The organism is Leekyejoonella antrihumi (assembly GCF_007845645.1).
GTDB lineage: Bacteria > Actinomycetota > Actinomycetes > Actinomycetales > Dermatophilaceae > Leekyejoonella > Leekyejoonella antrihumi.
Map to the genome: position 1 here is coordinate 1 of NZ_VCQV01000007.1, position 115,343 is coordinate 115,343.

102 protein-coding genes and 1 pseudogene (1 of these 103 running past the window's edge) are annotated in these 115,343 nt (G+C 68.0%); 61 read left to right on the plus strand and 42 right to left on the minus strand.

Annotated elements, in window-relative coordinates; genetic code table 11:
* The first annotated feature begins 557 nt into the window (after positions 1-557).
* Positions 558-944 carry a GNAT family N-acetyltransferase gene (locus tag FGL98_RS06760; protein WP_186526022.1) on the plus strand — a complete coding sequence of 129 codons (387 nt, stop codon included), beginning with the start codon at positions 558-560 and terminating at the stop codon, positions 942-944.
* A 51-nt stretch (positions 945-995) separates the two neighbouring features.
* A complete protein-coding gene (locus FGL98_RS06765) occupies positions 996-1,523 on the plus strand; it encodes a GNAT family N-acetyltransferase (protein WP_146315982.1) in 528 nt (175 codons plus the stop codon).
* 21 nt (positions 1,524-1,544) lie between these two features.
* On the opposite strand, the gene FGL98_RS06770 is transcribed toward FGL98_RS06765, so the two are convergent.
* The 3 genes from FGL98_RS06770 to FGL98_RS06780 form a co-directional block, all read right to left on the minus strand.
* Positions 1,545-2,723 carry an IS30 family transposase gene (locus FGL98_RS06770; protein WP_425460986.1) on the minus strand — a complete coding sequence of 393 codons (1,179 nt, stop codon included), beginning with the start codon at positions 2,721-2,723 and terminating at the stop codon, positions 1,545-1,547.
* Between the two features lie 796 nt (positions 2,724-3,519).
* Positions 3,520-4,863, minus strand: a complete 1,344-nt coding sequence (locus FGL98_RS06775) for a hypothetical protein (protein WP_146315983.1) — start codon at positions 4,861-4,863, stop codon at positions 3,520-3,522.
* Positions 4,864-5,213: 350 nt separating this feature from the next.
* Positions 5,214-8,627: a hypothetical protein gene (locus FGL98_RS06780; protein ID WP_146315984.1), complete on the minus strand. Its 3,414-nt coding sequence runs from the start codon at positions 8,625-8,627 to the stop codon at positions 5,214-5,216.
* 247 nt (positions 8,628-8,874) lie between these two features.
* Between FGL98_RS06780 and FGL98_RS06785 the strand changes: the two genes are divergently transcribed.
* A complete protein-coding gene (locus FGL98_RS06785; protein WP_146315985.1) occupies positions 8,875-9,324 on the plus strand; it encodes a hypothetical protein in 450 nt (149 codons plus the stop codon).
* Positions 9,325-9,661: 337 nt separating this feature from the next.
* On the opposite strand, the gene FGL98_RS06790 is transcribed toward FGL98_RS06785, so the two are convergent.
* Positions 9,662-9,856, minus strand: coding sequence for a hypothetical protein (locus FGL98_RS06790; protein ID WP_146315986.1), 195 nt, complete (start codon positions 9,854-9,856; stop codon positions 9,662-9,664).
* 209 nt (positions 9,857-10,065) lie between these two features.
* Here FGL98_RS06790 and FGL98_RS06795 point away from each other — a divergent pair, with 209 nt between their 5' ends.
* From FGL98_RS06795 to FGL98_RS06810, 4 genes are all read left to right on the plus strand, one after another.
* Positions 10,066-10,593 (plus strand): hypothetical protein, encoded by a 528-nt coding sequence (locus FGL98_RS06795; RefSeq protein WP_146315987.1) that lies wholly within the window; start codon positions 10,066-10,068, stop codon positions 10,591-10,593.
* An 86-nt stretch (positions 10,594-10,679) separates the two neighbouring features.
* Positions 10,680-12,614, plus strand: a complete 1,935-nt coding sequence (locus FGL98_RS06800; RefSeq protein WP_146315988.1) for an acyltransferase family protein — start codon at positions 10,680-10,682, stop codon at positions 12,612-12,614.
* Between the two features lie 3 nt (positions 12,615-12,617).
* Positions 12,618-13,475: a class I SAM-dependent methyltransferase gene (locus FGL98_RS06805; protein ID WP_146315989.1), complete on the plus strand. Its 858-nt coding sequence runs from the start codon at positions 12,618-12,620 to the stop codon at positions 13,473-13,475.
* A gap of 6 nt (positions 13,476-13,481) precedes the next feature.
* Positions 13,482-14,324, plus strand: a complete 843-nt coding sequence (locus FGL98_RS06810; RefSeq protein ID WP_146315990.1) for a class I SAM-dependent methyltransferase — start codon at positions 13,482-13,484, stop codon at positions 14,322-14,324.
* Here FGL98_RS06810 and FGL98_RS06815 read toward each other — a convergent pair.
* Positions 14,289-15,557 carry a lipopolysaccharide biosynthesis protein gene (locus tag FGL98_RS06815; protein WP_146315991.1) on the minus strand — a complete coding sequence of 423 codons (1,269 nt, stop codon included), beginning with the start codon at positions 15,555-15,557 and terminating at the stop codon, positions 14,289-14,291. The genes FGL98_RS06810 and FGL98_RS06815 overlap by 36 nt on opposite strands.
* Before the next feature lie 157 nt (positions 15,558-15,714).
* On the opposite strand from FGL98_RS06815, the gene FGL98_RS06820 reads away from it, so the two are divergent.
* The 5 genes from FGL98_RS06820 to FGL98_RS25295 all read left to right on the plus strand — a co-directional run bounded on the left by FGL98_RS06820 (position 15,715) and on the right by FGL98_RS25295 (position 23,841).
* Positions 15,715-19,884, plus strand: coding sequence for an alpha-(1->3)-arabinofuranosyltransferase domain-containing protein (locus FGL98_RS06820; RefSeq protein WP_146315992.1), 4,170 nt, complete (start codon positions 15,715-15,717; stop codon positions 19,882-19,884).
* On the plus strand, positions 19,877-20,734 hold the full coding sequence (locus FGL98_RS06825) for a glycosyltransferase family 2 protein (RefSeq protein WP_146315993.1): 858 nt from the start codon (positions 19,877-19,879) through the stop codon (positions 20,732-20,734). Before FGL98_RS06820 ends, FGL98_RS06825 begins: the two co-directional genes overlap by 8 nt.
* On the plus strand, positions 20,731-21,819 hold the full coding sequence (locus FGL98_RS06830) for a glycosyltransferase family 4 protein (RefSeq protein WP_246136409.1): 1,089 nt from the start codon (positions 20,731-20,733) through the stop codon (positions 21,817-21,819). Before FGL98_RS06825 ends, FGL98_RS06830 begins: the two co-directional genes overlap by 4 nt.
* Positions 21,816-23,579, plus strand: coding sequence for an MmpA family trehalose lipid delivery protein (locus FGL98_RS06835; RefSeq protein WP_146315994.1), 1,764 nt, complete (start codon positions 21,816-21,818; stop codon positions 23,577-23,579). The genes FGL98_RS06830 and FGL98_RS06835 overlap by 4 nt, the downstream gene beginning before the upstream one ends.
* A 109-nt stretch (positions 23,580-23,688) precedes the next feature.
* The gene (locus FGL98_RS25295) at positions 23,689-23,841 is read left to right on the plus strand and encodes a hypothetical protein (protein WP_186526023.1); all 153 of its coding nucleotides are present in this window, start codon (positions 23,689-23,691) and stop codon (positions 23,839-23,841) included.
* Positions 23,842-23,919: 78 nt separating this feature from the next.
* Here FGL98_RS25295 and FGL98_RS06840 read toward each other — a convergent pair whose 3' ends face one another.
* The 3 genes from FGL98_RS06840 to FGL98_RS06850 all read right to left on the minus strand — a co-directional run bounded on the left by FGL98_RS06840 (position 23,920) and on the right by FGL98_RS06850 (position 26,867).
* On the minus strand, positions 23,920-24,459 hold the full coding sequence (locus FGL98_RS06840; RefSeq protein ID WP_222432041.1) for a hypothetical protein: 540 nt from the start codon (positions 24,457-24,459) through the stop codon (positions 23,920-23,922).
* Positions 24,460-24,609: 150 nt separating this feature from the next.
* Positions 24,610-24,822 carry a hypothetical protein gene (locus FGL98_RS06845; RefSeq protein ID WP_146315996.1) on the minus strand — a complete coding sequence of 71 codons (213 nt, stop codon included), beginning with the start codon at positions 24,820-24,822 and terminating at the stop codon, positions 24,610-24,612.
* A gap of 815 nt (positions 24,823-25,637) precedes the next feature.
* Positions 25,638-26,867 (minus strand): glycosyltransferase family 4 protein, encoded by a 1,230-nt coding sequence (locus FGL98_RS06850; RefSeq protein WP_246136410.1) that lies wholly within the window; start codon positions 26,865-26,867, stop codon positions 25,638-25,640.
* Positions 26,868-27,025: 158 nt separating this feature from the next.
* Here FGL98_RS06850 and FGL98_RS06855 point away from each other — a divergent pair, with 158 nt between their 5' ends.
* Both FGL98_RS06855 and FGL98_RS06860 read left to right on the plus strand, forming a co-directional pair.
* Positions 27,026-27,736, plus strand: a complete 711-nt coding sequence (locus FGL98_RS06855) for a class I SAM-dependent methyltransferase (protein WP_146315997.1) — start codon at positions 27,026-27,028, stop codon at positions 27,734-27,736.
* Complete coding sequence (locus FGL98_RS06860) at positions 27,733-31,686, plus strand: alpha-(1->3)-arabinofuranosyltransferase domain-containing protein (RefSeq protein WP_146315998.1); 3,954 nt, start codon at positions 27,733-27,735, stop codon at positions 31,684-31,686. The genes FGL98_RS06855 and FGL98_RS06860 overlap by 4 nt, the downstream gene beginning before the upstream one ends.
* Here FGL98_RS06860 and FGL98_RS06865 read toward each other — a convergent pair.
* A complete protein-coding gene (locus tag FGL98_RS06865) occupies positions 31,589-32,752 on the minus strand; it encodes an acyltransferase family protein (protein ID WP_146315999.1) in 1,164 nt (387 codons plus the stop codon). The two genes, FGL98_RS06860 and FGL98_RS06865, sit on opposite strands and share 98 nt — an antisense overlap.
* A 271-nt stretch (positions 32,753-33,023) precedes the next feature.
* On the opposite strand from FGL98_RS06865, the gene FGL98_RS06870 reads away from it, so the two are divergent.
* From FGL98_RS06870 to FGL98_RS25300, 6 genes are all read left to right on the plus strand, one after another.
* Positions 33,024-33,842, plus strand: coding sequence for a bifunctional allantoicase/(S)-ureidoglycine aminohydrolase (locus tag FGL98_RS06870; protein WP_146316000.1), 819 nt, complete (start codon positions 33,024-33,026; stop codon positions 33,840-33,842).
* 261 nt (positions 33,843-34,103) lie between these two features.
* The gene (gene xdhC / locus FGL98_RS06875; protein WP_146316001.1) at positions 34,104-34,940 is read left to right on the plus strand and encodes a xanthine dehydrogenase accessory protein XdhC; all 837 of its coding nucleotides are present in this window, start codon (positions 34,104-34,106) and stop codon (positions 34,938-34,940) included.
* A complete protein-coding gene (gene guaD, locus FGL98_RS06880) occupies positions 34,937-36,256 on the plus strand; it encodes a guanine deaminase (RefSeq protein ID WP_146316002.1) in 1,320 nt (439 codons plus the stop codon). The genes xdhC and guaD overlap by 4 nt, the downstream gene beginning before the upstream one ends.
* A 61-nt stretch (positions 36,257-36,317) precedes the next feature.
* Positions 36,318-37,298 carry a cell envelope lipid trafficking protein PgfA gene (gene pgfA, locus FGL98_RS06885; RefSeq protein ID WP_146316003.1) on the plus strand — a complete coding sequence of 327 codons (981 nt, stop codon included), beginning with the start codon at positions 36,318-36,320 and terminating at the stop codon, positions 37,296-37,298.
* Positions 37,299-37,301: 3 nt separating this feature from the next.
* A complete protein-coding gene (locus FGL98_RS06890; protein WP_146316004.1) occupies positions 37,302-38,294 on the plus strand; it encodes a UDP-glucuronic acid decarboxylase family protein in 993 nt (330 codons plus the stop codon).
* Positions 38,295-38,633: 339 nt separating this feature from the next.
* The gene (locus tag FGL98_RS25300; RefSeq protein ID WP_186526024.1) at positions 38,634-38,774 is read left to right on the plus strand and encodes a hypothetical protein; all 141 of its coding nucleotides are present in this window, start codon (positions 38,634-38,636) and stop codon (positions 38,772-38,774) included.
* A gap of 1 nt (position 38,775) precedes the next feature.
* Here the strand turns inward: FGL98_RS25300 and FGL98_RS06895 are convergent, their stop codons facing one another.
* Positions 38,776-39,582: a class I SAM-dependent methyltransferase gene (locus FGL98_RS06895; RefSeq protein ID WP_146316005.1), complete on the minus strand. Its 807-nt coding sequence runs from the start codon at positions 39,580-39,582 to the stop codon at positions 38,776-38,778.
* Positions 39,583-39,693: 111 nt separating this feature from the next.
* Between FGL98_RS06895 and rpsA the strand changes: the two genes are divergently transcribed.
* Entirely contained in the window at positions 39,694-41,199 is a 1,506-nt protein-coding gene (gene rpsA / locus FGL98_RS06900; RefSeq protein ID WP_146316006.1) for a 30S ribosomal protein S1, read from the plus strand.
* Between the two features lie 142 nt (positions 41,200-41,341).
* Positions 41,342-42,517 (plus strand): dephospho-CoA kinase, encoded by a 1,176-nt coding sequence (coaE, locus tag FGL98_RS06905; protein WP_146316007.1) that lies wholly within the window; start codon positions 41,342-41,344, stop codon positions 42,515-42,517.
* A 7-nt stretch (positions 42,518-42,524) separates the two neighbouring features.
* Here coaE and FGL98_RS06910 read toward each other — a convergent pair whose 3' ends face one another.
* Positions 42,525-43,697: a nucleotide sugar dehydrogenase gene (locus FGL98_RS06910; protein WP_146316008.1), complete on the minus strand. Its 1,173-nt coding sequence runs from the start codon at positions 43,695-43,697 to the stop codon at positions 42,525-42,527.
* A 129-nt stretch (positions 43,698-43,826) separates the two neighbouring features.
* Between FGL98_RS06910 and FGL98_RS06915 the strand changes: the two genes are divergently transcribed.
* The 3 genes from FGL98_RS06915 to lplAB are packed head-to-tail and all read left to right on the plus strand — an operon-like array spanning position 43,827 to position 46,831.
* Positions 43,827-44,255 carry a MarR family winged helix-turn-helix transcriptional regulator gene (locus FGL98_RS06915; protein ID WP_222432042.1) on the plus strand — a complete coding sequence of 143 codons (429 nt, stop codon included), beginning with the start codon at positions 43,827-43,829 and terminating at the stop codon, positions 44,253-44,255.
* A complete protein-coding gene (locus tag FGL98_RS06920; RefSeq protein WP_146316009.1) occupies positions 44,252-45,736 on the plus strand; it encodes an MFS transporter in 1,485 nt (494 codons plus the stop codon). Before FGL98_RS06915 ends, FGL98_RS06920 begins: the two co-directional genes overlap by 4 nt.
* A 45-nt stretch (positions 45,737-45,781) precedes the next feature.
* Complete coding sequence (gene lplAB, locus FGL98_RS06925) at positions 45,782-46,831, plus strand: lipoate-protein ligase LplAB (protein ID WP_146316010.1); 1,050 nt, start codon at positions 45,782-45,784, stop codon at positions 46,829-46,831.
* 538 nt (positions 46,832-47,369) lie between these two features.
* On the opposite strand, the gene FGL98_RS06930 is transcribed toward lplAB, so the two are convergent.
* On the minus strand, positions 47,370-48,278 hold the full coding sequence (locus FGL98_RS06930; RefSeq protein WP_146316011.1) for a DMT family transporter: 909 nt from the start codon (positions 48,276-48,278) through the stop codon (positions 47,370-47,372).
* Between FGL98_RS06930 and FGL98_RS06935 the strand changes: the two genes are divergently transcribed.
* The 4 genes from FGL98_RS06935 to FGL98_RS06950 all read left to right on the plus strand — a co-directional run bounded on the left by FGL98_RS06935 (position 48,277) and on the right by FGL98_RS06950 (position 53,151).
* Positions 48,277-49,341: a Gfo/Idh/MocA family protein gene (locus tag FGL98_RS06935; protein WP_146316012.1), complete on the plus strand. Its 1,065-nt coding sequence runs from the start codon at positions 48,277-48,279 to the stop codon at positions 49,339-49,341. The two genes, FGL98_RS06930 and FGL98_RS06935, sit on opposite strands and share 2 nt — an antisense overlap.
* Positions 49,334-50,857, plus strand: coding sequence for a GMC oxidoreductase (locus FGL98_RS06940; protein ID WP_222432043.1), 1,524 nt, complete (start codon positions 49,334-49,336; stop codon positions 50,855-50,857). The genes FGL98_RS06935 and FGL98_RS06940 overlap by 8 nt, the downstream gene beginning before the upstream one ends.
* Positions 50,854-51,378 carry a VOC family protein gene (locus tag FGL98_RS06945; RefSeq protein ID WP_146316013.1) on the plus strand — a complete coding sequence of 175 codons (525 nt, stop codon included), beginning with the start codon at positions 50,854-50,856 and terminating at the stop codon, positions 51,376-51,378. Before FGL98_RS06940 ends, FGL98_RS06945 begins: the two co-directional genes overlap by 4 nt.
* Before the next feature lie 384 nt (positions 51,379-51,762).
* The gene (locus FGL98_RS06950; protein ID WP_146316014.1) at positions 51,763-53,151 is read left to right on the plus strand and encodes an alkaline phosphatase family protein; all 1,389 of its coding nucleotides are present in this window, start codon (positions 51,763-51,765) and stop codon (positions 53,149-53,151) included.
* A gap of 2 nt (positions 53,152-53,153) precedes the next feature.
* On the opposite strand, the pseudogene FGL98_RS26205 reads toward FGL98_RS06950, so the two are convergent.
* Both FGL98_RS26205 and FGL98_RS26210 read right to left on the minus strand, forming a co-directional pair.
* Positions 53,154-53,777, minus strand: a pseudogene (locus FGL98_RS26205) (SDR family NAD(P)-dependent oxidoreductase); the annotation flags it as partial.
* 24 nt (positions 53,778-53,801) lie between these two features.
* Complete coding sequence (locus FGL98_RS26210; protein ID WP_246136412.1) at positions 53,802-53,957, minus strand: hypothetical protein; 156 nt, start codon at positions 53,955-53,957, stop codon at positions 53,802-53,804.
* A 59-nt stretch (positions 53,958-54,016) separates the two neighbouring features.
* Here FGL98_RS26210 and uvrB point away from each other — a divergent pair, with 59 nt between their 5' ends.
* Entirely contained in the window at positions 54,017-56,119 is a 2,103-nt protein-coding gene (uvrB, locus tag FGL98_RS06965) for an excinuclease ABC subunit UvrB (protein ID WP_146316015.1), read from the plus strand.
* A 4-nt stretch (positions 56,120-56,123) separates the two neighbouring features.
* Here uvrB and FGL98_RS06970 read toward each other — a convergent pair whose 3' ends face one another.
* The 4 genes from FGL98_RS06970 to FGL98_RS06985 all read right to left on the minus strand — a co-directional run bounded on the left by FGL98_RS06970 (position 56,124) and on the right by FGL98_RS06985 (position 60,444).
* Positions 56,124-57,026, minus strand: coding sequence for an EamA family transporter (locus FGL98_RS06970; RefSeq protein ID WP_342779952.1), 903 nt, complete (start codon positions 57,024-57,026; stop codon positions 56,124-56,126).
* The gene (locus FGL98_RS06975) at positions 57,023-57,781 is read right to left on the minus strand and encodes a C40 family peptidase (protein WP_146316016.1); all 759 of its coding nucleotides are present in this window, start codon (positions 57,779-57,781) and stop codon (positions 57,023-57,025) included. Before FGL98_RS06975 ends, FGL98_RS06970 begins: the two co-directional genes overlap by 4 nt.
* Before the next feature lie 97 nt (positions 57,782-57,878).
* The gene (locus FGL98_RS06980) at positions 57,879-58,562 is read right to left on the minus strand and encodes an MBL fold metallo-hydrolase (RefSeq protein WP_146316017.1); all 684 of its coding nucleotides are present in this window, start codon (positions 58,560-58,562) and stop codon (positions 57,879-57,881) included.
* Between the two features lie 4 nt (positions 58,563-58,566).
* Positions 58,567-60,444, minus strand: coding sequence for a glycoside hydrolase family 15 protein (locus FGL98_RS06985; protein ID WP_146316018.1), 1,878 nt, complete (start codon positions 60,442-60,444; stop codon positions 58,567-58,569).
* Between the two features lie 45 nt (positions 60,445-60,489).
* On the opposite strand from FGL98_RS06985, the gene uvrA reads away from it, so the two are divergent.
* From uvrA to whiA, 6 genes are all read left to right on the plus strand, one after another.
* On the plus strand, positions 60,490-63,573 hold the full coding sequence (gene uvrA, locus FGL98_RS06990; protein WP_146316019.1) for an excinuclease ABC subunit UvrA: 3,084 nt from the start codon (positions 60,490-60,492) through the stop codon (positions 63,571-63,573).
* Positions 63,574-63,594: 21 nt separating this feature from the next.
* Positions 63,595-64,065, plus strand: a complete 471-nt coding sequence (locus FGL98_RS06995) for a Rieske (2Fe-2S) protein (protein WP_146316020.1) — start codon at positions 63,595-63,597, stop codon at positions 64,063-64,065.
* A gap of 52 nt (positions 64,066-64,117) precedes the next feature.
* Positions 64,118-66,178 carry an excinuclease ABC subunit UvrC gene (gene uvrC / locus FGL98_RS07000; RefSeq protein WP_146316021.1) on the plus strand — a complete coding sequence of 687 codons (2,061 nt, stop codon included), beginning with the start codon at positions 64,118-64,120 and terminating at the stop codon, positions 66,176-66,178.
* A 10-nt stretch (positions 66,179-66,188) separates the two neighbouring features.
* On the plus strand, positions 66,189-67,073 hold the full coding sequence (gene rapZ / locus FGL98_RS07005) for an RNase adapter RapZ (protein ID WP_146316022.1): 885 nt from the start codon (positions 66,189-66,191) through the stop codon (positions 67,071-67,073).
* 124 nt (positions 67,074-67,197) lie between these two features.
* The gene (locus FGL98_RS07010; RefSeq protein ID WP_146316023.1) at positions 67,198-68,142 is read left to right on the plus strand and encodes a gluconeogenesis factor YvcK family protein; all 945 of its coding nucleotides are present in this window, start codon (positions 67,198-67,200) and stop codon (positions 68,140-68,142) included.
* Between the two features lie 71 nt (positions 68,143-68,213).
* Positions 68,214-69,194, plus strand: coding sequence for a DNA-binding protein WhiA (gene whiA / locus FGL98_RS07015; protein ID WP_146316024.1), 981 nt, complete (start codon positions 68,214-68,216; stop codon positions 69,192-69,194).
* 52 nt (positions 69,195-69,246) lie between these two features.
* Here the strand turns inward: whiA and FGL98_RS07020 are convergent, their stop codons facing one another.
* Positions 69,247-69,732 carry a hypothetical protein gene (locus tag FGL98_RS07020; protein ID WP_146316025.1) on the minus strand — a complete coding sequence of 162 codons (486 nt, stop codon included), beginning with the start codon at positions 69,730-69,732 and terminating at the stop codon, positions 69,247-69,249.
* A 563-nt stretch (positions 69,733-70,295) separates the two neighbouring features.
* Between FGL98_RS07020 and gap the strand changes: the two genes are divergently transcribed.
* From gap to FGL98_RS07050, 5 genes are all read left to right on the plus strand, one after another.
* Entirely contained in the window at positions 70,296-71,300 is a 1,005-nt protein-coding gene (gap, locus tag FGL98_RS07030; protein WP_146316027.1) for a type I glyceraldehyde-3-phosphate dehydrogenase, read from the plus strand.
* Between the two features lie 5 nt (positions 71,301-71,305).
* Positions 71,306-72,505 carry a phosphoglycerate kinase gene (locus FGL98_RS07035; RefSeq protein ID WP_146316028.1) on the plus strand — a complete coding sequence of 400 codons (1,200 nt, stop codon included), beginning with the start codon at positions 71,306-71,308 and terminating at the stop codon, positions 72,503-72,505.
* A 2-nt stretch (positions 72,506-72,507) separates the two neighbouring features.
* Positions 72,508-73,341 (plus strand): triose-phosphate isomerase, encoded by an 834-nt coding sequence (tpiA, locus tag FGL98_RS07040; RefSeq protein ID WP_281289156.1) that lies wholly within the window; start codon positions 72,508-72,510, stop codon positions 73,339-73,341.
* Positions 73,342-73,440: 99 nt separating this feature from the next.
* The gene (secG, locus tag FGL98_RS07045) at positions 73,441-73,683 is read left to right on the plus strand and encodes a preprotein translocase subunit SecG (protein ID WP_146316029.1); all 243 of its coding nucleotides are present in this window, start codon (positions 73,441-73,443) and stop codon (positions 73,681-73,683) included.
* Between the two features lie 63 nt (positions 73,684-73,746).
* Positions 73,747-74,049: an RNA polymerase-binding protein RbpA gene (locus FGL98_RS07050; protein WP_246136423.1), complete on the plus strand. Its 303-nt coding sequence runs from the start codon at positions 73,747-73,749 to the stop codon at positions 74,047-74,049.
* Here the strand turns inward: FGL98_RS07050 and FGL98_RS07055 are convergent.
* The gene (locus FGL98_RS07055) at positions 73,997-75,484 is read right to left on the minus strand and encodes an APC family permease (protein ID WP_146316031.1); all 1,488 of its coding nucleotides are present in this window, start codon (positions 75,482-75,484) and stop codon (positions 73,997-73,999) included. The genes FGL98_RS07050 and FGL98_RS07055 overlap by 53 nt on opposite strands.
* 594 nt (positions 75,485-76,078) lie before the next feature.
* Entirely contained in the window at positions 76,079-76,312 is a 234-nt protein-coding gene (locus FGL98_RS25775) for a hypothetical protein (protein ID WP_222432044.1), read from the minus strand.
* 85 nt (positions 76,313-76,397) lie between these two features.
* Here FGL98_RS25775 and FGL98_RS07060 point away from each other — a divergent pair, with 85 nt between their 5' ends.
* Positions 76,398-77,000 carry a hypothetical protein gene (locus FGL98_RS07060; protein ID WP_222432045.1) on the plus strand — a complete coding sequence of 201 codons (603 nt, stop codon included), beginning with the start codon at positions 76,398-76,400 and terminating at the stop codon, positions 76,998-77,000.
* Between the two features lie 95 nt (positions 77,001-77,095).
* Here the strand turns inward: FGL98_RS07060 and FGL98_RS27065 are convergent, their stop codons facing one another.
* The 13 genes from FGL98_RS27065 to FGL98_RS07125 form a co-directional block, all read right to left on the minus strand.
* Positions 77,096-77,200, minus strand: coding sequence for a hypothetical protein (locus FGL98_RS27065; protein ID WP_425460985.1), 105 nt, complete (start codon positions 77,198-77,200; stop codon positions 77,096-77,098).
* A 90-nt stretch (positions 77,201-77,290) separates the two neighbouring features.
* Positions 77,291-77,668 (minus strand): type II toxin-antitoxin system VapC family toxin, encoded by a 378-nt coding sequence (locus FGL98_RS07070; RefSeq protein ID WP_146316033.1) that lies wholly within the window; start codon positions 77,666-77,668, stop codon positions 77,291-77,293.
* Positions 77,665-77,862, minus strand: a complete 198-nt coding sequence (locus tag FGL98_RS07075; RefSeq protein ID WP_146316034.1) for a type II toxin-antitoxin system VapB family antitoxin — start codon at positions 77,860-77,862, stop codon at positions 77,665-77,667. Before FGL98_RS07075 ends, FGL98_RS07070 begins: the two co-directional genes overlap by 4 nt.
* A 783-nt stretch (positions 77,863-78,645) precedes the next feature.
* Complete coding sequence (locus tag FGL98_RS07080; RefSeq protein WP_146316035.1) at positions 78,646-79,029, minus strand: nuclear transport factor 2 family protein; 384 nt, start codon at positions 79,027-79,029, stop codon at positions 78,646-78,648.
* Between the two features lie 114 nt (positions 79,030-79,143).
* On the minus strand, positions 79,144-79,893 hold the full coding sequence (gene pgl / locus FGL98_RS07085; RefSeq protein WP_146316036.1) for a 6-phosphogluconolactonase: 750 nt from the start codon (positions 79,891-79,893) through the stop codon (positions 79,144-79,146).
* A 10-nt stretch (positions 79,894-79,903) separates the two neighbouring features.
* Positions 79,904-80,854 carry a glucose-6-phosphate dehydrogenase assembly protein OpcA gene (locus tag FGL98_RS07090; RefSeq protein WP_246136414.1) on the minus strand — a complete coding sequence of 317 codons (951 nt, stop codon included), beginning with the start codon at positions 80,852-80,854 and terminating at the stop codon, positions 79,904-79,906.
* Entirely contained in the window at positions 80,851-82,395 is a 1,545-nt protein-coding gene (gene zwf, locus FGL98_RS07095; protein ID WP_146316037.1) for a glucose-6-phosphate dehydrogenase, read from the minus strand. Before zwf ends, FGL98_RS07090 begins: the two co-directional genes overlap by 4 nt.
* Positions 82,392-84,032 (minus strand): glucose-6-phosphate isomerase, encoded by a 1,641-nt coding sequence (locus FGL98_RS07100; RefSeq protein ID WP_146316038.1) that lies wholly within the window; start codon positions 84,030-84,032, stop codon positions 82,392-82,394. The genes zwf and FGL98_RS07100 overlap by 4 nt, the downstream gene beginning before the upstream one ends.
* Positions 84,029-85,171, minus strand: a complete 1,143-nt coding sequence (gene tal / locus FGL98_RS07105; RefSeq protein ID WP_146316039.1) for a transaldolase — start codon at positions 85,169-85,171, stop codon at positions 84,029-84,031. Before tal ends, FGL98_RS07100 begins: the two co-directional genes overlap by 4 nt.
* The gene (gene tkt, locus FGL98_RS07110) at positions 85,161-87,347 is read right to left on the minus strand and encodes a transketolase (RefSeq protein WP_146316040.1); all 2,187 of its coding nucleotides are present in this window, start codon (positions 87,345-87,347) and stop codon (positions 85,161-85,163) included. Before tkt ends, tal begins: the two co-directional genes overlap by 11 nt.
* Before the next feature lie 131 nt (positions 87,348-87,478).
* Positions 87,479-88,468, minus strand: coding sequence for a COX15/CtaA family protein (locus tag FGL98_RS07115; RefSeq protein ID WP_146316041.1), 990 nt, complete (start codon positions 88,466-88,468; stop codon positions 87,479-87,481).
* The gene (locus FGL98_RS07120; protein WP_146316042.1) at positions 88,468-89,241 is read right to left on the minus strand and encodes an ABC transporter permease; all 774 of its coding nucleotides are present in this window, start codon (positions 89,239-89,241) and stop codon (positions 88,468-88,470) included. Before FGL98_RS07120 ends, FGL98_RS07115 begins: the two co-directional genes overlap by 1 nt.
* Positions 89,238-89,900, minus strand: coding sequence for an ABC transporter ATP-binding protein (locus tag FGL98_RS07125; RefSeq protein WP_146316152.1), 663 nt, complete (start codon positions 89,898-89,900; stop codon positions 89,238-89,240). Before FGL98_RS07125 ends, FGL98_RS07120 begins: the two co-directional genes overlap by 4 nt.
* A gap of 211 nt (positions 89,901-90,111) precedes the next feature.
* Here FGL98_RS07125 and FGL98_RS07130 point away from each other — a divergent pair, with 211 nt between their 5' ends.
* Genes FGL98_RS07130 through FGL98_RS07165 form a run of 8 tightly spaced genes read left to right on the plus strand, consistent with a single transcriptional unit; the run spans position 90,112 to position 96,774 of the window.
* A complete protein-coding gene (locus tag FGL98_RS07130; RefSeq protein WP_146316043.1) occupies positions 90,112-90,837 on the plus strand; it encodes a helix-turn-helix transcriptional regulator in 726 nt (241 codons plus the stop codon).
* Complete coding sequence (sufB, locus tag FGL98_RS07135; protein ID WP_146316044.1) at positions 90,834-92,252, plus strand: Fe-S cluster assembly protein SufB; 1,419 nt, start codon at positions 90,834-90,836, stop codon at positions 92,250-92,252. Before FGL98_RS07130 ends, sufB begins: the two co-directional genes overlap by 4 nt.
* A complete protein-coding gene (gene sufD / locus FGL98_RS07140) occupies positions 92,252-93,454 on the plus strand; it encodes a Fe-S cluster assembly protein SufD (protein WP_146316045.1) in 1,203 nt (400 codons plus the stop codon). The genes sufB and sufD overlap by 1 nt, the downstream gene beginning before the upstream one ends.
* Positions 93,451-93,786 (plus strand): non-heme iron oxygenase ferredoxin subunit, encoded by a 336-nt coding sequence (locus FGL98_RS07145; RefSeq protein ID WP_146316046.1) that lies wholly within the window; start codon positions 93,451-93,453, stop codon positions 93,784-93,786. The genes sufD and FGL98_RS07145 overlap by 4 nt, the downstream gene beginning before the upstream one ends.
* A 20-nt stretch (positions 93,787-93,806) precedes the next feature.
* Positions 93,807-94,565: a Fe-S cluster assembly ATPase SufC gene (sufC, locus tag FGL98_RS07150; protein WP_146316047.1), complete on the plus strand. Its 759-nt coding sequence runs from the start codon at positions 93,807-93,809 to the stop codon at positions 94,563-94,565.
* Positions 94,566-94,576: 11 nt separating this feature from the next.
* The gene (locus FGL98_RS07155; protein ID WP_146316153.1) at positions 94,577-95,929 is read left to right on the plus strand and encodes an aminotransferase class V-fold PLP-dependent enzyme; all 1,353 of its coding nucleotides are present in this window, start codon (positions 94,577-94,579) and stop codon (positions 95,927-95,929) included.
* A complete protein-coding gene (gene sufU / locus FGL98_RS07160; RefSeq protein ID WP_146316048.1) occupies positions 95,930-96,448 on the plus strand; it encodes a Fe-S cluster assembly sulfur transfer protein SufU in 519 nt (172 codons plus the stop codon).
* On the plus strand, positions 96,445-96,774 hold the full coding sequence (locus FGL98_RS07165) for a metal-sulfur cluster assembly factor (protein WP_146316049.1): 330 nt from the start codon (positions 96,445-96,447) through the stop codon (positions 96,772-96,774). The genes sufU and FGL98_RS07165 overlap by 4 nt, the downstream gene beginning before the upstream one ends.
* Positions 96,775-97,033: 259 nt before the next feature.
* On the opposite strand, the gene FGL98_RS25305 is transcribed toward FGL98_RS07165, so the two are convergent.
* Positions 97,034-97,192, minus strand: a complete 159-nt coding sequence (locus tag FGL98_RS25305) for a hypothetical protein (RefSeq protein WP_186526026.1) — start codon at positions 97,190-97,192, stop codon at positions 97,034-97,036.
* A 434-nt stretch (positions 97,193-97,626) separates the two neighbouring features.
* On the opposite strand from FGL98_RS25305, the gene FGL98_RS07170 reads away from it, so the two are divergent.
* From FGL98_RS07170 to FGL98_RS07200, 7 genes are read left to right on the plus strand one after another with little or no spacing between them, the layout of a single operon-like run.
* Complete coding sequence (locus tag FGL98_RS07170; RefSeq protein ID WP_146316050.1) at positions 97,627-99,225, plus strand: ABC-F family ATP-binding cassette domain-containing protein; 1,599 nt, start codon at positions 97,627-97,629, stop codon at positions 99,223-99,225.
* A 5-nt stretch (positions 99,226-99,230) separates the two neighbouring features.
* Positions 99,231-100,028, plus strand: coding sequence for an enoyl-CoA hydratase/isomerase family protein (locus FGL98_RS07175; RefSeq protein WP_246136415.1), 798 nt, complete (start codon positions 99,231-99,233; stop codon positions 100,026-100,028).
* A gap of 14 nt (positions 100,029-100,042) precedes the next feature.
* Positions 100,043-101,926 (plus strand): ABC transporter ATP-binding protein, encoded by a 1,884-nt coding sequence (locus FGL98_RS07180; protein WP_146316051.1) that lies wholly within the window; start codon positions 100,043-100,045, stop codon positions 101,924-101,926.
* Positions 101,901-102,980 carry a P1 family peptidase gene (locus FGL98_RS07185; RefSeq protein ID WP_146316052.1) on the plus strand — a complete coding sequence of 360 codons (1,080 nt, stop codon included), beginning with the start codon at positions 101,901-101,903 and terminating at the stop codon, positions 102,978-102,980. The genes FGL98_RS07180 and FGL98_RS07185 overlap by 26 nt, the downstream gene beginning before the upstream one ends.
* Before the next feature lie 55 nt (positions 102,981-103,035).
* A complete protein-coding gene (locus FGL98_RS07190) occupies positions 103,036-104,490 on the plus strand; it encodes an MDR family MFS transporter (RefSeq protein WP_222432046.1) in 1,455 nt (484 codons plus the stop codon).
* 57 nt (positions 104,491-104,547) lie between these two features.
* The gene (locus tag FGL98_RS07195; protein WP_146316053.1) at positions 104,548-105,309 is read left to right on the plus strand and encodes an enoyl-CoA hydratase-related protein; all 762 of its coding nucleotides are present in this window, start codon (positions 104,548-104,550) and stop codon (positions 105,307-105,309) included.
* A gap of 53 nt (positions 105,310-105,362) precedes the next feature.
* The gene (locus FGL98_RS07200; RefSeq protein WP_146316054.1) at positions 105,363-106,178 is read left to right on the plus strand and encodes a GNAT family N-acetyltransferase; all 816 of its coding nucleotides are present in this window, start codon (positions 105,363-105,365) and stop codon (positions 106,176-106,178) included.
* A gap of 51 nt (positions 106,179-106,229) precedes the next feature.
* On the opposite strand, the gene FGL98_RS07205 is transcribed toward FGL98_RS07200, so the two are convergent.
* Positions 106,230-106,811, minus strand: a complete 582-nt coding sequence (locus FGL98_RS07205) for a DinB family protein (RefSeq protein WP_146316055.1) — start codon at positions 106,809-106,811, stop codon at positions 106,230-106,232.
* Between the two features lie 99 nt (positions 106,812-106,910).
* A complete protein-coding gene (locus tag FGL98_RS07210; protein ID WP_186526027.1) occupies positions 106,911-107,708 on the minus strand; it encodes an SURF1 family cytochrome oxidase biogenesis protein in 798 nt (265 codons plus the stop codon).
* Between the two features lie 32 nt (positions 107,709-107,740).
* On the opposite strand from FGL98_RS07210, the gene moaA reads away from it, so the two are divergent.
* Complete coding sequence (gene moaA / locus FGL98_RS07215) at positions 107,741-108,748, plus strand: GTP 3',8-cyclase MoaA (protein WP_146316057.1); 1,008 nt, start codon at positions 107,741-107,743, stop codon at positions 108,746-108,748.
* Positions 108,749-108,780: 32 nt separating this feature from the next.
* Here the strand turns inward: moaA and FGL98_RS07220 are convergent, their stop codons facing one another.
* Together FGL98_RS07220 and FGL98_RS07225 are read right to left on the minus strand one after the other, a co-directional pair.
* Entirely contained in the window at positions 108,781-109,005 is a 225-nt protein-coding gene (locus FGL98_RS07220) for a hypothetical protein (RefSeq protein ID WP_146316058.1), read from the minus strand.
* A gap of 27 nt (positions 109,006-109,032) precedes the next feature.
* A complete protein-coding gene (locus FGL98_RS07225) occupies positions 109,033-109,347 on the minus strand; it encodes a DUF3099 domain-containing protein (RefSeq protein WP_246136416.1) in 315 nt (104 codons plus the stop codon).
* A 128-nt stretch (positions 109,348-109,475) separates the two neighbouring features.
* Between FGL98_RS07225 and FGL98_RS07230 the strand changes: the two genes are divergently transcribed.
* Both FGL98_RS07230 and fabI read left to right on the plus strand, forming a co-directional pair.
* Positions 109,476-110,189, plus strand: a complete 714-nt coding sequence (locus FGL98_RS07230; protein WP_146316059.1) for a beta-ketoacyl-ACP reductase — start codon at positions 109,476-109,478, stop codon at positions 110,187-110,189.
* 52 nt (positions 110,190-110,241) lie between these two features.
* A complete protein-coding gene (gene fabI, locus FGL98_RS07235) occupies positions 110,242-111,003 on the plus strand; it encodes an enoyl-ACP reductase FabI (RefSeq protein WP_146316060.1) in 762 nt (253 codons plus the stop codon).
* Here fabI and serB read toward each other — a convergent pair.
* Positions 110,997-112,199, minus strand: a complete 1,203-nt coding sequence (serB, locus tag FGL98_RS07240) for a phosphoserine phosphatase SerB (RefSeq protein ID WP_146316061.1) — start codon at positions 112,197-112,199, stop codon at positions 110,997-110,999. The genes fabI and serB overlap by 7 nt on opposite strands.
* Positions 112,196-113,449, minus strand: coding sequence for a glucose-1-phosphate adenylyltransferase (gene glgC, locus FGL98_RS07245; RefSeq protein WP_146316062.1), 1,254 nt, complete (start codon positions 113,447-113,449; stop codon positions 112,196-112,198). Before glgC ends, serB begins: the two co-directional genes overlap by 4 nt.
* Positions 113,450-113,540: 91 nt before the next feature.
* Here glgC and glgA point away from each other — a divergent pair, with 91 nt between their 5' ends.
* Positions 113,541-114,743, plus strand: a complete 1,203-nt coding sequence (glgA, locus tag FGL98_RS07250) for a glycogen synthase (protein WP_146316063.1) — start codon at positions 113,541-113,543, stop codon at positions 114,741-114,743.
* A 3-nt stretch (positions 114,744-114,746) separates the two neighbouring features.
* Here glgA and FGL98_RS07255 read toward each other — a convergent pair whose 3' ends face one another.
* Positions 114,747-115,343 carry the 3' portion of a hypothetical protein gene (locus tag FGL98_RS07255; RefSeq protein ID WP_146316064.1) on the minus strand. 117 nt of this gene lie beyond the right edge of the window, so only the last 597 of its 714 coding nucleotides appear in the window; the start codon falls outside the window, past its right edge — the gene reads right to left on this strand; the stop codon is at positions 114,747-114,749.

Genomic DNA, 115,343 nt, shown 5'->3' on the forward strand with positions numbered 1-115,343 from the left:
GAGCTGCAACGGCGCATCGCCCGCGGCTTCCGCAACCGCGACAACTACCGACTACGCATGCTCCTGATCGGCGGCGGACTCACCCACGACGAGCACCTACCCCCACCACAGGTCTGAAGAGCCCCATAACGAGGCAGCAGAAGAAAACCGCCCGTCAACGTCAAGCCCACAACACGGTCGCCCGGGACCGCGACTACCCTGGGCTGACGGCGACCAGCCGCTGCACCACCACGTTGCCTGGCGTGATCGTCTTACGGCAGGTCGATCCGCATCGCCTGCACATCGTTGTGGTCGCGACGCACGGCATGGGTGATGACGGCGCCTTGCAGCACCTCAGCAGGTTCGCTCCCAGGTCTGTGCCCGCTGCGGCGCGCTGGACCATAAGGCCGTGCACCCCTGGACTGTGCGGCGATATCGTGACGGGTATGGCGTCGATTGAGGTGGCAATCGAAGCAAGAGAGGTCGCCGCGGCACGACGGCTGTTCGGGCAGTATCGCCGCGCGGTAGAGGGCTACGCGTCCGCCGCGGACGTGTGTGCTTGATTCGACGATATGACCATGGAGCTGGTCCAGCTTCACTCGTTCTACGCCGCACCCGGCTTCCTGCTGCTCGCGCACGAAGATGGCGAGGCGGTCGGCTGCGTGGGGCTGCGTGCACTGGATGCAGCCCGCGGTGAGGTCCGACACCTCTTTGTCCGACCGGAGCACCGTGGTGGCGGCCTGGGCCGCCGATTGCTGGACCGCACGTCGGAGTTGGCTCGCGCTCATGGTCTTCGACAGTTGGTCCTGAACACCTTGGCCACGATGACCGCCGCTCGCGCCCTATACGACGCGGAGGGTTTCGAGCCGATCGAGCCCTACGTCGCGACACCCGTCGAAGGAGTCCTCTTCTTGGGTCGCGACCTGGACGTACGACACCACGGCACGGACGCGGCGGGCCAATAGACCGTCGTCCTGTGGGGATAGCTCGACGGGTCGCTCGTCTACGCTACGTCCGTGACGATGAACCCGCCGCTCGACGTGCGCCCGGTGAAGGATGATCAGTGGCAGTTAGTCGCCTGGCTGTGGCAGGCCTACCGCAACGACCTCGCGCCGGTGGTTAATGGGCTGCCGTACGCCGACGGCCGATATCAGACTCGGGAGCTGGATTCCTTCCCGCATGCGGGCGCGATCGGATATCTGGTGTGGCGGCCACACCCGAATACCGGCGAGGACGCGCCGATCGGGTTTGCTCTGGTGGACGGCCTCACCGACGCCCGGCGATCGATGCGAGCCTTCTGGGTTGCCTCACCAGCGCGCAGGGATCGCGTTGGACACCGGCTGGCCCTGGAGGTCATCAACCGGCACCCTGGCGACTGGACGATCGCCTTCCAGCACGACAACAAGGCAGCGATGGTGTTCTGGCGGCACGTTGCCGACGACGTGTTCGGGCCCGGTCGCTGGACCGAGCAGGAACGACCGGTCCCACACCGGCCGCACGTTCCGCCCGACCACTGGATCGAATCCTGCCCTTTGTCGAGTTGAACCATTTGACGATGGGCGAATTCAGGCGGTCGTTGCAACAGGGGGCGTTTCTGGGTCAAACAGTAGTCGTTGCAGGGCTTCGGCCGGGGTGATGCCGCCGAGAGTCTTGCGTGGCCGGTCGTTGAGCTCGGTGGCCACTTCGAGCAGCCGTTCGGCGGAGTGCACGGACAGGTCGGTGCTCTTGGGGAAATACTGACGCAGCAGGCCGTTGGTGTTCTCGTTGGATCCGCGCTGCCAAGGGGAGTGCGGGTCGCAGAAGTAGATCGCCATCTTCGTGGCCAGGGTGATCTGACGGTGCTGGGCCAGCTCGGTCCCCTGGTCCCAGGTCAGGGACCTACGCAGGTGCTCCGGCAGGGTCTTGATGGTGGCCTCCAGGCCATCACGCACAGCGATCGCGCCGTGCCCGTCGGGCAGGTGGACCAGCATCGTGAACCGGGTCTGACGCTCCACCAACGTGGCGATCGCCGAGCGGCAGTTCGACCCCAGGATGAGATCGCCTTCCCAGTGTCCGGGCACGGCCCGGTCGGCGATTTCCGCGGGCCGGTCACTGATCAAGATCATGTCCGGGATCTTCCCCGAAGGACCCTTGACGGTCGAGCGCCGCGGGCGGCGCACCGCACGACCGGTCCGCAGGTGTTGATGCAGGTCAGCGCGCAGATGACCACGACCTTGGACGTACAACGCCTGGTAGATCGTCTCGGGGCACACCCGCATCTCCGCCCGATCGGGGAACGTCCTGGCGAGGTGGTCACGGATCTGCTCCGGGCTCCAGTTCACGCACAACTTGGCCTGGACCTCGCCGGCCAGCTCGGCGTGCTCAAACTTACTCGTCTTGGGTCGCCGGGCGCGTAGCTCGGTGCGCTTCTGCGCCGCATACGGCGCGTACTTCCTGCGCCCCGGGCTGCTCGGTTCGGTCCCGTTGCGGGCCAGCTCGCGGCTGACCGTGCAGGCCGGGCGCCCGACCTGCCGGGCGATGGCCCGCACCCCGGTCCCGGCCAGGTGCAGGTCCGCGATGCGCAGCCGCTCCTCCAGGCTCAGGTACCGGCCCGAGGGCTCGGGCTTCTTCCGCGGAACCTGCCCGCCGGTCGCTTGGCGCCACCGGCGGCCAGTAAGTCGATTCACGCCGACAGCATCACAGGCCGCCTGCAGGGTCGACCCCTGGCCCATCAGCACCCAGAACCGGGCCTGCACCTCGATCATTTCCTTCTTCGAACGCACGTCGCACACCTCTCAAACAGAAGGGGTGTTGCAACGACCGATTGAGCTCGCCATGGGCCGCCGGCAACCGGGTCCGCCAAGTCCCCAAGCTGTTCTATGCAGTGCCACCATGGACTACCTGCCCGAGGCCGACCGGGTGCGGCTCGACCGTGCTCTTCTGCTCTTTCTTGGACTGCGGACTGAGCGAGCCGATCCGCAATTGGTGCAGGTGGTGAGTGGATTGTGTCCAGCGTGTCGGTGTCGCCGAGCGGTGTTTCGTTCGGTGAGTGTCTGTAGTCGTAGGCATCGCGCAGGGTGACACCGCCTGTGGGTTGCGGTGCCACACCGTTCGTGTCCTTGTTCGCGTTCGGCTCGGCGGTCGTGGCCTGCTTCTGCCGCCGGTCACCTCCGCCGTCAAAGCCCGACGGTGCGTGGATGACCGGCGCGCTGCTGACGAGTTGGACATCACGGCATGCTTCCTGACTTATCGCGGGAGTATTCCCATCAGTGTCAAGTGCGCCCCCGCCGGCAGGGGCGCCGTGCTGCCCGCGTCAACCAGGCCATCCGGCTGCACGGGTCGTCAAGTCCTGCCAAGAGACAATCTGCCCGAGACCGGCCAACCGGCACCTACCGATGAAGGGTAGCCGAGGGTGACCGGAGGACCTGGGTACGGGCCGCCGCCAGCTCCGGCACGTCCCGGCTGGGATGCACGGCATCCAGGTCAACCTGCCCCGCGCACTTGCGGACCTGCTCGACGCGCGGGTCGCACTGCTGCCGTAATCGATCGCCGGAACTGAGCTCAGTCGTCGTCGGGGTCGGTCGGCTCGGGGCAGCAGCGGTACTCCTGCGCCTTGTCCAGCAGCTCGATCTGACGAGCGAGGAGCTTGTTCTGCAGGTCCGCGCGCTCGAGCTCTAGGTGCACCTTCCGCTGCAGGTCCACTTCGCAGACGTTGCAGTCGTCCAGACTTCCCCTGACGATCACTCCTGCCGTCGGCAGCGCCGTCTCCCGCTCGAACCCGATCTCCTTCCTGATCCGCTCGGACACGTCGCGGGTCTCCTGATCAAGCAGCCCCTCCTCGATCAGGGCCTTCTCCACCTCCTCCAGGGCTGTATGGCGATCGTCCGCCGATATCGGGCTCTCAGGGATGCGTAGGCTCGTCGACGAGATGAGAGACGGGGCGGGCTGGCGTAGCTGCTCGGCCAGCCCGACCTTCGCGTAGAGCGCCACGCTCTGCAGTCCCCGATCCTCGGCTGTCAGCCGGGCGGTTGCCGTGGCCGGCAGCTCCTGCGGGATGCTGGCGATCCACCCGACCGAACGCAGTGGGTTGCCCGGCACTGGTGTCGGTGCCGCGGAGTCTATGACCCGCAGCCGGATCGAGACCAGCTCGAACGTCGTCGTCTCGCACTTGTCCAGCCGGTGGAAGACGAACGTCAACGCATGACACTGATTGGGATTGGCGAACTCTCGCGATGCGGACTCGAAGTGGTCCTCCGACTCGCCCTCCTGGTGGGTCCGGGTGGAGACCTCGCCCACCGACACCGCGTGCGCCGTGCGCGTTGCTTCCACCGATGTGCGTTCGGCGAGGGATGCGTGGGCGCTGTGCTCCCGTAGGTAGTCGGCAGTGGACGACGCGTTGTGACTGCCGCGGGCATTCGCGTCCGCGCTTGCCGACAGGAGGCCGATCGACCCGGACGCGTCGCCGTGGAAGTCCCACGCGCCCTGTTCGGTGGTGCTGGTCGAGCCGTTGTCGGTGCTGTTCTGATCGGACATCACGGCGCGGAAGGCGGACATCCGGTACTGCTCCTCGGACAGCTGCTCGCTGCGGTGGGACAGTTGGCTCTCACTGTCGAAGCTGAACCGGCTGCGCCGATCCGTCGTGGCCAGGCGCACCTTCTCGCCGGGCAGCAGGGTCGTGCTGTAGATCGGTGGGCCCAGCGTCAACGGCCCGGACGCGCGCGTGAACCGCGTGTGCAATGCCACCTCGACGTCGATCGCTCGCCCGTCTGTGCCACGTGTGCTGGTCGGGAATACCAGCCGGCGGCGCATGTCCAGCACATCCCGGTGCTCACAATCGATCAGGGCAAGTGCGCACGAAGTCGTATCAGTCGAATCGGATTGGTGGTCTTTCCGGGTGTCACTCATGGTGGTATCTCCTTGCCAAGGGCCGGGCGCGTGATCGCCGAGGAAGGGCCTGTACCAGACACCATGACGGCGCCGGAGTCGCTAAACATCCCCCAGGTGGGGGACGTCCGGCAGTGGACGCGGTCGAGTCTGCTTTCACGCCTGACGCGGTCGTGGTGGCGTGCGGCACCTGTTCGGTGCGCTGGATCTGGGCACCGCGCGGATGCTCTACTGGTTTCCCGACCGTAACCGCTGGCAGGAGTCCCCGGAGTTTCTGCGGCAGTTGCGCCGTCGCCCGGCCGGGAAGCTCTGTGCACGTGAGGCGGCCGGACTCCCGATCGAGGGAGTCCGGCCGCTGGCAGTGCCGCGAGTCAGAGCGGCAACGCGGGCAGCACCTCCTTGGCGAGGGCCTCCGCTCCCGCGGCCAGGTCATGGAAGTCGTAGGTCAGATGGATCTGCTCCTCGGTGCCCTGGAAGACCACGTCCGCGTCGAGAGTCACCGACCCGCCGGAGGTTGCGTCCAACGTGCCGGTGAAGGATGCCGTCCGCACGTCGAGCAGGCTGTCCAGACCGTGCGCGGCGATGTAGGCGCTGACCGCGGCGACATCGCCGATGGCCACGTTCAGCTGTGTCAGCGCCGCGTTAGCGGCCTGGAGCACCATGGTGGCGGTGCCGAGCTGCTGCTGGAAGCCGGTCAGCGCCTGGCTCGCTACCGAGATGGCTGCGGCGGTCACCTGCTGTGCCGCGGCGAGGGCGCTCTGCGCAGTCTGCAGTGCCAGCTGCGCCGTTGCCTGTCCGCCCTGCAACGCCAGGATGCGCGGGTCCTGATCGATCGGGTAGCTCGCCTGGGCGGCCAGTGCTGCGTTGACTGCCTGCTGCGCGAGCTGCAGGACGCCGTTCGCGGCGGCCAACGAGCCGCGTAGAGCCTGGATCGACAGCTCGAGCCCGGCGACCTGGGTGCCGCGCCAGCCGACCTCGGCACCGAGTTCGGTCCAGCCCCACGCCCTGTCGTACCAGGCCAGGTTGTTGTACCAGTTGTTCCACCAGGCGATCTCGCCATTCAACTGGTCGATCTGCGCCTGCTGACCGTTCACCTGGCCGCTGAGCGTGTTGACCGAGTTCTGCGCAGCGGCGAGCTTCTGCTGCAGGTCAGTCAGCTGCGCGGCAGCGGCATCCCGCTGGGCCTGAATCTGAGCCTGCGTAGTGCCGATCTGCGCGTCAATCGCTCCCAGGGCCTGCTGGGCCTGGGTCACCCTCGCGGACAGCTCCTGCAGCTGGGTCTGGGCATCCGCCTGCGCGCTCGCCAGGTCGGCCTGCGCGGATTGCACCGAGGCAGAGAACCGCTGCACGTCCACCTGGGCCGCGGAGACGCCCTGCTGGGCGGCGGCGATCCGGGCTTGCGCGTCGGCCCCGGCCCGCTGCAGCACCGCAGCCGCCCGCCTGGCCAGGTCCGAGAGGAAGTCCTGCTGCAGGTCGGCGTGCACCATGAAGCCCGCTCCCGACTGCAGGTTGCCGCCGTAGCTGTGCACGTTAGCAGAGAACAGCTCGAAGACCCTTCCGCCACAACGGAAGTCGAAGCCGGAGTCGGACAGCGACACCGAGGCGCCCGCGGTCACGCCGAGCAGGTTGACCTGACCGTCGAAGGCGATCTTCGGCACTGCGGTGGCGGTCACCTCGATGTCCAGGTCCGGACCGTCCTTCGGGTCCGTGCCGGTCAGGGAGAAGACGTCCCCGACGACCACGGGGGACAGGGATCCCTTCGCCTTGATCCCGTTCTGCTGGTCGACCTCGACGTCGGCCGTGGCGGTGAACCCGGCGACGTGCAGGGTGCCGCCGACGCGCAGACCCTGCTTGTAGTTGAGGGCACCGATCGATGTGTCCTGCGGCACGACATACAGGTCCACGTTCTCCAGCGAGACGCCGGCCAGCGTGCCCTGGACGTCGCTCGGGATGTCCGCTGTCACCTCGGTCGGGCAGAACGTCTCGACGACGTCCATGAGCGACAGGTGGTTGAACGCCACGATGAGCACACTCTGGGCCGGGTTCTGGGAGTTGAACGAGACGGCCGCGTTGCCCTGGAACGCACCGACGGTCAAGCCGGCCGCGATGCCGATCGACGGGACGCCCTCGAAGTCGGATCCGATCTGCAGGGAGACGTCGGTGAGGGCGATGCCCTTGGCGCCGAACGGGTCCCGCCAGGTGCCCTTCATGGTGGCGAAGAAGGAGATGCCGTTGGGCACGACGCTCACGCCGCCGATGAACTCCAGTCGGCTGGAGTCGATGGTCACGGCGACGGCGCCGGACACCGAGATCGACACGTTCTCCGGGTCCGGGTGCAGGGCAAACTTCGCATCCTTCAGGACGACGCCGTCGGTGATGGTGATGTCGCCGACACCGGCGTCGAGCTCCAGGTCCGCCAGCGACGGGCCGATCTGAGCCTTCACGTCCAGGTGCGCCTCGCCGAGGAACTTGTCGGCCCCGAGCCCGGACAGGTCGAGCCGGCCGTCCAGGACCACGCCCTCGCTGACGCCCGTGCCTGCCTCGGGTTGAAGCTCGTCGAAGGTGAACGTGGTGTCGTCGAATGATGAGATGACGATGAGCGCATCGGGCAGGTGAACGGTGTCCAGTCCGGTCAGCGCGGGGGACAGCGAGGAGAACCGGTAGTCGTCGTCCAGCTCGATGCCGAGGGCGAAGCCCCAGGACGTTCCCTTGCGGACCACCGCCTGTACTCGCTTGAAGCCCGGGCCAGTCGCGGCGAAGGACAGCTCTGCCTTGTCGACGTCGATGGCGAGCACCACGTCGGTCAGGGTCAGCGCGACAAGCTCAGGCGGCAGGGTCAGGGCGCCGACGCTCGCGGCGCCGACCACATCCTCGATGAGAGCGAACGGTGCCGCCGTGTCGATGGTGGCGTGCAGCGTGAGTCCGCCCGGCACGGCATACGTGACCGGGACGTTCACTCCGGCCAGCTGCACTGTCCCGGACACAGACCCGGTGGATCCCGCCTTCGTGCGGTCGAATGCCACCGCGAGCTGTCCGACCGAGATCCCGTCCGGACCCACCGGAACCCGCCACTGGGTCGGCGACGTGGCCGTGAAGGAGACCGCCGAGCCGTCCAGCGCGGCGTCCAGTGCGCAGCCGGACAGGGCAAGGTCCGGCAGACTGCTGGGCACGCTGAGCCCGTATGCCGTGGCGACCGCCGACGCGCTCAGCGTCGCTCCCGCGGCGAGGCCGGCGTGCAGTGACCACGCGGCGGCACCCATCGCCGCGGGGTCGCGCGAGATGGCCAGGGTCACGCCTGCACCGGCAAACGTGGCGGTGCCGGTAATGTCGATCCCGGTCCCGTCGGCAGTGCGGGTGAGCGCGACGTTCACGGCGAATTTGTCGAGTTCAACACCTCCCGGTGCCCATGAGGGGACGGCGTCCACGGTGAGGTCGCAGCCGGCGAGTCGGTGCCCGGCCAGGTCGACGCTGACGCCGATGCTCGCGATCGCGGCCGGCGAGATGGCCTGCACCAGTGCGGGCGGGAGCGTAGCGAGGGGGTCGGCGGCCCCGGCTGCGGCGATGAGTGCACCCAGCGTGACCTGATGGAGGTCGGCCCGCACCTGGGCGGGCGAGCCGTCCGCTGGGGGCGTGACCTGCACGGCGAGACTGGTTGAGCCGACGGTCAGGGTGCCGGCGGTGCCCTGCACCTGCAAGGAGAGCCAGGAGACTCCGGGCAGCGTGTAGGCGGTGCCGGGCACCGTCGGCAATGGGGCGGCGATCGGGGCGGGCATGGTTGTGGTCATGGCTGGATTCCCTTCCAGGAGAACGCTCAGTCGAGGTGACCGGGCTGATGGGATCCACGATCCGCCGAAGTTCGCCCGGAGCCGATGGTGCCGGCACGCCTCCTTGGACGGGGTTGCCCGCACCCCGTCGCGGGGGTGCTGGCACCCCCTCCCGTGACATTTGTCGGGGCGAAGTGATGACACAGGGCATCCCGTAGGAACGGCCGGCCGGCGGAGTATGAAACGGAGGCGGAACAGAGGTGGTGCCGTGGAGCGGACCGATCATGAGCAGATCGCCCGCGCGCTGCGGGAGCACCCGGCACGAAAGGGCCTGGCCTTCAACGTTGCGGTGACGATCTTCGCCTTCGCCGCCTTGTCAGCAGGTGTGGCGGTGGTGGGCAGCACAGATCCGAAAGTGTTGCTGTACAAGGACTGCGCCGGAACGGCGCTGATCGGTGTGGTGTTCGGCTTGTCGGGTGTGCTGATGCCGCGCCCGGTGGTCAGCGGCATCTGGGCGGTGGTCTACCTCCTCCAGCCCGGTGGCACGGCAGTGATCATCGCGTCCACGACCTTCTCGACGGCATACAACTGGGACCGGATTCTGCCGATCCTCGCGTTCGCCGCGGCAATGGTCTGGACGGTGCTCATCATCCGCCACGGCCGACGCGTGGGGCGTCAGGCGGCAACGGCAGGTGATGGGAGAAGTCGCCCCGCCTGAACGAGTCGGCGTCGCAATTTTCCGCCCGACCCTTCCTCGAGATCGCATTATCTGGTCGTATTTCGCGATTTCGGGCGAGATGATGCGATGTCGTGCGAGCGTCGCCGATTCACCACGCGAGAACCAACCAGACGCATTGTGCTTTTCAGAGGCAACAGACGTGGTGCAGGTCTTGCGCCGCGTGACGCACTGGGGGGAGGGCTCTTGTGGTCCACCAGAGCTGAGCCGCACCCCGTCGAAGGGGTCGCAGCCATCTTCGTGTCGGTCGTGGTCATGAGATCCGGATAGGCGTTGGTGGGTTCGTACTTCGCGAGGCTCTCCGGGATGGAGTTGCCGATCAGCATGACCGAGTGACGCTGCGGCAGTGGGGCGTATGCCGGTGCGGCAGGAGGCCGGCCACCGCGCCGATGAGTAGCTCGAAGGCTCGCGTGTCCGTGCCGTAGTAGACCCGGCTGGGGTCGGCGGCGGGGATGTAGAGCGCCCCCATGCGCCATACGGACAAGGCTGCGAGCACCGCGAGGACCCCCGCCACGACGTATCGCTGCCGTTGGGACCCAGCCGTCGCGTCGTCGTCAGCAGGGAGGTGATGAGGAAGCCGGAGAGCACGAAGAACAGGTCGACACCCAGCCAGCGGCCCGGTGCCTGGCACCCGAGCCGCTCTCCTCACTGTGGCGGGGTCGACGGGAGCCGACGTACCGGCCAGTAGACATACCCAGGTACAGGGCGGATAGTATGCCGCGCATGCCTGTGGATGCCCCTGAGACCCGGACCCTGATCCATCTGCGCACGGGGAGCAAGATCTGTGTGATGGTGGCGACCTGCCTGATTGCCGTCGCGATCTACTACTACTTCGTGCCGGTAAGCGTTCAGACCTCGTCCGGCGGTGTCTTCGAGTGTGGCTCCGCCGCCCACCCGCCGACCTCGTCGTTTCAGAAGAGCGTCTGCGAGGAGGTCACCCATGTCGACCTCTACCGAACGTATCTCTTCGCAGCCCTCGGCATCCTGACCGCAGCGCTCGGGTGCTGGTTCTTCGGCGTCGACCGAACGGTCGAGGAGCGCCCGGCGCGAGTGCCCAGGGACGCGTTCGATGGTGACGACGATGCACCGTTCCGTCGTCGTGCGGCTGAGCGCAGCCGACGTCATGTAAGCACCGCCTGGGACGACGACGACCTCGAGGATGACCGGCCGGCTCGTCGACCGCGCGGTGACGACGATGAGGACGAGGTGCGCCGTCCCCGTCGGCGCGCGGTCGTCGAACCCGAAGACTGAGTGGAGCGGAGCGCGCCTATCCGTGGTGGTCGAGTGGATAGGCGTTGACAAGGGTGCACTTCGGACTCGATTCACCGAGACTACGTATGCCCCGAAGTCGTGGCCGGTTCGCGGCCATCGACGGATACCGCGGGCTGTTCGTCATCCTTGTGATGCTCTATCACTTCGGGGTGGCCGCGCTCGCCGGCGGCTGGGTCGGGATCAACCACTTCTTTGTCTTCTCGGGTGCCCTGATCACGCGCATGCTGGTCAAGGAGCACAGCCTGACCGGCCGCGTCGCCGCCAGACGGTTCTATGTCCGGCGGGTACGCCGGATCGTCCCCCCGATGCTGGTGCTCGTCATCGCCGTGCTGATCCACACGGCACTCTTTCAGTCCGCCGTCCTGAAAAGGCAGTTCGGTGGCGACGCATTTGCCACTCTCGGGTTCTTCTTGAATTGGCGACTGATCAGCCGAGGCGACTCCTACTTCGACCTGTTCGGCCAGGTGTCTCCGTTGCGGCATGCGTGGACCCTCGCGGTCGAGGAGCAGTTCTACGTGCTGGCGCCGTTCCTGATCCTGGCTATCTGCACCTTCGCGATCCGAAGGGGCCGTCGTGCGACGGTGGCCCTGTCACTGGCAGCCCTCTCGGCGTTGTGGACGGCGCACATCGGCTACCACGGCGTTGTGAGCCAGGCGCGCCTGTACTACGGGACGGACACCCGCGCGCAAGCCCTACTCGTCGGAGTGGCCATCGGGCTGCTGCTCGGAGTCGACCGGTCAGGCCGCGAACCGGCCCATCTGAGCCGGTCGGCCACACACCTCCTCGCCTGGGTCGGGCTGCTGGTCTCGCTGTCCGCGATCTTCGTGCTCAGTCCGACGAGCGCCTGGGTCTACAACAAGGGCGGAATGCTGTTGTTCGCCCTCGGCGCGGGGCTCATGAGCTTCGCGGCGATCGACGAACGCGGCCTGCTGATCAACCGGCTCTTCGGATGGCCACCACTGGTCTACCTCGGACGAATCTCCTACGGCCTGTACCTCTATCACTGGCCGATCCACCTCTGGTTGCCGATGCACGCCCTTCCGGGGCTGGTGTCCGGAGCGATTCAGCTCCTGATCACGCTCGTTGTGGCATCGCTGTCGTTCAGGCATCTCGAACTGCCGATCATGATGCACGGGCTCCGAGGAATCGTCTCCAGCGCTCGGATTCGCCGGACCGTGCCGATGGCGATTGTCGCGGCGACGATGGCCGGCAGTCTGGCCCTGTGGCAGGGCACGTCGACCTCGCTGGCCACGGTGCCGCCGCTGCGAACCGATCAGCCGGCGTACCGAGCCGGCAGCCAACAGGTGCCGTTTGCGCTGGTCGGCGGCTCGGTGGCCGCATCGCTGGTCCTGGGCTGGTTGCCGGGCCATTACCGGGACGAGCACCTGGACAACAAGACCCTGCTGGGTTGCGACCTGATCGATGCCCCCATGATTCACGACGGCCACGTGGCGACGAGCCCGGCGCCGTGCAATCGCTGGCGCGATGGGTGGCCTGCTCACGTCAAGACGGCAGGGGACAAGACCGTCGTGGTGGTGGCGGCCGAGCAGTTCCTTGTCGCGCACCGGACCTCGCAGGGAACCGTTGAGCCGGGCAGTGCCGGCATGAGCGCACTGATCAGCCATACGCTGACCGCCATGTGGCACAACGCTCAGAAGGCAGGTGCTTCCAGGATGGACGTGGTGAACATTCCCTGCCGGCGGATCGACCGACAGCTGTTGGCCCCGTCGCTGCAGTTCTATGCGGCTCTCGGCAGCAGTGACACGCTTGTCGACTGGGCCAACGCCACCATCCGCAGGTGGGTGGCAAATACGAAGGGAGCCGCCCTGCTCGATCTGCACCACCAGCTGTGCGCCGACGGGTACCACTCGACCATTCACAAGGTCGACCTCTATCACGACACCGTGCACTTCGCTCCTCGCGGAGCGGCCATGGTCTGGACCTGGCTGGCTCCCGCAATTCGTGACAACGCTCCTCACGCATCTACCACCAGAGGTTGAACCATGGACACCAGTGCTTTCTTCGCCCGGCTCGAGGCCGCATTCCCGGCAGATCCGCAGGACTGCGACCCGATCGACCCGCAGTGGCAGACGATCGTTGCTGACGTCTCCGGGTTCACGGCGCGTAACGAACTTGCCGTGCTCAACCTCGCCGCGACCTGTATGCCGAGCTCCGAGGCCTATCTGGAGGTCGGCACCTATAAGGGCCGGTCCATCTGCGCCGCGGTGCAGAACAACGTTGACAAGAGGTTCTACGCGGTCGAGAACTTCCTTGAGTTCGGGATGGCGGGGCAGCTCGCGCGTGACGAACTGACGAGCAATCTGGAACGTTATGCGGCTGGTTCGGATATACGGCTGGTTGAAGGCGACTGCTTCAAGTTCATGAGCCGGCCCGGAGCGATCGACCGCCCCGTTGGCGTGTACTTCTACGACGGGGAGCACACCCTGCTGGCCCACTACCTCGCGCTCGCCGTCGTGGAGCCGCTGCTTGCGGACGAGGCGCTCGTCCTGGTGGACGACGCAACGTGGCCGATGGTGGGTCGCGCGCACGCGCTCTTCATGCGGACCCATCCAGGGTGGCGCGTGCAAGCCACCTGGGATGCCCGGCAGGTGGAGGATCCCCGGTGGGCGAATGGCTTGCACGCCTTGGTCTTCCATCGAGTAGCAGACCGACCTCGGACGCGGCGGGTCGATGAGGTGCTCCGGCTTTATGAGACCGGCGTGCAGCGTCACCTCAACAAGGCCGCATGGCGTTGTGCTGCCCACGTTCCCGAACCCGCCAAGGACGTCGTTCGAGCGTTCATGGCACGTTCGAGAGCAATCGGCACCGACGCACGTCGACCACCAACTAGCAAGGGCTGAAAACCAATGGACACCAGTGCTTTTCTCAGTCACCTGACGGCCGTCTTCCCGGGCGATCCGCAGGATACCGACCCCGTCGACCCCAGTTGGACAGCAATGACCGACGAGGTCGCCGGCTACACCGGGCCGAACGAGCTGGCGGTGCTGCAGGCTGCCGCCGCGGTTCTGCCCGACGGTGAGGCCTACCTCGAGGTGGGCACCTACAAGGGGCGTTCGGTCTGCGCCGCGGCGCAAGGCAATGCCGACAAGACGTTCTATGCGATGGAGAACTTCCTGGAGTTCGGCATGACCGGGCAGCAGGCACGAGACGAGCTGATGGGCAATCTTGAACGGCATGCCGGAGGCGCCAACGTCCATCTGCTGGAAGGGGACTGCTTCACATTGATGGCAGACCGCTCGGTCATCGACCGTCCGGTCGGGGTGTACTTCTACGACGGCGAGCACACCCTGCTGTCGCACTATCTTGCCCTCGCCGTGGCGGAGCCGCTGCTCGCCGATGAGGCCCTGGTGCTGGTGGACGACGCCAGCTGGCCGCTGGTGCAGCGTGCGCACCGGCTCTTCCTGAAGCGCCATCCGGGATGGCAGGTCGTCGCGACCTGGGATGCGCGCGAGGCCAACGACCCGCGGTGGGCGAACGGGCTGCACGCGCTGGTCTTCCGTAGGCCGAGCTCGCGACACGCTCAGCGGCTGAGCCGGACGGACGAGGTCCTGCGGATCTACCAGACTCGGGTCCAGGACCGGCTCAACACCGTTGCGTGGAAGGCCGCCGACCGTTTTCCGGGCTTCTTCAAGGGTGCGGCAAAGGTCGTCCTGTCACGTTCGCGGGCTATCGGCGACGATGAACGCTGAGTCCTCGCCCAGATCGACGCGGGCCTGGTGTCGGAGGATGACCCGGACCAGCCCGACGAGGGCGATCAGCACCGCACCGGTCGAGCACACGGCCACGATCTGACCAGCATTGTTGTGCCAGAACAGCGTGATCGCAAGCACTTCGAGGACGATGACGACCCAGGTGAGTGCGCCGAGCAGCCCCTGGTTTGAACCCATCTCGGAGAAGAGCCACACCTGCGCGAGGGCCCAGGCGATGCCCAGGCCCACGCAGGCCAGGGCGAGTTGGCCGAAGCCCTTGAACTCCACCCCTCCGGCGATGGTGATCCACAGCGACGGAGAGGTCGCGACGACGGCAAAACCGGTCACTCCGATCGCCACGACGAGCCCGCTCGCCTTGAGCAGCGTGCGTGCGGCGTCCTTGCTGTGCATCCGCGGCACGATCATGAGGGCAATGAACTGGGTGCCCCAGCAGATTGCCCGCCCGAAGGTGGAGGCGAGGGCGTAGCCTCCCGAGTCGTGCGTCGACAGGAAGTGGCGGGCCAGCAGCACATCGACGTTGGTCAGCACGATGTAAGCCGCGAGCGTGCTGTTGGAGCGCACCAGCTCCCGAGCCAGACCGTGCCCGGTGAAGGGGAGCCGACGGATCTGGGCGCGGCACAGCCACGCGCCGGTGAGCATGGTGGCCGTTGCGGCGGTCAGCATCGCGGCGAACACCTGGGTCACCCCCCAGCCCAGGCCGGCGGAGATCGCGGCCGCGATCAGCCGAGTCAAGGCGGTCATCACGTAGAGCACCGACAGCGCACGTATCCGGTGACCGCCAAGGAGAACCCCCTGGAAGCAGCCGGTCAGCAGCATCGGCACGAGCATGCCGCCGAGGAGCACCGCGGCCCACGCCGACGGGAGATGGAAGGTGTGCGCCAGTGCGGGAGAGACCGCGCATGTCAGCGCGAAGAGCCCGAGCCCGGCGGTGAGTGCCAGGCGTAGACCGTTGGTGGGATCCAGCGTGTCGCCCGTGCGTCCCGACAGCCTGCGCGCGATCACCACCTGGAAGGCGCCGGCCGGGATGGCGAGCATCACGCCATACGTGCTGAGCGCGCTGTAGCCGCCGAAGTCGGACGGCCCCAAGGACCGTGACAGCAGCAGCACCATGACGTAGCCGAGGACGTTGGCCGACCCCATCGCGACCCCGAGCAGCAGACCGAGAGCTGTGCTCGGTGCGGCCGTGTCGGAGGCCGGCTTCGGTGCGCTCACAGGGGCCTCATAGGTTGGTTGGACGGTCCGGGGCGGCATCGGTGACCCGGTCGAGGTGCAATGTTACTGATCAGTTATATACGGGTTATATTGGTTCGCGCATTGACCGACGCGCCGTGCCCGGCGTGAGACCACGACATTCGCGGAGTTCCACGCCTTGCGCCGACACGTCACGACTTTCCGCTCGACCGTTGCCGGGCTGTCCGTCCTACTGGCCCTCATCGTTGCTCTCAACGGGCTCGGCAGCTTCTACACCGATGTCAAGCCCGAGGTGTATCTCGCACCGTGGCACATGTTCGGTCAGTACCTGTCGGCGTGGACGGCGACGCCCTACCTGGGGTCGGCGAGCTACAACGTCGGGCTGGTGCCCGTGCTCCTCGTGACCGGTGCGCTGCGGGGGGTCGGGCTGTCGCCGGAGTGGGCATTCAAGGTCTTTCACTTCACCCTGTGGATGCTGGCCGCGTGGGGTGCCGCCCGGTTGCTGCGGGCGCTGACGTCGAGGGCCGGTCGCTGGGCCGGGCTCGCGGTCGGTGTGCTCTACCTGGCCAACCCCTACTCCGTGCAGGCCGGGAGCACCCTGGCGATCCTGCTGCCCTACGCGCTCTTCCCGTGGTTGCTGATCGCCTTCGTGCGGGCACTGCGCCAAAGCGGTGGATGGCGGGCGTGGCGGTGCTGGGTGTGGCCGGCGGTCTTCGGGCTGGTCTTCTTTGCGATGTCCGGGATGAACGTCGCGGTGGTGCCCATCTTCGAGCTCGTGGCGCTGATTCCGCTGATGATCTTCGCCCGCCTCGACTGGGGCATGAGCTGGCGGCACATCCTGGGGGTGCTGGCCAGGTGTGCGCTGTTCGTGATCGGGGTCTCGATCTACTGGCTGGTCCCGTCCGCCGCGGCGCTGAGCCACGGCACCCAGATCGTCAACACGTCGGAGACCATCAGCAGCATCGCCCAGGTCTCGTCCTTCACGGAGGTGCTGCGCGGTCTGGGGATGTGGCCGCTCTACGGTCAGGGAAGCGGCGCCGCATGGGTGCCGGAGGACGCGGTCTACGTCACCAGTCCGATGATCATCATGCTGACCATGCTGTGGCCGACCCTCGGACTGGTTGCCTTGCGTTGGTGCAGGGGTCTGCTGCGGGGACTCGTCACGGCGCTGGTCGCCGTCGCCGCCGTGGTCATGGTTGGTGCGTTCCCGAGCGAGAACGACCCGGCCTCACCGTTCGGGCATCTGTTGGTGTGGTTCCTGCACCTGCCCGGGATGGGTGCCTTCCGCACCACCAACAAGATCGGCGCGCTGCTGGCCCTCGGTTTTGCGCTGGCCATCGGCGCCGCCGCGGTGCGACTCGGTCCGCGACTGATGCGCCGAGACGGGGCGACCCCCGTGGTGTGGGCGGTCGGTTTCTCGCTGCTGTTCGCCTGGACCCTCCCGGCACTGACCAACCGGCTCTATACGTCGCAGATGGACGTTCCCGGCTACTGGCACCAGGCGGCCGACGCGCTGAACCAGGGCAATCCCCAGTCCAGCGTGCTGTTCCTGCCCGGGCAGGTCGCGCCGTCCTACCGGTGGACCGCTCAGCGTCCGGACGACGTGGCGAACTCGCTGCTGACGCGCACCGCGATCATTCCGGAGACGACCCCCAACGCGTCCGCGCCCGGTGGCAACTTCCTGATGTCGATGGATGACACGCTGCAGGACGGTGTCGTCCCGCCCTCGACGATCTCCGACTATGCGAGATACCTCGGTTCCGACCAGATCCTGTTGCGGCACGACACGAACTGGGAGGACGCCGGCGGCGCGCGACCGGCGGCCACCAGCCAGACGTTGAGCAATGACCCTGGGCTACGCGGGCAGGCAAACTACGGTTCGCCCGGGGAGTTCGTCTCGAACGGTGTGCCCGATGGGTACAGCGAGCAGGAGTCGTTGCTGCCGCCACTGCAGGTCTACCAGGTGAAGGATGCGACGACGTCGGTCCGTGCCGAGGCCACCAAGAACTCTCTGCTTGTCGCGGGAGATGGGTGGGCCGTGCCGGAGATGTCCGCTGCCGGCCTGCTGAAGGGCACGCCGACCTTCCAGTACGCACAGAACGTCCCCGCGGGGGGAGTGTCGAGCTATCTCGGTGGCCAGCACACGCTGGTCCTCACCGATACGAACGCGCGCCGTGCGGCCATCCCCAACCGGCTGACTGCTGGTGAAGGGGCCCTGCTCACCGCGAATCAGTCTGCTCCCGACATGCGCACCCTCGGCACCAACCCCGAGGATCAGACCGTGCTGGTTCGCTCGGGCGCGACGGTGTCGGCGACGTCCGAGGGCAGTGCGTTCTTCGCCATGCCCTACGGCGTCCCCGCAAACGCCCTCGACGACGACCCGCAGTCGGCCTGGTTGTTCGGCGACTTCCACCGGGCGGCCGGGCAGGTCCTGACGATCCACGAACCGAGCCCGGTCACGTTCGACAAGATCAGGATCGCCCAGACCAGCTCCGGGGCTTCCAAGATCGGCAACGTCACGGTGCGCGTCGGCCACAAGACGGTGACCCAGCAGCTCCCGGACTCCGGCTACGCCACCTTCGACATCGGCGGTGTCAGCGCGTCGACCGTCACCGCCACGATCGACTCACAGCGCGGGGGTGGCGGCAACCTGGTGGGAATCCGAGACATCCAGATGGCGGGTCCACGAGCGGTCGGCACGGCCCGCACGCCGACGACCTTCGACCAGCGGTATCAGGCGATGAGTCCGGCCGAGAAGGCGCGTTTCGACGAGACACCGTTGGATGTGCTGCTGAGTCGCGTGCAGAACACCCCGTCACCCGGAGATGACACCGAGACCGGACTGCGTCGCCTGGTGTCCCTGCCCGACCAGCGCACCTTCACCACGGCCGCCACGGCCCGCGTGGACGGCTCTCTCGAGCAGGCCTACGACGACGTGGCGGGCCTCCCGCGCAGCATCACGGCCACCTCATCGGACTTCTACTTCCACCTGGCGGACGAGCGGGCATCGATGGCCGCGGACGGCAAGCCGGGGACGGCCTGGGTGCCCGGAGGACCGATGAAGGGCGCCTGGTGGCAGCTGGCAGGTCCAACCCGGACCATCCGAGCGGTGACGATCGACCAGCAGCACGGCCCCGGTGACACGTCCGGGAAGAACACCTTGTGGGCGCAACGGGTCAGCGTGAGCATTGACGGCAAGAAGGTCACCAGCGGTGATGTCAAGCCGGGCGGCAAGACGACACTGCACTTCCCGGCGCACACGGGCAAGACCGTGCGCGTCACGATCGACCGGATCAGCGGCCCCCTGAAGGGCGTGCCCGCTCGCTTCGTCTCGATTGCCACGGGCCTGACGATGAAGCCGACAACACCGGGGCCGCAGGACGCGGTGACCGGATCGGACCGCCGGTGTCTGACCGTGGCCACGGTCGACGGCCAGCCGGTGCGCATGCGGCCCACCACCAGTCAGCTTGCCGGGGCGGACGACCAGGGCACGAGCTGGGTCGGGTGCGGCACGCTGACCCTGCAGGCCGGTGAACGGCGCATTGAACAGGCTCCCGGGTTCACCGTGGACAGTCTGGCATTCACAGACGTGCAGTCCAAGACGAGCGCGGCACCGACCGCGCCCGTCTACCGCGTCACCCACGACGGCAGCTCGGCCAAGACGATCTCATTGACCAGCCAGGGCAGCGCCGCGGTGGTCATCAGTCAGAGCTACGACCCACGCTGGCAGGCGACGGCGAACGGCAAGGACCTCGGCCCACCCCAGATCATCGACGGGTATTCCGTGGGATGGATCCTGCCGAAGGCCGGCCACTACACCGTCAAGATCCGTTACACGCCGCAGACCACGGCAAACGTCGCGATCGGGATCTCGCTGGCGACCCTCCTCCTCGCGGTGTTCCTGATCGTGATGGGCGGGGTCCGCCGCACCATCTTCGACCTCGACGCGGTGCCCGACGAGCGGGACCAGCCGGTGGCCGGCTTGTTGCCCGGCCTACCCAGGACGGTCACGGAGCTCGTGCTCGTGCTGCTGGCTGCGTTCACCGTCGGCTGGGCGGGCCTGGTCGCCGCAGTGGCCATGGTGGCCCTGCTGCGATGGCGCAGGGTGCCGTCGTGGTGGTTGCAGGTCGCCGGTGCGGCGCTGGTCCTCGCCTCGGCGGTGGTCTACCTCCTCGTGCTGGGTGACCTGCGTGGGCAGGTCAGCGCCTACGGTGTCTACAAGAGCATGTGGCCGCACTACCTTGCCGGTGCGGGCCTGGTGATCGCCCTCACCGGAGCCCTGCGCGGCCGGGGTCGACCACGGGGGTCGCGAGGACAGCACTCGACACAGGAGGACCACAATGAGTGACTCGACGCCGTTGGTATCCGTGATCGTGCCGACCCGAAACAACACGAGGACGATTCGCGACTGTCTGGCCTCCGTCCGGGCGCAGACCTATGCGCGGATCGAGCTGCTCGTCGTCGACAATACGAGCACGGACGACACGGTCGAGATTGCTGAAGGTCTCGCGGACAAGGTGCTGAGCGGAGGCCCGGAGCGGTCGGCGCAGCGGAATCTGGGCATCGAGCACGCACGGGGTGAATGGGTGCTGTGGGTGGACAGCGACATGGTGCTGCCCGCGGACGGTGTCGCGGCCGCCGTTCGCACGGCGCTGCACCACGACGCAGCGGCGGTGTCCCTGCCGGAACGCACTATCGGAGAGGGGTTCTGGACGGCCTGCCGTGCCCTGGAGCGTGCCTGCTACGTCGACCAGCTGTGGTTGAACAACCCTCGCCTGGTGCGACGTGAACTGCTCACCGGCGAGCACGCGTTCAACCTGGAGATGACTGGACTGGAAGACACCGACCTGCGTATGCGGCTGCGCGAGGCGGGCAAGCGAGTCGAGTTCGCGCCGACAATGATCGACCATGACGAGGGCCGCCTGACTCTCGAAGATGTGCTGCGCAAGCGCTACTACTACGGTCGCAGCATCCCGTCGTTGGCGGATGCGCACGATGGGGCCGTCCGATCGCAGGGCGGAGCCCTCATCCGGGCCTACGTCAGCCACCGATCCGACCTGCTACGGGATCCGGTGCATACTGCGGGAATGGTCGTGCTGCGGGGACTCGAGGCCGGCGCCTACGTCCTGGGCGCTCGCAGGGGGCGTCGTGATCAGGCATCCCGTCGTGATCGGCCCTCCCAGAGGCCCGCTCAGTGACCCGACGGATGCTGTGGGTGTCCCTCCCGGACCAGCGAGCTCGACGTGAGCTCTACTGGATGACACGGATGCCCGGGACCGAGGTCACCGCCCTCGCCGCGCAGGAGCCGTTCGGAGACCTGACGTGGGTGCCCAGCGACTATCGCCGCCCGATCCGCAGATTCGTCGAGGCGGGCGCCCTGGCCTGGGTGAGGGGACTGGACCAGCAGGATCCCGACACCTACGACTGGGTGACGACCCTGGAGCTGTGCTCGCTCGTCACCGGGCAGGCGAGCCGGTGGCGCAATCGGGGAAGTCGTCGGCCCCTGCAGGCGGTCATCACCTGGGAGAACCTGGCCGACCAGCCGCTCTACCGGGTCCCGCCCTACAAGCAGGCGATGAACTCGTGCCGAGACGCCGACCTGCTGCTGTGCATGGTCAACGCAGCGCGAGAGCACCTGCTGGTCAACAACTTTGATGACGAGCGTATCCGCGTGGTGAAGCCGGGTGTGGACACTCGCGTCTTCTCCCCGGCCGGGCGACCGGCCGCCGAACCCCGGGTGGTCTTCACCTCCCCGCTTGCACCCAACAAGGGGATCGACCGGGTGCTGGATGCGATGCGGATCGTGCGGCGCTCGGTCCCGGACGCGACGCTCGTCGTGGCGGGGCAGGGCCCGTTGCGCCCGATGGTCGAGCGGGCCGCGGCCGACTCCGGTCGTGGGGTCAGCCTGAGCGGGCAGCTGGATGCCGACGGAGTGGCCGACCTGCTGCGCTCGGCGGCCGTGTTCTGCACCGCACCACGGCCAACCTGGAAGTGGACCGAGCAGCTGGGGCTGGCCTACCTCGAGGCGCAGGCCTGCGGACTGCCCGTGGTCACGACGCGCTGTGGCACCAATGACGAGGCGGTGCTGCCGCCAAACGTGCTGGTCGACGACGACGCCGAGGCGCTCGCCGAGGGGCTGGTGACCTTCCTGACGAACGACCGGCTGCGCGCCGACGTCGGCGCAGCCAACCGGGCTCGGATGCTCGCCGACCACGACCTGACGACACAGTGTCAACGGATCGGCGACGCCTTCGCCGCCACCGAGGCCCAGCACCACCGATGACCTCCCGGAGCCTGCGGCTCAGCCCGCGATCCGTCGGCGGACTCGTCGGCCTGGGGTGCGCGGTACTCGCCCTCGGTCCGGCGCTGCGCCCGGGCTACCTGCTGTTCTACGACATGGTGTTCGTGCCCCACCTGGCCCTTGGCGGGCGTACGCTCGGGGTTGACGGGTCGGTCCCGCGGGCCGTCCCCAACGACCTTGTCGTTGCGCTGCTCTCGCACCTGGCGTCCGGATGGGTCGTCCAAAAGGTTCTCCTGGTGGCGGTGTTCGTGCTCGTCGGTGCCGGGGTAGGCGGTCTGATGCGGTCGCGGTGGGGAGCGGCTGCGGCCGCCATTGTCGCCGCGTGGAACCCCTATCTGGGTGAGCGGTTGGGGATCGGTCACTGGGCGTTCCTGCTGGGTTACGCCGTCCTGCCCTTCCTCGCCTCGGCAGCGGGTGCCTGCCGAGAAGGCTTGCCACGCGGCCGGTTCCGTCTCGGGCTGTGGCTGGTGCTGGTTGCACTCACCGGATCCACCGGAGCGGTCCTCGGTCTGCTGGTGGTCCTGTGTGTGCTGCTGGTGCCGGGGCAATCGGTCCGGGCGACCCGGGACCGCGTGCTCGACTTGGTATGGACGATCGGCATCTTCCTGCTGGCCAACGCGCCGTGGTGGTTTCCGTTCCTGTTCGTTGCCCCGTCGGAGAGCGGTGACCCGCTCGGGGTGCAGGCCTTCATGTCGCGAGCCGACACCCCATGGGGCGTCGTGCTGTCGCTGGTCACGACCGGTGGCATCTGGAACCAAGACGTGTGGTTCGCCGAGCGGTCGTCCTGGGTGGTGTCCGGGGTCGCGCTGGCAGCGGCCCTTGGGTCCGTCCTGGTCGCGGCGCGAACCACGAGTTGGCGGCGCGTGCCGGCCACCGCCGGTCTTGCCGTCGCGGGTGTGCTCTCCCTGGTGGTTGCCGCGGCGAGCTCCCTGCCCGGGGGAAGCGATCTGATGACGTGGGTCGTCACCGACGTGCCCGGGGGTGGGCTGCTGCGGGACTCCCAGAAGTTCGTGGGGGTCTGGGCCCTGGTGCTGGCGGTCGCCACCGGTCTGACCGTCGAACGGCTCCGCGCCGCAGGAGCGCGAGTCGGTGCGGATCGCGCGGGCGTCGGGGTGCTCGCGGTGGTCATCATGCTCTGGCCGGTGGCCACCTTGTCCGGGATGATCTGGGGCGCGCAAGGACGATGGCGTGCGGTCGAGTACCCACAGTCCTACCAACGCCTCGCAGACGACATCTCGGCGCTACCCCCGGGAGGTGTCGCGGCCTTCCCGTGGACGCAGTACCGGCAGTATGCGTGGGATGGCAACTGGGTCGTGCTCGACCCGTGGCAGCGCCTGGTGCAGCGGTCGGTGCTGGTCAACGACGACCTCCCGCTGGCCCATGAGGTGGTCCAGGGCGAGAGCCTTGCGGCACGAGCGGTGACGACGGCGCTGGCCGACAAGCGCGGCGTGACCCAGGCGTTGCATCGGGCCGGTGTGCGCTATGTGCTGGTCGAGACCGATCAGCCGACCCGGCCCGGCATGCCCGACCTGTCCGGCGCCCGCCTCGTCGACCGGGCCACCGGCCTGGCCCTGTATGACATTGGCGCCCCGTCGCACCCGGTCGCCGGCCCGTCGGGGTGGTACCGCTACCTCGGACTGGTCGGTGGGATCCTGGCGCTGCTGGTCGTGGCCGCCACTCGTGTTGCCGGCGGCGCCGGAAGGGGTCGGGCGCCGCGTCGAAAGGGTTCCCGCGCCGGATAACCTACTGGAGGGTAAATCTTGCTATGCTGACGGCCGAGTACCTGGCTGCCGCTCGGGTGGGCGGGTACCACTGACAAAGTGGAACCGGGACGAACGAGGTGAAGGCCGGATGAACCAAGGCACCACGAAGATTGCGTTCAACATCGGGGGAGCGCTCATTGGTGCGGTGCTTGCCTGCGTGTCCATCTTTGGGCTGATCGCCCAGCAGAACTCGGTCAGCCAGCCGCAGACCTACAAGTCGACGATCACCTACGGCCAGTAGGGCGCGCGCCGAACACTTGGATCCACACCGCAACGGGGCCCTGACGAATTCGTCAGGGCCCTCGTCGCGATGTCCGAGTCACAGCCGACCGATCCAGTGATGGTCTGGCACGAGCGCTGCCAGCGCTTCCCGCAGCCGCGCTCGCCGCTGATCATCGAGCACTGGCAGGGTGGCCTCGAAGTCGGGCTCGTCCTTGGGACGGCGTAGTCGGGCCTTGTAGGCAAGCACGATCTCGGGGAGGAGGTATCGGATGCCGTCAGCAGCGGTCCAGGTGACGCTCTCGACGGGGGCGACGTGCCCAGGCAGGAACTTGTTCGTCCACAGTCCGTCGGCGTCGGGGGTCAGGGGCATGTCCACGATCCAGGGCGACGCCGAGTCCGCGCGGAGCCACAGCTGGCTACGGGGCTCATCGATCGTGGCCCATCGTCCACCGAGCGGATGCAAGACTCCGCCGACGTTGTTCCAGACGTGCCACCGACCCTTCATGAACTCCACGAAGGCGGGCACGTCGCAGGTCAGGATGGAGACGTCGGTGTCCTCATGCTGTCGCCGGTACCCGGTGGCTGCTTCGATCGCCCACCCACCGACGACCCACCACGGTCGATCGAAGCCATTCATTTCCTGCGCGAACCGACTCGGTTCCATCGGCGACCAGGCACCATAGAGTGCTTGAAACGTCGCCTCCTCGGCCTGCTCTTCTGGAGAACGTTCGAGCGGAACTCGTATGGGCATGCCGTCGAGACTCCCACACTGTCGTGCCGGGCGCTCTCATTGATCGGTGAACATCACCAGATCGTAGGTCTGCGTACCTCCATCGACGGTCCATTGCGCTGCGAGCGGCATCAGGTCGGTGACCAGGACGCTGCGCACGCAGTCTTCGTCTGGCCCAGCGTCGGTGTTCGCGTCAATCGTGGAGCGGGCCCGTTCCACCAGCTGCCACTCCTTGCTGGTCAGTTCGCGGGCGGAAGGAGGCAACGTCATGACCTCACGGGTGACAGGTACGCCATGTTTGCTCCAATGGCACCTCGCACACATCAAACGGTGCCCGCAGGCCGATCGACTTACGGCGCTGCAGTGTGTGCCTGACAGCATGGTGCGTCGCCGAAGAGGCCGTGAGCCTGGCGCGGCTATCGGTCGAGTGGCTGGTCAACGGACATGCTGATGCGGAAGACTCGTCGCTCTACCACGGGCAGGCGGGTGTGGTGCTCGCGTTGCAGGAGGCGGCCGAGCACTTCGGTGACAGGCGCGCTATGTGCGCGCCGCCGCCACTGGCGCGGATGGGCTGGCGGCAGCGGTCGACACCCTGGAGGACTGCTCGTTGTACTTCGGTTTGGCCGGCGCCGCCGCGATCGCACCACATTGCCCACGGGACCCTGGGCATTGATTCCGCCTGGGCCGACTTGGGTGACCGCTGCTGGCGCACGATCACACATTCTGGGCTTCCGACTCGGATCCGGCCGGGCTTTTGGGACAACAGCGGCCGATGCTGCGGAACCGCCGGGGTGCTCGCGCTGGCGTGCGATCGGATCGTGGAGCGCGGTGACGACTTTCGCTTTGCCGACGTCCTCGTCGATGACCTCTCGGCGCGGGCAATCGCGGACGAGAACGGTGCGCGGTGGTCAAACCGTGAACATCGAGCAAACCCGCCAGACCTTGAGCCGCTCCCCGGATGGGCCATGGGCAACGCCGGTATCGTCCGTGAGCAGTTTCGGTATGCCCGACTCAACAACGGCAGCCTCGACAGCTACGCGATCCAGTGGCCCGACCACCCCGCCAGGGTTGGCTGGCACCGTCACTCAGCGCGGCAGCGGCTCGAGGTCCTGCTCCAGGTCCTCCAGGTCCACCTCGGCGGCGGGCACCACATCCGATGGTGTCTCGGGGACAGCCCGGTGCGGCAGATTGAGGACCGACCGCAAGGTGGCCTCCAGGCGAAGCCCGCTGTCGTGCCAGTCGAAGCTGCGCGCGTGCTGCCGTGCTGCCTCACCCAGCCCCTGTCGAGTGCCGTGATCGGCCAGCAGCGCATTCACCTGCTGCTGCATGTCGGGCACGTCATTGCACAGCACTCCGGTGAGGCCATCCATGATCGACTCGCTCGGGCCACCGGCGTGCGCGAAGGCCAGCGCCGGCGTGCCGTGCAGGCCTGCCTCGACGATGGTCAACCCCCACCCCTCCTTGTGCGACGGCAGCAGCATGAGCCAGGACCGTGCGAGGATCTCATGCTTGGTCGACTCCTCCACGAAGCCGTGGAACTGCACACGGTCGGTGACTCCGCAGCGTGCAGCATGCTCGACGAGGTCGTCGTGCCAGTATCCGGTGCCGACGATGTCGAGGCGGAGATCGGGGTGCTGCTCGCCGAGCGCGGCCAGGATGTCGATGGCGATCTCGACCTGCTTGTGCGGGACGAGCCGACCGAGCACGACGATGGAGGGGTGCGTCGTCAGCGGTACGTTCGGGGGGCTGGTGGGCAGGTCGTTGCCGTTGTAGACCAGGTCGACCCGGTGGGGTGCGATGCCGAGGTCGTCCAGGTCGGTGCGGGTGGCCTGGGAGACGGTGACGTACCGGCTCTTTCGGTAGACGCGGGGCGCCACCTTGGACTCGAGGAACCAGCCGAACCGGGCGACCCGTGGTCCGAAGATGACGCCCCACTGGTCGCGGTGCACATGGTGCACGAGGTTGACGACGGGGACGCGCGAGGTCAGCGGTGACCAGAACGGCACGCCGTTCTGGACGTCGATGATCACGTCGTAGTCGCTGCCGTGGCGGGCGACATGGGCCAGACCACGCAGATAACAGGTGAACCGGCCGCCGCGGCGGACCACGCGGACGTGACCGTGGGTGGTCTCCGGCTGTGCGCCGGGAAACGCGCTGGTGAACAGGGTGACCTCGTTGCCGAGCTCGGCAAGGACCTCGGAGGTTCGCTCCGCGAAGGTTTCCGACCCGCCCGCCTCAGGGTTTTCCTGGTCCCTCCAGGAGAGGTAGAGCACTCGAATCGGGCATGGCGCCTCGGCTCTGCCTTCGGTGTGCACGTAGTCTCCTTCAGCAGCCTGGATAGGAAGTCTGAGGCTGTCTGGCTGTTAGAGTAGCGCCATCTGTTACTCGGAGGTAACACGAGCGCCATGGGAGTTTTGTGCGACGAGGATCGGTCTTGCGGGCACGCGCCGATTGTCGCGAAGAGACCAGTGACATGAGCGGGCGCGGAATCATGCGTTCGGTGCGTCTCTTTCGGGCGTTCACCCTGGAGCAGAGTCGCCCCGAGGTCTTCTACGGAGCGCTGGCCGCTGACTCGGTCGCGCTACTTCGAGAGTGGACCGCGCTGCAGGATCGCATCGTGCTCGACGTCGGCGCCGGACCCGCAGAGTTCGCCAGAGCGTTCGGGGACGTCGGCGCCCGGTACGTGCCACTCGACAAGGACCCCGCCGTGCCCTCGGTGCGGCGCGGGGGACTGGTCGCGGAGGCCGAGCGGCTGCCGCTGGCCGACCGAAGCGTCGACGTGGTGTTCAGCAGCAACCTTCTCGAGCACGTCGCGGAACCCGAGGAGGTTGCCGACGAGATGGTGCGCGTCGTGCGGCCCGGTGGCCTGGTGTTTCTCTCCTACACGAACTGGCTGTCGCCCTGGGGCGGCCACGAGACGTCGCCCTGGCACTGGCTGGGTGGCGAGCGCGCCGCCGCCCGTTACAGTCGGCGGGAGGGGCACCCGCCGAAGAACCGGATCGACGACACTCTCTTCCGGGTCAGCGTCGATCAGGGTCTGCGCTGGGCACGAAGCAGACAGGACGTGGACGTGCTGGCCGCCCGCCCTCGCTACCTGCCGGACGGTGCCGAGCACCTGCTGCGGGTGCCGGGTCTGCGGGAGATCGTGACGTGGAACCTGCTGCTGATCCTCCGGCGGAAATGACCGCATCGTCCCTCGAGGCCGATCGGGCGAGGCTGCGCCGGTTGCTCGCCGTCGTCGCGGTGGCGGTGCTGCCGTGGCTCATCGCGCCGGGCTACACGCAACCGGACACCAAGCTCGACCTCACCGTGTCGCCGTGGCGCTATCTGGGCCGCTCACTGGATGCCTGGAACTCCCATGCCGGGCTGGGGGAGCTGCAGAATCAGGCCTACGGCTACCTCTTCCCGATGGGGCCGGTCTTCGGCGTCTGTCACGGCCTGGGTATGCCGGGCTGGGCGGCCCAGCGGGTCTGGTGGATGATCCTGCTGGTCACGGCGTTCACCGGGATGGAGCGGCTGGTCCGGCGCCTGGGCGTTGCGGGGCCGGGCGTCGCCGTTCTCGCCGGTGCCGCCTACGCACTGTCTCCCAGGGTGCTGACGGTGCTCTCGGAGATCTCGATCGAGGCCTGGCCGCTGGCGCTGACACCCTGGCTGGTGCTGGCCGCGCACGGGCTCACCGACAGCACCGCGGATCGTCGGCGCCTCCTGCGGGCGGCCGCGGGGGGTGGGCTGCTGGCGGTGTGTCTGGGCGGGGTCAACGCGACGGCCTCGGCGGTGGTCCTGGTCGTCCCGTTCTGCTACCTGGTCACCCATCCGGTCGGGCGACGCCGGATCGTGCGCTGGTGGCTGCCCGGGGTGATCCTCGGCGCGCTGTGGTGGCTGCTGCCGCTCGTCGTGCTCGGCCGCTACGCCTACCCGTTCCTGGACTTCATCGAGACCGCGCGCATCACCACTGCAGTGACGTCGGTGCCCAACGTCCTGCGCGGCGCCTCCGACTGGATCGCCTACATCCTCGACCGCTCCGACCATCCGACGTGGCAGGCCGGCTGGGTGATCGCCCAGTCGATCACCGCGATCGTGGCGACCTGCGCGGTCGCCGCCGCCGGCGCCTGGGGCCTGCTGCGCCGCCGCCGGGACCACGTCGTCTCGTTCGCGCTCACCTCGCTGCTCGCGGGAACCCTGTTCATGGTGATCGGTCACGCAGGGGTGATCGGCAGCCCGATCAGCACCCAGGTGCAGGCCCTGCTCGATGGGCCGCTCGCGGCCCTGCGCAACGTGCACAAGGCGGATCCGCTGATCCGGCTGCCCCTGGTGCTCGGGCTTGCGGCACTGGCCCAGCGGCTTGTCGCCGCTCCCCGGCTGCGCGTCCGGCTGGCGGCCGGTGCGCTCGCCGTGCTCGTCGGTGCGTCGCTGACCCCGCTGTGGCAGGGGCGCGAGGCCGATCCCGGCGGATACCGTGCCATCCCGCAGACCTGGACGACCGCGGCGCACGATGTGGATGCCGCGGCCGCTGTCCACGGGGGAGCGACCCTGCTGCTGCCCAACGCCCGCACGGCCACCTACACGTGGGGCAACCCGACCGACGAGCCGCTGTCTGCCCTGGCGACGTCGCCGGTCGTCACGCGCGCCTCGGCTCCGCTGGGCATCCCCGGATCCACCCGGATCCTCGACGTGGCCGACACCCTGGCCGCCTCTGGTGAACCACAGCCGGCACTGGCTGCGGGACTGGCCCGGATGGGGATCGCCCGTATCGTGGTGCGCCGCGACCTGGCGAGCTCGGTCGGGGCGCAGCCGTGGAAGTTGGTCGAGCAGACGTTGCGCAGCTCGCCAGGCTTCCACCTCGCGCAGACGATCGGCAGCGGGGGAGGCACCCTGACCCTGTGGGATGTGACGACCGTGGGTGGCGGTGCGCAAACTTATGACCTCGACTCGACGGTGAGTGTTGCCGGCGGCCCGGAGGCAATCTTCGACCTGCTCGCCGCAGGGGTGGTGACCCACCTGCAGGCGGTCGACCTGCTGACCGGCCCGGCGAGCGCCAGCGCCCAGGTCATCACCGACTCACTGCCCTGGCAGGCCTACAACAACGGCGTGCCGAACGATGTCGCGAATGGCCCAACCCTCACGCGAGGCAGCACTGAGCCGACCCGAATAGGTGCGCTCGGCCTGCCGCCTTCCGGTGATCCAGCCACCCAGCCCGCGCGGGTGCTGACGGGGATGGCCTCGTTGCGGGTTTCCTCGTCCGGTGCCGACCCGTTCGCCGCCGCGTACATCGGAGCCGGCTCTGGGCCGGCCGCGGTCTTCGACGGCGACCCGTCGACGTCCTGGCTCACCGGCGACCACGAGAGCACGGCGCGCCTTTCCTTGACCCTCAAGCCAACGGTGAGAGTGTCCTCGGTGCGGGTTCAGCTCGCGCACGGCCGCGGAGTGGACCTGCCGCAGAGCGTCGACGTCCAGGTTGGTGGGGTGCGCCGCACCGTGCAGGTCGGCGCCCGGACCTCGCTCACCGTGCGCGTCCCGCCGACCTCGGCCGGCGCGATCGTCGTGTCGTTGCATGCCAGCGCCGGCGTGTCCGACCCTGTGATGGGCCTGAGCGGGCTGGCGGTGCCTGGCGCGCACCTGGGCGACGTCATCGGTATCCCGCAGCGGGTCGACCCGGTGAGCCAGTCGATCCTCCTGCACCGGGACCCACGGCAGCGCTCGCAGGATCCCCGCCAGGGCGACGACGGCCCGGTGCTGCGCAGGCAGCTGACCTTCACCCGTTCCGGCACCTTCGGCGCGCAGGTGTGGTTGCGTCCGGCGTGGGGCACGGCCCTGGATGCGACGCTCGACGCGCCGTGGGTGGTGTCCGGATCGAGCGTGGTCGACCAGGACCCCAGCAACCGGCCGGGTGCGACGTTCGACGGCAACCCCAAGACCCACTGGCTCGTGCCGGCAAGTGACCAGTCGCCCACCCTGACGGTGACCCTCCCGGAACCGACCGTGGTCCGCGGGGTCTCGGTGAGCGGCGGGGACCCACTCTCCGGTCTGCGGGTCGCTGCGGGGGGCAGGTCCACTGCGGTTGGGCCGCACGGCGGTCACATCCGCGCGGTGACGACCAGGAAGGTGACGATCTCGCTGCAGCCGTCGACCTCGACGGGCACCTGGCGAGCACCGGAGATCCGGATCCTCGGTGCCCCACATCCGTTTTCCCCGACGGTTGTGCTCGGCTGCGGTCGGGTCGGCGGCATCAAGGTCGACGGCGGGGGCGACACCCCGCTGCGGTTGCAGACCACTCGCGCTGCGTTGCTCTCCGGCGCGCTGGTGGAGCCCGACCTGTGCCCCGGCCCGCAGGTTCTGACCGTTCCTGGGGGCACGCACGAGATCGACTTCGTGCCCGGATCCGGACTGCAGACGGAGCTGGCCTATCTCCGAAGCAGCCGGGTGGCCGCCGAACCCGCGCCTCGCTCGACCGCGGTCCGCTCGTCGTCGCCGAGTCGCCGGGTGATTCAGGTAGGCCCGGGCGCACCCGCGGTCGTCGCCCTCGACGAGGGCTTCAACGCGGGTTGGCAGGCCACGTCGAGCGACGGGCGCGATCTGGCTGCCACCGAGGTCGATGGCTGGCGGCAGGGCTTCACCGTGCCGGGCACCACCGCCCAGACCGTGACGCTGACCTTCGCGCCGACCCGGGACCACCGGCTCGGGCTGCTGGCGGGTCTGGTCGCCGCGATCCTGCTGCTGTTCGCCTACGGGTATGCGTTGGCCGGACGCCGGAAGACGATCGGCGCGGTCGAACCGAAGCGATCGACTCGTGCCATCACGGTCAGCCCAGCCTGGCGACTGGTTGGCGGTGTCGTGCTCACCGTGGCGGTCGGCTGGCTGGCCTCCGGCTGGGCCGGCGCGCTCGTTGGCATCGCCGTGCACCTGATCCCGCGACGCCGGCTCGCGCCGGTGGCCGCCGCAGCGCTGGTCATAGCGGGGGTCGCCCTGGCTGGATTCGGTGTCGTCGCAGCACAGTCCGGCGGTGCTATCGCCGGTCAGCTGCTCGGCACCATCACGCTCACGGCGCTGGCTCGGGGACTCGTGGTCGGCGATGCACCCGATCAAGCAACGGTTGCTCCAGCAGCGTCGCCGATGCCCACGCGACCAGAATGCTGAGCGACACGACCGCGCACAAAACCCAGGCGAAACCCCCACTGAACAGTGGCCATCCGGTCAGCAGATAGATGATCTGCAGGATGAGCACGTGCCACAGGAAGACGCCGTAGGAGATGTCCCCCAGCCAGCGCGTGGCGGGGGAGGCGGCAACAGCCCTCGACACCGGCGACTCGGGTGCCCACCGAGCGGCCAGGAGCAGGGTGAGCGCGATCAGCGTGTAGAGGCCCTCCTTGACCACGGCCTCCGTCACCGTCGGTGTGACCAGGCCGCGTGGACCGGCCAGCGAGCTCGACGCGACCAGGTAGAGCAGCGCCGCGAGGCCGACCAGGGTGGCCGGGCTCCCGCCGACGGTGCGCCACCAGCGGTCGGCCGTGGGACCCAGACGCGGCACAACCCCGACCGAACCGACGGCGACCGCGGCGCCGGCGGCGAACCACGCCAGGTGGCCGAGCACGCTGGTTGCGAGAACGCTGCCGCCACCGTGCGGTGCGGACCCGGACCACTGCGCCGCCAGTCCTTGAGCGGCCAGGCCGACCCCGACCGCACCGAGCAGCACCGCATACACCCGCACGGCACCGCGTCGGGCCAGCCGACCCAGCAGGACACCGATCACCGGGACGAAGACGTAGAAGGTGACCTCGGTGGTGAGGCTCCAGGTCTGGGTGAAGGACTGGTAGTCCTGCGTCGTGTAGCCCTGGAGCAGCAGAGCGTGCAGCACGATCTTGCCGGGCGACCCCGCCCCGCCGGTGCGACCCGGAGCCAGCGCGGCCACGACGAGGACCGCGGCGAGGGTCAGCCAGTAGGCGGGCAGGATCCGGACCGCTCGGCGCAGTGCGTACGTGCGGACGGACGGATGACCGCCGTGAGCGGATCCGGCGCGGATCCAGGGGCGCAGCAGCAAGAACGCCGAGATGGCGAAGAAGACCGCGACACCGCTGTCGGCGCGGGCCAGCAATCCACCGGAGAAGTCCGTGTTCGCGGCGCCGGTCCAAAACGCCACATGGGTGAGCAGCACCAGGGCGGCGGCCACCGCGCGCAGGCCGTCGATCAGCCGAAACCGCGCCATCTGGACCCCTCCGGCTGCCGTGCAGCGCGTTGTTGCCCGGTCGGCATCCGCCGGCCAGGGGTGGACCTGCCACCTGGAGGTTAGTCGCAACAGGACGAATACCCGGTTGCGGCAGCCGATCGGGCCGGCGATGTCTCACCAGCGGACCACCAGCGGGGCGTGGCACGCGGATCGGGCAGGATGGGGCTCGGCTGTACGACGTCGTGCGGGACCTGCTGCACCCGCATCGTCGCAGTCCTCGACCGGTCACGATGCAGCGCAGGAGGATCCGATGAACCACTACTACGTGCCACACGGCGGGCACCCCGCGCAGACCGAGCTGCTCACGGACCGCGCGATGTTCACCGAGGCGTATGCCGTGCTGCCGCGCGGCACGATGCGCGACATCGTCACCAACAACCTGCCGTTCTGGGAGCAGACCCGGGTCTGGGTGCTGGCGCGGCCGCTCACCGGCTTCGCGGAGACGTTCTCGCAGTACATCGTCGAGGTCCAGCCCGGCGGTGGCAGCGACCGGCCGGAGACCGATCCCAAGGCCGAGGGGGTGCTGTTCGTCGTCGAGGGCGCGATGAGCCTGACGATCGGGGGCACGGAGCACCGCCTGGAAGTGGGCGGCTATGCCTTCATTCCGCCGCGCTCCGACTGGCAGGTGCGTGCGGCGGGAACCGACCCGCTGCGCTTCCACTGGATCCGCAAGGCCTACGAGTATGTCGAGGGCATCGAGGTACCCGAGGCGTTCGTGACGAATGAGCACGACGTCGAGCCCGGTGCCATGGCCGGCACCGATGGCAAGTGGGTGACGACCCGGTTCGTGGACCCGACCGACGTGCGGTACGACATGCACGTCAACATCGTGACGTTCGAGCCTGGCGCCGTCATCCCGTTTGCCGAGACGCACATCATGGAGCACGGGCTCTACGTGCTGGAGGGCAAGGCGGTCTACCGTCTCAACCAGGACTGGGTCGAGGTGCAGGAGGGCGACTTCATGTGGTTGCGCTCGTTCTGCCCGCAGGCCTGCTATGCCGGGGGTCCTGGCCGGTTCCGCTACCTCCTCTACAAGGACATGAACCGCCACCCGAGGTTCCTGGTCTAGCAACAACCACACCCCCGAAATGTGCACATTTCGCGGCCGTCAACAAAGTGTTGAAAGAGGCTTCCACAAACTGTTGAAGTTGGTTAGGCTGTGCCCAACAGTTGCGACCGCCGTTCTGCACGGATAACCAGCGGTCTGCCGTGATCCCAACCGTGTGCTGGCGCCCCGCGTGGGCGCCGGAGCATGATGGAAGAGCCACGAGCGCTGGCTGGTCAGGAGCGGACTGATGGACCCGATACAGGCCCTGGTAGGCGGTGCGCGATGACCGCACGAAGCGGCGGCTGGCTCGCGGCCGTCCAGCGCCTTCGCGAGCAGCGGCGCCCCGGTGTGCTGGTCACGGTCACGACGGTGCGAGGCCATGCCCCGCGGGCGGCCGGCGCCAAGATGGTCGTGGCGGACCGTGAGGTATGGGGGACGGTCGGCGGCGGCAATCTCGAGGCCACCGCGGTGGATCGGGCCCGAGCCATGCTGCGGGAGGGCATCGCGGCGCCGGAGACGCTTGGGCTGAACCTGTCCGACAAGGCCCCGGTCCAGCACGGCGTCCAGTGCTGCGGCGGTGACGTGGAGATGCTTCTCGAGCCGCTGGTCGTGGTGCCGTCGGTGGCCATCTTCGGGATGGGCCACGTCGGGCTCGAGCTGGCCAGGATCCTCGCGCGGCACGACCTCGAGTTGCACCTGGTCGACTCTCGTGCCGATCAGCTCACCGCCGAGCAGCTGAGTGCGCTGGACGACGCCCAGGCGAACGTGCACGTCCACCATGCGCCGGTGCCGGAGCTGGTCCTCGGGCAGGTGCCGCCGGGCACCCACGTGCTGGTGATGACCCACGACCACGCCGAGGACCTCGCACTGTGCGACTCCGCGCTGCGGTGCAGCTACCTCGCCTCGATCGGGCTGATCGGCTCATCCGCGAAGTGGAGTCGCTTCCAGCGCCGGTTGAAGCAGGAGGGCCACAGCGACGTTGCGTTGCGCGCAATCACGACCCCCATCGGGCTTCCGGAGCTGCGGGGCAAGGAGCCGGCCACCATCGCGGTCGGCGTGGCCGCCGCACTGCTGCAGGTCTTCGAACGCGAACAGGTCGTCCAGGAGGTCTCGTCATGAAGGCACTCTTTCGAGCCACGGTTCTCGACACTCCCGACGACCCGTTCCACGGGGGAGCGCTGCGTGCCGAGAGCGACCTCGGCCTGCTGGTGCAGGACGGTGTCATCGTCGCCCGCGCGGCCTACGGCACGCTGCGCGCCGCGCACCCGGACAGCCGGGTGCACGACCTGCGGGAGGGCCTGCTGCTGCCCGGGCTGATCGACACCCACGTGCACTTCCCGCAGCTGCGGGTCATCGGCGCGCTGGGCCGTCCACTGCTCGACTGGCTGCGCGAGAGCGCCCTGCCGGAGGAGGCCAGGCTGGCCGACACCGCCTACGCCCAGCCTTTGGCGCAGGAGTTCGTCCAGGGGCTGCTCGCCGCCGGCACCACGACCGCACTCGTCTTCGGGTCGCACTTCGCGTCGGCCGTCGACGCCTTCTGCGCGGAGGCGGACCGGCGCGGCCTGCGGGCCACCACCGGCCTCGTCGTCAGCGACCGGATCCTGCGTCCGGACCTGCTGACCACACCCCAGCGCGCCTACGACGAGGGCAAGGCGCTCGCGGACCGCTGGCATGGCGTCGGCCGGCTGCGGTATGCCGTGACGCCCCGATTCTCGGTGTCGTGCACGGACGACCTGCTCGAGTCGTGCGCGGCGCTGGCCAAGGACATCGACCACGCGATGGTGACCTCGCACATCAACGAGAGCCCCGCGGAGGTGCAGCAGGTCCGCGAGCTCTTCGAGGGGTCGGCGGACTACCTCGACACCTACGACCGGCACGGGCTGGTGGACCGGGACTGCGTCCTCGCGCACAACGTGCACCCGAGCGACCGTGAGCTGGACCTGCTGGCCACCCGGGAAGCCACCATCTCGCACTGCCCGACGAGCAACGCCGCACTGGGCAGCGGGATGTTCCCGATGCGCGACCACCTCGAGCGCGGGGTGCACGTCGCGCTCGGATCGGACGTCGGCGGAGGCACGGGCCTCAGCCTGTTCAAGGAGGGGCTGCAGGCCTACTTCGTCCAACAGTTGCTCGCGGACCGCGGGCAGCCGCTGAATCCGGCGCACCTGCTGCACCTGGCCACGGCGGCCGGCGCGCGCGCCCTCGACCTGTCCGACCAGGTCGGAGACCTGAGTGTCGGCAAGCAGATGGATGCCGTCTGGCTCGCGCCGGCGGCCGGGACGCCTCTGGACATCGGGCTGAGACACGCCGGTGACGCCTCGGACGCGCTGGCGAAGGTGTTCGCGATGGCGCATTCGGGTGACGTTCGCGGTGTCTGGGTCGGTGGGGACCAGGTGCTTGAGACGCGCCATCTCAACTCGCGATCTGCGGAGTGACACAAGTCGCACCAATGCTGCTACTGTCCGGTAGGTCATTGCTGCCTGCCTGGAGGTTCCCGTGCGGAAAACCGCCGTTGTCATCGGCTTTGGGGCGTTCTTTCTCACCATGGCGCTCCTGCTGAAGTTCTATGCCTACAACCAACTCACCGTGGTGCCGAAGGACCAGAACACCGGGCAGACCCTGGTCGACCCGAACGCCACGTTCTTCGATGCCCCGACGCTCACGATCATGCACGGCAAGATCACCACCCAACTGGTCGCGGTCGTCGATCAGAAGGCCAGTGACACGCAGGGTGGCAACGCGCGGGTCTTCAACGTGTGGCAGAGCACCACCCACAACAACAGTCGGCCGCCGATGGCGGCGACCACTCAGCGGGTGGCGCTCAACGCGCACACCGGGCTTCCCGTGCACTGCTGCGACGAGAGTGAGAACGGCAAGCCCGTCAAGTACGCGGGCTACACCCTCAAGTTCCCGTTCAGCACGCAGAAGACGACCTACCAGTACTGGGACACGACCATCGAGAAGCCGATGTCGATGAAGTACGCCGACACCGAGAAGATCGATGGCCTGACGGTCTACAAGTTCGTGGGTGACGTGCCCAAGACCACCTACACCAAGATGGAGGTTCCGGGCTTCCTCTTCGGACTGGGCAAGACCAGCCCGGCCGTGAACGCCGACCGGACCTACTCCGTCCACCGCATCATCTGGGTGGAGCCGCAGACCGGTGCGTTCATCAAGGTGCAAGAGCAGCAGCAGCAGCTGCTGGAGGACCCGGGGCACCCCTCGGTTCAGGCGCTCAGCACGACCAGCACGTTCACTCCGGCCACCGTCAAGGGGAACGTCAACGAGTACAAGAGCAAGGCGTCGCAGCTGAAGATCCTGCAGATCCTGCCCTGGATCCTGGGCATTCTCGGCATCATCCTGCTGATCCTCGGCATCATCATGGCGGGTTTCATCACCCGAGGTCGCCACGAGGCGCGCGACGAGGGCTACGACGGCGGGCTCGGAGACGAGCTCTACGACGGCTCGACCGCGTAGGCCATGCGTGCCGTTGTCACCGGGGGTGCCGGTTTCCTGGGTTCGCACCTGTGCGAACGACTGATCGGCCGCGGCGCCGAGGTGGTGGCGCTGGACAACCTGTGTACCGGGAGCCGGCGCAACGTGGCTCACCTGCAGGAGACCGGCCGGTTCACCCTGGTGGAGAGCGACGTGAGCCGACAGATCGACGTCGAGGGCCCGGTGGACCTGGTGCTGCACTTCGCCAGCCCGGCCTCACCGCTGGACTACCTGCGGATGCCGATCGAGACCCTGCACGTGGGGTCGCTCGGCACCGACCACGCACTCTGTCTGGCCCGCGACAAGGGCGCCCGGCTGGTGCTCGCCTCGACCTCCGAGGTCTACGGAGACCCGCAGGTCCATCCGCAGCGCGAGGACTACTGGGGGCACGTGAACCCGGTCGGTCCGCGTGGGGTCTACGACGAGGCCAAACGCTTCTCGGAAGCGCTCACCTTGGCCTACCGGCAGACGCACGGCGTGGACACCGGCATCGTGCGAATCTTCAACACCTTCGGCCCGCGGATGCGGCCGAACGACGGTCGGGCCATCCCGAACTTCATCCGGCAGTCGCTGGCGGGTGATCCGGTCACGGTGGCCGGCGACGGCCTGCAGACCAGGTCGATCTGCTACGTCGAGGACCTGGTGACCGGCATCCTGAAGATGGCGGAGTCCGGCCACTCGGGTCCGATCAACATCGGCAACCCGCACGAGATCTCGATGCTCGACCTGGCGAACTGGATCGTCAAGCTCGCCGAGTCGGAGTCACCGGTCGTCCACATCGAACGCCCGGTCGATGACCCCACGGTGCGTAGGCCGGACACCACCTTGGCGCGCTCCGTCCTCGACTGGTCACCGCAGGTCGAGATCGAGGACGCGCTGCTGCGCACGATCGGCTGGTTCCGCGAGCACGCCGGCGCCCCGCCGTTGTCCGCCCACGACACCGAGCAGATCCTCACCGGTCGCCGCGACAGCCACTGAGCTCAGGGAGCCGGGAAGCGGTTATCCCGTCGGACTTGTTCACAGTCTGGGCTTCGACAGTCGGCAGTGGAATCCACATATCTCGGACTTCGGCGAGCACTATCGGGTTCTGCGCGTTGAGTGGAACTACACCAGAATCCAGGTGAGTGGCAGCCGGGCTGACCCGACCTGGCCTTGGAGCACCCCGAGCGGGTGCGGTCGTTGACGGCGGCGACCTGGAACTCGGGAATACTCATGTCGGGGACGCACAGCTCCGAAATGGATGGATGCCTTGTCTTTGCAGTATCAGGCATACGAGGAGTTGTTTGCCACGGCGATATCGACCGATGTGTCGACTCCATGATCGAGAAGGGCGAGTTTCGGGTGGACCGTGGTCCCGGACGGCGCCTCGCCCTGTACCCGAATCTTGACAACCCCGAAAGCTTCAACGAGCAGGTTCTGTCGTTCCTCGCAGACGTCGACGCGCGACCGACGACCTGACCTAGTGAGCCGCTGCAGGACGCTCGCACACGAAGATCGCCGTGCCCGGGATGATCTCGCCCCGGGTCGGACTCCAGCCGCCCCAGACCTGCTGGTTGTCCTCCGGCCACTCGGGCTCGACGAGGTCGAGCAGGCGCAGCCCGGCCGCCACGATCTCGCGCACCCGATCACCGAGCGTGCGGTGGTGCTCGGCATACGTGGGTTTGCCGTCGGACCGCTCGACATAGGGGGTGCGGTCGAAATAGGGCCGGGTCGCACGCAGACCCTCCCGGCCGGGCTCGTCGGGGAAGGACCACCGCACCGGATGCGTCGTGGCGAAGACGAAGCGGCCGCCCGGCCGAAGGACGCGGTGCGCCTGCACCATCAACTCGGCGGAGTCCGCAACGAACGGCACCGCGCCGTATGCGGTGAACACCAGGTCGAACGACTGGTCCGCGAACGGGAGGCAGGTGGCGTCGCACTGCACCAGCGGCAGGTGCTCCTCGCGGCGCCGGTCGATCTGCCGACCCTGTCGAAGCATGCCGGCCGACAGGTCGCTGGCCACGCACTGCGCCCCGCACCGCGCGGCATACCGGCTGCCCTGCGCTGCACCGGCGCCGATCTCCAGGGCACGGACGCCGTCCAGCGACCCGAGCAGGCATAGCTGCGACTCGGCCCAGCCCTCCGGCCCCCAGACAAGCTCGGCGTCGCCGAGGAACTCGCCATGGTCGAGGTAGTAGTCGGCGGCCTCCGCGTCCCACCAGGCCCGGTTTGCGCTCCGGGTGGGTTTCGCGCCGAGCGGCTCGTGGCCGGCAGTGGGCTCAGACATCATCTCGCTTTGACCCCGACGTTGGCCGGTCGGTAGGGTGGGACGGCGCGTGTACTGTGCGCGCATCCATTTTGTCCATCTTCTCAAAGTCCATCAAAGGTTTCCTACTACATGACTGCAACTACCGCTTCCCCGATCGCTGTCAACGACATCGGGTCGGAGGAGGAGCTGCTCGCCGCGATCGACGCGACGATCAAGCACTTCAATGACGGAGACATCGTCGAGGGTGTCATCGTCAAGGTCGACCGGGACGAGGTCCTGCTCGACATCGGCTACAAGACCGAGGGTGTCATTCCCTCCCGTGAGTTGTCCATCAAGCATGACGTGGACCCGAACGAGGTCGTCAAGGTCGGTGACGAGGTCGAGGCTCTTGTGCTCCAGAAGGAGGACAAGGAAGGTCGACTCATCCTCTCCAAGAAGCGTGCGCAGTACGAGCGCGCCTGGGGAACCATCGAGCGGGTCAAGGAAGAGGACGGCGTCGTCACCGGCACCGTCATCGAGGTCGTCAAGGGCGGCCTCATCCTTGACATCGGCCTGCGTGGCTTCCTGCCGGCTTCGCTGGTCGAGATGCGTCGGGTTCGTGACCTCCAGCCGTACGTCGGCAAGGAGATCGAGGCCAAGATCATCGAGCTCGACAAGAACCGCAACAACGTGGTGCTCTCGCGCCGCGCGTGGCTCGAGCAGACCCAGTCCGAGGTCCGCACGACATTCCTCAAGGAGCTGCAGAAGGGCCAGGTGCGCACGGGTGTCGTCAGCAGCATCGTCAACTTCGGTGCGTTCGTCGACCTGGGCGGCGTGGACGGTCTGGTCCACGTGTCCGAGCTCTCCTGGAAGCACATTGACCACCCGTCCGAGGTCGTCGAGGTCGGCAAGGAGGTCACCGTCGAGGTCCTGGACGTCGACATGGACCGCGAGCGCGTCTCCCTGTCGCTGAAGGCGACGCAGGAAGACCCGTGGCAGCACTTCGCCCGCACCCACGCCATCGGCCAGGTTGTGCCGGGCAAGGTCACCAAGCTGGTGCCGTTCGGTGCGTTCGTGCGTGTCGAGGACGGCATCGAGGGCCTGGTCCACATCTCCGAGCTGGCCGAGCGTCACGTGGAGCTGCCGGAGCAGGTCGTGCAGGTCGGTCAGGAGATCTTCGTCAAGGTCATCGACATCGACCTGGAGCGTCGTCGGATCTCGCTGTCGCTGAAGCAGGCCAACGACGCCGCTGCCGGCGCCGCGGACTTCGACCCGACCCTCTATGGGATGGCCGCCGAGTACGACGAGTCGGGGAACTACAAGTACCCCGAGGGCTTCGACCCGGAGACCAACGAGTGGGTCGACGGCTTCGAGGCTCAGCGCGAGGTGTGGGAGAAGCAGTACGCCGACGCGCACGCTCGCTTCGAGGCGCACCAGCTGCAGATCGAGCAGGCTCGCAAGGACGACGCGGAGGCCGTTGCGGCCGCGGCGACCGCCCCGGCGTCCTACTCCTCGGACAGCAGCAGCTCCAGCAGCTCCGCCGACAAGGGTTCCGGCTCCAGCTCCAGCAAGAGCCCGGCTCCCGCTCCGGCCGAGGGCACGCTGGCCTCGGACGAGGCGCTGGCCGCACTGCGCGAGAAGCTGACCGGCAACTGATCCAGTTCCAGCAGTAGTACGAGGAGCCCCGGACACCAGTGGTGTCCGGGGCTCCTCGCTTCCCCCCGCCGAGTGGAGTAGCTATAAGTACTCCAGTCGAGCGTTATCTACTCCACTCGGCGGGTCGTCTAGGCTGACCGGCATGCTGCGCGTGGGTCTTTCGGGAGGAATCGGTTCGGGCAAGTCCACGGTGGCTCGCCGGTTGGCCGAGCTCGGTGCGGTGGTCGTGGACGCCGACGTGATGGCGCGCGAGGTGGTCGACCTCGGTACGCCGGGCCTGCAGGAGGTGCGCAAGCGCTTCGGTGTCGAGGTCATCGGCGCCGACGGCGGTCTCGACCGGGCCGCGCTCGGGCGACTGGTCTTCACCGACGCCGCCGCTCGTAAGGATCTCGAGAGCATCATCCATCCGCTGATTGCGGCGCGCACCAGGCAGTCGTTCGCCGAGGCGCCGCGCGAAGCGGTGGTGGTGCACGACATACCCCTGCTCGTCGAGCTCGATCGGGCCGCGGACTATCACCTGACCGTGATCGTCGGGGCGAGCGAGCAGGTGCGCCAGGAACGGCTGGTGGGTGACCGGGGGATGAGTCGGGAGGACGCCCTCTCCCGGATCGCCGCCCAGGCCACGGACGCGCAGCGGCGCGCGGCCGCGGACGTCTGGATCCCGAACGAGGGATCACGGGCGGCCCTCACGGCGGCCGTGGACGACTGCTGGTCCCTGCGGATCGCCCCCTTCAACGACAATCTGTTGACCGGTGCGCGGTCACACCTTCCGGCGCCGGTGATCGAGGCGTATGACGGGACCTGGCCGGCGCAGGCAGCTCGGCTGACGGCGCGGATCGGAGCCGCGTTGGGCGAGCGCGCCGTGGACATCGCGCACATCGGGTCGACCAGTGTGCCCGGCCTCGCGGCAAAGAACGTGATCGATCTGCAGGTCGGGGTCCGTCGGCTGGCCGACGCCGATGACGCCGGTTTCGTCGAAGCCATGGCGGCACAGGGATTTCCGCGAGTCGCGCACATCACGTCCGACTCACCGAAGGCGTCGATGCCGGATCCGGCAGCGTGGGCCAAGCGATTCCACGGCAGCGCCGATCCCGGGCGAGTCGTGCACGTCCATGTGCGAGAAGCTGGATCGGCCGGCCAGCGGTTCGCGCTGCTGTTCCGAGACTGGCTGCGAGACAACCCGGCCGAGCGCGCGGCATACGAGCAGGAGAAGCGTCGACTGGCCGCGCAGAGCTCGAGCACGACGGAGTATGCAGCGGCGAAGGAGCCATGGTTCGACGACGCCTTTGCGCGCGTCGAGGCCTGGGCTCGCAGGTGACCGCGACTCAGTCGGAGCCGAAGAGGTCGCGGGTGTAGACCTTGTCGGCGACGTCGCGGATCTCGTCGACCAGCCGGTTGGCGACAATGACGTCGGCGCGCGCCTTGAACTCGTCCAGGTCGCGGATGACCTGGGAGCCGAAGAAGGTGTCGTCCTTGAGTTCGGGCTCGTAGATGACGATGTCGACACCCTTGGCATTGATGCGTTTCATGATGCCCTGGACGCTGCTGGCGCGGAAGTTGTCGGAACCGGACTTCATGATCAGGCGGTGGATGCCGACCACCGAGGGGTGGCGCGCCAGGATATCGGTGGCGATGAAGTCCTTGCGGGTGGTGTTGGCGCTGACGATGGCGCCGATGAGAGTCTGCGGCACGTCCTGGTAGTTGGCGAGCAGCTGCTTGGTGTCCTTGGGCAGGCAGTACCCGCCATAGCCGAACGAAGGGTTGTTGTAGTGCCGGCCGATCCGCGGGTCGAGGCCGACCCCGTCGATGATCTGGCGGGAGTCCAGCCCGTGGGTGATGGCAAAGCTGTCGAGCTCGTTGAAATAGGCGACGCGCATCGCCAGGTAGGTGTTGGCGAACAGCTTGATCGCCTCGGCCTCGGTGCCGTGGGTGAGCAGGACGGGCGGGTCGTCCTCGGCGGAGCCTTCGACCAGCAGGTCGGCGAACGCGCGACCGTTGTGGCCGGTGTCGCCGACGACGATTCGGGAGGGGTGCAGGTTGTCGTAGAGTGCGCGCCCCTCGCGCAGGAACTCGGGGGAGAAGATGATCGTGTCGCAGCCCAGGCGCTGCGACACGGCGCGGGTGAAGCCGACCGGGATGGTGGACTTGATGACCAGCACTGCCGTCCGGTTGAGGGCGTGCACCTGTTCGATGACCTGCTCGACGCTGGAGGTGTCGAAGTAGTTGGTGACCGGGTCGTAGTCCGTGGGGGTCGCGACCACCACGAAGTCCGCGTCGGCATAGGCCTGACGCGGGTCGGTCGTGAACGTCAGGCGCAGCTCGTGGTGGGCCAGGTAGTCCTCGATCTCGGGGTCGGCGATCGGGCTGTGACCGGCGGTCAGGGCGGCGACCTTCTCGGCGTCGATGTCCAGGGCGATGACGTCGTTGTGCTGCGCCAGCAGGATGGCGTTGGACAGGCCGACGTATCCCGTGCCGGCAACTGCGATCTTGGTGTTCATCGACGTCCTGACGCTCAGAGAAGGAGATGGGCGCTGCGCCCCCGCATCCCACAGCATACGGAGCAGTCGTCGATGCGCCGGGCGGACCGCGGATTTGTGCAGTAATGGTTGGATGCGCACAATAGTTGTATGAGTACAACGAATGCGACCCCGCAGGCGCTGTGGTTCGCCATGCTGTCGGTGGTGATGGACCATCGCGCGCAGTGGCGGCGTGCGGTCGAGGACCGGATCGGTATGCCGTTCAGCCGGTATCGGGCGCTGCGCCGGATCGCGGACCGGTCCAGGACCCAGCGCGATCTGGCGAATTCGCTGGGGGTGGACGCGTCGGCCACCACGGCCATCGTGGCCGATCTCGTCGAGCGCGGCTACATACGACAGGTGCCGCACGCGACGGATCGGCGCTGCCGGGTGGTCGAGATCACCGACGACGGCGCGACCAGGCTCGCCGAGATCCAGTCCATCCCGGATGGTGTGCCGGAGGTGATGTTCGCGCTCAGCGCCACGCAGCAGCGAGACCTCGCCGGGCTGCTGGACGTGCTGCGAACGGCTCAGGCATGACGGCCGCATCCTCGTCAACGCTCGCGCCACACGAGCTCGACCGTCGACACCGGCTGCTCGTCCTCGGCATCTGCTGCATGAGCCTGTTCGTTGTGGGCATCGACGTCACCGGTGTGAACCTCGCGCTCCCGTCGATCAACAAAGATCTGGGAGCGTCGTTCTCCCAGCTGCAGTGGGTCGTCGACGCCTACCTGCTGGTGCTGGCCAGTCTGCTGATGCTTTCGGGATCCGTTGCCGACCGAGTGGGTCGACGCCGCACCTTCCAGGTCGGCCTGCTGCTCTTCGGCCTGGGTTCGGCGCTGTGCTCACTGTCGACAGGTCCGGCGATGCTGATCTCGGCACGCGGCCTGCAGGCAATCGGTGGCTCGATGCTGAACCCGGTGGCGATGTCCATCATTACCAACACGTTTCACAATGTGCGGGAGCGTGCCCAGGCCATCGGTGTCTGGGGCGGCACCATAGGTCTGAGCATGGCCATGGGCCCCGTGGTGGGCGGTGCGCTTGTCGACGCCGTCGGGTGGCGGTCGATCTTCTGGCTCAATGTGCCGATCGTGCTGCTGGCGGCCCTGCTTGCGGCACGGTTCATTCCCGAGTCGAAGGCTGCGCACGCGCGGCGGTTCGACCCGATCGGTCAGCTGCTGGTCATCGTCTTGCTGGCAACCCTCACCTACGGCATCATCGAGGGTCGTGCATCTGGTTGGGGTTCCCCGGTGATCGTCGCGTGTTTCGTCGCTGCGGTACTCTCGCTCGCGGCTCTGGGTTGGTACGAACCGCGTTGTCGTGAACCGCTGCTCGAGGTCCGGTTCTTCCGCAGTGTGCCGTTCTCGGGGTCGGTCGTCAGCGCGGTGCTGGGGTTTTCGGCGATGGGTGGCTTTCTCTTCCTCAATACGCTCTATCTGCAGGACTCGAGGGGCTTCTCACCATTCCGCGCGGGTCTGCTCACGCTTCCCATGGCGGTGATGACAGCCGTATGTGCGCCGATCTCGGGCCGGATCGTCGGGGCAAGAGGCCCGCGGGTGCCCATGCTCGTTGCCGGGGCGGGCATCATCGGCTCCGCAGTAATCCTGACGCAGCTGAGCAACACGACGTCACTGTGGGTGCTGGGGCTGGCCTACTTCCTGTTTGGACTGGGTTTCGGCATGCTGAACGCGCCGATCACCAACACCGCAGTCTCGGGTATGCCCAGGTCGCAGGCGGGTACAGCGTCGGCGATTGCCTCAACGAGTCGTCAGGTCGGATCCTCGCTCGGTGTGGCGATCTTCGGTGCGATGGTGTTTGCGCGGATGCAGGGTCCGGCGACGAGCGGGCTTGCTCAGGCGAGTCACGTGGGATGGGTGGTGATGGGTCTGTCCGGCGTGGGACTGCTGATCATGGCACTGGTCACGACCGGCCGTTGGGCCGCGAGGTCCGAGGAGAGTGTGCGTCATTATCTCGTCGACGAACCCGCCCCTGCGATTCCTGCCCGTTCGGGGGGGTCGTGAGGTCGCCGCGAGGCGCCGCGGACCGGTGCCGTCTACGGTGGGCGTATGCGTGGTGAGTACAAGGTCGTCGGTGGCAAGCTGGTTGCGGTCGAGGTAGCGGTCGACAACGACCGCCTGTCGAGGGTGTCCGTCTCCGGCGACTTCTTCCTGGAACCGGACGAGGCGCTCGAGGACATCGATGCGGCACTGACCGGTATGCCGGCCGCAGCCTCGGTCGACCAGCTCGCGCATGCGATCACCGGGGCGCTCGATCCGTCGGTGCGGCTGATCGGGTTCAGCCCGGAGGCGGTCGGGATCGCGGTGCGGCGCGCGCTCGGACATGCGACCCGCTGGGAGGACTACACCTTCGATGTGATCCCGGCGACCGTGCTGCCTCCCGTGATGCACGTGGCCTTGGACGAGGTCATCTCCCAGGAGGTCGCCGCAGGCGTGCGGCCGCCGACGATGCGCTTCTGGGACTGGGACTCGCCGCTGGTGGTCATCGGTTCGTTCCAGTCGTACAAGAACGAGATCGATGCCGACGGCGCCGTGCGGCACGGGATCGACGTGGTGCGACGAATCTCCGGTGGCGGTGCGATGTTCATGGAGCCGGGCAACTGCATCACCTACTCGCTCGTCGTGCCGACCTCACTGGTCGAGGGCCTGTCCTTCGAGCGGTCGTATGCCTTCCTCGACGAGTGGGTGCTCGCGGCGCTCGCTGACATCGGCGTCAATGCCCGATACGTGCCCCTGAACGACATCGCCTCCGACAACGGAAAGATCGGCGGTGCCGCACAGAAGAGGTTCGCGGCCGGTGCCGTGCTGCACCACGTGACCATGTCCTACGACATCGACGCGGACAAGATGGTGGAGGTGCTGCGGATCGGCCGGGAGAAGATGTCGGACAAGGGCACCAAGAGCGCAAACAAGCGGGTGGACCCGATGCGGTCGCAGACCGGCATGTCCCGGGCCGACATCCTGGCCGCGTTCCAGGGGTCGTTCATGCGGCGCTACGTGGGCACGCTCTCGTCCTACCGGGACGACGAGCTCGCAGAGGCGCAGCGGCTGGTCAGCGAGAAGTTTGGTCGCGCGGAGTGGACGCATCGGGTGCCGTGACCCGAGACCGGGCTGGACTAGGCAAAGCTGCCCCCTTTTGCCGATCGCGGATTCGATCAGCGGATCAAGCTGATCCAGCCCGGACGGGAGCGACATCCGGTGGTGCAACGGTGAGCGGGGCGCGGCGTCGAGCAACTCTGGTGGCCCGGATCACGGCGGCGGCAGTCATCGTCTTACTGCTGGTCCTGGTCGGTACCGGACACCTCGGCGGCACCTCATCCGGACGAGTCGCCCAGCTCACGAGGGTCACGCCCACCATCGCCTGGGTGGGCCTGGGCACCACCCTCACCGCGACCGTGCCCATCACTGTCCACGCGCAAACGGCGGGCCCGCCGTCGGTAACCGAGACTGCCCGATCACCCGGTAGCTGCCGTTGACTCGGCCCCTCATTTCCCGCCTCACCCCTGCTCGAGATCGCTTTATCTGGGCGTATTTCGCGATTTCGGGCGAGATAACGCGACGTCGCGCGACCATACCCGGCCGCCACGGTTTCTGCTCGACGATCCCGTCCACCCTCCGTGTCGTGGCAGATCATCGCCTACTCCCGAGCGTGGCTCTGCACGGTCAGCGGCCGCGCCTCACCCGGGCGGTCACCCAAGTCGACTGCGGCGTCCCTCGCCAGGATCCAGAGTCCTGTCAGCATCGCGACCAGCGCCAAACCCTCGAGCGCGATCACGCCCGGGGAGTGGCGGGGAACCTCGTGGAAGAGGAGGTAGCCGAAGACCAACGCCAGCATGCAGTCCACGACGTTGAGAACGGGCATCGAGGAGGTCAGTCGGGCCGCACGGTAGGCGAACTGGTTGCACGCGACGCCCCCGAGCCCCGCCACCACCAGGACGTAGGCCGGCCAGTTCGCCAGAACGCCTGTCGCACCGTTCTGCGCGAACTCATCGAGGCACATCTTCAGCAGCACGGCCACGAGGGCGAACAGGATCCCGGCGCCACTGCCGAGCAGAAAGGCCCGCCCCGTCGGATCGACGATGCAGCGCGCACCGGCGATCGCCGCGCCGGCAACCGCCAGGCAGCCGAGAACCATCAGGAGCGCCACGGGACCCAGCACGGAATACGTTCCCTTCGACGGAGCCGAGACGACCAGGAAGATGGCCAGTCCGCCGGCCGCCATCAGCACTGCGGCGATCTCCTGGCCCCTTGGCAGCTTTCGGGAGAGGGCCGCACGCACCGGGACGGCGAGGACGATCCCGCTGATAACCACCGGCTGGACCAGTGCGAGGGGCCCGAAGTGCAGGGCGAGGCCGTGCATCACCAGAGCGACTGTCCCGAGGACCTGACCGACCAGCCACAACGGCCGCCGAATCAGATGAGCGAGCAAGCCGCCGATTCCGGCCACGCCGGACGGCGCGAGCTCTGCGGCGTGGTGTTGCACCGACGTGGAGAAAGCCACGGTCAAGGCGCTGAGCAGCGCGCAGGTCACGGCCAGTCCAGTCATGAAAGTCAATCCTAGAAGGCACCCGCCGAACTGGATCGCTTTGGTAGGTTTGCGAAGTGACGAGTCGGCGGGACCAGGCGCTGTGAGCACTCTTCCGTTGAGGGTTGCTTTTCTCGGGTGCGGCTACATCACAGGAGTGCACAGCCGCCATCTGCGGACCCTGCGTGAGACCTGGGTGCCGAGTTACGCGAGCCGGGACGGTGCTCGCGCCGAGGCAGTTCGGGCCCGATACGGCGGCGAGACGGCCTACCAGGGCTACGAGGCTGCGCTCCGGGATCCACGGATCGATGTCGTGGTGGTTGCGGTGCCCCCGAAGTGGCACCGGGAACTCACGCTGGCGGCGGTCGCGTCCGGAAAGCACGTGCTCGTGGAGAAGCCGGCCTTCCTCACCGCCGACACCTACGCAGAGGTGCGCAGCGCACGCGACGACCGAGGCATCAGCGTGCTGGTGGGAGAGAACGACCACTACAAGCCGCTGGCCTTGACACTGCGGCGGTTGCTGAAGGAGGACGCCATCGGTGAACTGGTGATGGCGAGCTTCACCACGGTGGCGGACAGGCCCAAGGGTGCAGCCGACTGGCGCAACGACGAGGGCCTTGCCGGCGGCGACGCATTCTTCGAAGAGGGGGTGCACTGGTTGCACCTGGCCGGAAGCCTGGGACCACGCATCGTGCGGATCACTGGCCATCGTCCCTCGCGTGCCTCCGGGATCGCGGGGGCCGACCAGCGGGGTCGCAGCCAGCTCGTTGCCTTCGACTACGACACCGGAGCGGTCGGGGCACTGTTCTACTCACGTGAGGTGCCTTCGCTCATGCGTGGCCTGCGCGTCTCGAAGCTTTACGGCCGCCGCGGCGTGATTACCTTCGAGTCCAATGGCGCCACCGTAGTGGTCCACACTCGCGGCCTTCCTCGGGTGATCCACCCGGGCTGGCGTGACATCCGTGGCTACCGGGCGATGTACCTGGACTTCGCGGCCGCGATCTCGTCCGGCGGCCAGCCGCAGATGAGTGTCGAGCGTGCCCTGGAGGATCACCTGCTGATCGAGCAGGTCTGCGGTGGCTGACCCGCACTTCGACGTGGTGATCATCGGAAGCGGTGCCGGCGGAGGGACGATGGCGCGGGCGCTGTCCGGACGCGACGCCAGCGTCCTGGTGCTGGAGCGCGGGGAGTGGCTTCCTCAGGAGAAGGAGAACTGGGATCCCGCGGAGGTCTGGCGGCATCGGCGCTACCGCACCGATGAGCGGTGGGTCGACCGCAAGGGTCACAGCTTCGTGCCGTTCATGAACTACACCGTGGGCGGGAACACCAAGTTCTGGGGCGCGGCGTTGTTCCGGCTCCGGGAGTCGGACTTTGGTCCCGTGCAGTACCCGGACGGAACCTCGCCCGCCTGGCCGATCGACTACGAGACGCTCGCGCCGTGGTATGACCGCGCCGAGGAGCTGTACCACGTACACGGCCAGAAGGGGGCCGACCCGACCGAGCCCGACCGCAAGCCCTATCCCCATCTCGCGGTGCCCCACGAGCCGTTCATCGCTCAGATGGTGGACCGACTGACTGACCTCGGGGTTGGTGCCTTTCCGCTTCCGCTGGGGCTGATCAACCCCGCGGAGCCGGGAGGCTGCTTGCTGTGCGACACGTGCAACTCCTTTCCGTGCCTGCTGCGCGCCAAGAGCGACGCCGACACCTGTGGCATGACACCGGCACTGGAGTCCGACAACGTTGCGCTCTGGACCGGGGCGCGGGCCGAACGGTTGTTGACCGACGCGTCCGGTCGGTGCGTCACCGGCGTGCAGGTGAACCGGCGCGGCGAAAGGATGCGGCTCACCGCGGGAACGGTTGTGCTGGCGGCGGGCGCCGTGAATTCCGCGGCCCTGCTCCTGGACAGCCCCACCCACGGTCATCCGGGCGGTTTGGCGAACAGCTCAGGCCTGGTCGGGCGCCACTACATGGCCCACATCTCGACCATGATGGAGGCGTTCTACCCGTTCCAGATCAACCCCACGTCGTTCCAGAAGACGGTAGGCATCCACGACTTCTACCTCCCGGGCCACGGCCGGTCCTACCCCCTGGGGGCCATCCAGTCTCAGGGGCGGGCCCACGCAGCGATCGTCAAGGCCGTGATGCCGGGTGTGCCCATGTGGGCCGCCGATGCGTGGGTCCGACACGGCGTCGACTGGCTCGCCTTGACCGAGGACCTTCCCGATCCGGAGAACCGCGTGTCGCTCACCACGGACGGTCGGATCAGTCTGAGCTACCGGCACAACAACCTGCAGGTGCACCGTGAGCTGGTCCGGGAGGCGGTGCGGATGATGCGGCGCCTCGGCTCATCGGGCGTCGTGCGCCATAGGTTCAAGAACGCGAACACCACCCACCAGTGCGGCACCCTGCGCTTCGGTGAGGATCCGCGGACATCGGTTCTCGACCCCTACTGCCGCACCCATGACATCGAGAATCTCTTCGTCACCGACTCGTCCTTCTTCCCGTCCTCGGCCGCCGTCAATCCCGGCCTCACCGTGATTGCCCAGACGTTGCGTGTCGCCGATCACCTGCTCGCCACCGACCTCGAGAGGCCTGCATGAAGGTGCACTCGTTCAGCCATGTCGCGATCACCGTCGCGGACTTCAACCGCACCGTGCGGTTCTACAACGACGTCTTCGGCGCCCCGGTCGTGGGAGTCAACTGCAACCACGACCCCGAGCGGCTACGCACATTCTTCGGCGTCCAGAGCGCGGCACCCGAGCTGAAGATCGGCTGGATCCGGGTGCCCGGAGGGGCCACCATCGAGGTCTTCGAGTTCCGGCCGACCGGGCCTGGGCAGGAGGTGCAGTGGAACCGGCCCGGCCTGACCCATCTGTCCTTCAACGTCCGCGGAACGGCCCGGTGGCACGACTATCTCATCGGCAAGGGCGTCGAGATTCTCACCGTGCCCGAGCAGTCACCCAAGGGCCACACGTTCTTCTTCGTCAAAGACCCCGACGGGAACCTGATCGAGCTGATCGACAACGGGCACATGCGCCCGGTCCTGAAGTGGCTGGGGCCTCTCGGAGGCAGAGTCTTCCGACACACGCTCTACCGGAAGTACTACAGGCAGAACTGGTAGTCGATCGGCAAAACGGGGATGACCAACTCGAACCCTCGACCATGCCGTCGCCGTGGTCTCCTCGTGGGAGCGGCGCAGTCGGTCCCACGGAAGGGTTCGCAGCGCGACTTCGAAGGTCTGCAGTCGGAGCAGGTGGGCGTTGCGCCAGTAGGTTGCAGCGGCCTCATCGACCGCGGCAGCCTCCTGCTTGCTTGCTGCAGCGGAGCCAGTCGCTCCTGCATGTCGCAAATCATGCCAGGCATCGAGCGTCTCGACTTCTTCCGTGAGTCAACCGCCCACGACAAGGCCGACATCGCCTTCGGTTGAGTACGAAATCTGTCGATCGATCGATCGACTGGCAGACTGGGAGGTGTTCCCGGCGGCTCGTACTGATCGAGGTGTGTCATGGCTGTGTCCGGTCTGACTGCAGTCGAGCACGTAGTGGTGTTGATGCTGGAGAATCGGTCGTTCGACCACCTGCTCGGCTATCTCTACGCCGACCGGAACAACGTGTCGCCGGCTGGGGACGCGTTCGAGGGGTTGAGCGGGCAGCAGTCCTGCCCGGGCAGTGACGGCACGCAGGTCTCGGCCTACCAGCTGAGTCCGGACACGACCGACCTGTACTTCTATCCGGGCGCGGACCCGGGGGAGGGCTACGCCGCGACCAACAACCAGTGCTACGGCTCGTCGGCGGCACCTCCGGCGGGTGCGGTGGCACCGATGACGGGGTTCGTCACCGACTTCGCGAAGGCGATCACCGACAACACGTCCAAGGGCTGGTACGTGTTCAACGGCACGGCCGAGGGCTGGATCATGGGCTGCCACACGCCGCAGACGCTGCCGGTGCTCTCGGCGCTCGCGCAAGGCTTCGCCGTCTGCGATCACTGGTACGGATCGGTCCCGACGATGACGATGCCCAACCGGGCCTTCGTCTGCGCCGGGACCAGCCAGGGCCATCTGGACGACGCGACCAAGAAGTTCACCGTCGGCTCGATATTCGGTGCCCTCACCGGCGCGGGCCGGACGTGGAAGATCTATGGGTACGCCGCCGCACCGTTGACCAAGCTCGACTTCCCCGACACCGCTGCCGCGCCGGCCGCGAACTTCGGTCACTTCGCCGACTTCCGGACAGACGCCGCTGCCGGGACGCTGCCCGACTACTCCTTCTTGGAACCCTCCTGGTCCTCGACCGGGAACAGCCAGCACCCCAACTACAACGTCGCGCTCGGCGAGCAGCTGCTGCTGGACACCTACCGGGCGGTGCGGGACGGACCGGACTGGAACTCGACGCTGTTGATCATCACCTACGACGAGCACGGCGGCTGTTACGACCACGTCTCTCCGCCGTGGGGTGCGACAGCGCCGGACGACAGCCAGGGCGAGTTCGGGTTCGACTTCACCCGCTTCGGTCCCCGCGTGCCGACCGTGCTGGTCAGCCCGCTCATACCGGCCGGCACGGTGCATCGGGTGCCGATCGGGTCGGTGCCGTTCGACCACACCAGCATCCTGGCCACGATCGAGCATCGTTTCGGAGTGTCCCCGTTGACTCGCCGCGACGCTGCCGCCCCGGATGTCGCCGGCGCGCTGAGCCTGACCGGCCCGCGCACGGATGATCCGCTCGCCGGCGTTACGGCACCGGTGCCGCCGCCGAATCCCACCGGTCTCGCGGTCCGGGCCTCGCACCTGCAACGGGTCCACGCGGAACTCATCGCCGAGCACGGCGGTGCGGCCGCGCCACCGGCGAGCCTGCAGACGAACGCCGACTACCAGGACTACATCGCCTCGCACAGCTGACCTCAAACGATGACGGCCGGATCGTGATCCGCGGGCCAGGCCGGATGCTCGGTGGGTGGCACCGAGAACACTCGACTGCAGATGTCGTCGATTGCGGCGTTGTTCGTGAGGTTGTAGTCGGCCGGGCGCTCACGGGTCGTCCTGGCGAGCCGGAGCTTCGCGTCGTCGTAGAGGTGAGGCTTCGTGCGTTCGAAGCCAGTCTCGAAACAGCAGGTGTCGCAACGGTTCGGGTGCTGTGGCCGGGAAGATGTGGAGGTTGACTCTCCTTCGAAGTGGCAAGTCGACCAGCATATCGAGACGTGCGATGCCGTGGTGGCGGCTCTCCCACGGCCGAGCACGGTGTCCCCGTTGACCTGCAGGATCTGGCCGGTCCTCGATCCCGCGTCCGGTGAGGCGAGGTAGGCGACAGCCTCGGCGACCTCGTCCGGCGTGCAGGGACGACAGGCCGGAATCCGCGCGACGCGGGAGGCCGCAAGGCCGGGATCGGCAGCGAGTCGCTCCTTCCAGAACTCGGTGTCCGGCACGAAGCCCGGTGCCACCGTGTTGACGGTGATGCCGTCAGGGGCGAGGCGCTGAGCCAGGTCGAGGGCCCACGCGTTCACGGCGGCCTGCGCCGCGCCATAGGATCCCGAGCCACGAAGTGCCGCAACCTAGCTCATGGCGACGACCCGTCCGCCGGGGCGGCTCAGATGATCCAGCAGCGCCTGGGTGATCAGCACCGCGGACAGCACGTTTCCCTCGGAGTCACGACGCCAGGCCGCAGCGGTGGCGGCGAGGTCGCCGGTTGTCACGATTCGTCGCGTCATACCGGCACCGTAACCCTCCGCGCGCTGACCTTGTCGGTGCCGGCGTCTACGGTTGGAGTATGCGGCCGACTACTGACATCCAGCGCAAGGTTGCGCCCTTCGAGGTCATCTCGGAGTACACCCCGAGCGGTGACCAGCCGACCGCGATCGCCGAGCTCACCGCCAAGGTGCAGGCGGGGGAGCAGGACATCGTGCTGCTCGGCGCCACCGGCACTGGCAAGTCGGCCACGACCGCGTGGCTCATCGAGCAGGTGCAGCGCCCGACCCTGGTCATGGCGCCCAACAAGACGCTCGCAGCGCAGCTGGCGAACGAGTTCCGGGAGCTGCTGCCCAACAATGCGGTCGAGTACTTCGTGTCGTACTACGACTACTACCAGCCCGAGGCCTACATCCCCCAGACGGACACCTACATCGAGAAGGACTCGTCGATCAACGACGAGGTCGAGCGTCTGCGACACAGTGCGACGAACTCGCTGTTGACCAGGCGGGACGTGATCGTCGTTGCATCGGTCTCCTGCATCTACGGCCTGGGCACGCCGCAGGAGTATGTCGACCGGATGGTTCCGCTGCGCGTGGGCGAGGAGATGGACCGCGACGAGCTGCTGCGCAAGTTCGTCCAGATGCAGTACACCCGCAACGACATCGCCTTCACCCGTGGCACCTTCCGGGTGCGCGGCGACACGGTCGAGATCATCCCGGTCTATGAGGAGCTCGCGATTCGGATCGAGTTCTTCGGTGACGAGATCGAGCGGCTCTACACGCTGCACCCGGTCTCGGGCGAGGTGATGAACGAGGAGGACGAGATGTACGTCTTCCCCGCATCGCACTATGTCGCAGGCCCGGAGCGGATGGATCGCGCGATCAGCGGGATCGAGGTCGAGCTCGAGGAGCGACTCGCGGCGTTCGAGAAGCAGGGCAAACTGTTGGAGGCGCAGCGGCTGCGGATGCGCACGACCTACGACATCGAGATGATGCGCCAGGTCGGTGCCTGCTCCGGCATCGAGAACTACTCCCGCCACATCGACGGACGTGGTCCGGGCACCGCGCCCAACTGTCTGCTGGACTACTTCCCGGAGGACTTCCTGCTGGTCATCGACGAGTCGCACCAGACGGTGCCGCAGATCGGTGCGATGTATGAGGGAGACATGTCGCGTAAGCGGATGCTCGTCGACCACGGTTTCCGGCTGCCGAGCGCGATGGACAACCGCCCGTTGAAATGGGAGGAGTTCCTCGAGCGGATCGGCCAGACGGTCTACCTGTCGGCGACACCTGGCGACTACGAGGTCGCGAAGGCGAAGGGCGTGGTCGAGCAGGTGATCCGCCCGACCGGGCTGATCGACCCGCAGATCGTGCTCAAACCGACCAAGGGCCAGATCGACGACCTGCTGCACGAGATCCGGGAGCGGGCGGACCGCAACGAGCGCGTCCTGGTGACCACCTTGACCAAGAAGATGGCCGAGGATCTGACCGACTACCTGCTCGAGAAGGATGTGCGGGTGCGCTACCTGCACTCGGACATCGACACGCTGCGACGGGTGGAGCTGCTGCGTGAGCTGCGGCTCGGCGAGTACGACGTGCTGGTCGGCATCAACCTGCTGCGGGAGGGACTGGACCTGCCCGAGGTGTCCCTGGTCAGCATTCTGGATGCGGACAAGGAAGGCTTCCTGCGGTCGGGGCGCTCCCTGATCCAGACGATCGGTCGCGCCGCCCGCAACGTCTCCGGGCAGGTGCACATGTATGCCGACAAGGTGACGCCGTCGATGCAGCTGGCGATCGACGAGACCGCGCGCCGCCGCGAGAAGCAGCTGGCCTACAACGCGGAGCACGGCATCGACCCGACACCGTTGCGCAAGAAGATCGCCGACATCACCGACCAGCTCCGGCGCGAGGATGCCGACACCGATGCGCTGATGGGCAGCGGCCGGTCACAGTCTCGAGGCAGGACCCGTGGCGGTCGCGGCCTGGTGGAGGCCGATGCGAGCGTGGCGAAGGGCCGGCTGGACACGCTGCCCGCGGGCGACCTGGCGGATCTGATCCAGGAGCTCACCACGCAGATGCACCAGGCGGCGACCGACCTGCACTTCGAGCTGGCGGCCCGGCTGCGTGACGAGCTCGGCGACCTGAAGAAGGAGCTGCGGCAGATGAGAGAGGCCACCAAGTAGGGGGCTACACGGGGTCGCCCTGTGGCGCCGTGCTGCGCCGGCCGGCGCCGAGGACCACGATGCTCGCCCCGACGACCAGCGCCATCCCGACGAGCTCGTGCAGGGACAGGTGCTGGCCGAGAACCAGCAACCCGGCGACGGCGGCAACAGCCGGTTCCAGGCTGAGCAGGATGCCGAACACGTTGGCCGCGAGCCGGCGCAGCGCGACCAGCTCGAGCGAATAGGGCAGCACCGAGGACAGCACGGCAATGCCCAGTCCCTTGGCCAGCACGGTGCCACCGACGAGGCTGCTGCCTGCCGCCGCGATGCCGAGCGGCAGCACCGCGATCGCGGAGAGCAGCATGGAGATGGCCAGACCGTCCAGCTGCGCAAACTGTTGGCCGGTGCGTGCGCTGCAGATGATGTATGCCGCCCAGCAGGCTCCCGCCGCGAGGGCGAGTGCCAGCCCGGTGAGGTCGAGGTCCGACCACGGTGTCGTCAGGGCACCGGAGATCAGCACCACACCACAGCCCGCCGCGATGATCGCGGCAAAGTCACGTGGGCGCCGACTGGTCACCGTCGACAGCATCAGCGGACCGAGGAACTCGATGGTGACGGTCACCCCGATCGGCAGCCGGGCGAGGGCCTCGTAGAAGCAAAGATTCATCAGGCCCAGCGCGATCGCAAACGCTACGACGGTGGCCCATCCGGAGCGCGTGTGGGCACGCAGCGACGGGCGGGCCACTGACAGCAGCAGCGCGGCCGCGATGACCAGCCGGAGCGCAACCGCCCCGGCCGGTCCGACGGTCGGGATCAGCGTTGCGGCCAGCGCGCCGCCGAACTGGACCGAGACGATGCTCGCGAGCACCATCGCGGGTGCGGGGACGGCCGGCCGCCGAGAGAGATCGGGACGGGTCGTTCGGGTCACCTCAGCTCACGTATGCGGCCTGCCGCGACGAGCGTCTTCCACCGGGCGTCCGGGAGCCGTTCCTCCGTCACCACCTGGCCGGTGCTCGGCGCATGAATGATGTGGCCGCGACTGGCGACGATGCCGACATGGTGCAGGTTCTGACCGGGGTGGGCGAAGAAGTAGAGGTCCCCGGGCAGCACCTCGTCGAGCGGCACATCGTCACAGGTGGCGTACTGGTCGTCTCCGTCGCGCGGCAGCATCATGCCGAGGCATCGCGCGCTGTAGTGGACCAGGCCGGAGCAGTCGAGTCCGGCGGCTGAGATGCCGCCCCAGAGATAGGGCAGACCGAGGTGGCCGCGGGCCTCGGCCAGGAACGCATCCACCGTGGCCGGAGTTTGCGGGACGGGCAGGGCGGACTCGAGCGACCCGGAGCCCTCCACCGGACTCAGGTGCGCGCTTCGAACGAACCCCGGGTAGCCGCGGGAGTCCTTGTGACTGGGCTGCCACGGACAGGTGACCCGGCTCCAGCCGTCCTCGGTGGTGTCGTGCACGACCACCGGCTCGTCCTGGAGGACCTCGGACTCGTACCGGTCATACAGCCCCAGCCGTCCCTCCTCCAGGGTGGCCGTGGCGTCCATGGCGCTCAGCCAGCGGCCATGCTCCGCGTCGTCGTTGACTGCGAACGCGTCCAGGGCGCGCGGCGAGGTGGGGCTGTGCCACAGCCCGGTGACCGGGACGATGACATGGGCGGCAAAGGATTCGGTGGTGCTCACGGGTCCATCCCAGCACGAACGGCGGGTAGATCGTGAATCCCCCCCGGCACGGGCAGTCCAGGACACGCCTCGCTGCGGAAGCTATCCTGGGTTCGCGCTACCAGCCGCGGGCCCGCCACTCCGGCAGCCGCGGCCGTTCGGCGCCGAGGGTCGTGTCGCCACCGTGGCCCGGGTAGACCCAGGTGCTGTCGTCGTAGACGTCGAAGACCCGGCGCTCCACGTCGTCGATCAGCTGGGCGAACGACTGGTAGGCGAAATGAGTGGTTGCGCCCACGCCGCCGGGGAACAGGGTGTCGCCGCTGAAGAGGTGCGTGCTGCCGGTGGGGTCTCGGTACGCGAGCGCGATGGAGCCAGGGGTGTGCCCGCGCAGGTGAATCACGTCGAGCGTGACCGAGCCGACGGTCACCTGGTCGCCCTGCCGGGCGGCCTGATCCACCGGCACCGGCAGCTCGGGTGCGTCATCCACGCCTGCCACGGTGCGGGCGCCGGTGTGTCGCACCGCGTCGTCCAGGGCCCGGACATGGTCCCAGTGCTGGTGAGTCGTCACGATCGTGTCGACGCAGGTGCCGGCCTCCTCGATGAGGGCGGCGATGGCGGGCCAGTCGTCGGCTGCGTCGATGAGCAGGCTGCGGTTCGTCCGGCGGCAGGTCAGCAGGTAGACGTTGTTGCTCATGGACGACACGGCCAGCTTGCGGATGGTGAGCTGCGGCAGGTCGCGAGTCTGGGGTGCATCGCCAGGTGCCACCTGGCCGTCATACGGGTGGGCTGTCTCAGAAGCCATGACGTCAGCCTGGCACGTCCTGCGGGTCCCTCGCCGCCGCGGCCCGCTCCTCGGCCTCTTGGAGCGCGATGGCGGCGTTCACCATCGTCAGGTGGCTGAAGGCCTGCGGGAAGTTGCCGACCATCCGCTCGTTCTGCGGGTCGTACTCCTCCGAGAGGAGGCCGACGTCGTTGCACAGGCCGACCAGTTTCCGCATCAGAGCGTGTGCGTCGTCCAGTCGTCCGGCGAGCGCGTAGGCGCTCACCAGCCAGAACGAGCACGCCAGGAACGGGTGCTCCGCCCCGGGCAGCCCGTCGACCCCGCCCTCGGTCCGATAGCGCAGCAGCAGGCCGTCGCTCATCAGCTCCTGCTCGATCCGCTCGATCGTGCCCAGCACGCGTGGGTCGTCGCCGGGCAGGAAGCCCATGATCGGGATCAGCAGCAGACTGGCATCGACGCTGTCGGTGTCGTAGTGCTGGACGAAGGAGTTGATCTCGGGGTTGAAGCCCTTGCTCAGCACCTCGTCGCGAACCTTGTCGCGCAGCTCTCGCCACTTCTTGACCGGCCCCTTCAGCCGCTGGCGCTCAACCGCGGCAACGGCCCGGTCGAAGGCCACCCACACCATGACCCGCGAGTGGGTGAAGTGCCGCAGCGGCCCGCGAATCTCCCAGAGCCCGTTGTCCGGCTGCTCCCAGTGGTCCGCGAGCTGGCTGACCAGCGCGCGCTGGACCGCCCAACCACGCCCCGACTCGGTGTAGCCGCGGTCTCGCGCGTCCTGCAGCGCGTTCATGACCTCGCCCAGCACGTCGGTCTGCTTCTGGTCGACGGCGCCGTTGCCGACCCGGACCGGCACGGACCCGGCATACCCGGGAAGGTGGTCGAGCTCGCGTTCCGGCAGCTCGCGACCCCCGTCGATGGCATACATGATCTGCATGTCCTCGGGGTCACCGGCGAGCGCACGAACCAGCCAGTCACGCCACAGCTTCGTCGTGCCGTCGAAGCCGGCGCGCAGCATGGCCTCCAGGGTCAGGGAGGCGTCGCGCAGCCAGCAGAAGCGGTAGTCCCAGTTGCGGACCCCGCCGAAGTCCTCCGGCAGGCTCGTGGTGGGCGCCGCAACGATCCCGCCGCGACGGGAGTCGGTCAGCAGGCGAAGGACGAGAAGTGACCGGATGACCGCATCCCGATAGGGGCCGTCGTAGGTGCAGGTCGCGGCCCACTCCTGCGAGGTGGCGGCCGTCCGTTCGATGCGGTCGTCGAGGTCGAGCGGCTCGGGGATGCTCTTCCAGGAGGAGAACCAGTTGAGGGTGAAGTCGTAGGACTGCCCGGCCTTGACCGTGAACCGGTCCCGGTGGTGGCCGTCCTCGGCCACGGGGATCCGGCTGCCGCGGAGCACCAGCATGTCCGGTCCGGCGATGGCGGTGAGGACCTCTTTGTCGCGGGCGTGGCCGGGGTGGTGGGCCATCCAGGGTCGGATCCGCCCGTAGTCGAACCGCACGACCAGCTCGTGCAGCATCTCGACCTCACCCTCGAGACCCTCGACGATGCGCACGATGTCCGCACGGTCCATGCCCAGCGGCATGAGCTCGGTCACCTTGACCTTGCCGGTGGCGGTCTCGTGGACCGTCTCGAGGATCGAGGTGTTCCCCCGGTAGGAGCGGGTGCTCGTCGCCGCACCGACGGGCCCCAGCAGCCATCGCCCGTGGTCGGCGGTGCCCAGCAGCGCGGTGAAGCAGGACGCGCTGTCGAAGCGCGGCAGGCACAGCCAGTCGATCGAACCGCCTCGGCTGACGAGCGCGGCGGTCTCCGTGTCGCCGATGATCGCGTACTCCTCGATGGGAACACGAGGCGGAACGTCGGTGCTGGAGTCGTAGTCGGAGGGGGTCGTCGAGGCTGCCTCGTTCATGGCTGTGAGCCTAGGAGTGTGGGGTTGTCAGTGGTGGGATCTACCATGTCGGGCGTGCCTGTCACCACGTCTTCACTGCATCCTGTAGAAGCCCACGAACACCTTCAGGTCCGTGGCGCCCGGGAGCACAACCTGCGCAACATCTCGGTCGACATACCGCGGAATGCGCTGGTCGTGTTCACCGGGCTGTCCGGATCGGGCAAGTCGTCGCTTGCGTTCGACACGATCTTCGCCGAGGGTCAGCGACGGTATGTCGAGTCGCTGTCGGCGTACGCCCGCCAGTTCCTCGGTCAGATGGACAAACCGGACGTCGACTTCATCGAGGGGCTGTCGCCCGCGGTGTCCATCGACCAGAAGTCGACCAACCGCAACCCGCGGTCGACGGTGGGCACCATCACCGAGGTGTACGACTACCTGCGGCTCCTCTTCGCCCGGGTGGGTCACCCGCACTGCCCGGTCTGCGGCGAGCCAATCGGTCGGCAGACCCCCCAGCAGATCGTCGACCGGCTGCTGGAGCTGCCCGACCGCACCCGGTTTCAGGTCCTGGCCCCGGTGGTCCGCGAGCGCAAGGGGGAATACCTCGAGCTGTTCGGTGAGCTGCAGTCCAAGGGCTACTCACGAGCCCGAGTCGACGGTGAAGTGGTGTCGCTGCGCGAACCCCCGAAGCTGACCAAGCAGAAGAAGCACAGCATCGACGTCGTCGTCGACCGGTTGGTGGCGCGGGGCGATGACGCCAAGGCCAAGCAGCGGCTGACCGACTCCGTCGAGACGGCCCTCGGACTGGCCGGCGGAGTGCTCGTCGTCGACTTCGTGGACCGTGCCGAGGACGAGCCCGATCGGGAGCGCCGGTTCTCCGAGAAGATGGCGTGCCCCAACGAGCACCCGTTGACGATGGATGAGATCGAACCGCGATCCTTCTCCTTCAACAGCCCGTTCGGCGCGTGCCCGGGCTGCACCGGGATCGGCACCGAGCTCGAGGTCTCCGAGGACCTGATCATCCCCGACCAGGACAAGTCGATCCGGGAGGGCGCGATCCTGCCCTGGGCGCAGGGCAAGTCGTCCAGTGACTACTTCGTCAGGGTGATCGGCGCGCTCGCCGAGGACCTGAAGTTCTCGTTGGATACTCCCTGGCACGCCCTGCCGGAGCGGGCCAGGACGGCTCTGCTGCATGGGCGCGACCACAAGGTGCATGTGCGCTATCGCAACCGCTACGGGCGTGAGCGCAGCTACTCGACCGGGTTCGAGGGCGTCGTGCCGTTTGTGAAGCGCCGGCATGAGGAGACCGACTCGGACTGGAGCCGGGACCGGTTCGAGGGGTACATGCGGCAGGTGCCGTGCCCGACCTGCAAGGGCGCGCGGCTGAAGCCGGAGACCCTGGCGGTGACGGTCGGTGACAAGTCGATCGCGCAGGTGTGTGCGATGCCGATCGCCGACTCGGCAATGTTCTTGGCGTCGGTCCACCTGAGCGCGCGGGAGGCGAAGATCGCCGAGCTGGTCGTCAAGGAGATCAACGCCCGCATGGGCTTCCTGCTCGACGTCGGCCTCAACTATCTCTCCCTGGACCGCGCCGCCGGCACCCTCTCCGGCGGCGAGGCGCAGCGGATCCGTCTGGCCACGCAGATCGGGTCCGGTCTGGTCGGTGTGCTCTATGTGCTCGACGAGCCGTCCATCGGTCTGCACCAACGCGACAACCACCGGCTGATCGAGACCCTGACCAGGTTGCGGGACCTGGGCAACACCCTGATCGTGGTCGAGCACGACGAGGACACGATCGCCACGGCCGACTGGGTCGTCGACATCGGCCCGGGGGCCGGCGAGCACGGTGGCGAAGTGGTCTACTCGGGCCCGGTGAAGGGGCTGTTGTCGCAGTCCGAGTCGATCACCGGTGCCTACCTCGCCGGCCGTCGGGAGATCGAGACCCCCACGGTCCGCCGACCGCGCGACGGACGTGAGCTGCGGGTGCGCGGTGCCCACGAGCACAACCTGCAGAACATCGATGTCGCGTTGCCGCTGGGCAACCTCGTCGCGGTGACGGGCGTGTCCGGCTCGGGCAAGTCGACGCTCGTCAACGAGGTGCTGTACAACGTCCTCGCCAATCAGCTCAACGGCGCCCGCCATGTGCCGGGCCGGCACCGCACCGTCGAGGGACTGGACCACCTCGACAAGGTGGTGCACGTCGACCAGGGCCCGATCGGGCGCACGCCCCGGAGCAACCCGGCGACCTACACCGGGGTCTTCGACCATGTGCGGCGGCTGTTCGCGGAGACCACCGAGGCCAAGGTGCGCGGCTACCTGCCGGGACGGTTCTCGTTCAACGTCAAGGGCGGACGCTGCGAGTCCTGCAGTGGTGACGGAACCCTCAAGATCGAGATGAACTTCCTGCCCGACGTCTACGTGCCGTGCGAGGTCTGCCATGGTGCGAGATACAACCGGGAGACTCTCGAGGTCCACTTCAAGGGCAAGACGATCTCGGACGTCCTCAACATGCCGATCGAGGAGGCCAAGGAGTTCTTCGCGGCGGTCCCGGCGATCGCCCGGCACATGAACACCCTGGTCGACGTCGGTCTCGGCTACGTGCGGCTGGGCCAGCCCGCGCCCACCCTGTCCGGCGGTGAGGCGCAGCGAGTCAAGCTCGCGACCGAGCTGCAGCGGCGTTCGACCGGCCGCACGATCTACGTTCTCGACGAGCCGACGACCGGTCTGCACTTCGAGGACATCCGCAAACTGCTCGGCGTCCTGCAGGGGCTGGTCGACAAGGGCAACACCGTGGTGGTCATCGAGCACAACCTGGACGTCATCAAGTCGGCCGACTGGGTGGTCGACCTCGGCCCAGAGGGTGGCAACGGCGGCGGCCGGGTGGTCGCGACGGGCACCCCCGAGGAGGTGGCCCTCGTGCCGGAGAGCCACACTGGTCGGTATCTCGCCGCGCTGCTCGCCAAGGCGTCGTCGACGGCCCGGCCGTCGCAATCCGGCGCCCGCACCGCCGCGGCGAGCGCGGCGCGGCGCGGTACGGCCACGAAGTCAGCGACCACGAAGTCCGCGGCCAAGAAGTCCTCAGCCAAGAAAGTTACTGTCAAGAAGACCAGTGCGAAGAAGGCCGCAGCCAAGAAGACCTCGGCCGGTCGATGACGAAGTCCTAGGAGGACGTAGATGGCCCCGCTGGACCCGACTGGTGGACACCCCGGCGCCGAGCCGCACGAGAACCGTCCGGAGCGACGCACCGTGCTGCGCGGAGCGGGCGTGATCGCCGGCGCACTGGCCGTCGGCGGCGCGGTGACCGCCTGCGGTGCGGGCGGCGCGGGGGCAGCCTCAGGCACTCCCGGGGCGAAGGGTGGCGATGCGACCGTTCCGGCGTCGAAGGTGCCCGAAGGCGGCGGCTACATCGATGCGACTGCGCAGGTGGTCGCCACCCAGCCGACCAGCGGGCAGTATGCCGCGTTCAGCGCCGTTTGCACCCATGAGGGGTGCATCCTGAACGAGGTCCTGGACCGGATGATTCTCTGCCCCTGCCACGGCAGCGAGTTCAGCATCACCGACGGGTCGGTCAAGCAAGGGCCGGCGACCGAGCCGCTGCCACGACGGAAGATCGCCAAGGTGGGCAGCAATCTCAAGATCACCTGAGGTGGGACGCCGCCGCCTGCCCACCATCACACCCGTTTCGTAGGCTGGGCGCGTGGCCGACCCGACGACATACCGCCCCGGACCGGGGGAGATCCCCGTGGACCCGGGCGTCTACCGGTTCCGCGACAAGGACGGCAGAGTCATCTACGTGGGCAAGGCCAAGTCCTTGCGCAGCCGACTCTCGTCGTACTTCCAGGACATCGGCGCGCTGCACCCTCGCACGCGCACGATGGTGACCACCGGCGCCAGCGTCGAGTGGACCGTGGTGCGCAACGAGGTCGAGGCCCTCCAGCTGGAGTACACCTGGATCAAGGAGTACGACCCGCGATTCAATGTGAAGTACCGCGACGACAAGTCCTACCCGTATCTCGCCGTGACGATGGGGGAGGAGTATCCACGAGCGCAGGTGATGCGAGGCACCAAGCGCAAGGGCACCCGCTACTTCGGACCCTACGGTCACGCCTGGGCCATTCGCGAGACCCTGGACCAGCTGCTGCGGGTCTTCCCCGTCCGCACCTGCAGCGCCGGCGTGTTCAAACGTGCCGGTCAGGTCGGCCGGCCCTGTCTGCTGGGCTACATCGACAAGTGCTCCGCACCGTGCGTCGGGCGCGTGACCCCGCAGGAGCACCGGGCGATTGCCGAGGACTTCTGCGACTTCATGGCCGGCAACACCTCGAGGTTCGTCCGCCGGCTGGAGGACCAGATGAAGCGGGCGAGCGCGGACCTGGACTTCGAGACGGCGGCTCGTCGGCGCGACGATCTTGCTGCGTTGGAGAAGGCGCTCGAACGCTCGGCCGTGGTGCTCGGGGACGCCACGGACGCCGACGTGTTCGGCATCAGCCACGACGAGCTGGAGGCGGCCGTTCAGGTCTTCCACGTCCGCGGCGGCCGCATCCGTGGTCAGCGCGGCTGGGTCGTGGACAAGCAGACCGAAGGTGACCTGGCGCTCGCCGACGTCGTCGAGCGGCTGCTGCAGCAGGTCTACGGCGGCGAGTCACGCGACGGGGTGCCCCGCGAGGTGCTGGTGCCCGCGCTTCCTCCGGACGCGGCGGCCATGACCGACTGGCTGCGCAGCCTGCGCGGCGCCGGAGTCGACCTTCGGGTGCCGGTGCGCGGCGACAAGCGCACCCTCATGCAGACCGTCGAACGCAACGCACTGCAGGCGCTCGGTCGGCACAAGGTCGCACGAGCAGGGGACCTCACCGCGCGCAGCCAGGCCCTCGAGGAGCTGCAGGAGGCGCTGGGCCTGGAGCAGGCGCCGCTGCGGATCGAGTGCTTCGACGTCAGCCACGTCCAGGGCACCAACGTCGTCGCCTCGATGGTCGTCTTCGAGGACGGGTTACCCCGCAAGGGGGAGTACCGCCGGTTCATCGTGCGCGGCACCCCGCAGGCGGACGGCACCGTCCGCCTCGACGACACTGCAGCGATGGACGAGGTCCTGACCCGACGGTTCAAGCGATACCTGCGAGATCGTGACGAGGCCGGCGACATCGAGCTGGCGCCCGAGGGAGACCGGGACTGCGAAGACGACTCCGACCCGGTCATCAGCGAGCAGAACGCCTCCGGCGAGGAGATCGGTGCCCCGGGGGTGCCGATCGACGAGAAGACCGGGCGACCCCGTCGGTTCGCCTACCCTCCCCAGCTGATCGTCGTCGACGGCGGCAAACCGCAGGTCCAGGCCGCCGCCCACGCCATGGAGGCCCTCGACATCGATGACGTGGCCGTCGTAGGCCTGGCCAAGCGCCTCGAGGAGGTGTGGCTACCGGACGACGACTTCCCGGTCATCCTGCCGCGCACGAGCGAGGGCCTCTATCTGCTGCAGCGGGTGCGCGACGAGGCGCACCGGTTCGCCATCACCTTCCACCGGCAGCGCCGGTCGAAGGCCATGACCACGTCCGCCCTGGACGGCATACCCGGGCTGGGAGAAGTGCGACAGAAGGCGCTGTTGCGCAGGTTCGGCTCGGTCAAGCGGCTGCGCGCGGCGCAGATCGAGGAGATCGCGGAGGTGCGGGGCATCGGGCCCACCCTCGCTGCCACGATTCATGCCGGCTTGCGAGAAGATGACCAGAGCGCACCCGCGGTGAACCTCACGACCGGTGAGGTCCTCGACTGAAGGAGTTCCGATGACTGACACGTCACCGCCCCGTTCCGCCGAGATGGTGATCGTGACCGGGATGAGTGGTGCGGGTCGGACCACTGCGGCGAACGTGCTGGAGGACCGCGGCTGGTATGTCATCGACAACCTGCCACCGCAGATGCTGGTGCCGCTGGCCGAGCTGATCGAGAGGGACGACAACCGGCAGGTCTCGCAGTTCGCGGCGGTCGTGGATGTGCGTTCGCGAGCCTTCTTCACCGACCTGCGCGAGGGCATCGACCACCTGCGGGACCAGGGCTGGAGGCCGTCCGTCGTCTTCATGGATGCGACTGACGAGGCGCTGGTGCGCCGTTTCGAGTCGGTGCGTCGGCCGCACCCGCTGCAAGGCGAGGGGCGACTCCTCGACGGCATCCTGCGGGAGCGTGACCTGCTGCGTGACCTCCGGTCGAACGCCGACATCCTGCTGGACACCAGTGGTCTGAACGTCCACCAGTTGACCGCCAAGGTGCGCGAGTTCGTCGGCAGCGATGACGGCCCGGACCTGCGGATTGCCGTGATGTCCTTCGGGTTCAAGTACGGCATACCGCTGGACGCCGACCTCGTATTCGACATGCGGTTCCTGCCCAACCCGTTCTGGAACCCGCAGTTGCGTCCCTTCACGGGCAAGGACCAGGTTGTCGCCGACTTCGTGCTCGCCCAGCCGGGCGCCAGGGAGTTCCTGGATGGTGCCCTGGCCCTGCTGAAACCGATGACCGAGGGGTACCTGCGGGAGGGGCGCGGCTACGTCACCCTGGCGATCGGCTGCACCGGTGGAAAGCACCGGTCGGTCGCGATGACCGAGGCGCTGGCGGCCCGACTGGGATCGGCGCAGATCCGGTCGATCATCGTCCACCGCGACCTGGGCCGAGAATGATCACCCCACAAAGGTCTCCGCTCGTCCCCCGCTGGCTGAAGCCAGCGTGCCAGCGGGAGGTACCCCCAAGCTCGCTCCGATACTTCGCGGGGGCCCCGAGGTGAACAGGTTTGCCGGGCCTCAGGTGAGTGCGCGGCCCGCGGTCGCCGCGTTGGGCGGCGGCCACGGGCTGGCAGCCTCTCTCCAGGCCCTCCAACTGGTCACCGATCGGATCACCGCCATCGTCACCGTCGCCGATGACGGCGGATCGAGCGGGCGCCTGCGCGAAGAGTTCGACATCCTGCCGCCGGGCGACCTGCGCATGGCCCTCTCCGCGCTGTGCGACACCTCGGAATGGGGCTTGCAGTGGCGAGACGCGCTGCAGCACCGGTTCGCCGGCGGCGGTCCCCTGGGTGGGCACGCTCTCGGCAACCTGATCATCGCCTCTCTGTGGGACCTGCTCGGCGACCCGATCGCCGGGCTGGACCTGGTGGGGCGGCTGCTAGGTGCCCGCGGCCGGGTGTTGCCGATGGCGGGGGAGCCGCTGCAGATCGAGGCGAGCGTTCTGGGCGCGGATCCGGCGTGCCCCGACGAGGTGACCAGCGTGCTGGGGCAGGTGGAGGTGGCGACCACGCTCGGCCGGGTGCTCAGCATCCGGTTGAACCCCGACCCGCCGCTGCCGTGTCGGGAGGCGGTGCACGCGGTGCTCGACGCGGACTGGGTCATACTGGGACCTGGTTCGTGGTTCACCTCGGTGATGCCGCACCTGCTCGTGCCCGACCTTCGTGATGCCCTCGTACACACCTCGGCTCGACGGATGCTGACATTGAACATGGCGCTCAACACCGGTGAGACACAAGGGTTCAGCGCGTCAGACCATTTGGAGGTGCTCGCCGCGCATGCGCCCGACCTGCACCTCGACGTCGTGCTCGTCGACCCATCTGTCGTGCGCGACCGAGGTGATCAGCTGCGTGACACCGCGCAGGCGCTGGGTGCCGAAGTGGTGTTTGCGCAGGTGGCCGACCCGGAACGTCCGGGCACCCATGACAGCCTGCGGTTGGCGGCGGCCTACCGGGATGTGGTGGAGTAGGTGGCTGGATCAGGGAGAGAGTCCACCCCGATTCCGGCCGCGGGAGATCAGCCGGTGAGAGGATGACGCGCATGGCAATGACCGCGAGCGTGAAGGATGAGCTGAGCCGCCACACCGTGACCAAGGTCTGCTGCCGCAAGGCGGAGATCTCGGCGGTGCTGCGATTCGCGGGCGGTCTGCACATCGTCGGCGGGCGCATTGTCATCGAGGCAGAGCTGGACACCGCGCACGCCGCACGCCGGCTGCGACAGGACATCAGTGACATGTATGGCCACCACTCGGAGCTGCTGGTGATGAGTGCCGGCGGGCTGCGACGCAGCAGCCGGTATGTCGTGCGAGTGGTCAACGACGGTGAGGCCCTCGCTCGGCAGACCGGCCTGATCGACACCCGTGGCCGCCCCGTCCGAGGGATGCCGCCACGCGTGGTCAACGGCGCCGTGTGCGATGCGGAGGCGGCGTGGCGCGGGGCCTTCCTGGCGCACGGCTCGCTCACCGAGCCGGGGCGATCGTCGGCCATGGAGGTGACCTGTCCCGGTCCCGAGGCGGCGCTGGCACTCGTCGGGGCGGCCCGTCGGCTCGGCATACCGTCCAAGGCCCGAGAGGTGCGTGGCGTCGACCGGGTCGTCATCCGCGACGGCGACGCGATCGGTGCGATGCTCACCAGGCTCGGCGCGCATGACACCTTTCTGGCCTGGGAGGAGCGCCGGATGCGGCGCGAGGTCCGTGCCACGGCGAACCGGTTGGCGAATTTCGACGACGCCAACCTGCGCCGCTCGGCCCGTGCCGCGGTTGCCGCCGGAGCGCGGGTCGAACGGGCACTGGAGCTGCTTGGCGACGACGTGCCGGACCACCTTGCAGTAGCCGGTCGGCTGCGGCTGGACCACAAGGAGGCCAGCCTCGAGGAGCTCGGCCAGTCGGCGGACCCGCCGATGACCAAGGACGCCGTCGCCGGGCGGATCCGGCGGCTGCTGGCGATGGCCGACCGTCGAGCGGACGAGCTCGGAGTTGCCGGCACCGACGCGAACCTGACCCCCGACATGCTCGACAGCTAGATGTGATGGTCAGCACACGGGGTCTGGGCAAGTAGTTACGGGCTTGCGTGGATCAGGCGGTTTGGGCGTGGTCCTCCGTTCCGCGGGTTGAGCCGGGCGGGCGCGGGACATGCCCTTCTGCGGGTTGAGCCGGGCGAGCGCGGGACATGCCCTTCTGCGGGTTGAGCCGGGCGAGCGCGTAGCGCGAGCCCGCGTCGAAACCTGGTGACGTACACGTACGGCCGGCCATGGCTGTGGTGCGGCTACCGGGCTGGAACGTGCAAGCGACCTGCTGGAACTCGTTGTCCCACGATGTCCCCTTGGACGACCCCGAACTTGCGGGCTGCCCGTAGGCCCGGTACGCCACCCCGCCGCGGCGGAACCGCGGCATGGATGGCGCACGGCGCGTACTGCGAACATCGTCGGCCCGCCAGGCATGCGTCAGGCCGGTCATCGTGACCCACACGCCGGGATCCGGCGAGCCGAATGACCTGGCGGCCCGGTTCAGCCTCTCGGCGGCCACGCCCAGGTTCTCCAGGAGGGCATACGCGGACTTCACAATCCCCCGACTCCAGTGCGGGTCCAACTCGAGGCAGCCACAGCGATCATGGCCGAGGCCTGGCGCATCTATGAGTCGAAGGCGAAGTACATCGTCGCGGGTCAGCTCCACTTCGATCCGAAGGGCGGGGCTGGCTGGACCAGAATGGCGCAGCCACAACGAAGGTCGCGCTCGGACCCTACGGCACGCAGAAGCGGCCGAAGCGGTGGTGGGGTCAGGCGGTTTGGGCGTGGTCTGGTGGTGCGCCGGGCCCGTGGGTCAGGGGGTCGTCCGGGTGCAGCGGCTGGGTCTGCATTCGGTCGGGGGTCAGGTCCCAGATCACTCCGGTTTGCGGTGATCGAGGGGAGGTATCCGTTGGTGTGGACCAGGTGGTGATGTCTCGAGCACAGAAGGTCCCGTTGGCCAGGTTGCTGTGGCCGCCGACCCACCAGGGGATCGCGTGGTGGGCCTCGCACCAGGGGGAAGGGTCGTCCACTCTCGGAGACCGGCTGTGGTAAATGGGTCCTCATCCCATAGGGTCGAGGTGTCCACAGAGCTCACCAGAAGGAAGGGATGGGTCGACTGTGACCGTCCGCGTAGGTATCAATGGGTTTGGCCGCATCGGCCGCAACTTCTTCCGTGCCGTTGAGGCCTCGGGCGCAGACATCGAGGTCGTGGCGTTCAACGACCTGGGTGACGACGCCACGCAGGCACACCTGCTGAAGTACGACTCGATCCTCGGCCGCCTCGGGCAGGATGTCGAGGTGACCGACAAGGGCATCAAGGTCGGCGACCGCGTGATCCGGTCGTTTGCCGAGAAGGACCCGTCGGCCATCGGGTGGGACGAGGTCGGCGCCGACATCGTGCTGGAATCGACCGGCATCTTCACCGACGCGACGAAGGCCAAGGCGCACATCGACGGCGGTGCGAAGAAGGTCATCATCTCGGCGCCCGCCAAGAACGACGACATCACCATCGTGATGGGCGTCAACGACAAGGACTACGACCCGAGCAAGCACACGATCATCTCGAACGCGTCGTGCACGACCAACTGCCTCGCCCCGATGGCGAAGGCGCTGCACGACGAGTTCGGCATCGTCAAGGGTCTGATGACCACGATCCACGCCTACACCCAGGACCAGAACCTGCAGGACGGCCCGCACAAGGACCTGCGTCGGGCCCGCGCGGCCGCGCTCAACATCATCCCGACCTCGACCGGTGCTGCCAAGGCCATCGGCCTCGTGCTGCCGGACCTGAAGGGCAAGCTGGACGGCTTCGCCCTTCGCGTGCCGGTGCCGACCGGCTCGGCAACCGACCTGACGTTCGAGGCCGGTCGGGAGACCACCGTCGATGAGGTCAACGCGGCCGTCCGGAAGGCGGCGGAGGGACCGCTCAAGGGCTTCCTGCGCTACACCGAGGACCCGATCGTCTCCAGCGACATCGTGACCGACCCGGCGTCGTGCATCTTCGATGCCGGCCTGACCCGGGTGATCGGCAACCAGGTCAAGGTCGTCGGCTGGTACGACAACGAGTGGGGCTACTCCAACCGCCTCGTCGACCTCGCGACACTGGTCGGCAAGGGCCTCTGAGACCGATGCGGACGATCGAGGACCTCGGCGACCTCTCCGGCAAGAAGGTGCTGCTGCGCAGTGACCTGAATGTCCCGCTCGACGACGACGGTCACATCACCGACGACGGCCGGGTGCGCGCCTCGGTGCCGACGATCCAGACGCTCACCAAGCAGGGCGCGCGCGTCATCGTGTGCGCCCACCTCGGTCGGCCGAAGGGTGAGCCGGACCCGAAGTTCTCGCTCGCACCGGCCGCGGAGCGGCTCGGCGAGCTGCTCGGCGCGCCGGTCGCGCTGGCAAATGACACGGTCGGCCCGTCGGCGCGCTCGACGGTGGACGACCTGCAGGATGGCCAGGTCGCCATGCTGGAGAACCTGCGGTTCAACAAGGGTGAGACCGCCAAGTCGGCCGACGACCGTGCGGCGTTTGCCCAGCAGCTCGCCGCGCTGGCGGAGGTCTATGTCAGCGACGGTTTTGGCGTGGTCCATCGAGAGCAGGCCAGTGTCTTCGACGTGGCCAAGCTGCTGCCACACGCGGCCGGCCTGCTCGTGCACGGCGAGGTCGAGGTGCTGCAGCGGCTCACCGAGCCGGACCGGCTGTATGCCGTGGCGCTCGGCGGCGCGAAGGTCAGCGACAAGCTCGGGGTCATCGAGAGCCTGCTCGGCAAGGCGGACCTGCTGCTCATCGGTGGCGGCATGGTCTTCACCTTCTTGAGGGCTCAGGGTCACGAGGTGGGCAGCAGCCTGCTCGAGGCGGACCAGGTCGATCGGGTGCGGGGCTACCTCGCCGACGCGGAACGTCGCGGCGTCGAGATCGTGCTGCCCGTCGACATCGTTGCCGCGACGAAGTTCTCCGCCGATGCGGATCACGACGTGGTCGCCGCAGACAGCATCCCGGCCGACCGGATGGGCCTGGACATCGGCCCGAAGTCGGGCGCCCTGTTCGCCGACAAGCTCAAGAGCGCGCGCACCGTCTTCTGGAACGGGCCGATGGGTGCCTTCGAGATGCAGCCCTACGCGGCCGGCACCAAGGCCGTTGCCCAAGCACTGGTCGAGGTCACCGAGGACGGCGCCCTGACCGTGGTCGGCGGGGGAGACTCCGCCGCGGCGGTGCGCCGGCTCGGTTTCGCCGACAGCGACTTCACCCACATCTCGACGGGTGGCGGAGCCAGCCTGGAGTATCTCGAAGGCAAGACGCTCCCCGGCCTCACCATCCTGGAGGACTGACTGTGGCAGCAAAGACATCCGGGAGCGGCGCTGCGCCGAGCTCGGGACGCATTACGCTGATCGCCGGCAACTGGAAGATGAACCTGGACCACGTCCAGGGCACGGTGCTGGTCCAAAAGCTCGACTGGACGCTGCGGGACAAGAAGCACGACTTCGACCAGGTCGAGGTCGCGGTGGTTCCACCGTTCACCGACCTGCGGTCGGTGCAGACGCTCATCGACGGTGACAAGCTGCGCCTGCGGCTCGGCGCCCAGGATCTTTCGTGCCACGACTCCGGCGCCTACACCGGCGAGGTGTCCGGTGCCTTCCTGGCGCGGCTGGGCTGCACGTATGCGGTGGTCGGGCACAGTGAGCGTCGCGAGTACCACCAGGAGACAGACGCCGTCGTCAGGGCCAAGGTGAAGGCGGCCTACCGGCACGAGCTGACACCCATCCTCTGCGTCGGGGAGCCGCTCGAGGTGCGCAAGGAGGGCGGGCAGGTCGAGCACGTCGTCGGCCAGCTCACTGCCGCTCTGGAGGGCCTGGAGGCGGCGCAGGCCGGGACCATCGTGATCGCGTACGAACCGGTGTGGGCCATCGGCACCGGTGAGGTCGCCACGCCCGAGGATGCGCAAGAGGTCTGCGCGGCCATTCGTGACCAGCTCGCCCAGCTCTACAGCGGCGACCTGGCCGACCGGGTCCGCATCCTCTACGGCGGCTCCGTCAAGCCGGGTAACGTCGCATCGATCATGGCGCAGACCGACGTCGACGGTGCCCTCGTCGGGGGTGCCTCGACGGACCCGGTGGACTTCGCGTCGATCTGTCGCTACCAGTCCCACCTGGGCACAACTTCCTGACAGGCATTCGGGACGGCCCGAATCACCGTGTAACCTTGCTGAGGTTGGTCTCATGCCAGCCGTACATGCCGAGTTCGAGTGCGAAGGTGAGCATCCCGCGTGGATATCGTGCAGATCGCCCTTCAGGTGATCGTCGTCGTGACCAGCCTCTTTTTGGTGCTGCTGATTCTCATGCACAAGGGGCAGGGAGGCGGCCTGTCCGACATGTTCGGTGGCGGAGTGTCCAGCAGCCTCGGAGGTTCCTCGGTGGCCCAGCGCAACCTCGACCGGCTCACCATTGTCGTGGGTCTGGTCTGGGCGCTCTGTATTGTCGGGCTTGGGCTTGTGGCACGTTTCAGCTGATCGAAGGAGCAGATTGTGGCGGGTGGCAACGCGATTCGAGGTAGCCGGGTTGGTGCCGGTCCGATGGGCGAGGCGGAGCGAGGCGATGCAGCACCACGGGTCGTGATCTCCTACTGGTGCTCCAACGGGCACGAGACACGGCCGAGCTTTGCGCAGGGGCAAGGGCTCGCCGTCCCCGAGACGTGGGACTGTCCCCGCTGCGGCCTGCCGTCCGGGCAGGATCAGGAGAACCCACCGGCACCGACCCGGTCGGAGCCCTACAAGACCCACCTGGCCTACGTGAAAGAGCGCCGTAGTGACGAGGAGGGCGCGGTCATCCTTGACGAGGCTCTGGAGACTCTGCGGGGGCGGGGCCTGATCCGGTAGTCAGCGGGACGCGAACGAAGTAGCTGCTGCCCTTGGCCCAGTAGATGCACATCGGGATGATTCCTACGGCCAGCGTGCCGAGGCCGATGAGGTCGATTGTGAGCCCCAGCGTCGGAATCGACTCGATGAAGATCCACGTCATGAACGCCGCCCCGACGGCCGGCCACAGCCCGATGAAGAGGAAGTTCTTGGGCGAGGTGAGGATCTGCCGACGGTAGGCCACGACCACCGCGAGGCCGGCCAGGGCGTAGTAGAAGGCGATCTGCAGGCCGATCGAGCTGATGGCGTCGCTGAGGATGGTGCCGACGCTGCCGAGGAAGTTCGAGCCGATGAACAGCACCAGGGACACTCCAGCCACCACGACGGTGGCGAATGCGGGAGTCCGCCAGCTGGAGTGGACCCGGCCGAATGCCGCGGGAAGCGTGTGGTCTCGGCCCATCGCGAACAGTGAGCGTGTCACCTGGATCAACGTGGTCTCCAGTGTCGCGATGGTGGACAGCATGACCGCAATGATCAGGAGTTTGCCACCCGCTCCCGGCCAGATGACCTCGCCGAGCCGACCGAGCACGTTGCCGCTGTTGGCGGCGATGGACGCCGGCGTCATCATCATGTTGATCGCAATGGTGAACATCTCGAAGAGGGCGAAGACGATCAGCACGCCGATGATGCCGCCGAGGCCCGCTGCCTTGTGGCTGTCCTTCGTCTCCTCGTTGAGGTTCGCGCTGACGTCCCAGCCCCAGTAGTAGAAGGCCGCGACCAGCGCGGCCGCGACGAACCCGGACATGCCGTTGAAGTGCCCGAACCCGAGCCAGCTCCAGGAGAATGCCGGACCGGCGTGATGCCCGAGCGAGGCGCGGACGATGGCGATGACCGCGAAGATGATCAGGATGGCAACCTCGATGGAGGACATGATCCACTGCGCATGAGCGGTCACGCGGATGCCGATCATGACGCAGGTGACCATGACCAGGAACCAGACCGACCCGATCAGGGTCACCAGCCAGGTCTCGGAGTCGTGGCTCGGACTGAACAGGTCGACGGTGACCGACCCCGCGGGGAGGGACCCGGCCACCATGAAGATGGTCGCCGACACCACCAGCGCCCAGCCGGACAGGTAGCCCAGGGTCGGGTGCAGCGCCCGGCCCACCCAGGAGTAGCTGGCGCCTGCGTTGACGTCGGCGCGGCCGAGGTAGGAGAAGGCCCACGCGATCCCGAGCATCGGGATCCCGCACCACAGCAGTGCGGCCGGGCTGGCCAGACCGGCCGCGGCGACCAGCGTCGCGGTCGTTGCGGCGATCGAGTAGGCCGGTGCGCTGCCGGCCACCGCCATCACGACCGAGCCGCTGGCGGTGATGACGTTCCGGTGCAGGCCCGAGCCGTGTCCCTCGGGTGCGGCTGCGGATGCAGGTGCGGGTGGCGCGCTGGTTGTGCCCATGGTCACGACTCCTTGGTCGCTCGGCTTACTGCCCGCCGCCTGCGTGGTGTGCCCACGCCGCGACGAGTCGATTGAGATTAGTCCCGAGACACGTCGGATAGGAAGAATTTCGTAGATTAATTCTCAGATCTGTGAGGTTTCCGAGAATTCTCCCGCCCGCAGATGAGGTATTAGTTGCGAGGCTGCGCACTCACCAGCCGTCGTCCGACGTCGGAAATTCCCAACGTAGCGCTGCGGCGCACGCCCGATCTCGGGTTGGTGGTCGACGGCGACTTCGGCCCGCCAACCCACGCGGCGGGCGACTGCGCTACGTGCTTGGCGAACACGACGACCCGCAGCGACTCTCCCAGACCGATGAGCGCCCTCCGCGAAGCACCGATGGTGATCGACCCCTCCAGACATCCCGGTACAGGATCCTCGACCGCCCCGTGCCGTGGGGCGTCTCAGTAAGGTGACCAGCGTGAGCACAGTTCGGCCCTGGGGGCATCGGCGGCCGCTTACTGCCCGTTTGGCTGTGGGCGCGGGGTGTGCGTTGCTGACGGCGTGTGGCGGGGCCACCACACCGGGCGCTTCACCCACCGGCACGGGCAGCAATCATCCGGTGTCGCACGTGTCGACCCCGACGGGCGCGCCCCTGCCTGCCTCGGCATCGACCAACGAAGCGCGGACAGTGGCCGAGACGCGGCGCCTGATCGCCCTCGTCACCCTCCCGCCGAAAGCGACCCAGTTGACCTCGGCGCCCACATCGCTCAGCGGGCCGGCGATGGGCGCCTTAGCCTCGGCATCGTTGATCGACTCGCCACGGTTCTGGCGCGTCCCGATGTCCATGCAGCAATCCGCAACGTGGATCGCAGCGCACTCACCGCAGAGGCTCGGCGCGAGTGGTACCGCCAAGGGGACCACCGGCTCCGTGGTGACCAGCATCGGGTACGGCTACACCGACAACCTGCACAGCGATGCCTGGCAAAACGCGGCACTCGACATCGGGATCGCGCCCGATGGTGCCCATGGCAGCTACTGGCGTGCGGATGGTGTCGCCCTATGGGTGGATCCCACCCCGGCGACTGCTCCCGCAGGCGGCAAAAGACTCGCGGTCACCGTGGCTGGCGGCTGCCCGACCAGTGACCGTGGCGCCACCAACGTCCCACCAGGGACGAAAACGTCGCTGCTACCCCCAGGGACCCCAACGGCAGGGGTGATCTGCTCCTACAACGGACTCAACGGTGCAGCATTCGCGCTGCGTTCACACGCCCGGCTGGACGGGACCCAAGCCGAGCGCCTGGCACACCAGGCGAGGACGATCCACCTGAGCCACACCACCGGCGGCGTGACCAGTTGCCCCATGGACGACGGGGCGACCACCGTGATCGCGTTCCACTACCCCGGCAACCCACCCGCAACGCTGTGGCTGAAGGACAACGGTTGCCGCTCGATCTCCAACGGCACCATCACCGCCGGCGACGATGCCTCCCTCACCACGTTCGCCACCGCCGTAACAGCACTCCTGCCCCACTAACAACCTCCGCACGCAGCCCTCGCCACCCCTCCCGCGGATGATCTCCGCCCGTTGACGATCCGGCTACGAATGGTCCCCGGTATCGTGCGACAGCGCTAGTCGCGATCGACATACAGGCAGAACGGGTGGCCATCGGGATCGACCAGGACCCGGACATCGTCCTGAGGTTGGTGCTCATGGAGTGCCGAGCCGAGGGCCACGCCGGCCGCTTGTAGCTGGACTCGGTCTGGAAAGCGAGGTTTGCTGAGGCACCCTGTTCCGGTTGATGGTCAAATGGGGGCTCGGCATGGTCAGGTGCCCTGGGAGTCGCCATGGTCGAGTTCGAGTCGCACGGCCGTCGCCTGGAGTCGCTTGTCACGCGTCCACAGTTGGGCACCGGCTGACAGCCTCGTGGAGGCCAGCAGGAGTGCGTCGACGTAGCCTATGCCGAGGCCATCCAGTCGATGGTGATCGATCAGGGTCATCACCTCGACATCTGTGGCAAGGGTGGCCTGCGGAAGATTGTGGAGCAGTCCCAGGACCTCGGTGCGGCGCGCGAGGTTACCCAAGGCAAGTTCCCCTGTCACCCACGGGTGGCCCAGCACTTCGCTGTGCTGGAGAAGGGTGCCGAGGTGCGCATCGCCGCTGCGGAGATGGTCGATCCAGATCGACGTGTCAACGAGGATCACGCGGGAGTTGACCGCCGTCGCGGTGCCGGTCTCGCGTCGGGCTCACTACCCGCGAGTTGCGCGAGCCGTCGAGCACTCTCCCGCTCAATCAGGGCCTGTAGGGCCTGACGAACCAGAGCGGTCTTCTCAGTCGTCCCGGTCAGGCGCTGGGCCTCCTTGACGAGCTCGTTGTCCAAGGCGAGAGTCGTTCGCATCGTCACCACCAGGCACGGTTCGGGACATCAGGTGATGCCATCATACGTGCCATGGCGACCGGCCAGGGATCCGCGTGCGGTGCGCCGTCATCTTTGTGGATCAGACGCGCTCACGCACACCAAACAGTGGCCGGCCAAGACACGCCATCCCCGTAAGCCAGTCACCGGCGACCAAAGGGACGAGACGCTCTTCGCGCCCGACCCGTTTCGCAGGGGTGCCGCTACGGGACGTCCGCCACAGTCTTGCAAGCCGACCGATGGCGGATCTGCTTGTAGAGATGGGATGACACACCAGCCCGGATGTGATGCACGCCTACCATCGGCTCATGGTGGGTCGTGCGCTTCTCGCGGTGGGCGCCGCTGCGGTCGTTGCGGCAGCGGTCCTGATGATTGTTTCGGTCCGAGCCGAGGGAGTATCAGGCAACGCGATCTCGCCGCAGTACTCGGGCTTCGGGTGGTTCTCCTACGCGCCACTGCCTGAACACCCCACGACTGTCGAACTCCGCGCCGCGGGGGTGCGCGTGCCTCAAGACGGCCGTTGCCGATCGGCGCCGCGAGGCCGCAGGAGCCGCCGCGGGCAGCGTTGTCCTGCTGGGCGTCGCGTTGCTGCCGCGTCGCCTGCGACGACGTCGTCCTGCCGCCGCACCGCGGTGACCTCCCGCTGGCGCCGCCGCCGTTCGCCCTCGACCAGGGTGGCAGCACCGAGCCCGGTCAGGTGCGGGAAGTTCCTGCGACCTCGGCGAGGTGACGCCGAGAGGCCGGCAACTCTCGGCCGGCGCGTGGTCAGCCCCAGAACGCATCGAGCTGATCCTGGTCGGAGTAGTGCCCACGAACCTCCTGGATCAGACCGTCGGCCATCGTCATCAGTTGACAGCCCGTGATATCCAGAGTTCTCCCCTGATAGTCGCCGGTCGCGTGCTGCACGGCCACGACGTGTTGGTCGCCGATCGCGATGTCCAGCAAGTCGGCCCGAAAGGTGCCACCGGACAGCGGACCCAGCCGGGTCAGGAAGTGGTCTCGGATCGCCGGCCACCCTCGGTGATCGCCGGAGATGACGCTGTGCCCGGGCAGGTGCCACACGGCATCCGGGCGGAAGCAGGAGCCCGCGGCCTCGACGTCCCTTGCCGCGACCGCGGCATAAAACCGGCGCACTGCCTCGACGTCCATGGTGATCTCCTTCGCGGCCGGCGGCTCGCGGCCGGCGGACGCCGGCTCGCCCGCACGGCGCGAGCGTACTGCTCGACCCGCCCCGGGTGACAGAATATTGCTGGGCCAGAACAGCTATCGGATGCGGGCTGCCGCCGCGGCGTCGAGCCACCAGACCGTGTCCTGCGAGCCGTGCGCACCGCTGGCCGGGGTGTCCCACGGGTCGGCACCCGTCGCGAGCGCCGCCTGCACCGCGTCGGCCTTCTCCGCGCCGGCGACCATGAACCACACCTGCCTCGCGGCATTGATCGCCGGGTAGGTCAGGCTGATGCGCACCGGTGGAGGCTTGGGGGAGTCCTCGACCGCTACGGTCGGTGCTCCGGTCACCCGCTGCGCCGGGTGGTGCGGGAAGAGAGATGCGATATGCGCATCCGGGCCGACCCCGAGCATCAGCACATCGAAGGCCGGGACGTCGTGTCCGTCCGCGGCGTGCGCAGCCAGCTCCGCGGCATACCGGGTCGTCGCTGCGGCGACGTCGTCACCGTCCGGGCCATCGGTCGCGGGCATCGCGTGGACCATTGACGGGTCCAGCCCGAGCCGATCGAGCAGGGCCTCGCGGGCCTCGGTCTCATTCCGGTCCGGATGCCCGGACGGCACGAATCGCTCGTCGCCCCACCACAGGTGCACCCGGGACCAGTCGACGGGTCCGACCTGCGGGTGCTGCAGGCCGACCAGCGACGCTCCGCCCATCGAGCCGCCGGTCAGCACCAGGTGCGCGGTCCCGCGGGCATCCTGGGCGGCCCGAATCGACTCCGAGAGCGCGGCGGCGATGGCTGCGGTGGTCGCATCCTTGCTGGGGCCGACCTCGATGCGGGGTGTCGTCATTTCATGCCTCCTACTTCCGGCTGCGGCCGGCTCGGGTCGCCGACACTCCGTCCACGAGCTCGAGGCCCTTCAGCAGGGCATCCCGATAGGTGATGTCCCGGTCCATGCTGCGCAACTCCTCGGCAAGCGACTCGGCCGTGCCGGGGCGCGACAGGTCGACGGTGCGCGGCGGCTGCTCCGGTTGGGTCACGGTGGCGAATCGGCGATCCGGTCGCACCAGCTCGATCGGACCGCTGGCCCGATCCATGTGGACCTTCGTCAGGCCGGTGCCCCGCTTGCCGCGGACCCGGTGCACCGGGCAACGCAGTCGCACCGCCAGCCAGCCGGCGAGCAGGTCGGTGCTGGCCGAGTCGCTGGCACCGCTGACGGTCACGGCCGTGACCGGTTCGTAGGGCGGTTGGTCGAGCGCCGTCGCGAGGAGTCCACGCCAGCGCGTGGTCCGGGACCAGGCCATGTCGGAGTCGCCTTCGGCATAGGTCTGGCGGCGACGGAGCAGATCCTTCCGCGGGTTGGATGACAGTGAGGCATCGGTGATACGTCGGTCTGCCATCGCCCCGATCGGCGACCCGGCGACGTCGTAGTCGGCGTTCATCGGCCACCATGCGACGACCGGCGAGTCCGGCACGAGCAGCGGGGTCACAACCGCCTCCCCGTGATCGGCAAGTTCGCCGAAGAGGCGGAGGACGACGATCTCGCTGACCCCCGCGTCACCGCCCATGCGCACCTCGGCATCCATCCGGTCGCTCCACCGACGGTCGCCCCGCACCAGCGTGATGATCCGACTCGGGTGCGCCCGGCTGGCTGCGGTGGCCGCCTCCAGTGCGTCATCCGCCCCGTCGTCGTCGGTCACGATGATGAGGGTCATGACGCGGCCCAAAGTCATGGCACCGATCTCGCTGCGTAGCCGCACGAGTGCCTTGCTGACGTCCTTGGTGGTGCAGTCCGGCATCTCGATGTTCACGGCATCCTCCAGGCGCGCCCGTCTCGGCGCATCATCTCGTCGGCGCTACGCGGACCCCAACCGCCGGCCGTGTATTGCTCGGGCTGGCCGTTGCGCGCCCAGAACTGCTCGAGCGGGTCAAGGATCTGCCAGGACAGCTCGACCTCCGCATGCCGTGGGAACAGCGGTGGGTCGCCGAGCAGCACATCCAGGATGAGCCGCTCGTAGGCCTCCGGGCTGGACTCGGTGAAGGCGTTGCCATAGCCGAAGTCCATGGTGACGTCGCGGATCTCCATCCCCGACGCGCCGGGCACCTTCGACCCGAACCGCATGGTGATGCCCTCATCGGGCTGCACCCGGATCACGATCGCGTTCTGGCCGCGCTCCTCGACCGCACCCTCCGTGAACGGCAGGTGCGGCGCCTGCTTGAACACGACGGCAATCTCGGTCACCCGCTTGCCCAGTCGCTTGCCGGTGCGCAGGTAGAACGGCACCCCGTCCCAGCGACGCGAGCGCACCTCGAGCTTCAACGCGGCATACGTCTCGGTTGTCGAGGTCGCACTGGTGCCGTCCTCCTCGAGGTAGCCCAGCACCTTCTCGCTGCCCTGCCACCCGGCGGCGTACTGTCCACGCGCGCTGGACCGAGACAGATTGCGCGGCAACCGAACTGCGGCAAGCACCTTCTCCTTCTCGGTGCGAAGCGCATCGGCCTCAAAGGAGTTCGGCTGCTCCATCGCCGTGAGCGCGAGCAGCTGCAACAGGTGGTTCTGGATCACGTCGCGCGCGGCCCCGATGCCGTCGTAGTAGCCGGCCCGGCCCGCGATGCCGATGTCCTCGGCCATGGTGATCTGGACGTGGTCGACGAAGTGACTGTTCCAGACCGGCTCGAACAGCTGGTTGGCGAACCGTAGCGCCAGGATGTTCTGGACGGTCTCCTTGCCGAGGTAGTGGTCGATGCGGAACACCGTGTCCGGTGGGAAGACACCCTCGACGATCCGGTTCAACCGGCTCGCGCTGGCCTGATCATGACCGAACGGCTTCTCGATGACCACCCGACGCCACCGGTGTGGATCCTGGTGGCTCAGACCCGAACGGTCCAGCTGCTCGCACACGGGCTGGAACGACGCGGGTGGCACCGACAGGTAGAAGGCGGTGTTGCCACCGGTGCCGCGCTCATCCTCCAGCTGGTCGACGACCTGAGCCAGCCGGTCGAAGGCTGCGTCGTCGTCAAAGGTGCCCTGCACGAACCGCAGTCCCTCCGCAAGGCCGGCCCAGACCTCCTCATGGAAGCCGGTGCGCGCACCGGTCTCCACCGACTCACGGACCACGTCACGGAAGGTGTCGTCGTCCCAGTCGCGTCGGGCGAACCCGACCAGGGAGAAGCCCGGTGGCAGCAGCCCCCGGTGGAACAGGTCGTAGATGGCCGGCAACAGCTTCTTGCGGGCCAGGTCACCGGTGACACCGAACATGACCACGCACGAGGGACCCGCGATGCGGGGGAGCCGGCGATCGTCGGCTCCCCGCAACGGGTTGGTCCCGCGTCCGACGCGGGCGGGGCTCACGAAGTCGAACCGCTGCCGGTCAGAGCGGACACGGCCTGCATGACCTGCGCCAGACCGTCCTGGTGGTCGGTGATGTGCAGCCGCAGCACGGGACGTCCGTGATCCGCCAGCACCTTCGCGTCGCCGGCCGACTGGGCCGCGATGAACTCGCCAAAGGTGAAGTCGCGTCCGGGCACCGCCAGGTCCTCGTGGGGGGCGATGGTGATCTGCAGGTAGACGCCGTCCGCCGGTCCGCCCTTGTGGTACTGCCCGGTCGAGTGCAGGAACCGTGGCCCCCAACCGAACGTGACCGGACGGGACAGGTGGCTGGCGAACGCGATCCGGATGTCGGACAGGGACCTGTCGGCGATCCGGTCGAGGTAGGCCATGATCGCCAGGTAGCCATTGTCGGGCAGCTGGTCCAGCAGCGACTGCAGAGCCTGCGGAACGGTCTTGGCGGACCCCAGCCAGTCGCCACCCGCTGTGCGCACCTCTACGGCGCCGTCGGTGAACGAGGCGGGTTCGCTGCTGCCGGTGCCCTGGCCCATCAGGTCGCGCGCGGCCTGCTTGGCGCTCTCGACATCCGGTTGGTCGAACGGGTTGATCCCGATGAGCCGGCCGGCCACCGAGACCGCACACTCCCAGAGCAGCATCGCGGCGCCGAGGGAGCCGGCGACCGCGACCGTCGCCGCGCCGTCGACCGCGGACTCGTCGTCGACGGCCCGCAGCTCGACAAGCAGCTCGTCGCCCGTCTGCCGGGTGACCGGGGTCGAGCCGACTACAACCGGCAGCAGGCCCTTGCCGAGCTTGCCGGTGCTCTCGGCGATCAGCTGCTCCACCCAGTCGCCGAACCCGACGTTCGACGTGCCGGCGTCGTGCAGCACGACCTTGTCCCGCAACGGCTGGGTGCCACCGAGCACGGCGCCGAGACGCAACGCGGGATTGCTGTCGTCGTCGCTGGCAAGCACGTCGGCCATCGCCTCCGCCTCATCCAGCAGCGCCTCGATGTCGGCGCCGGCCAGTCCGCTCGGCACCAGGCCGAACGCGGTCAGCGCGGAGTATCGGCCGCCGACGTCCGGGTCGGCGTTCACGACGTGGTAGCCGGCCTTGCGGGACTCCGCGTCCAACGGGCTGCCCGGGTCGGTGACCACGACGATGCGCTCGGCCGGGTCGATGCCGGCGGCCCGGAATGCCGCCTCGTAGGCACGGCGCTGCGAGTCGGTCTCGACGGTCGACCCGGACTTGGAGGAGACCACCACCACCGTCTGCTCCAGTCGGTCGCCGAGCGAGGCTCGGACCATGTCCGGTTGGGACGAGTCGAGCACGGTCAGCGGGACTCCGGCCGTCTCACAGATCACTTCGGGAGCCAGCGAAGACCCGCCCATGCCGCAGAGCACCACGTGGCCGAGTCCCTTGGCGGTGAACTCCGCACGCAGCCCGTTGATCTGGCCGACCAGGGGCCTGGAGGTGCGGGGCAGGCCAACCCAGGACAGCCGCTTGCCTGCCTCGGACTCCGCATCCGGGCCCCACAGGGTCTTGTCCTGCGCGAACAACCTGCTGGCGAACTTCTGGTCCACCAGGCCGGGCACGTGCGTGGTGACGGCGTCGGCCGCGGCGCCCGCCGCGGTGACGGTCACGCCGGAAGACGTCGTGCTCACTTGGCCTCCCCGGCGAGCGCGCCCTGCCCGGCCTTGTCCAGCTCGGACTGGACCGAGTCGAGCAGCTCGGCCCACGACTTCTCGAACTTGTCGACGCCCTCCGTCTCGAGCACCTGCACCACGTCGGCGTAGCTGATGCCGATCCGCTCGAGGCCGTCGAGCGCCTTGCTGGCCTCGTCGTAGTTGCTGGTCACCTGGTCGCCCTTCGGCTCGCCGTGGTCGGCGAGTGCGTCCAAGGTGGCGGGCGGCATGGTGTTGACCGTGTTGTCCACTGCGAGGTCGACGACGTACATCGTGTCGGAGTAGGCCTTGTCCTTGACACCGGTCGATGCCCACAGCGGGCGCTGGGTGTGTGCCCCGGCGTCCTCGAGCGTCTTCCAACGTGGCGTGGAGAAGACCTCTTCGTAGGCCTGGTAGGCCAGCCGCGCATTGGCGACCCCTGCCTGGCCGCGCAGCGCCTTCGCCTGCGCCGAGCCGATCGCGTCGATGCGCTTGTCCACCTCGGAGTCGACACGGGACACGAAGAAGGAGGCGACCGAGCGGATGGTGGACAGGTCCTTGCCGGACTCCTTGGCCTGTTCCAGGCCGGCGAGGAACGCGCTCATCACCCCGCGGTAGCGGTCGAGGGAGAAGATCAGCGTCACATTGACGCTGATGCCCTCGGCGGTGGCGGCGGTGATGGCCGGCAGCCCCTCGACGGTGGCCGGGATCTTGATCATGACGTTCGGGCGATCGACCTGGGCCCACAGCTTCTTGGCCATGTCGGTGGTCTCCTGCGTCTTGCCCGCAAGACGCGGGTCGACCTCGATCGACACCCGTCCGTCCTTGCCGTCGGTGGCGTCATAGACCGGACGCATCACGTCACAGGCGTGCTGCACGTCGGTCGTGGTGATGCTGAACACCGCCTCGTCCACAGACGACCCGGCCTTCGCGAGCTCCTCGACCTGGTCGGTATAAGCGGTCCCATCGGACAGCGCCTTGGCGAAGATCGTCGGGTTGGTGGTGACTCCGACGACGTCCTTGGTCTCGATGAGCTTCTTCAGATCGCCGGAGGAGATGAGCGACCTGCTCAGGTCGTCCAGCCAGATCGAGACGCCGATGTCGCCCAGCGCCTTGATGTGCGCATTGTCAGTTGCCATGAGTCTTGCCTCCTGCGGTGTTGATGGAGTCCGTCGCGGCCTGCACAACCTTCTCGGTGGTGAAGCCGAACTTGGTGAACAACGTCTTGGCGTCCGCGCTGGCACCGAAGTGGTCGATCCCGACGATCTGCCCCGCGTCGCCGACAACCTCTCGCCATCCGAACGGGGTGGCGGCCTCGACGGAGACGCGGGCCCGAACCGACGGTGGCAGAACCTTGTCCCGGTAGGCCTGGTCCTGCGCGTCGAACCACTCACGGCACGGCATGGACACCACACGAGCGTCAACGCCCTGATGCTTCAGTTCCTTCCGAGCCTCGACCGCGAGGCTCAGCTCGGACCCGGTGGCAATCAGCACGACGTCCGGCGTGTCCTTCTCGGAGTCGGCGAGGATGTAGCCGCCCTGCGCCACACCGTCGGCCGAGGCGTACTCGGTGCGGTCCAGCGTCGGCAGCGCCTGACGGGACAGGCACAGGGCCGATGGTCCGGTCCGGTGGCTGAGCACGGTCTTCCACGCGGCGGCGGTCTCGTTGGCATCGCCCGGGCGGATGACGTCGAGACCGGGAATCGCACGCAGCGCGGCCAGGTGCTCGATGGGCTGATGGGTCGGACCGTCCTCACCGAGACCGATGGAGTCGTGCGTCCAGACGTAGGTGACCGGCAACTGCTGGATCGCGGCCAGCCGCACCGCCGGGCGCATGTAGTCGGAGAAGACCAGGAAGGTGCCGCCGTAGGGACGGGTCAGACCCTCCAGCGCGATCCCGTTGAGGATCATCCCCATCCCGTTCTCACGGATGCCGAAGTGCAGGGTGCGGCCGTAGGGGTTGCCGCTCCAGGTCTTGGTCTGCCGATCGGTGGGGATGAAGCTGGGCTCACCGTCCATCGTCGTGTTGTTGGACCCGGCCAGGTCGGCGGACCCACCCCACAGCTCGGGCATGACCGAGGCCAGGGCCGTGAGCACCTTGCCGGACGCGGCGCGGGAGGCGATGCCCTTGGCGTCGGCGTCGAAGACGGGGAATGCGTCGTCGAAGCCGTCCGGCAGCTTGTGGTCGACCAACCGGTCCAGGAGGGTGGCCTGCTCCGGGTTGGCGCTGCGCCAGCTGTCGTACTTCTGCTGCCAGGCGGCGTGGGCGGCCTTGCCCCGCTCGCCGACCTTGCGCACGTGGTCGATGACCTCGTCGGAGACCTCGAAGGTCTTCTCGGTGTCGAACCCGAGCAGCTCCTTGGTGCCGGCGACCTCCTTGTCGCCAAGTGCCGACCCGTGGGCCGCGCCGGTGTCCCGCTTGGTCGGTGCCGGCCAGCCGATGATGGTGCGAAGCACCACCAGGGACGGTTTGTCGGTGACCTTCTTGGTCTCCTGGAGCGCGGCGAGGAGCGCGTCGACGTCCTCGACGTAGCGGCCGTCCTTCTCGCCCGACGAGCGCCAGTCGACGGTCTGCACGTGCCAGCCGTAGGCGGCGTAGCGCGCGGAGACGTCCTCGCTGAAAGAGACGTCCGTGCTGTCCTCGATGGAGATGACGTTGTCGTCGTAGATCAGCGTCAGGTTGCCGAGCTCCTGGTGCCCGGCGAGGGACGACGCCTCGGAGGAGACGCCCTCCATGATGTCGCCGTCGCTGGCCACCGCAAAGATCCGATGATCGAACGGGCTCTCACCCGGGGCCGCGTCGGGGTCGAGCAGGCCGCGCTGGCGGCGCTGGGCCATCGCCATACCGACGGCGGAGGCCAGCCCGGAGCCCAGCGGACCGGTGGTGATCTCGACGCCGGTTGTGTGATGCACCTCCGGGTGGCCGGGGGTCAGAGAGCCCCACGTGCGAAGCGCCTTCAGGTCGTCCAGCTCGAGGCCGTAGCCGCTGAAGTACAGCTGGATGTACTGGGTGAGGCTCGAGTGCCCGCAGGAGAGCACGAAGCGGTCACGGCCCAACCAGCTCGGGTCGCTCGGGTCGTGCGTCATGACCTGCTGGTAGAGCAGGTAGGCGAGGGGCGCCAGGCTCATCGCGGTGCCAGGATGCCCGCTGCCGCACTTCTGCACGGCATCGGCGGCCAGGACGCGCACGGTGTCGACGGCGCGCACGTCGGTGGCGGTCCAGCCTGCCTTGGTGGCGATGGGCGCCGGGAGACTGGAGTCGCGGCCGGACGCCTGCGCCGAATCGGTCTGTGCAGAGTCGTGGTCCTTGCTCACGGATGCTCCTTCGAGTGGGGAACGGTTTGGTTCTGTGTTCGAGCCTAGTCCCGAGCCCAGACCGGCTGCCAAGTGCAGGGCGGCGACTACACCGCAAGGCTGAAACCGCTGCTGCGCATCGACCCGCTGCGCTACCTCGAACGGTCAGGGGCCCGCTGACGGTCGCGTGCCGGGGGAGCGGCCGGCTCTGCGGGCGACTCCTGGGTGCGCTCGCGCAGGCTGAGGACCCCCCAGGTGAGGGCGATGACCAGGAGCGTGGCGCCGAGCATGTGCAACTCGACCAGCGGACTGGGCACACCGAGGAAGTACTGCGTGTAGCCGAGGATCCCCTGCAGGGCAGTCACCACGAGGACGAGCAGCCACGCCTTGGCAGACCGCCGAGTGGTGGCGACGAGGCGGCAGCCGAGCCAGGTGGCTACGACGAGGCCGCAGAACAACATCACCGAGTCCGCGTGCATCCAGGCGATGGACCGCACGTCGATGTGCAGCCGGGCCGGCTGCGTCGCGTCCCCGGAGTGTGGTCCGGCGCCGGTGACCATGGTCCCCAGGACAAGCACCACGGCCCCCATGACGCTCGCCGCGTAGGCCGCGAGCCGCACCTCGCGGCGCGCCGTGGGCTTGGGCGGTGCGTCACCCTCGCGGTCCCGCCAGACCAGCCAGGCCGACGCCGCGACGAGCACCATCGAGATCAAGAAGTGCGCCGCCACGATGAACGGGTTGAGCTTCAGGTGCACCGAGATCCCGCCGACGACCGCCTGGACGGCTATGCCCAGCAGGATGAGAGCCACGGGCAGACGCAGCCCCTTGCGATACGGGGCCCAACGCCACACCGCCACTAGGAGCGCGACCGCCACGATGCTCACCAGGCCGGTGAGCGTGCGGTTGCCGAACTCCACGAACTTGTGCCAGCTCTGGGCCTGATGGGCGACCGGGATCAGGGACCCGCTGACGCAGTCCGGCCAGTCCGGGCAGCCCAGGCCGCTGCCGGACAGGCGGACCAGTCCGCCGGACAGCACGATGAGGCCCTCGACGACGAGGTTCAGCCAGAAGAGCCGGCTCAACCAGCGACCGGTCACGGGCGACTCGGACTGGACCGGGCGGGAGTCGGGCAGCGGCAGCATCAGTCACTCCACTTGAAGGTGCGTGCGGTCAAGACGGTGGCGACGCAGCCCCAGGCCACGAGGACGACCAGGGGGAGCAGCAGGCGTCCGTCGTGATCGGTCAGCGCTGCACGCAGGCCGTCACCCAATGCGCCGGACGGCAGCAGCCGGACGACGTCGGCGACGCCGCTGGGCATCCGGTCGGTGGGGAACAGCAGTCCGCCGACAGCCGCAAGCAGCACCCAGATCAGGTTTGCCACGGCCAGCACCGCCTCGGCGCGCAGTGCTCCGGCCAGCAGCAGCGCGAGCGCCACCCATGCCCAGCACCCGAGCAGGGCGAAGACGATGGCCAGCGCGATCCCTGTCACATCGGGGTTCCAGCCCATGGCGAGACCGATGATCGCCAGGATGATCGTCTGCACGACCACGACGACCAGGACGGCCGCCGCCTTGCCGGCCAGCAGGCCACTGCGCCCGAGCGGCGTCACCCCGAAGAGCCGAAGCACGCCGTAGCGGCGGTCGAACCCGGTGGCGATGGCCTGCCCGGTGAACGCGGTCGACACGATCGCGAGGGCGAGGACGCCGGGCATCACCAGGTCGATCCGTCGGCCGGCGCCCAGGCTGGGGCTGGTGGTCAGTGCCATGGCGACGAGGGCCATGGCGGGCAGCACGATGGACACGACCAGCTGCTCGCCGTTGGCGAGAAGGGTGTGGGTCTCGAACCGGGCCTGCGACCTGGCGCGGGCAGCGGTCCCCGTCGGACGCATCGAGGGGGAGGCTTGCGAAGTGGTCATACCTGATGCCTTCCGGCCGGGCGGGTGAGGGAGAAGTAGGCGTCCTCCAGCCCGCGGCTGCCCTGGTGATGGGAGATCTCGTCCGCGGTGCCCTGTGCCGCCACGGACCCCGCCGCGACAACGACGACGCGATCGGCCAGCCGTTCGGCCTCCTCGAAGGAGTGGGTCGTCACGATGACGGCACAGCCGCGGTCCCGCGCATCGCGGATCAGGTCCCACACATCCAGGCGTGCGTGCGGGTCCAGGCCGGCGCTCGGCTCATCGAGGAAGGCCACGTCGGGGCGGCCGATCAGGGCGGCCGCGAGCGCAACGCGCTGACGTTGGCCACCCGACAGGCGCCGCAGGGAGGTGGTCTCGAAGTCCCTGATGCCCAGCGCCTCGACGAGTGGTTCGAGCTGATCGGTGCGCCCGTACAGCTGGGCGAAGTGCGCCAGGAAGCGCAGCGGTTTGGCTCCGCCGGGAAGGCCGCCGTCCTGGAGCATCACCCCGACCCGAGCGCGATGGTCGGGGGAGGCATCCCATGGATCGTCGCCCAACACCCGCACCTGCCCGGACTCGGGTCGCCGCAGACCTTCGGCCATCTCCATGATGCTGGTCTTGCCGGCCCCGTTGGGGCCCAGAACGCAGGTGATCTGCCCACCGTCCGCAGACCACGACATCTCATGGAGAGCGCGTTTGCTGCCATAATGGTGGGTCACATCGCGAATCACGACGCGCTCTGCGGTGTCTGTCACGATTGTGAATTCTAGGTGGCCCGCCTGAACGGATCATCGGGGCCACGACCGACCCGGCGCCACCGACCGCGCGCGAACCAAGCGGGTAAGGGTCGCCTGCCTAGATCCAGGGCCCGAATTACGTCACACTGGTGTTGTGATTTTCCAGACCGGCTCCGAGAACGCGGAGGCGGGCACTCGCGACCGGGTGCTCCGCACCGTGTCCGAGGATGGTCCGATCACCGCCGCGGAGCTCGCCGAGCAGCTCGGCCTGACGGCCGCCGCTGTGCGCCGGCACTTGGACTGCCTCTTCGATGCACACCTGCTCGAGGAGCGGGAGCACGCCACCCCGGGTGGTCGCAAGCGGGGCCGTCCGGCCCGGGCCTATGTCCTGTCCGAGGCGGGCCACGCGACCCTGCGCGGTGACTACGACGCGCTCGCCTCATCGGTGCTGCGGTTCCTGCGCGACAGCGCCGGCCCGGATGCGGTCGCCGCATTCGCCGAGCAGCAGGCCGGTAGGCTCGGTCGCCGAGTGCAGTCCGCGATGGTCACGGACGGCCCTCTGGCGGACCGCACCGCCGCGCTCGCCGTTGCGTTGACTCAGCAGGGGTATGCCGCCTCGACGAGGCCGGTCGGTGACAACATGCCGATGGCCGGTGTCCAGCTGTGTCAGGGACATTGCCCGGTGCAGCACGTCGCCATGGAGTTTCCGCAGTTCTGTGAGGCGGAGGCCCAGATGTTCTCGCGCACCCTCGGGGTGCACGTCCAGCGGCTCTCGTCGCTGGCACACGGGGACCACGTGTGCACGACCTTCATCCCCACGCCAGCATTGCCCATTGATCCACCCGCAGACCTGCCCACGTCAGAAAGGGATCCACGATGAGCACCATCGAAGAACTCAACCCGGGACTCAAGGACTTCGGTGCCTACGAGTTCGGCTGGGCCGACAGTGACGCCGCCGGCGCCACCGCGCGACGGGGCCTGTCCGAGGAGGTTGTCCGCGACATCTCGACGCTGAAGTCCGAACCGGAGTGGATGACCAAGATCCGGTTCAAGGCGCTGCGCCTCTTCGAGAAGAAGCCGATGCCCACGTGGGGCTCCGACCTGAGCAAGCTCGACTTCCAGAACATCAAGTACTTCGTGAAGTCCACCGAGAAGCAGGCCACCTCGTGGGATGACCTGCCGGAGGACATCCGCAACACCTACGACAAGCTGGGCATCCCGGAGGCCGAGAAGCAGCAGATGGTCGGTGGGGTAACCGCTCAGTACGAGTCGGAGGTCGTCTACCACCAGATCCGCGAGGACCTGGAGGAGCAGGGCGTCATCTTCACCGACGCCGACACCGGCCTGCGTGAGCACCCTGAGCTCTTCAAAGAGTACTTCGGCTCCGTGATCCCGCCCGGTGACAACAAGTTCGCGTCGCTCAACACCGCGGTGTGGTCAGGCGGTTCGTTCGTCTATGTGCCACCGGGTGTGCACGTCGAGATCCCGCTGCAGGCCTACTTCCGGATCAACACCGAGAACATGGGTCAGTTCGAGCGCACGCTGATCATCGCCGACGAGGGCTCCTACGTCCACTACGTCGAGGGTTGCACCGCGCCCGTCTACAGCTCCGACTCGCTGCACTCCGCGGTGGTGGAGATCGTCGTGAAGAAGAACGCCCGAGTGCGCTACACGACGATCCAGAACTGGTCCACCAACGTCTACAACCTGGTGACGCAGCGGGCGACCTGCGCCGAGGGCGCCACCATGGAGTGGATCGACGCCAACATGGGTTCCAAGGTGACGATGAAGTACCCCGCCTGCTATCTGCTTGGTGATCACGCCCGCGGGGACACGCTGTCCATCGCGTTCGCTGGTGAGAACCAGCACCAGGACGCCGGTGCCAAGATGGTGCACGCCGCGCCCAACACCAGCTCGACGATCGTCAGCAAGTCGGTGGCGCGTCGTGGCGGACGCTCGTCCTATCGCGGTCTGGTGCAGATCCTCGAGGGTGCCAAGCACTCCAAGTCGAGCGTGGTCTGCGACGCGCTGCTCGTGGACCAGATCAGCCGCAGTGACACCTACCCCTACGTCGATGTCCGCGAGGACGACGTGCAGATGGGCCACGAGGCAACGGTCTCGAAGGTCAGCGCGGATCAGCTGTTCTACCTCCAGTCCCGCGGCATGACCGAGCAGGAGGCCATGGGGATGATCGTGCGCGGCTTCGTCGAGCCGATCGCGCGCGAGCTGCCCATGGAGTACGCACTTGAACTCAACCGGCTCATCGAGCTGCAGATGGAAGGAGCCGTCGGCTGATGTCCCTGTTGACCGACAAGGCCACGACACATACCGATCCGTCGTCACTGGCCTCGGGTGCTGCTGTGCCCGACGTGTCCCGTGGCGCCCGCAAGACCTCGTTCGACGTCGCCGACTTCCCCGTCCCGCACGGACGCGAGGAGGACTGGCGCTTCACCCCCGTCGACCGGCTGAGCGGGCTCTTCACCGACCACCCGACCGACGGTCTCGGCACCGGGTCAGAGGCGGCCTCGGTGACCGTGCAGGCGCCGGACGAGGTGCTCGTCTCGACCCTTGCGCCGGGCGACGCCCCCCGCGGCACCGCCCTGGTGCCGGCCGACCGCGCCGCGGTGGTGGCGTCCGCTCAGACCGAGAAGGCCCTTCATCTCACGATTCCCGCCGAGGCGGAGCTGGCCGAGCCGGTGCGCCTGACCGTCACCGGTCATGGTGCCGGCCGACGCAGCAACGGGCACTGTGTGATCGAGGCGAAGCATCACAGCAAGGCGATGGTCATCGTCACCCACGAGGGCTCGGCGGACCACACCGGTAACCTCGAGGTCATCGTCGGGGACGGCGCCGACCTGACCGTCGTCACGCTGCAGCAGTGGGACGACGACGCCAACCATCTCGGCCAGCACGACGCGCTGGTCGGGAACAGCGCGACCTACAAGCACATCGCCGTCACCCTCGGTGGAGCCATTGTGCGGATCAACTCCAACGTCCGCTACGCGGGCTCGGGCGGCGACGCGACGCTGCTCGGCGTCTACTTCGCGGACGCCGGTCAGCACCTGGAGCACCGCTCGTTCGTGGACCACAACGCGCCGCACTGCACCTCGCACGTGACGTACAAGGGTGCGCTGCAGGGCCAGTCCGCGCACACCGTGTGGGTCGGCGACGTGCTCATCCGTGCCGAGGCCGAAGGCATCGAGACCTACGAGCAGAACCGCAACCTGGTGCTGACCGATGGCGCCCGCGCCGACTCGGTGCCCAACCTGGAGATCGAGACCGGCGAGATCATCGGTGCCGGGCACGCCTCCTCGACGGGACGGTTCGACGACGAGCAGCTGTTCTACCTGCAGGCTCGCGGCATCCCCGAGCGGGATGCCCGTCGGCTGGTCGTGCGCGGGTTCTTCGCCGACGTCGTCAGCAAGATCCGGGTGCCCGAAGTGGTCGACGCCGTGATGGAGGCCATCGAGATCGAGCTGTCCCAGGCCACCGAATGAGCGAGCAGACCAGCACCGAGGAGTTCGTGCGGGTGTGCACGCTCGACGAGTTGCCGCAGGTCGGCGCGGCCTGCGCCGAGATCAACGGGAAGCGGGTCTGCATCGCCCGTGACTCGGCCGGTGACGTGCACGCGATCGACGACACCTGCTCGCACGCCAACGTGTCCCTGTCTGAGGGAGACATCGACGGGCACACGATCGAGTGCTGGCTGCACGGCTCACGGTTCGACCTGCGCAGCGGCGAGCCAACCGGCCTGCCGGCCACCGAGCCGGTTGCCGTCTACCCGGTGAAGATCGACGGCGACGACGTCTATGTCGCCGTTCCCAACTGACCTGAAGGAAGAACGAACACATGACAACTCTGGAGATTCGCGACCTGCACGTGTCGGTCGAGATCGAGAACGGCACCAAGGAGATCCTCAAGGGCGTCAACCTGACCGTGAAGTCGGGGGAGACGCACGCCATTATGGGGCCGAACGGCTCCGGCAAGTCGACGCTGGCCTACAGCGTCGCCGGTCACCCGAAGTACACCGTGACCAGCGGCACGGTCACCCTCGACGGTGAGAACGTGCTGGCTATGACCGTGGACCAGCGCGCCCGCGCCGGACTGTTCCTCGCGATGCAGTACCCCGTCGAGGTGCCCGGTGTCACCGTCTCGAACTTCCTGCGCACGGCCAAGACCGCCATCGACGGCGAGGCGCCCAAGCTGCGCCACTGGGTCAAGGACGTCAAGGTGGCGATGAGCAACCTGCGGATGGACGCCGAGTTCGCCGAGCGCAACGTCAACGAGGGCTTCTCCGGCGGTGAGAAGAAGCGCCACGAGATCCTGCAGATGGAACTGCTGCACCCGAAGATGGCCATCCTGGATGAGACGGACTCCGGCCTGGACGTCGACGCGCTGCGCGTCGTCTCCGAGGGTGTCAACCGGGCGAAGGAGTCCACCGACGTGGGCGTCCTGCTGATCACCCACTACACGCGGATCCTGCGCTACATCAAGCCGGACTTCGTGCACGTCTTCGTCGACGGCCGGGTCGCCGAGGAGGGTGGCCGCGAGCTGGCCGACCGCCTCGAGGAAGAGGGCTACGACCGCTTCTTGAAGGTGCAGGCCTGATCGCTGTGCCGATGCTCGATGTCGAACGGCTGCGGGAGGACTTCCCGCTGCTGCACCGCACCGTCCGCGACGGACGCCCCCTGGTCTACCTCGACTCGGGAGCCACCTCGCAGAAGCCCCGGGTGGTCCTCGACGCCGAGCGCGACTTCTATGAGCAGCACAATGCGGCCGTGCACCGTGGCGCGCACCAGTTGGCAGAGGAGGCAACCGACGCCTTCGAGGAGGCTCGCGGGAAGGTTGCCGCCTTCATCGGCGGCGCGCCCGACGAGGTGGTCTTCACCAAGAACGCCACCGAGTCGCTGAACCTCGTCGCGTACGCGCTCGGCAACGCGGGCGCCCCCGGCGCCGTCGACGGCGCCGACCCCGCGGTAGCGGCTCGTCTGCAGATCGGCCCCGGCGACGAGATCGTCGTGACCGAGATGGAGCACCACGCCAACCTGCTGCCCTGGCAGGAGCTGGCTCGTCGAACCGGTGCCACCCTGCGCTGGCTCGGCCTGACCGCAGACGGTGAGCTGGATCTGGCGACGTTGGACACGATCGTGACGCCCCGCACCAAGGTGCTGGCCTTCACCCACGTCTCCAACGTGCTGGGCACCATCAACCCCGTCTCGGCGTTGGTGGCCAAGGCGCGGGAGGTCGGCGCGCTGACCGTCCTGGACGCCTGCCAGTCCGTGCCCCACCTGCCGGTGGACGTGCGCGAGCTCGGCGTGGACTTCCTGGCGTTCAGCGGCCACAAGATGCTCGGCCCGCTGGGCATCGGCGTCCTGTGGGGACAGGCCGAGCTGCTTGCCGCGATGCCGCCGTTCATCACGGGCGGCTCGATGATCGAGACTGTCCGGATGGAGGGCTCGACGTATGCCGCTCCGCCGCAGCGGTTCGAGGCCGGCGTCCCGGTCGCCGCGCAGGCGGTCGGACTCGGCGCGGCCTGCGACTACCTGACGGCGCTCGACATGACGACTGTCGCGGAGCACGACCGGCGCATCACGGCGGCCGTGCTCGACGGGCTCGCCGAACGACCATGGGTGCGAGTCCTTGGGCCTCTCGACCCGCAGAAGCGTTGCGGGGCAGTGGCCTTCGTCGTCGACGGGGTGCACCCGCACGACGTCGGCCAGGTGCTGGACGACTCCGGGGTCGCGGTGCGCACCGGGCACCACTGCGCGGCTCCGCTGCACCGCGCGTTCGGTGTGGTGGCGTCGACCCGGGCGAGCTTCGCGGCGTACACCACGCTGGACGAGGTGCAGGCCTTCCTGGTGGCGCTGGACCGGGTGCCACAGATCTTTGGCATCTCGACCTCAGGAGCCCCGTCTCGGGGTCCTCGCGAAGTACTGAGCGAGGCACGAGCGAAGACTTCGTGGGGTGAGTAGATGGACTTGTACCAGGAGCTGATCCTCGAGCACTCGAAACATCCCGTGGGTGCCGGCCTTCGCGAGCCCTTCGATGCGGAGGTCCACCAGGTCAACACCAGCTGTGGTGACGAGGTCACCCTGCGCGTGGGCCTTGACGGATCCGGCGAAGCGGCGATCGTGCGCGACGTGTCGTATGACTCGATCGGGTGCTCGATCTCCGTCGCCGCGGCGTCCGTGCTCGCCGAGGAGGTCACCGGCCACAGCGTCGCCGAGGCGCTGCGGACCTTCGAGGCCATGCGCGGGATGCTGACCAGCCGTGGCACGGATGCCGGGGACGAGGAAATGATCGGCGACGGCGTAGCGTTTGCAGGAGTAGCGAAGTATCCCGCTCGCGTGAAGTGTGCGCTGTTGGCATGGACCGCCTTCACCGATGCACTCGCGCGTGCCGGGATCGACCTTCCCGTGCGAGCGGGAAGTGCACCGACCACCGACAGAACGTCGCAGGAGAACACCGAATCGTCCGGGAGGACAGCATGAGCGACACCACGACAACCCCACCCAATGTCGCGGACGTCGAAGAGGCGCTGCGCGATGTCGTTGACCCCGAGCTCGGGATCAATGTCGTCGACCTTGGCCTCATCTACGGCGTGACCGTGGACAGCGAGGCGCACGCCGTCATCGACATGACGCTGACGAGCGCCGCGTGCCCGCTCACCGACGTGATCGAGGACCAGTGCGCGCAGGCCCTGGAGGGTCTGGTGACCAGTCACCGGATCAACTGGGTCTGGATGCCGCCGTGGGGCCCCGACAAGATCACCGATGACGGTCGCGACCAGTTGCGCGCACTGGGTTTCAACATCTAGATCTGCCGCCTGCGTGGGGCTTCCTTGACCCCGAGCACGGCCTCGTGGGGAGGGCCGCAAGCGGAGCCGATGCAGCGCTACGTGGCCGGGAGCCACTGCCCGTGCAGTTGGTAGCTGCCCGCGCTGTGAAGGGTGAGCGTTGTCCACGCACCATGACGGGTGAGGACAGCAGGTTCACTTGTGGGCGGCCCGGTGACGGTGAGCAATGGCGACCAGTGCAGACCCAGGGCAACTGTGGCGGGCCCGTTGACGCTGACGATCATCTCGTCCTGGTTGAGGCGGCCATCAGGTCGCCGACCGGCGGTCGCACGACCAGGAAGCCGATTGTGCTCATCAACGCGAACACGAGGGGTCCCACGAACTCATACGAGAGTCCGAACCGGGTACGTTCGAGCGCAGGTACCCGCACCATTGCCATCGTGTCACCGTAGGGTGGCTGCTGGTCAACCGCTGACAATTGCCGCGCAGCTCGAAGAGGGTAGCAACCCCAGAGGATCTATCCCGGACCACGTGCTGCCCGCCCGGTTGTAACTGGTCACCGTTCTTGGGGCGTTCTTCTGGCACCACATCTGCTCCGGACCGCTCGTAGAGACGCTGCTGAACGCGATCGCGTCGAGCCGTTCATGGCCCTTTCTCGTCGCTTCGATGATGAGCGCAGATGCGAGCGTGAATCCCGCGCAATCCGATTGGGGTCTGTTGCCCGGCGCGGGCTGAGCACATATTGATTTCGGCGGTCCGTGTCGGACGCGTAGACTGGCGGCGTAGACCATGGACGTCTCGCCTGCGGCATGCGGGTCGGACGTCCGTGTCATGTCCGCCACCACCTACCACCGTTCCCCGAGGAGAGTCGCTGTGATCACCGCTCAAGGCATCGAGCTGCGTGCGGGGGCGAGACTCCTGGTCGATGACCTCACCTTCCGGGTTGCGCCCGGTGACCGGGTGGGCCTCGTCGGTCGCAACGGTGCGGGCAAGACCACTTTGACCAAGGTGCTTGCCGGCCACAGCCAGCCGGCCGCAGGGACGGTCACCTCGTCCGGTGACGTGGGCTACCTGCCGCAGGATCCTCGCACCGGCGACCTCGAGGTGCTGGCCCGCGATCGCATCCTGTCCGCGCGAGGACTTGACCACACGATCCGCGAGCTGCGCGCCGCCGAGCACGCGATGGGCGACGAGAACGACGAGTTGCGGGAGCGTGCGATGCGCCGCTACTCCCGGTTGGAGGCCGAGTTCACGAGCAAGGGAGGGTATGCCGCGGAGTCCGAGGCCGCGTCGATCGCCTCCAGCCTCAGTCTGGACGCCCGTATCCTCGATCAGCCGCTACGGACACTGTCCGGTGGACAGCGCCGACGGGTCGAGCTGACCCGCATCCTCTTCTCCGGGGCGCAGACCCTGCTGCTGGACGAGCCGACGAACCACCTCGACGCCGACTCGATCATCTGGCTGCGCGACTATCTCAAGAGCTACAAGGGCGGCCTGATCATCATCAGCCACGACGTCGAGATGCTCGACACGGTCGTGACACGGGTTTTCCACCTGGACGCCAACCGCGCCGAGCTGGACATCTACAACGTGGGCTGGAAGACCTACCTGCAGCAGCGCGAGACCGACGAGCGGCGCCGAAAGCGGGAGCGGCAGAACGCCGAGAAGAAGGCCTCCGTGCTGTTCACCCAGGCCGACAAGATGCGGGCCAAGGCCACCAAGGCCACCGCGGCGCAGAACATGGCCAAGCGTGCGGAGCGGCTGCTGGCGGGGCTGGAGGGCGAGCGGCAGCAGGACAAGGTGGCCAAGCTGCGCTTCCCCAAGCCGTCCCCGTGCGGCAAGACGCCGCTGACCGCGACCGGGCTGTCCCGGTCCTACGGATCTCTGGAGATCTTCACCGATGTCGATCTGGCCGTCGACCGTGGCTCGCGGGTTGTCGTGCTGGGCCTGAACGGTGCCGGCAAGACCACCCTGCTGCGGATCCTCTCCGGCGTCGATGACCCGGACACCGGCGAGGTGCAGCAGGGTCACGGGCTGAAGCTGGGCTATTACGCGCAGGAGCACGAGAATCTCGACGTCGAGCGGACCGTGCTGGAAAACATGAAGTCGGCGGCCCCCGATCTCAACGAGACCGAGACCCGCAAGGTGCTGGGGTCGTTCCTCTTCAGCGGTGACGACGTCCACAAGCCGGCCTCGGTGCTGTCCGGTGGCGAGAAGACCCGCCTGTCCCTGGCGCTGCTGGTGGTCTCGGCGGCCAACGTGCTGCTGCTCGACGAGCCCACCAACAACCTCGACCCGGCCTCCCGTGCGGAGATCCTCGGAGCGTTGCGGGGATATGAGGGCGCCGTCGTGCTCGTGACGCACGACGAGGGAGCCGTGCACGCCCTCGAGCCGGAACGGGTGCTGATGCTGCCCGATGGCGTGGAGGACCTCTGGAGCCCCGACTATGCCGACCTGGTCGAGCTCGCCTGAGAGTCGTGAGCACCGTTCCCCTGCCGGTCCGGCCGCATCCCCGCCTGGAAATGCGTCAGGAGGGGCCGATCCTGACCCTGACGCTCGACCACGCAGCGTCCGGCAACGCGCAGCTGCCGTCGCTCTGGCTGCGGCTGGCCGAGATCGGCCGCGACCTGCGGCCCGACACCCGTGTCGTCATCATTCGCGCGAACGGTCCCGACTTCTCGCGCGGAATCGACAGCGACTGGCTGGCCGGTCGCAGTGCCGAGCCTGGCCTGCCCGAGCTCGCCGGTCACACGGCCACGCAGGCGACCGCGGTGAACGACGAGATCCTCGAGTATCAGAAGGCGTTCGCGATCTGGTCGCGCACGCACGCCGTCTCGATCGCCGCGGTCCAGGGCGAGGCGACCGGCGTCGGCCTGCAGCTGGCCCTTGCCTGCGACCTGCGCATCGTCTCGACGAACACCCGTATGCGGATGCATCAGCCGGGTCTGGGCGTTCTGCCCGTGCTCGGTGGGACCCACATGCTGGTGAATCTGGTCGGTTACAGTCGTGCGCTGGAGATCTGCACGACGGGGCGCGAGGTGGGGGGACCGGAGGCGACGCGGATCGGCCTGGCAGCGCTGCATGTGCCGGTGGGCGAGCTCGATGAGGCGTGCCGTGACCTGGCCGACGCCGTGCTGGCGAACTCGCCCTCCGGCATACGTGTGGTGAGTTCGTTGTTGCGCTCAGCGACAACGGCCTCGCCGGAGCAGCAGCAGTACCTCGAGCGCACCGCCTTCGTGCACATGCTTGAGGCGCTCCGAGACGCACCGGAATAACAAGGGAGCACGCAATGAGCGCGAGCGGCTGGTACACCATGCGGTCCATGTCGCGCGACGACTCGGTCAAGAAGGCCGTGCTACGCAAGGGGACCGCCCGGCGGGTCCTGGGCTATGCCGGGCCCTACCGGCGACCGATCGTCGTCTTCCTCGTCCTGGTGGTGATCGACGCCGTGCTCGTCGTCGCCTCGCCGCTGATCCTCAAGGAGATCGTCGACAAGGGCGTCATCGGCAAGGACACCGCTCTCGTGGTGGAGTTGGCGCTGCTCGCCGGGGTGGTCGCCGTCCTCGACGCCGGCCTCACGGTGGTCGAACGCTGGCTGTCGGCGACGCTCGGGGAAGGGCTGATCTACGACCTGCGGCGCGAGGTCTTCGCGCATGTGCTGCGTCAGCCCATCGCGTTCTTCACCCGCACGCAGACCGGCGCCCTGGTGACCCGGCTGAACTCTGACGTGATCGGTGCCCAGCAGGCCTTCACCTCGGTGATGTCCAACGTCGTCTCGAATGCCGTGAGCCTGGTCGTCATCGTGGCGGCCATGGCCACGCTGTCCTGGAAGCTGACGCTTGCAGCGCTGCTGCTGGTGCCGCTCTTCCTCATCCCGACGCGACTGATGGGGCGCCGCCTGGCCCGACTCGCCCGAGACCAGATGGTCGAGAACGCTGACCTGGGCACCCGCATGACCGAGCGCTTCAATGTCGCAGGAGCTTTGTTGGTCAAGCTCTTCGGCCGCCCCGACCTGGAGGACGACGAGTACGCCCAGCGCGCCGTGCGGGTGCGCGACATCGGCATCAGCATCGCCGTGCAGCGCAGCATCTTCCTGGTCGGACTGACCCTGCTCGCGTCCATCGCGACGGCCATCGTCTACGGGTTCGGTGGGGTGATGGCCGCGCACGGGACGCTGACCATCGGCACGCTGCTGGCCCTGGCGGCGCTGCTCGCGCGGCTCTACGCGCCCCTGACGGCGCTGTCGAACGTCAGAGTCGACGTCCTGACGGCGCTCGTCTCCTTCGATCGTGTCTTCGAGGTGCTCGACCTGCAGCCGTTGGTACGCGCGCCGGAGCACCCGGTGGCCCTGCCGAGCGGGCCGGTCGGTGTGCAGGTCGAGGACGTGACCTACTCGTATCCGGCCGCTGCCGAGGTGTCGTTGGAGTCCTTGGAGACTGTGCCGACACGAGACACGGGTGCAGGGGAGCCGGTGCTAAGGGGCGTCAGCTTCACCGTCCAACCGGGGGAGATGGTGGCACTGGTCGGGCCCTCGGGCGCCGGCAAGACCACGATCACCGGTCTGCTCTCGCGACTCTACGATCCCGTCGCCGGATGCGTCCGGGTCGGCGGAGTGGACCTGCGCAACGCCGACCCGGACTCGCTGCGAGACACCGTTGGTGTGGTGACGCAGGAGGCGCACATGTTCCACGACACCATCCGCGCGAACCTGTTGTATGCGCAGCCGAATGCGAGCGAGCAGCAGTTGGAGGACGCGCTGCGTGCTGCGCAGGTGTGGGAGCTGGTCACCCGGCTTCCCTACGGCCTGGACACCCTCGTCGGAGACCGCGGCCATCGCCTTTCCGGCGGAGAGAAGCAGCGACTGTCCATCGCGCGCCTGCTGCTCAAGGCGCCGTCACTGGTCGTGCTCGACGAGGCCACCGCCCACCTGGACAGCGAGTCCGAGGTGGCCGTCCAGCGAGCACTCGACACGGCACTCGAGGGGCGGACCTCCGTGGTCATCGCGCACCGGCTGTCAACGGTTCGCGATGCCGACCGGATCCTCGTGATCCAGAATGGTCAGGTGGTCGAGGAGGGGCCGCACGCGAAGCTGCTGGCCGACGGCGGCCTGTATGCAGATCTGTACCGCACCCAGTTCCAGGAGCATGATGACAAAACTCGCATCGGGCAGTAACCCCGCGAAGCCCTCGCCGCAGACACCGCGGCGAGCGCGAGACCTGGGCATCACGACCGGCCGGTATCCGACCGGACCGCGCAACGCGCTGACCGACGTTGCCGGCGTGCGGGTGGGGCACACCACCGTCCGGGACGGGACCACCCTGCATACCGGCGTGACGGCGATCGTGCCCGATGCGGTGGATTGCGCCGGCGGCAGTTTGCCAGCAGGACTTTTCGTCGGCAACGGGTTCGGCAAGCTGATCGGTGCGACCCAGCTGGCCGAGCTGGGCGCGATCGAGACGCCGATCCTGCTGACCGGCACACTGTCCGCGTTCCGGGTGGCGGATGCGCTCGTCTCGTATGTGCTCGCGATGCGAGGCAACGAGGACGTGCAGACGCTGAATCCGATAGTGGGAGAGACGAATGACGGATTCCTCTCGGACATCCGTCGTCGTCCGGTGACCGAGGCCCACGTCATCGACGCGTTGGGATCCGCGAGCGCCGACGACGTCCAGGAGGGCTGTGTCGGTGCAGGAACCGGCACGGGTGCGCTCGGGTTCAAGGGCGGCATCGGCACGGCATCACGGGTCGCGCCGCTTGATGGCCAGGGGGACTGCACCGTCGGTGTGCTCGTCCAGTCCAACTTCAGTGGGACATTGCGGGTGCGCGGGGTGCCGATCTCCAGGGACTATGAAGATGGCGCCGACGGTGAGGAGCCGCAGGGCAACTCGTGCATGATCATCGTCGCCGTGGATCGGGGCCTGGACTCTCGTCAGCTGCGTCGCGTCGCGACCCGGGCCGTGTTCGGACTGGCCCGCATCGGTTCGGACTTCGCCCAGGGCAGCGGCGACTATGGGATCGCCTTCTCGACGGTGAACGCCTCGGAGAACCTGCCTGACGCCGCGCTCGACCCGGCGTTCTTCGCGGCTCAGGAGGCGGTCGAGGAGGCCGTGCTGAACTCGCTGACGATGGCCACCACGACGCACGGTCATCACGCGCACACCAGGTCCGCGGTGTCACACGCGCAGCTGCTGCGAGCGTGCCGTCGGGCGGGTGCCATCCCGGACTGAGTCCGCCGGCATCCCTGCTGTCGACGTGGGCCTCGGTAGGTGGTTATCTGGTCTGGTGGCAGGACTGCGGCACGACCATCGGACGCCTGTGCTCGTCGCGCTCATCCTCGCGATGGCACTGGTGGCCATGGACACCACCATCGTCGCGACCGCGATCCCTCAGGTGGCCGGTGACCTCGGTGGGTTCTCGCAGGTCGGCTGGGTCTTCTCGATCTACCTGCTCGCCCAGACCGTGACCATCCCGGTCTATGGCAAGCTCGCGGACCTCTACGGCCGCAAACCGATCCTGGTCATCGGCGTTGTCGTCTTCCTGATCGGTTCGCTGTTGTCGGCGTTGTCCTGGAGCATGACGGCGCTGATCGCCTTCCGGGCGCTGCAAGGTCTCGGCGCGGGCTCGATCGGTGCGACGGTCAACACGGTCGCCGGTGATCTCTACAGTGTGCAGGAGCGTGGTCGGGTCCAGGGATACCTGTCCAGTGTCTGGGGGATCGCCGCCGTCGTCGCCCCGGCCCTGGGTGGGTTCTTCGCGCAGTACACCTCCTGGCGGTGGATCTTCCTGGTGAACCTGCCCATTGGCGCGCTGGCGCTCACGCTGATCCTTCGCGACCTGCACGAGAAGGTCGAGCGGACGCGACATCGGATCGACTACGCCGGTGCCGCACTGGTGCTGATCGCCGCCGGGGCACTGATCCTTGCGCTGCTCCAGGGCAGCACGTCGTGGGGTTGGACGTCTGCGCCGACGATGGTGACCCTGGCGGTCGCCGTGGTCGCCGCCGTGGCCCTGGTCTTTGTGGAGCAGCGCGCGTCCGAACCGATGCTTCCCACCTGGCTGTGGACCAAACGGCTGACGGCCGGATCGTATGCGGCGACGGCCACGGCCGGTCTGATGGTCATCGGCCTGTCGGTGTATCTGCCCAACTGGGGCCAGACCGTGCTCGGGCTCGGAGCCGTCGCCGCCGGGTTCGTCCTCGCGGTGATGAGCATGACCTGGCCGACCGCGTCGGGCCTGTCCGCCAGGCTGTACATGCGGGTGGGATTCCGGAACGCCGCACTGATCGGCACGGTGTTCGCCATAGCCTCCGGCTGCGTGTTCACCACACTCGGCGTGCACAGCTCCGTCTGGGTCCCGGTCATCGCCAGCGCGCTGATGGGCGCCGGTATGGGGCTGATCGTCTCGCCGCTGCTCGTCGGCCTGCAGAACACGGTCGGCTGGGACCAGCGCGGGATGATCACCGGTGGAGCGATGTTCGCCCGGTTCCTCGGACAGAGCCTTGGCGCAGCCGTCTTCGGCGCGGTCAGCAACACCGTGCTGCGCGATCAGCACGGCGCGACGAAGGCCGTCGCCATGAACGCCGCCACGCACGCGGTGTTCGTCGGACTGCTGCTCGCGGCCGTGGTGACCGCGGTACTTCTGGTGGTCGTCGTGCCGCGGCACTTCCCGAGTGTCGGCGCCGAGACACCGCAGACCAAGCAGCAAGCAGCCGAACCCCACACCGAGCCGACTGCCTGACCGCGCCGGGTGGCACAGTGGTGCGTGCTGCAAACCGACTTCGACCGGGAGAGAAGCATGCCGACCGCTGAGACAGAGCTCGTTCACTGCACCACTGCCGGTGGGGTCGCCACCATCACGCTGGACAGCCAGCGCAACCGCAACGCCCTGAGCCGGCAGCTGGTTGCCGAGCTGACGGCATACCTCGACCACGTCGAAGAGGACGACACAGTGCGGATCGTCGTGCTCGCCGCCGAAGGCCCGGCGTTCTGCGCCGGGGCCGACATGTCCGAAGCGGCCAGTCAGGGGATGGAGGAGGGCGCGCGCACCCTCATCGCGCTGCAGCGCAAGATCGTGGCGGCCGGCAAGCCCGTCGTGGTGCGACTGCACGCCCCGGTCCGTGCGGGCGGCCTCGGTCTGGTGGGTGCGGCCGACATCGTCATCGCCGCCGACACCGTGACGTTTGCCTTCACCGAGGCCCGTCTCGCCCTGACGCCCGCCGCGATCTCGCTGACAACCCTGCCCCGCCTGACCAGCCGAGATGCCGCCCGGACCTTCCTCACCGGTGAGACGTTCGATGCGCGGGAGGCGGCACGGATGGGTCTGGTCACGCAGGTCGTGGCGCCGGACGGGTTGGACGCGGCCGTCGACCAGGTCGTCGGTGAGCTGGGCAAGAGCAAACTGCAGGGCCTGCAGGCCACCAAGAAGCTGCTGAACCGGGAGATCCTCGCCGACATCGACGCCCGCGGCGACGAGCTCGCGGCGCTGTCTGCCTCCCTCTTCGGCTCGCCGGCGGCCAAGGACGCCATGACGGCGTTCTTGAACCGCACGAAGAAGTAGCCGGCCGAAATGTGTTTGCCGTGGTCTGCGGGCGGGTGGTTGACTCCGTAGCCATGACATCTGATCTGGGTGACCAGCAGTTGCTTGAGGAGTTTCACCGCCAGATTCGGCTCGGCGGCCGAGAGGACGAGCCGGCACCGGGCATCGTGCAGGACACGGACGAGCTCGTCGTGCGTCGGTACCCGGAGCGACCCGGCACGTCGTACTGCATGGTCGAGTGCCCCAGGGGCCTCGGCGTCGATCCCGGGCGTGCGATTGCCCGGCAGGTGGACTTCTTCACCGCGCGGCGCGAGCGGGTGGAGTGGAAGACGTACTCCTACGACGAGCCGGGCGACCTGACCGGCCTGCTGATGTCGGCGGGCTTCGTGGCAGAGAGTCCCGAGACCCTTCTGCTCGGTGAGGTCGGCGGGCTCATCCAGGATGTCGACCTGCCACCGGGTGTGCGGGTGCGGGCAGTGACCAGTGACGCCGACCTGAGCCGGATCGACGAGCTGATGAAGACGATTTGGGGACCTGACCGGGGCGACGGGTCGCTGGCGCGGGAGATGCGGGCGAACCCCGACGCGCTGGACGTGGTCGTTGTCGAGGAGTCGGCAGCTGGGCCGGTGCTTTCTGCGGGCTGGCTGCGCTACTCCGCCGGGACGGACTTCGCCAGCATGTGGGGCGGCTCGACGCTGCCCGAGTGGCGACGCAAGGGGCTGTATCGCGCGACCGTGACCCACCGGGCCAGGCTCGCTCGCGAGCAGGGCTACCGGTTCATGCGGCTGGACACCTCGCCCGACTCGCGGCCGATCCTGGTGCGCCTCGGGCTGCGCGCGGTCGCCACCACCACGCCATACACCTTGGATGCGCGAGGTGAAGCAGTCTGACGCGCGGTGGCGGATCGGATGGCAGTGCCGACCCTCGTCTCCGCATCGAGCTCAGGCTCCCGTCCTTCCGTCGACCCTCTCGCGAAGCAGGTCGAGGTGTCCGCAGTGCTGGGCATACTCGGTGATCATCCGAAGCATCAGCCAGCGCAGATCGACGTCCTCGAACCAGTCCAGTGGTCGCGCGGTGTCGTCGAGGTCATGAGCGGCGACGATCTCACGGGAGACGGCACACTCGGCGCGCCAGGTCTCCAGGTCGGTGGCGAAGTCGGCGTCCGCGGGCGGGTCGAAGTCGAGGTCGGGGTTGTCTGTGGAGATGAAGAGGAAAGGCACGTCGCGGCGCGCGAAGTTCTGCTGGAACCACCAGCGCTCGACGCCGGCGAGGTGTCGGACCAAGCCGTGAAGGGACAGGGTGGACGGCGGGATGGGCCGAGTCCGGGCCTGTTCGGGGGTCAGGCCGCGGCACTTCATGTCTACGGTCGCGCGGTAGTACTCCAGGTACGCCTCGAGCGCCTGACGCTCGGCAGCCACGTGCGGGATGCGCGGGCGGTCGTCGTCAGCCCAGGTGGGTGAGAAGTCGCTGTCCGTCAGGCCGGACTCCGGCCGGCCTGCGCCCTCCGCTGGATGATTGGTCATGCGCCGCATGCTGCCATACCGAACTTGCTGTCGGTGGAGGAATGGGGTCGGTGGCCGGTCCGGTTCGCGCCGCCGCTCGCACCCGATTCCGAGGTGCGACTAGGCGTCTTCCTCGTCCCAGATGCGGACCTTCTTCAGCTTCGGCTCTCGCGGGCCGTTGACCTCGTCGAGGTGCTCGCGGCGGCAGCGCAGCACGACGTACGCGAAGCCGGCGACCATGCCGAGCCACCACTGGAAGGCATAGCTCATGTTGATGCCGGCGTAGCTGCCCGGGTCGGGTTTGGGCAGTGCCTGAGGGCGAGGCGGTGTGACGCCGGCCGCGGTCTTCTCGTCGCGCATCAGGACGTAGGCGTTGTAGGTGTCGAGCCCGGTGACCGCCTTGATGTCGGCGAGGTTGATCGAGGGGACCTGGCCGGCGACGGGCTGATGATTCAGCTTCTGCTCGGGCGGCCGCAACCATCCGGTCACGGTGACCTGACCCGTGGGGGTCGGCGGGACGGAGTTCGGCGCCGACGCGTTGTTGCCGTTGGGGATCCACCCGCGGTCGACCAGGATGTTGGCACCGGACTTCAGGCGGAACGGGATCACCACCTCATACCCGTAGTTGCCGTTGTTGGGGCGATTGCGCACCAGGACCCGATGCGACGCGTCATACGTCCCCAGCAGGCGCACCTGGCGCCACTGCTTGTCGGAGGTGACGACGGACGACTCGGATGGCAGCAGGGAGGCTATGGAGGCCGGCGTCCCGTTGTAGTTGTCGTTCATCTGGTGCTGCAGGGTGTGCTTGGACTCGTAGCGGTGCCACTGCCAGCGGCCGAGGTAGAAACAGCCCACGCCCCACACTGCCGCAACGGCCAACCATGCCAACCATCGACGGGTCATCAGCAGGCGGAGCACATCCTGACGGTACCCGTCGTACATTAGAGGGCATGAACCGCCTACGACCCAATACGCCGGCTCTCGTCGACACATTCGGTCGGGTCGCGACGGACCTCCGCGTTTCGGTGACCGATCGCTGCAACCTGAGATGCACCTACTGCATGCCGGCCGAGGGACTCGACTGGATGGCCAAGCCCGAGATGCTGACCGACGACGAGATGATCCGCGTCATCGGTGTCTTCGTGCGACTCGGCGTGACCCAGGTGCGGTTCACCGGGGGAGAGCCACTGCTGCGGCGCTCGCTTGCGGACGTGGTGCGCCGGGTCGGTGAGCTGGACCCGGCGCCGTCGATGGCGCTGACGACCAACGGCATCGGTCTCGACCGGCTCGCGGGGCCACTCGCCCAGGCCGGTCTGAACCGGATCAACGTCTCGTTGGACACGGTGGATCCACAGCGATTCAAGGAGATCACCCGACGAGATCGGTTTGCCGACGTCGAGCGCGGTCTGAAGGCCGCCGCGGATGCCGGGCTCGCACCGGTCAAGGTGAATGCCGTGGCGATGCCGGGCGGTGACGATCCGGCGGACCTGCTGCAGTGGTGCGTGGACCGCGGGTACGAGCTGCGGTTCATCGAGCAGATGCCGTTGGACGCGCAGCATGCATGGAGTCGCACGGCCATGATGACCGGTGTGCAGCTCCGGGAGGCGCTGTCGCGACGATTCCAGCTGGAGCCGGTGTCCTCACAGGAGCGTGGCAGCGCCCCTGCCGAGCGATTCCTGGTCGACGGTGGACCGGCGACCGTCGGTGTGATCGCCAGCGTCACAGCGCCGTTCTGCGCGGCCTGCGACCGGGTGCGCCTCACCGCGGACGGCCAGGTGCGCAACTGCCTGTTCGCGCGCGACGAGGGAGACCTGCGCACGCCACTGCGCGAGGGGGCCACCGACGACGAGCTGGCGCAGATCATCCAGGGGACGATGTGGCGCAAGGCCGCAGGTCACGGCATCGGCACGCCCGAGTTCGTGCAGCCGGACCGGCCGATGTCGAGCATCGGCGGCTAGAGCCGGCGGACCCCGCGGCGACCAGTTCGCGTCTAGCTGGCGTCTGGGGGGATCTCGCCGACAGGGACCACCTGTTTGAGGAAGCCCCGCATGCTCAAGAAGTCCGACAGGTGCACACGGTGCCCATCGCAGGCCAGCCAGACCTTGCGCCGTTCGGGCGTGTGCAGTTTCGGGTTGTTCCAGAGCAACCCGACGGTGGCCTCCTCCCGACAGCCCTTCGCGCTGCATACGAGAGGGTCCGGTTCGGTGCTATTCATCCGCGGCAGCCGCCATGATGGGTCGCTTCATGCGGCGGGAGGATCCTCGTGGTGCTCGACCTGCTTGGGCCGACGCCGCGGTGGAGTCACCGAGCCGAGCACCTCGATCCGGCGCTCGTTGGTGGCGTTCGCCAGGACCACGGCGATGTAGGGCAGCACGATCGCCAGACCGATGCAGACCCAGCGCGCCCAACCATGCAGGAAGTAGGCCAGCACGAAACAGACGGTGCGAATCCCCATAGAGGCCAGGTAGTGCCGCATCCTGGCGTCGTGGTCATCCTTCGGCGGCGACGGCAGGTTGGTCGCCGACGGCACGGGATGCTGGTTCGGCTGGTGAGGCACGCCTCCAGCCTATGCCGTCCACCAAGTCCCGTCGGTGGCGCCCATCCGCCCGGTCGACCCGAGCCCGCCCGTTCCGGCTACCGCGCAGTAGTCGGATAGCGTCTGCCAGGTGCGAGCAAAGGAATGCGATGACTGAGCCACGAAACGTCCTGGTCACTGGCGGCAACCGCGGGATCGGCCGCGCGATAGCCGAGGCGTTCGTCGCCGACGGCGATCGGGTCGCGGTGACCTCCCGCAACGGTGAGGCGCCCGAGGGCGCGCACGCCGTGGCCTGTGACGTGACCGACTCGGCCTCGGTCGACGCGGCGTTCACCCAGGCGGAGGAGGCACTGGGCGGCCCGATCGAGGTGCTCGTCGCCAACGCCGGGATCACCAAGGACACCCTGCTGATGCGGATGACCGACGAAGAGTTCGACGCGGTCGTCGACACCAACCTCGCCGGAGCCTTCCGCTGCGCGCGGCGCGCCAGCAAGGGAATGATCCGGCTCAAGCGCGGCCGGATCATCTTCATCTCCAGTGTCGTAGGTCTCTACGGGTCACCGGGTCAGGTCAACTATGCGGCGAGCAAGGCCGGCCTGGTCGGGATGGCACGGTCGATCACCCGCGAGCTCGGCAAGCGCAGCATCACCGCCAACGTGGTGGCCCCCGGGTTCATCGACACCGCCATGACGCAAGCACTGCCGGAGAAGCAGCGGGAGGCCTACCTGGCGGCGATCCCGGCCGGCCGGTTCGCTGAGCCCGAGGAGGTCGCCGCAACGGTGCGGTTCCTCGCGAGCCCGCACGCGGCGTACATCAGTGGCGCGGTCATTCCGGTCGATGGCGGCCTGGGCATGGGCCACTGACCGACCAGCACGCAGAGCAATGCACGAGTACGGCTGAGCAAGGAGAAATCGAATGGGTCTGCTGGACGGTAAGAAGCTGCTGATCACGGGGGTCCTGATGGACTCCTCGATCGCGTTCCATGTCGCGCGGATCGCGCAGAACGAGGGCGCCGAGGTGGTGCTGACGTCGTTCGGTCGCACCATGCGGATCACTCAGACGATCGCGAAGCGCCTGCCGACGACTCCCGAGGTCATCGAGCTCGACGTGACGGATGCGGAGCACCTGGACACGCTCAGCGACCGGCTCAAGGAGCACATCGGCAGCCTGGACGGGGTGTTGCACTCCATCGGGTTCGCCCCGCTGGGGGCGTTCAACTTCCTCGAGGGCACCTGGGAGGACGTGAGCACGGCGATCCATGCCTCGGCCTACTCCCTGAAGGCTCTGGCCACGGCGACCCTGCCGATGCTCGATCGGGGCTCCAGCATCGTCGGGCTCACCTTCGACGCGCGGTTTGCCTGGCCCGTCTACGACTGGATGGGGGTGGCCAAGGCCGCGTTCGAGTCGACCAACCGCTATCTGGCGCGCGACCTGGGGCCGCTGGGGATCCGCAGCAACCTGGTCGCGGCCGGTCCGTTGCGCACCACCGCGGCGAAGTCGATCCCGGGATTTGCGACGTTCGAGGACACCTGGGGGGACCGCGCACCACTGGGCTGGGACGTCCGCGACCCGGACCCGGCAGCCCAGGCCTGCATCGCGCTGCTGTCCGACTGGTTCCCGGCGACCACCGGCGAGATCGTGCACGTCGATGGCGGCGTCCACGCGATGGGTCAGTAGGCGCTCGCCTCGACGTCCGCCTGGTCGGCGTTCTCCACGTCCTCGCGAGATATCCCGAGCATGAAGAGCACCGGGTCGAGATAGGGCACGTTGACCGAGGCGTCGGCCTGCTCCCGCACGAGTGGCTTGGCGTTGAACGCGATGCCGAGGCCGGCGGCGGCCAGCATGTCGAGGTCGTTTGCGCCGTCGCCGATGGCGACCGTGCGAGACAGCGGCAGGTGCTCCAACTCGGCGAATCGGGCGAGGGCCCGGGCCTTCTCGGCGCGGTCGACCACCGGTCCCAGCACCCTGCCGGTGAGCACTCCGTCGCGGATCTCGAGGCGGTTGGCGTGGGCGTGGTCGATGCCGAGGTCACGCGCCAGCGGGCCGACGATCTCGAGGAAACCGCCTGAGACGACGGCCACGGAGAAGCCCAGCCGCTTCACGGTGCGCACCAGGGTGCGTGCGCCCGGGGTGAGGCGCACCGTGTCACGAACCTCCTGGAGCACTGACTCCGGCAGGCCGGCAAGGGCGCGCACCCGCTCGTGCAGGCTTGCCTCGAAGTCCAGCTCGCCGCGCATTGCCCGCTCGGTGACCGCGGCCACCTCCGCCTCGCGCCCGGCATGGCGAGCAAGCAGTTCGATGACCTCGTCGCGGATCAGCGTGCTGTCCACATCCATGACCAGCAGTCGGCGGCCGCGACGGTCGAGTCCGCCGGGGGCGACGGCGATGTCCAGACTCTCCTGCGCCGCCACCAGTGCCAGGTCACGGCGCAGCACCGGCACGTCCGCACCGGAGAGATCGAGCTCCAGGGTGGTCACCGGCTCCCGGGACAGTCGGCGGATGCGGTCGATGTTTGCTCCGCTGTCGACGATTCGAGAGGTCAGCCGGGCCAGCGGAGCGGCATACAGCGGAGCCCCGATCACCACGACCGAGGCGCGGCCGGTGCGACGCTTCGGGTTGTCACCCATGCCTGGCTCGACGTGCAGGTCGAGAGACCAGCTGGCGGCCACCTGCTGCGCTGCCGCAATGATCCGATCGGGATGGGGAGTCGCCGAGGTCAGGGCGGAGAGGGTCAGTCGCCCGCGGACGACCGCCTGCTCGAGGTCGAGGACCGTGGTGTCCTCGGGCGCGATCGCCTGCAGCAGGGAGTTGGTCACCCCTGGTTGGTCGGTGCCGGTGAAGGTCAGGAGGAGGGTTTGTGGGTGGGGCGTCACGGTTTGATGACCGTCCCCTTGCCGATGACGACGATGCCCGAGTCGGTCACGGTGAAGCCGCGCGCCCGGTCCGCGTCCAGGTCGGCCCCGATGTCCACCCCGTCGGGGACGTGGACGTCCTTGTCGATGATGGCGCGTCGCACCCTGCAGTGCCGGCCGATGTCCACCCCGTCCAGCAGCACGGAGTCCTCGACGTGCGAAAAGCTGTGCAGTCGCGCGTCGACTCCGAGGACCGAGTTGTTGGCGACGGATCCGCTGATGATGCATCCCGGCGACACCGCTGAGCTGACGGCGATGCCCTGCTCGTCGGACCCACCGCGCACGAACTTCGCCGGCGGGTAGTTGCCCGGGCTCGTCACGATCGGCCACTCGTAGTTGTAGAGGTTGAAGATGGGGTGGATCGACACGAGGTCCATGTGCGCCTCGAAGTACGAGTCGATCGTGCCGACGTCACGCCAGTAGCCCTTGTCCCGCTCGGTGGCGCCGGGGATCTCGTTGTCCTTGAAGTCGTAGGCGTAGGCCTCACCGCGTTCGACGAAGTACGGGACGATGTCGCCGCCCATGTCGTGCTTGCTGTCGTCGTTGTCGGCGTCCGTGGTGACCGCCTCGATGAGTGCGTCGGCATCGAAGACGTAGTTGCCCATCGAGGCCAGGATCTCGTTCGGATTGTCTGCGAGGGCCTTGGGGTCCGAGGGCTTCTCGCGGAAGGCCGCGATCCGTCCATCTCCGTCGTCGGTCGGTTCGATGACGCCGAACTGGTAGGCCAGGCCGATCTCCTGGCGGATCGCCGCGACGCTCACCCGGGCGCCCGAGTCGATGTGCTGCTCCACCATCTGGCTGAAGTCCATGCGGTAGACGTGGTCGGCACCCACGACGACCACGATGTCGGGCTTCTCGTCGTGGATCAAGTTCAGGCTCTGGTAGATCGCATCGGCCGATCCGAGGAACCACTGCTTACCCCGCCGCTGCTGAGCGGGCACGGGCGTGACGTAGTTGCCGAGCACGGTCGACATCCGCCAGGTCATCGACACGTGCCGGTCGAGGCTGTGCGACTTGTACTGCGTCAGGACGACCATCTTGATGTAGCCGCTGTTGGCCAGGTTCGACAGCGCGAAGTCGACCAGGCGGTAGACGCCACCGAACGGCACGGCGGGTTTGGCGCGGTCGGCCGTCAGTGGCATGAGGCGCTTACCCTCCCCACCGGCGAGAACGATCGCTAGCACCTTGGGTCCGTGACGTCGCGCAGCCATGGCCCTAACCTATGCCGCACACCACCCCCGACGGTGAGTTTCTCACCCACTGGCCTCGCGCCGATCGGTGAACCCGACTAGGTTTCGACCCGTGAGAGCAGACGTGTTGACCAAGGAGTACCCGCCCAACATCTACGGCGGAGCGGGGGTGCATGTGGCCGAACTGGTCAAGGCTCTGCGCGCCGCGGGGACGGACGTGCGGGTCCGAGCCTTCGGCGAACCGGTGTCCGAGCCTGGAACGAGCGGCTATCCCGACCTGCCCGAGCTCGGTGACGCCAACGCCACCCTGCGCACGCTCGGCGTGGATCTGACGATCGCGCAGGCCTGCGAGGGAGCCGACCTGGTGCACTCGCACACCTGGTACGCCAACATGGCGGGACATCTCGCGTCGCTGCTGCACGGCATACCGCACCTGGTCACGGCTCACAGCCTCGAGCCGATGCGCCCGTGGAAGGCCGAGCAGCTCGCCGGTGGCTATCGCATCTCCTCCTTCGTGGAGAAGACCGCGTATGAGGCCGCCGCCGGGGTGATTGCCGTCAGTCACGGCATGCGCGCCGATGTCCTGGCCAGCTATCCGAATCTTGATCCTGCTCGGGTCCATGTGGTGCACAACGGGATCGATGCCGAGCTGTGGCAGCGGGACACGAGCGACACTGCCCGCCAGACGGTGCGGCGGCACGGTGTGGACCCCGACCGGCGCAGTGTCGTCTTCGTCGGGCGCATCACCCGGCAGAAGGGTCTGCCCTACCTCCTGCGGGCGGCCGCCGAGCTGCCGCCGGAGGTGCAGCTGGTGCTGTGTGCCGGGGCGCCGGACACTCCGCAGATCCTGCAGGAGGTCGAAGGCCTCGTCGCCGGTCTGCGCGAGCAGCGGCAGGGCGGCGTCGTCTGGATCGCCGACATGCTGCCGCGCCAGGAAGTGATTGCCCTGCTCTCGGCCGCCACGGTCTTCGTGTGCCCGTCGGTCTACGAGCCGCTCGGCATCGTGAACCTCGAGGCGATGGCCTGCGAGGCCGCGGTCGTCGGGACGGCCACGGGCGGCATACCGGAGGTGGTCGAGGACGGGCACACCGGGTGGCTGGTGCCGATCGACCAGGTGACCGACGGGACCGGCACCCCGCGCGAGCCGGACCGGTATGTCGCGGATCTTGCCGCGGTGCTCACCGAGGCCGTCAGCGATCCGCAGGAGGCGCGCCGTCGGGGTCAGGCCGGCCGCACCCGAGCGGTCGAGAAGTTCGGCTGGCTGGCGATCGCCGAACGCACCCAGCAGGTCTACGAGCAGGTTCTGCGAGCCTGACCCTCAGCTCGTCGACGTGAGGCGGGTGAGCAGGTCGCGCCACTCGTCGTTGTCCATGCCGGCGGCCACGAGCCGGCCCGGGTCGTCCGGGCTGCGGAGGAAGACGTGACAGCGGTCGCCATCCTGCGCCAGCACGACGTCGTGCGTCTCCCGGTTCTGGGCGTCGTCCCAGGTGCTGACGCTCACGAGGGCCGTATGCGGGCTGGCCGGCAGCACCGTGTCGGCATCGGCGTCGTCAGGCCCGCGGTCGCCGGCGGGCAGTCGCTCCCACAGGCGGTCCAGCGTCTTCTCGCTGCCGCGCAGCGAATAGAAGTGGATGCCGAGCGCGTCGATCAGCACCTCCAGCGTGACGCCTTCGGGCTGCGGCATCAGCACGAACCGCCACGGGTGGTCCGGCTCAGAGCCGGTCACGCGGGCGTCGAGCATGATGCGGGACCGGTGCTGGAATGCGGTCGCGATGCCCAGATCGCCTCGAATCTGCAGCCGGTCGGAGCCTGCCTCTGTCACGATGAGGCTGCGCGCTGCCAGCGACCGCACCGCCTCGGCGACCAGCTCGGACGACGGCTGCTCCTCGAGCAGGTGCCCGATTCCGCCTACCGC

Coding starts and splice junctions, on each gene's coding strand:
- FGL98_RS07145 (WP_146316046.1), top strand. CDS start 93,451: ATGAGCGAGCAGACCAGCACCGAGGAGTTCGTGCGGGTGTGCACGCTC.
- rapZ (WP_146316022.1), top strand. CDS start 66,189: ATGACTGACACGTCACCGCCCCGTTCCGCCGAGATGGTGATCGTGACC.
- sufC (WP_146316047.1), top strand. CDS start 93,807: ATGACAACTCTGGAGATTCGCGACCTGCACGTGTCGGTCGAGATCGAG.
- pgl (WP_146316036.1), bottom strand. CDS start 79,893: ATGACGACACCCCGCATCGAGGTCGGCCCCAGCAAGGATGCGACCACC.
- FGL98_RS06930 (WP_146316011.1), bottom strand. CDS start 48,278: ATGACTGGACTGGCCGTGACCTGCGCGCTGCTCAGCGCCTTGACCGTG.
- uvrB (WP_146316015.1), top strand. CDS start 54,017: ATGCGGCCGACTACTGACATCCAGCGCAAGGTTGCGCCCTTCGAGGTC.
- FGL98_RS06895 (WP_146316005.1), bottom strand. CDS start 39,582: ATGTCTGAGCCCACTGCCGGCCACGAGCCGCTCGGCGCGAAACCCACC.
- sufD (WP_146316045.1), top strand. CDS start 92,252: ATGTCCCTGTTGACCGACAAGGCCACGACACATACCGATCCGTCGTCA.
- FGL98_RS06760 (WP_186526022.1), top strand. CDS start 558: ATGGAGCTGGTCCAGCTTCACTCGTTCTACGCCGCACCCGGCTTCCTG.
- FGL98_RS06770 (WP_425460986.1), bottom strand. CDS start 2,723: ATGATCGAGGTGCAGGCCCGGTTCTGGGTGCTGATGGGCCAGGGGTCG.
- FGL98_RS06985 (WP_146316018.1), bottom strand. CDS start 60,444: ATGAACGAGGCAGCCTCGACGACCCCCTCCGACTACGACTCCAGCACC.
- FGL98_RS06920 (WP_146316009.1), top strand. CDS start 44,252: ATGACGGCCGCATCCTCGTCAACGCTCGCGCCACACGAGCTCGACCGT.
- FGL98_RS06915 (WP_222432042.1), top strand. CDS start 43,827: ATGAGTACAACGAATGCGACCCCGCAGGCGCTGTGGTTCGCCATGCTG.
- FGL98_RS06855 (WP_146315997.1), top strand. CDS start 27,026: ATGAGCGGGCGCGGAATCATGCGTTCGGTGCGTCTCTTTCGGGCGTTC.
- tal (WP_146316039.1), bottom strand. CDS start 85,171: ATGGCAACTGACAATGCGCACATCAAGGCGCTGGGCGACATCGGCGTC.
- FGL98_RS07185 (WP_146316052.1), top strand. CDS start 101,901: ATGACAAAACTCGCATCGGGCAGTAACCCCGCGAAGCCCTCGCCGCAG.
- FGL98_RS06810 (WP_146315990.1), top strand. CDS start 13,482: ATGGACACCAGTGCTTTTCTCAGTCACCTGACGGCCGTCTTCCCGGGC.
- FGL98_RS06795 (WP_146315987.1), top strand. CDS start 10,066: ATGCCTGTGGATGCCCCTGAGACCCGGACCCTGATCCATCTGCGCACG.
- sufB (WP_146316044.1), top strand. CDS start 90,834: ATGAGCACCATCGAAGAACTCAACCCGGGACTCAAGGACTTCGGTGCC.
- sufU (WP_146316048.1), top strand. CDS start 95,930: ATGGACTTGTACCAGGAGCTGATCCTCGAGCACTCGAAACATCCCGTG.
- FGL98_RS06780 (WP_146315984.1), bottom strand. CDS start 8,627: ATGACCACAACCATGCCCGCCCCGATCGCCGCCCCATTGCCGACGGTG.
- fabI (WP_146316060.1), top strand. CDS start 110,242: ATGGGTCTGCTGGACGGTAAGAAGCTGCTGATCACGGGGGTCCTGATG.
- FGL98_RS06775 (WP_146315983.1), bottom strand. CDS start 4,863: ATGAGTGACACCCGGAAAGACCACCAATCCGATTCGACTGATACGACT.
- FGL98_RS07120 (WP_146316042.1), bottom strand. CDS start 89,241: ATGACCACTTCGCAAGCCTCCCCCTCGATGCGTCCGACGGGGACCGCT.
- FGL98_RS06980 (WP_146316017.1), bottom strand. CDS start 58,562: ATGGCTTCTGAGACAGCCCACCCGTATGACGGCCAGGTGGCACCTGGC.
- moaA (WP_146316057.1), top strand. CDS start 107,741: ATGAACCGCCTACGACCCAATACGCCGGCTCTCGTCGACACATTCGGT.
- FGL98_RS26210 (WP_246136412.1), bottom strand. CDS start 53,957: ATGACGCGACGAATCGTGACAACCGGCGACCTCGCCGCCACCGCTGCG.
- FGL98_RS06935 (WP_146316012.1), top strand. CDS start 48,277: ATGAAAGTCAATCCTAGAAGGCACCCGCCGAACTGGATCGCTTTGGTA.
- uvrA (WP_146316019.1), top strand. CDS start 60,490: ATGTCGGGCGTGCCTGTCACCACGTCTTCACTGCATCCTGTAGAAGCC.
- FGL98_RS06870 (WP_146316000.1), top strand. CDS start 33,024: ATGAACCACTACTACGTGCCACACGGCGGGCACCCCGCGCAGACCGAG.
- FGL98_RS06860 (WP_146315998.1), top strand. CDS start 27,733: ATGACCGCATCGTCCCTCGAGGCCGATCGGGCGAGGCTGCGCCGGTTG.
- FGL98_RS06945 (WP_146316013.1), top strand. CDS start 50,854: ATGAAGGTGCACTCGTTCAGCCATGTCGCGATCACCGTCGCGGACTTC.
- FGL98_RS07050 (WP_246136423.1), top strand. CDS start 73,747: ATGGGCGAGGCGGAGCGAGGCGATGCAGCACCACGGGTCGTGATCTCC.
- FGL98_RS07035 (WP_146316028.1), top strand. CDS start 71,306: ATGCGGACGATCGAGGACCTCGGCGACCTCTCCGGCAAGAAGGTGCTG.
- FGL98_RS07125 (WP_146316152.1), bottom strand. CDS start 89,900: ATGTCGTGGTCTGCGGACGGTGGGCAGATCACCTGCGTTCTGGGCCCC.
- whiA (WP_146316024.1), top strand. CDS start 68,214: ATGGCAATGACCGCGAGCGTGAAGGATGAGCTGAGCCGCCACACCGTG.
- glgC (WP_146316062.1), bottom strand. CDS start 113,449: ATGGCTGCGCGACGTCACGGACCCAAGGTGCTAGCGATCGTTCTCGCC.
- FGL98_RS06805 (WP_146315989.1), top strand. CDS start 12,618: ATGGACACCAGTGCTTTCTTCGCCCGGCTCGAGGCCGCATTCCCGGCA.
- FGL98_RS06845 (WP_146315996.1), bottom strand. CDS start 24,822: ATGACGTTGCCTCCTTCCGCCCGCGAACTGACCAGCAAGGAGTGGCAG.
- FGL98_RS07180 (WP_146316051.1), top strand. CDS start 100,043: ATGAGCGCGAGCGGCTGGTACACCATGCGGTCCATGTCGCGCGACGAC.
- FGL98_RS07155 (WP_146316153.1), top strand. CDS start 94,577: ATGCTCGATGTCGAACGGCTGCGGGAGGACTTCCCGCTGCTGCACCGC.
- FGL98_RS06890 (WP_146316004.1), top strand. CDS start 37,302: ATGCGTGCCGTTGTCACCGGGGGTGCCGGTTTCCTGGGTTCGCACCTG.
- FGL98_RS06950 (WP_146316014.1), top strand. CDS start 51,763: ATGGCTGTGTCCGGTCTGACTGCAGTCGAGCACGTAGTGGTGTTGATG.
- FGL98_RS25305 (WP_186526026.1), bottom strand. CDS start 97,192: ATGGCAATGGTGCGGGTACCTGCGCTCGAACGTACCCGGTTCGGACTC.
- guaD (WP_146316002.1), top strand. CDS start 34,937: ATGAAGGCACTCTTTCGAGCCACGGTTCTCGACACTCCCGACGACCCG.
- FGL98_RS07220 (WP_146316058.1), bottom strand. CDS start 109,005: ATGAATAGCACCGAACCGGACCCTCTCGTATGCAGCGCGAAGGGCTGT.
- FGL98_RS07230 (WP_146316059.1), top strand. CDS start 109,476: ATGACTGAGCCACGAAACGTCCTGGTCACTGGCGGCAACCGCGGGATC.
- lplAB (WP_146316010.1), top strand. CDS start 45,782: ATGCGTGGTGAGTACAAGGTCGTCGGTGGCAAGCTGGTTGCGGTCGAG.
- FGL98_RS07080 (WP_146316035.1), bottom strand. CDS start 79,029: ATGGACGTCGAGGCAGTGCGCCGGTTTTATGCCGCGGTCGCGGCAAGG.
- FGL98_RS07055 (WP_146316031.1), bottom strand. CDS start 75,484: ATGGGCACAACCAGCGCGCCACCCGCACCTGCATCCGCAGCCGCACCC.
- coaE (WP_146316007.1), top strand. CDS start 41,342: ATGCTGCGCGTGGGTCTTTCGGGAGGAATCGGTTCGGGCAAGTCCACG.
- FGL98_RS06995 (WP_146316020.1), top strand. CDS start 63,595: ATGGCCCCGCTGGACCCGACTGGTGGACACCCCGGCGCCGAGCCGCAC.
- FGL98_RS07115 (WP_146316041.1), bottom strand. CDS start 88,468: ATGCTGCCGCTGCCCGACTCCCGCCCGGTCCAGTCCGAGTCGCCCGTG.
- FGL98_RS07165 (WP_146316049.1), top strand. CDS start 96,445: ATGAGCGACACCACGACAACCCCACCCAATGTCGCGGACGTCGAAGAG.
- FGL98_RS06825 (WP_146315993.1), top strand. CDS start 19,877: ATGAGTGACTCGACGCCGTTGGTATCCGTGATCGTGCCGACCCGAAAC.
- FGL98_RS25295 (WP_186526023.1), top strand. CDS start 23,689: ATGAACCAAGGCACCACGAAGATTGCGTTCAACATCGGGGGAGCGCTC.
- FGL98_RS25300 (WP_186526024.1), top strand. CDS start 38,634: ATGATCGAGAAGGGCGAGTTTCGGGTGGACCGTGGTCCCGGACGGCGC.
- FGL98_RS25775 (WP_222432044.1), bottom strand. CDS start 76,312: ATGGACATCGGGACGCGCCAGAACCGTGGCGAGTCGATCAACGATGCC.
- FGL98_RS06835 (WP_146315994.1), top strand. CDS start 21,816: ATGACCTCCCGGAGCCTGCGGCTCAGCCCGCGATCCGTCGGCGGACTC.
- FGL98_RS06865 (WP_146315999.1), bottom strand. CDS start 32,752: ATGGCGCGGTTTCGGCTGATCGACGGCCTGCGCGCGGTGGCCGCCGCC.
- FGL98_RS07195 (WP_146316053.1), top strand. CDS start 104,548: ATGCCGACCGCTGAGACAGAGCTCGTTCACTGCACCACTGCCGGTGGG.
- FGL98_RS06800 (WP_146315988.1), top strand. CDS start 10,680: ATGCCCCGAAGTCGTGGCCGGTTCGCGGCCATCGACGGATACCGCGGG.
- FGL98_RS06840 (WP_222432041.1), bottom strand. CDS start 24,459: ATGAATGGCTTCGATCGACCGTGGTGGGTCGTCGGTGGGTGGGCGATC.
- xdhC (WP_146316001.1), top strand. CDS start 34,104: ATGACCGCACGAAGCGGCGGCTGGCTCGCGGCCGTCCAGCGCCTTCGC.
- FGL98_RS07205 (WP_146316055.1), bottom strand. CDS start 106,811: ATGACCAATCATCCAGCGGAGGGCGCAGGCCGGCCGGAGTCCGGCCTG.
- FGL98_RS07200 (WP_146316054.1), top strand. CDS start 105,363: ATGACATCTGATCTGGGTGACCAGCAGTTGCTTGAGGAGTTTCACCGC.
- FGL98_RS07075 (WP_146316034.1), bottom strand. CDS start 77,862: ATGCGAACGACTCTCGCCTTGGACAACGAGCTCGTCAAGGAGGCCCAG.
- FGL98_RS06910 (WP_146316008.1), bottom strand. CDS start 43,697: ATGAACACCAAGATCGCAGTTGCCGGCACGGGATACGTCGGCCTGTCC.
- rpsA (WP_146316006.1), top strand. CDS start 39,694: ATGACTGCAACTACCGCTTCCCCGATCGCTGTCAACGACATCGGGTCG.